Source organism: Pseudomonas spirodelae (assembly GCF_034653255.1).
In the GTDB taxonomy this organism is placed as follows: domain Bacteria; phylum Pseudomonadota; class Gammaproteobacteria; order Pseudomonadales; family Pseudomonadaceae; genus Aquipseudomonas; species Aquipseudomonas spirodelae.
Genome location: NZ_JAYEET010000001.1, coordinates 1 through 115343 on the forward strand (window position 1 = coordinate 1; position 115343 = coordinate 115343).

Genomic DNA, 115343 nt, shown 5'->3' on the forward strand with positions numbered 1-115343 from the left:
TGGCAGGTGGCGGCACGCCGCAGCACCTACAAGACACTGGGCAAGCGCAGCGCTCTATACAAAGCCAAGCGCAAAATCGAGAAGGCCAAGGCGCAGGTTCGGGCCAAGGTCGAACACCCATTCAGAGTGATCAAGCGCCAGTTCGGTTATGTGAAGACGCGGTTCCGTGGCCTGGCGAAGAACACGGCGCAACTGGTGACACTGTTCGCGCTGTCGAATCTGTGGATGGCGCGCAGACATTTACTGACGAATGCGGGAGAGGTGCGCCTGTAATGCGGGGAATGGCTGCCGCGAGGTGCTTGCGGCGGCTAAAAACACAGAAATAAGCGGGTGATCTGATCGCTTTTGATCGATTTGCCGCTTTCAAAATCGGCGGAGGCTGAAGTTAGCCAGAAATACATGACTACTTCAGACCATCCCTAACGCCAGGATCGCAGCAGGATTACTTATTTGTAATCTGATGGAGGGAGGAGCTTTATGTTTGGAATTGAACTTCCGGCAGTATCACTTTATCAGCGCGGGCGGTTCTCAGCGCGGCACTCGACTACTAGTTCCGCGCTGAGGTTTGATGATTACAACAGCGGAAGTGTGTAGCTGACGATCAGGCGGTTCTCGTCAACATCGTTGCCGAAATTGGTTGAACGTAGTGTGGCGTTGCGCCATTTCACACCCAGGTTTTTCAGCGCACCGTCCTGGAAGACATATGCGATGTCAGTATTGCGCTCCCATTCCTTACCATCGGCGCTGCCTGCGCCTAGATCAATATTGTCACCAGTCAGGTAACGGGTCATGAACGTCAAGCCAGGGATGCCAACGCTGGCAAAGTTGAAGTCATAGCGGGCCTGCCATGAGGTTTCGTCTTTGTTGGCGAAGTCGCCGATCTGCACATAGTTGACCAGGAACGGATCGGTGCCGTTGATGTAGGCGTAGCCGGTGTCTCCGCTCATGCTCTGGTAGCCAACACCGAGGGCGTGGCCACCAAAGGCGTAGGTAAACATTGCTCCGAATGCCTTGTTGTCGACGTTGCTGTTGCCTTCATCGGTGGAGCGGGCGTAGCGAAGATCAGTTTTTAGCGACTGCTTGTCACCTAGCGGCAAGGTATGCAGGACAGTGAAAATATGCTGTTTGTAGAAGTCGTCCAGGTTGCCGTAGTTGTAGCCAGTGGTCAGGTTGCTGTTCCATTTGTAGGTCGCCCCGGCAAAGCTGAACTCATCGCTCGTCTGGGTTCCACCGCCACTGATAGCGCGGGCAGAGCCGCTGGTAATGCTGAGGTCTTCGCTATCGGAGGAGTCGCGCTGGCTTACTTGCTTGAGCTGGCCTGCATCAAAGGTAAGCCCGTCAATCTCCAGCGAGTTGAGATGTCCGCCCTGAAAGGTCTGTGGCTGTAGGCGCGAGTCGTTCGCTTGGACGGTTGGCAGCTTGGGTTGCAGCGTGCCTAATTTCAGCACGCTGTTCGAAGCACGTAGCTTCGCGGTTAAACCCATCTCGCCATATTCATCCTGCGCGGCACGAGGTGCTTCTTTATCGCGCTTGAGCAGGCCCGAGCCTGAGCGATCGGCGCTGGAGTCCAGCTTGAGGCCAAGCATGCCGATGGCGTCGATGCCCACGCCGACTGTCCCTTCGGTGAACCCGGATTCGTAGCGCAGCAGGAAGCCCTGGGCCCATTCCTCCTGCTTTGATTGGCTGGCTGAGTCTTGGCGGAAGTCGCGATTGAAATAGAAGTTACGCGCTTCCAGACCGGCTTTGCTGTCTGCAAAAAATTCAGCGGAGGCTGGCTGGCTAAGACTGAGTACCCCAGTACTCACCGCGACTGCCAAGAGGGTCTTCTTCATTGTTGTTTCGTAAGCGTCCGCCGAACTCACCTTGCGTGATTCAGGCAGGTACCCACTGATGCGGCAGTAGTTGGCCGATCTCACTCGCCCGCTGCGTCGGCAGTCGTGTCAGCACGTCCTTGAGATAGGCATACGGATCATGTCCATTCATCCGCGCCGACTGGATCAGGCTCATGATCGCCGCCGCGCGTTTGCCGCTGCGTAGCGACCCGGCAAACAACCAGTTCGAGCGCCCCAGTGCCCATGGCCGGATCTGGTTCTCGACCTGGTTGTTGTCGATGGGCACAGCTCCATCCTCCAGGTAGCGCGTCAGCGCTACCCAGCGTTTGAGGCTGTAATCCAAGGCTTTTGCCGTGGCTGATCCGTTGGGCACAAGATCACGCTGGGCCAGCATCCAGTCATGCAGCGTATCGAGGATCGGTGAGGCCTTTTCCTGCCGTATTCGCCAGCGCTCTTCATCGCTCATGTCCCGTGCCTGCCGCTCGATTTCGTATAAACCGCCCATCGCGTGCAGTGCCTGTTCAGCCAACTGGCTTTTGTTCGCCGCGTGAAGATCGAAGAACTTGCGGCGGGCGTGGGCCATGCAGCCAATTTCGGTGATGCCCTGCTCGAAGCTGGCCTTGTAACCGGCGAAGTCGTCGCAGACCAGCTTGCCGTTCCACTGACCCAGAAAATTGCGCGCATGCTCACCAGCACGGCTGGGGCTGAAGTCGTACACCACGGCCTTCAGATCGGTGAAGGGCGTGGTGCTGTAGGCCCAGACGTATGCCCGATGGGTTTTCTTCTCGCCTGGGGTGAGCATTTGCACCGGGGTTTCGTCAGCGTGGATCACGCGTTGGGCCAACACGGCTTCGCGCAGGGCATCGACCAGCGGCTGGAGCTGCACGCCGGTTTGTCCGACCCACTGGGCCAGTGTCGAGCGAGCGATGGCCAGGCCGGCACGGGCAAAGATTTTCTCCTGCCGGTACAGCGGCAGGTGGTCGGCGAATTTGGCCACCATCACGTGAGCCAGGAGGCCGGCGGTGGGGATGCCCTTGTCGATCACCTGGGCCGGCACGGGGGCCTGGATCTGGCGACAGGCCCATTTGCCACGCACGTGCTGCTCAACGGTGAACACGCCCGGCGTGTAATTCAGCTTTTCGCTGACGTCTTCACCGATGCGTTGCAGCTGGCAGCCGCAGGCGCACTGGGTGTTCTCCGGCTCGTGACGAATCACGGTTCGCGGAAATTGCGCGGGCAGCGCTGTGCGCTTGGGTTGTTGGCGCGGTTCGGCTGGAGCAACCGGAGGATTGACGGCTTTCAACTCCGCCTCGATGGCGGCGATGTCGGTGTCGAGCAGGTCATCCAGCAGGCTGCCCTGGTCAGGGCTCAGCTGCTCGCTGCGCTTGGCGAACTTGTGCCGCTTGTACCAGGCGATTTCGTGGGTGAGCTGCTCGATGATGGTTTGATCACGGTGGATCTTTTTGCCCATCGAATCGACCTGCGTGAGCAACTGCGCGGCCAGGGCGCGCAGTTGCTCAGCTGTCAGTTGGTCGAGATTGGGCGAGGAAGTCATGCCGCTGATTGTGCCAGAGCAGGCGCTCAGCGCAGATACACCGATGGGCTAATGGCTGGTGCTACAGCACTGTGATTGCGCCGGCTGCACCAACGCGCTGCCAGGGCAAACCCAGAACCAACGCCTGAAGTTGCTCGCCGTCGAGTTCGACTTCCGAACCGTGGCGGATGCCTGGCCAGTGAAACTTGCCCTGGTTCAATCGTCGTGCGGCCAGCCAGATACCCACGCCGTCATGCACCAGGACTTTCATGCGGTTGGCGCGACGATTGGCGAAGAGATAGGCGCAGTGGGGCTTCGCGGCACCGAACACCGCCACCACGCGGGCCAACGCGGTTTCAGTACCCGCGCGCATGTCCATGGGTTCGGTGGCGAGCCAGATGGTATCGATGCGGATCACTGGGTGAGCCCACGGACAAAGCGGGCGCAGCCTTCAGGGTCGGAGGCTGGCCATTTGACGGTGATCGCTTGCTCGCCAAGCGGTAGCTCGATCATCACCGATGCTTCAGTCGACCGTTTAGGCGCAGCCCTCACTGGAACGAATGCCGGCAACGCAGCTGGCAGTTGATCTCGATAAAGCGGTAGCCACTTGCGAATGACGTTGGCGTTGATGCCGTGGCGGATGGCAACGCTGGAGACGGTCGCGCCGGGTTGCAGGCACTCCTGAACAACCTGGGCCTTGAATGGTTTGGGGTAAGAGCTTCGTTGGCGCATGGGAATCCCGGCGATAAGGGCTATCGCGTCCGCTTAAAAATACGCGGACACCATCGCCCTTAATGCTGGAGTTCGGAAGGTGACTTGGCTGGACGCTTACGTTGTTTCTCCATGCTCAGGGGGTTGGCATATCGGGGAGCCGTCGCTGTATGCCGTGCTCTCCGAATAGGGGCGGGTTCCTCTGCAGCCAATCTTCGGCTGGTCGTTATGCCTGTACGCCTGCAGGGTCTAGGTCGAGGAACCATTGCGGACTTTGGGGAAGATCAAACGGAACACGGTGAAGCTGCCTGGCAGGCTGCTGACCTCGACCGTGCCCTGATGCAGGCTCATGATCGAGCGAACAATTGCCAGGCCAAGCCCTGTTCCACCTTCGGCACGAGAGCGGCTGGTATCGACACGGTAGAAGCGTTCGAACAAATGAGGGATGTGTTGTGCGGGAATGCCAATCCCGGGGTTTTCCACCGAGAACGATACGGTTTCGCTGTGCTTTTCGATCAGCAACGAAATGTTTGCGCCGATGGGGCTATGTCGAATCGCATTGGACAACAGGTTTGAAATCGCGCGCTGCACCATCAGCCGATCACCGAAGGTTAGGCCTGCTCCGACAATGCTCAGGCTGATCTGCTTCTCTTCCGCGGAGATGCTGAACAGATCCACAACGCGTCTTGCCTCATCTTCTAGGGCAATCTTCTCGAAGGGAACCAGGGACGCCGGGTGGCTGACTTGAGCGAGAAACAGCATGTCGGAAACAATCCGGGTGATGCGCTCAAGCTCTTCTGTACAGCACTCCAGTGCGGCTTTGTATTCCTCTGGCGGACGCTCTCTGGAGAGGGTTACCTGGGCTTTGCCCATCAGGTTGGTGATGGGCGAACGCAACTCATGGGCTAGGTCATCAGAGAATTGCGATAGCTGCTGAACGCCGCCATCAAGTCGATGCAGCATGAAGTTGATGCCGTGGGCCAGCGCGCTGAGCTCTTGTGGAAGTTTGTCGACGGAAATCCGATGGGTCAGGTCCTGCGTGGAGATCAGCGAGGCAACTTGACGAAATTGCCGGAGAGGAGAGAGGCCTCGCTGCACGATCCACCATGCGCCCATGCCAATCAGCGCGAGCAGAAGAGGGAGTGCGATCAGTGTTGATTTGAGGTAGGCGCTGAGCAGCGCTTCGTCGGCAGATCGATCAATTGAGAGCAGGACTCTGACGTGGTCGCCATCGTTGAGCAGCATCACTTTGGATGCGGTCAGGAAGTTGTTTCCCTCAGTATCCGACCAGCTTTGGTAACTAGGGGTATCGCCTGCCGGTATGTTGGCAAGAATGGGCTCCCTGGATTTCTCACCCAGATTCAGGAGTAATTTTGTGCCTGACTTTTTCCCGTAGATCGTCAGGTGCAGGTTGTCATGTCCCATGACCAGATCCAACAGTGCGTGAGGCTGCTGGGCAATTGCATGGGCGCTCATGTCTTCAGCGAGACTGTGCTGAATCTGCTCCAGTTTGCCGTCAAGACTCTTCTTGGCCAAAGAGTCCAACTCATGAGTCAGTGCGAAGTAGGCGAGTGCCGCTAGCAGAACAACCAGTGCCGCCCCCATCACGCTGACCGACAGGCCAAGGCGCATGGATAGACTGGCCGGCCTCATGCTCGCTCCTCAAGCACGTACCCAACACCCCTAAGGGTGTGGATCAGTTTGTTATCGAACGGGTCATCAATTTTGGCGCGCAGCCTGCGGATGGAGACTTCGACGACGTTGGTATCGCAGTCAAAATTCATATCCCAGACCAGCGAAATGATCTGGGTGCGCGATAGCACTTCCCCAGAGCGGCGCATCAGTAGGTGCAGCAACGCAAACTCTTTGGTGGTCAGATCGATACGCTGCTCGCAACGGAACGCGCGGTGCCTAGCCGGATCAAGTTCAAGGTCGGCTACCCGCAGCACTTCCGGTACCGGAATTTGTTCGCTTCGCCGTAGCAACGTACGAATTCGCGCAAGTAATTCAGGGAACTCAAACGGTTTGACTAAATAATCATCCGCGCCCAAATCCAGGCCTTTAATTTTATCCACTAAGCGGCCGCGCGCGGTCAGCATTATTACGCGAGTACTGCTGTTGCTGCGTATATGCTCAAGCACACCCCAGCCATCAATTTCTGGAAGGTTTACATCAAGCACTACCAAATCGTAAGCGTGTTGCCTAACAAGATGGAGGCCGTCAACTCCCGTGGCAGCCTTATCAACTACATAGCCACTTTCGCTTAAGCCTTGGTGTAAGTACTCAGCAGTCTTGGGCTCGTCCTCGACAATAAGGATTCGCATAAATATTCACCTTAAAATGTGCGGCCAGTATTTTTTAGATTTTCTTTTGTTGTGGCTGCAGAGTGGTTTTAATTCTTTAATCGGTGATCACTGACATGACCTGAGGCGTTTCAGCTTTCACCAAGGCTAAAGCCTGTAGCGGCTTTAGGGTCAAGCCGTAATGCTCGTTTTGACTAGGCTCATGGGGTTAGCGACAACGTGTCGCACGTCTCGAACTCATCCAAAACACCCAACTTTGGACTGGCAGGGCTGCCCCGTGGCGCTAGGAACGGGGCAACCCTTATTTATCTGTGTTTGTTTCTATTTGTTGCTGGACGCTAAATCGCCTGCTCTCTTGAACGCTGCCAATATTAATACAGCCACACCTGAAAAAGTGCTGGATAACGTATTTGTAATTTTCCAGTCACCTTGCTGATAGGCATAGAGCACTACATTCTGCCGGGAATTGGCTTTCTACTTATTTTCCTAATTAATAATCTGCGAAATTTCTCGGGCAAAATAAATAGTAAGACCTTCATTTATTCCAGCAGAGTTAGTTCTGCGGAGGGCTTTTAAGTGTATGTAAAAATAATCGCCGGTCATGGTGTAGGTATAGGTAAGCGCTGTGTGTTTTCAGGCCTACTGGCTGCACTGTTGATTGCTCCAGTGACAACAATTGCTACTGAGTCAGTTGGGCAACCAATAACGATTGAGGAGGCGCTGGCGCAAGCGCTCACCGAGAACCAGGAGTTCGCTGCAGCACAATGGAATACAGGTATTGCCGAAGGCGCTCGTACTCAGGCTGGGCTCATCCCAAATCCTGAGCTGTCCTGGAGCGTTGAGGACACGCGTAGTGAGTCGCGCGTCACCAGCATTCAGGTATCTCAGCCAATTGAGCTGGGCGGCAAGCGTAGCGCGCGTATTGATGTGTCTGAGCGTGATCAGGACGCGGTGGCGATTGATCTGGAGCGTAAGAAAAACATCTTGCGCGCTGAGGTTATCCAGGCCTTTTACTCAGCGCTGCGTGCCCAGGAAGGACTGCAGCTTTCCACTCAGTCGTTAGACCTTGCCCGTCGCGGACTTCAGGTGGTCGAAGGGCGCGTAAAGGCCGGCAAGGCTTCGCCAATCGAAATTTCGCGTGCTCAAGTGCAGCTTTCGGAAATTCAACTGGAGCTGAATCGCGCACGCCTCAATCAAAGCAATGCCTACAAGCAACTGGCACTCATAACGGGTGCCGAGACACCGAACTTCGCGCATGTCGAGGGTGATCTTGAGCGCCTGCCGTACCTGCCGTCGCAGGCTGAGATGCTTGCACGCATAACAGATACAGCGGACCTACGGCTGGCCAGCACGCACATCCAGCGTGCCGAGTCTTCCTTGGAGCTCGAAAAGTCGCAGCGCATTCCAGACCTCACCGTCAGCGTTGGCAGCCAATACGACGAAGGGCTTGGCGAGCGCGTCAATTTGCTCGGCTTGTCGATGCCTATTCCGTTGTTCAACCGCAACCAGGGCAATGTGCTGGCCGCTGCTCAAGGAGCTGACCAAGCGCGGGATTTGCGCAATGCCACAGAACTCCGCCTGCGCGCGGAAGCCCAGCAGGCATTTGAGCAGTGGGAAAGCGCTAGAAGTGAAGTCGACTCGATCAGCGGCACATTGCTGCCGACCGCGCAGCAAGCAGTAGAGGGGGCGGTACGTGGATTCGAGATGGGCAAGTTTGCCTTTATCGATGTACTCGATGCTCAGCGCACCCTCGTAAGCATGCGCTCCCAGTACCTGAATACTCTGGATGAAGCTATCTCGGCTTGGGTGAGCTTGGAGAAGATTTACGGCTCCCAACTCAACGTCGAATTCAAAAAATAAGCATCTCTGCGCACCTACATAACGCCTTAGACGGTCGCGTCATGCGACATGAAGCCTCGCCTGCTTTCCTGGCGGCTGCATGTGTATTGAGCGCGTTTAGTCGCCGCCTGGGCATGAGTCATATTCAATACTTTTGATAATTTGGAGTTACCAATGGCATCAACAACTCCCAGAAAGCAGTGGCTGATGATTGTGGCTGTTGTCGTCGTCGGTTTAGCCGTGGCGGGTCTGATTCTAAGTGGTAGCCCTGGTAAATCCGGGGAGGAAGGCCATGGCCATGATGAGAGTCATGAGGATGTATCGGCTCACGCAGATCCCGAGCACCACGGGGAGGCTTCGGCCGAGGAGCATGAAGAGGCCGACGAGCATGCAGATAAAGAGCACCATGAAACCGTAGAACCCACCAAGGGCGAGCATGGCGGCAAGCTTTTCACCGAGGGTGATTATGCACTTGAAGTGACGATTTTTGAGGAGGGCGTAGAGCCTCAGTTCAGGCTCTATACCTACCAGGACGGCAAGCTTTTAAATCCTACTGAAAGCACGGTACAGGTGACCTTGTTGCGTCTTGGCCAACCTGCGCAAATCATCAATTTCAACAAAGAGAATGACTACCTACGTGGCGATGCCGCGGTTGTAGAGCCGCATTCATTCCAGGTTTCCATCAGCGCCAAGCACAGTGGTAAGAGCTATTCGTTCGGTTACGAGCAGGTTGAGGGCCGCGTGACCATGACGGATGCGCAGCTTGAGCAGGGTGGCGTCACGCTCGCCACTGCTGGTCCCGCGAAAATCGCCTCCACGCTGCAAGTGCTCGGCGAGGTTCGTTACAACGGTGACCGCACGGTTCAGGTGACCCCGCAACTTGCCGGGCGCGTCGACTCGGTGGCGGTTAGTGCTGGCGATACGGTCAGCAAGGGTCAGGTATTGGCCAAAATCTCCAGCCAGGCGCTGGCCGAACTGCGTGGCGAGCTGCTGGCCGCCCAGCAACGCTCTGCGCTTGCCCGCACGACCTATGCACGTGAAAAGCAATTGTGGGAAGAGAAGATTTCCGCCGAGCAGGACTTCCTGCAGGCGCAAGTTGCCATGCAGGAAGCTGCTATCGCAGTGCAGCGCGTCCAGCAACAAATCGCTTCGCTGGGCGGTGCCCCGGCCAAAGGCCAGAATCTCACCGAATTCGAGATTCGTGCCCCTATCGATGGCGTGATAACCAGCAAAAGCATCTCTGTTGGTGAAGTACTCAAAGAGGACTCCGCAGTCTTTACCGTCTCGGATTTGTCGACCGTATGGGTGGACTCAACCGTCGCGGCGAAAGACTTGGGCGTAATCGCCGAAGGGCAAAACGTTGTCGTGAGCTCCAGCGCATTCGCCGCCACGGCTAAGGGCTCCATTTCCTATGTCAGCGCTCTGGTTGGGGCGCAAACCCGCTCGGCGACTGCTCGCATCGTGCTAGCCAACCCAGATCGGATATGGCGGCCTGGTTTGCCAGTGACGGTCGAGGTGATTGCCGAGGAGAACGACGTTCCCGTTGCAGTAGCGGTCGAAGCGATCCAGACCGTTCGCGATTGGCAGGTAGTGTTCGGCCGCTTCGATAACCAGCTAGAAGCTCGGCCTCTTGAGCTGGGCAAATCCGACGGCCGCTTCGTCGAGGTTATCTCGGGTCTGAAGGCGGGCGATCGATATGCGCTGAAGAACAGCTTCCTGATCAAAGCTGAGCTTGGCAAAGCCGGCGCGAGCCATGACCACTAATTCGGAGTCGAGCTATGAAACAAGTTACAGCTATTTTTCGTCCGATCCGGCTTGAAGCCGTCGAGCAAGCGCTGCACGCACTGCCGCATCTACCAGGATTTACCATCCTGCCAGCCCATGGTCATCCGCGTGGTCACGGCAAGGATCATGGATATATCGCAGACGAATGGAATCCAGACGCCCATCAGCATCTCGTGCTGGTGGCGTTCTGCTCCGATGAGGTTGCCGATGAGATCGTCCATGCCATCGAGAAGGCCGCCCACACAGGTGGGCCCGGTGATGGAATCGTCGCCGTGGCCCCTTTGACCGACGCATTGCGCATCCGTACTGGAGAGCGCGGTGATGCTGCGCTTTAGGGGAAATTGACATGTACGAACGATTAATTCGCTTCGCCATCGACCAGCGCTGGCTAGTCTTGCTGGCTGTGCTCGGCATGGCAGCGTTGGGTGTTTACAGCTACCAGAAGTTGCCGATTGATGCGGTTCCCGACATCACCAACGTGCAGGTGCAGATCAATACCGAGGCAAAGGGCTACTCGCCACTGGAAACCGAGCAACGCGTGACCTTTCCGATTGAATCGGTAATGGCTGGGCTGCCCAACTTACAGGAAACGCGTTCAATCTCACGTTACGGGTTGTCGCAGGTCACCGTCATTTTCGAAGACGGCACAGACATCTACTTCGCTCGTCAGTTGGTGAATGAGCGGATACAGGAAGCGCGTGGAAATCTACCCAGTGATCTGTCGCCGAGCATGGGGCCAATCGCTTCTGGTCTGGGCGAGATCTACATGTGGACCATCGAGGCGCAAGACGGTGCGAAGAAGCCGGATGGCAGCACCTATACACCGATGGATCTGCGTGAGATTCAGGACTGGATCGTCAAGCCGCAACTGCGAACCGTCAAAGGTGTTACCGAGATCAACACCATTGGCGGTTATGCCAAGGAGTTCCAGGTTTCACCCAAGCCGGAGCGCCTGGTCGCACATGGCCTCAGCCTGCAGGACATTGTGGTTGCGTTGGAGAGCAATAATGCCAACGTTGGTGCGGGCTACATCGAACGCAGCGGCGAGCAGTACCTGATCCGCGCTCCGGGACAAGTCGGCAATATCGCTGACATCGCCAACATCATCATCAAGAACACCGATGGTGTTCCTGTGCGCATCGGTGATGTGGCCGAGGTTGGCCTGGGTAAGGAGCTGCGCACCGGTGCCGCTACTGAGAACGGCCAGGAGGTGGTGCTCGGCACTGCCTTTATGTTGATTGGTGAGAACAGCCGCTATGTATCGCAGGCTGTCGACCAGCGCATAAAGGAGATCAATCGCAACCTGCCGAAAGGAGTCATAGCGAAGACGGTCTATGACCGCACTGTATTGGTCGATAAGGCCATCAATACGGTGAAGAAGAATCTGATCGAAGGCGCTCTGCTGGTTATCGCTATCCTGTTCCTGTTCCTGGGTAACATTCGGGCGGCCCTCATCACCGCAATGGTGATTCCGCTGTCGATGCTGTTCACCTTTACGGGCATGGTCAGCAACAAGGTCAGCGCGAACCTGATGAGCCTTGGCGCACTCGATTTCGGCATCATCATCGATGGTGCCGTGGTGATCGTAGAGAACTGCGTGCGTCGTTTGGCTCACGCCCAGGCCGCAGCAGGCCGAACGTTGACCCGTAATGAGCGCTTCCATGAGGTGTTCGCGGCGTCGAAGGAGGCGCGTCGTCCACTGCTGTTCGGCCAACTGATCATTATGGTGGTGTACCTGCCGATATTTGCGCTGACCGGCGTGGAAGGCAAGATGTTCCACCCAATGGCGTTCACCGTGGTGACAGCCCTGTTCGGAGCCATGATCCTCTCGGTGACATTCGTCCCGGCAGCTGTTGCACTGTTCCTCAATGGCAACGTCAGTGAAAAAGAAAATCGGCTAATGGCCTGGGTCAAGCAAGGCTACGCGCCGTTGCTAGATTGGGTCATGGTCAGCAAGCCGTTAGTGCTGACCATTGCGACAGTCATCATGGTGCTTTCTGGTTTAGCTGCTTCGCGGATGGGCAGTGAGTTCGTGCCGAGCCTGGATGAGGGCGATATCGCTTTGCATGCCCTGCGTATTCCTGGCACTAGCCTTTCGCAAGCAATTGAAATGCAGGTGCAACTCGAACAACGAATCAAATCCTTTGCCGAGGTTGATACGGTGTTCGCCAAGCTTGGAACCGCTGAAGTCGCAACCGATCCAATGCCGCCGAACGTGGCGGACAACTTTGTCATGCTAAAGCCGCGCGACCAGTGGCCCGATCCTGATCGCAGCAAAGCCGATTTGGTTGCGGCGATGCAGGAGGCGGTTGAACAGGTTTCCGGCAACAACTATGAGTTCACTCAGCCCATTCAGATGCGCTTCAACGAGCTGATCTCCGGCGTACGCAGTGACGTCGCAGTGAAAGTGTTTGGCGATGACATGGATGTGATGAACGAGACCGCCGAGCAAATCGCTGAGGTGCTGGAGGGTATTCCAGGAGCAGCTGATGTGAAGGTCGAACAGACCACCGGTCTGCCGATGCTCAGCGTACAAATCGACCGTGAGAAAGCCGCACGATTCGGTTTGAATGTCTCGGAGATTCAGGACGCCATTTCCACCGCCATCGGCGGGCGCGAGGCGGGTGCACTGTTTGAAGGTGACCGGCGTTTCGATATCCAAGTTCGCCTGGCGGACGAGTGGCGCAATGATGTCGACAAGATCCAGCAGCTGCCTATTCGTCTGGCCAATGGCGATGGGCTGGATGGCCCAGGGTTTGTGCGCCTGGCTGATGTGGCGAGCGTGGTGTCCGCACCGGGGCCGAACCAGATCAGCCGTGAAAGTGGCAAGCGTCGCGTGGTGGTCACCGCCAACGTTCGCGGCCGCGATATTGGCTCTTTTGTCGCCGAGGCCGAGAGCAAGATCGCCCTGGCGGTTAGCGTCCCTACAGGCTACTGGACGACCTGGGGCGGCACCTTCGAGCAGCTTCAGTCGGCAGCCAAGCGCCTGCAGATTGTCGTACCGGTCTCGTTGCTGCTGGTGTTCACGCTGCTCTTCATGATGTTCGGCAATGTCAAAGATGGCCTGCTGGTATTCACCGGCGTGCCCTTCGCGCTGACCGGCGGGATCATGGCCTTGTGGCTGCGTGATATTCCGCTCTCGATCTCTGCGGGGGTGGGTTTCATTGCGTTGTCGGGTGTCGCGGTACTCAACGGCCTGGTGATGATTTCCTTTATTCGCAGTTTGCGTGAGAACGGCATGGGGCTGGACGAGGCCATCCGCGAAGGCGCATTGACGCGCCTACGGCCAGTGCTGATGACTGCTTTGGTGGCGTCTCTGGGCTTTATTCCAATGGCCACTGCCATCGGTACGGGCGCGGAAGTTCAGCGCCCTCTGGCGACGGTAGTGATTGGCGGAATTCTGTCCTCAACAGCGCTGACGCTGCTGGTTTTGCCATTGCTCTACCGCTTGGCCCATCGTCTGCGCTAAGTTCACAGCGCTATTCGTGTGCAACTGAAAAGCCCCGCTCTTGAGCGGGGCTTTTTGCTTACCGTAAATACCGCTCAATGTGGGCGGTGACTGTGCCTGTGACGTCCTCAGCGGCTTTTTTTACGCCAAATAAGAATCGGAACTGCCCGGATGTAGACAAGCTCACCCACCAACTCAACCAGCGTCTGGGTGATGACCGCTGCGGCTGCAAGCCCCCGTATTTCTTCAGGCAATGCCAGGGCCAGCGGAAGAACCACCAACGAGTTACGTGTGGAGGTACTGAAAGTAACCGCTCTCGCCGTCGAGGCGGGCAGTTTATAAGCTCTTGAAGCCAGTGCGCCCACTACGGGGGCCAAAAGCATGAAACCGATGTACACCGGGATCACCGGTAAAAGCTGGTCGATATCACGAACCACCGGCGAGATTTGCGACCCAACCACCGCAATGAGAACTGCCGCCATCGCAGGGACTGGCATCCATGCCCATACGGTGTTCCAGCGACCTACGAACCGTGAGCGCTTAGCCAAGGCTGCTGTAGCAACCGCGAGCAATAAAGGCACGACAATCAGTGCGAGAAAGGCTTCAGCGAAAGGCGCTATCGAGATAACGACTCGGGATTGCTCCCCTAGCATGAAAGCCAAGTACACAGGCAACAGCACAAGCTGCAACAGCAAGAGGATGGGGGTTGCTGCAAGAATCGCACGCGAGTCGCCTTTGCCAATGTGAGTAAAGACCACCACGTAGTCGATACACGGGGTGAGCAAAACTAGAAGAGCGCCTATTAGGATTGCCGGGTGTTCTGCGAGCCCTCTGGTGAGTGCCCATACCAGCAGTGGAATCAGTACGAAATTGGCGATAAGCAAGGCTGACATGAAGCGTTTGTTGCTAAGACTTTTGCGGAGATCAAGAAAGGGAATTTGCAGAAACATCGCGTACATCAGCACGGCGATAGTCGGGGTCACTAATGCGTTCAGGCTCTGCGCCGCTGCAGTAGCTATTAACCCACCGATTGCCGCTGCAATGACCGCGACGAAATAGATCGGTATCTGGTTTTGTTCAAGTGCATCCCTACTCATAGCATCCTCAAGGATGAAAAACGTCAGCTTACATGAGGAAGCGAAAAGCGTGGCGATCCTCTTGGATGGCTTGAATCATGAAAGATTGAGATGGGCACGGCGTCTGGCTATTGAGTGGGTATCTGCTGACGGTGCAAGGGCGCGGTATTCAAATGACACCGTGTTCTAGCATCGGGGTGATAGCCGAGTGCCTTTGCAGATATCAGGCAGATCAATCTAAAGGCCTTCACCGGTATCATTTTGCCCTTCTTGCTACACGCTGACAGCGATGGCTTGTTGCAGATATGAATGACTTGCGGAAGAGAAGAGTTAGTTGTCTAGCTTGGAGGTTTAAACTCCCAGTGAATCTTTCTTATTATTAAAGATTAAATAAAAAAAGCGCCCCGAAGGGCGCTTAGGGTACACCTCTTTCCAAAGGAGCTCGGGAGCTTCTAGAGGTGAACATCGTTCGGAAGTGAGCGGTTAGTCAGCGTTGGTTTCTTTTTTAAGATCGGTATTGGTCCGATCTTGGTTGCTGGTCTTAACCTTTAGTTCGTCCGCCGGTTTGGCAGCAGGCTCAGTTCCGTGAATTCGTTTTTGATCTGCTCGAAATTTTGCCTGAGCTTTCATTGAGCGATCATAGCCATCTTCTGCATAAGACTGTGTGGAGCCGACAAGAAGTACTGATCCAATAACTAGGGCTTTCAACATCTTCATAAGGCAGGCCTCGTAAAATTCAATTATTAGCTTGTCGAGGTTCATGGACAAGTTCTGCAAGTTCGAGTGAATTTTACGGAGGTGAAGCTAACAGCAGCGTGAGCCCAACATTACATTCTTGAAATCTAATAACTGCCTATCTTGTTATGCATGAGCGGGCAGTGCTTTTAGAGCCCGCCCGCCCATCCATTTTTAGAGCACGCTCAGTGGGTACTCGACGATCAGACGAACCTCGTCCAGATCCGACTCGTAATCCGTTGCGCGGGTAGTCATCTGGCGAACACGGAAGGACATCTCTTTCAGTGAGCCCGTTTGGACGACGTACTTGGCTTCGATGTTGCGTTCCCAGCGCTTCTGGTCAGTCAGCGGGTTGCCATCGGCATCACGACGCATATACACACTGTTGGCGTCGGAATAGTCCGCATCTGTACCCAGCGCATAGCGCGTCATGAAGGTCAGTCCAGGAACGCCATAGCTGGCCATATCTAGGTCGTAGCGCAGCATCCAGGACTTCTCTTTCGGCGAGTTGAAGTCGCTGTACTGAATAGAGTTGTCGAGGAAGATGGAATCAGACTGGCGCAGGTAGTCGAAATCATCGTCGCCGTTGTTGCGCTGGTGCGACAGGGCAACGCTGTGTGCACCGAACTGCACACCCACTTTGCCGCTGTAAATGTCGTTATCGAACTCACCCAACAGCTGCTGGCCGTCATCAACAGCTTTGTAGTAGTTCAAGCCACCGAACAAGGAAACACTGTCGGTCAGCGGGTAGGTGAAGGACGTACCGGCATAGTGCTGCTTCCAAGCATCCTTGAGTTGGCTGCTATAGAGACTAAAGCTCAGGTTGTCATTTAGCGAATAGTCACCGCCGAAATAGGCAACCCATGGAGACGCGACAGAGCCCGCATAGAAGGTTGCGAACTCATCACGCATGGTGCTGACCTGCGGCTGGCTCATGGCATGCAGGCGGCCACCCTGAAGGGTCAAACCATCAAAGCTTGTGTTCTCAACCGTAACGCCGCGAAAGCTTTCCGGTAGCAGGCGGGAGTCACCGTAGTGAACCACCGGCGTCATGGGGAACACATCACCCACTTTGACAACGGTGTCGAATAGCCGGGCTTTTACTGCACCACCCACTTTGGAGTAGTTATCTTCGGCTTCACCATCACTATTTACCGGCAGCAGATTAACAGTACCACCTGGGCCATATCGACCATCCCCGGTATCCAGTTTAAGGCCGAGCATGGCGAAGGCATCAATACCAAAGCCTACGGTGCCTTGGGTAAAGCCCGACTCGAACTGGCCAATGATCCCGTGTGCCCAAGCTTCAGTATAACCATTGTCAGTGTTGCTCGACTGACCTTTACGAAAGTCACGATTCATGTAGAAGTTACGGTTGAGAATATTGAAACTGCTACCTTCTACAAAACCTTCGGCTTGCTCTTCTGCGGCCGCCATGAGCGGAGCTGCACTGACAATCGCCGAAAATACTGCAAGGGATAGTTTGGTTTTATTAAGCATTTATTGCTCCTTTATAATTGGCAGTTATTAGTCTAGTTTTCGCCATGGCGTTCTTATAGGTATTGCACCCTCAAGCGCTCTGCGCCTTTGGGGAGCTGAGCCCTATCCTTGCAAGCTGAAGATAACTTGAAGATGATTGGAAAATTACAATTCTGTAATCTTCACAAGGCGGCAATGAAAGTTGTCTTAAAGCGACATTTGAATTCAGATTTTCAATAGAATCCGACGGGTAGGTCGAGAGAGCTCCAGCCTTGATCAGGCCGAATGTTCATGACTGCCAGCTCATAGGACGGTGCACTCAGATAGATCGATAGCGCCGGGCTGATGTGACAAGCCGGCTGGGGGTGACGCCGGTTGATCTTGTTTGGATGCTCGTAAGCGTCCACCCGAATCACCTTGCGTGATTCGGGCATGCTGCTCACTCCCGCCGTGTAAGCCAGCATTTCGCTGACGAGCTGGAGCTGGCAGGCGCACTGCGTATATTCCAGCTCATGGCAGTAATGGTGCATGAAACTGTGACCGCATGGGTGTGAATAGCCATGGGCTCAGCGCTTACCAGACGAAGAGTTGGTTGATGCGACCAAGAACCTAGCAAGGTGCGATTACTACAGCGGCTGAGAGTTTCCGTAGTTAAAGCCATTTGCCGCCAAGGTTGCCCAGCGGCGCTGACGGTGGGCGTAGAACAGGCGCGCAAATAGCCAGACGAACGGAGTGAGGACGCCCGCCTTGATGGTCACGCTATCTCGGTAAAGCGTTCCGCCGTTGACCTCTTGTGCCGTAATGAGGTGATCCCACTTGCTGATCAGCGGGCTGTAGCCGTTGTCTCTTAGCATGAAAATCTGAGCATTTTCCGTCTGCGGGTATGTAATCACAATCGCCTGACGGCCAATGGGAAGTACGCCGAATAACTTCAGCTTGACCCAGTAAGTGCCCTCGCTCCAGGTGCCAGGAAACTCAACGGGAGTCAGCGGGCTGAAACTCAGCAACGGTGATGCAACCTGATGCAGCAGACGTGGCGTGCGCACCTGGGCGATCACCTCTGCCAGTGAGCATGGCAGCTGGGTAGAGATATCAATTTGCATGGGCGCAATCACCGACCGGATTGAGTTTACTTGTCATCGGCAAGCAAGGTCTGTGGTTCTTCGGGAACCGGCATGGGCTTGAACGCACTGATTCTGGAGCGGCCTGTATTGCCGAGGGGCACCCAGATTTTGGAGAACAACAAGGCCGCGAAAATGCGCGGTATTTGCCCGGCCACCTCGCGATAATCGCCAATTTTCCAGCCGAGCGTGAGCATCAGCCAGTGTGACCTGGCATGCAGCAAAGGTTGGCGCTGAGTCAGGATGTGCGCGCGCTCCAGCCATTGAAAGGCATCTGTACTGCGCTGTTCCTGCATGGCCTGCCGGGCCTGCTGAAAGGCTTGTTCAATTGCGAGTTGCAATGCTGCTTTCATCTTCAATCCTCCGATCCTACTTTTTAAGCAGGCGCAGGCCGTTGAACACCACCAGCAGGCTGACGCCCATGTCGGCAAAGACGGCCATCCACATCGTCGCCTGCCCCGTTAGGGTAATGGCGAGAAACAGGGCCTTGATCCCTAACGCCAGCACGATGTTCTGCTTGAGGATGGCGGCGGTCTGTTGAGACAGGCGGATGAAGGCCGGGATCTTGCGCAGGTCGTCATCCATCAAGGCCACATCCGCAGTTTCGATGGCAGTGTCTGTGCCTGCGGCGGCCATGGCGAAACCGATTTCAGACTTCGCCAGCGCCGGCGCATCGTTGATGCCATCGCCGACCATCCCAACAACGTAGCCGCGCGCTTGCAATGCTTCAACGGCCTGCAATTTGTCGACTGGCAGGAGATTGCCGCGTGCCTCGTCGATGCCTACCTGCTGTGCAATCGCATCTGCGGTGTGCGGGTTATCGCCGGTCAGCATTGTGGTCTTCACGCCAAGCGCGTGAAGTTCCTCAATTGCCTGGCGGCTGGAGTCCTTGACGGTATCGGCAACGGCGAACAGGGCAATGGCACGCTGCGGATTGCACAGCACCACCACTGTTTTACCTTGGCGTTCGAGACGCTCCAGCGTCGCTTCCAGCTCGGGTGAGCAGAGGCCAAGCTCTTCCACCAGACGGTGGTTACCCAGGTGGAAATCTATGCCTTCGATGGTGCCTCGAACACCTCGACCCAGTAGGGCTTCGAATCCCTCAACGGCAGCAAACGTCAGGCCATTCTCAGTGGCATGCTTGGCTATCGCTTGCGATACCGGATGGTCAGACCGACTGGCGAGGCTGGCGGCATGTGTGCGGTAGACTTCTGAGTCCTGATCAACCAGCGGCATGTAATCGGTCTGCACCGGCTTGCCGTGAGTAATAGTGCCGGTCTTGTCGAGTGCCAGGAAGCCAAGCTTGCCGCCGGTTTCCAGATAGACGCCGCCTTTGACCAAAATGCCTTTACGCGCCGCCGCTGCCAGGCCACTGACAATGGTGACGGGCGTCGAGATGACCAAGGCGCAAGGGCAAGCGACCACCAGCAGCACCAAGGCACGGTAGATCCAGTCGTACCAGGGCTCGGCCATGAAGAGTGGCGGCACAATGGCGATAGCCAGGGCGAATAGGAATACGACAGGGGTGTATACCTTGGCGAACTGATCGACAAAGCGCTGGGTCGGCGCACGTGAACCCTGCGCCTCTTCGACCGCGTGAATGATACGTGCCAGCGTAGTGTTGGCAGCGGCTGCCACGACGCGGTATTCCAGCGAGCCTGCTTGATTGATGGTGCCAGCAAAAACCGGGTCTCCGACGGTTTTCTCTACGGGCAGGCTTTCCCCCGTGATCGGCGCTTGGTTGATGGTGGAGTTGCCGGAAGTCACCTCGCCGTCGAGACCGATTCGTTCGCCAGGTCGAACCCTGACCAATGAGCCTACGGCGATGGTCTTAACGTCAACGTCCAGCCATGTGCCATCGACCTGCTGCACCGTGGCGCGCTCAGGGGTCAGATCCATCAGGCCACGGATGGCATTGCGAGCCCGATCCAGCGACTTCGCTTCGATCAACTCGGCGACAGAAAAGAGGAACATGACCATGGCCGCTTCTGGCCATTGCCCAATCAGCACCGCACCGGTCACCGCGATACTCATCAGCGCATTGATGTTCAGGTTGCGGTTCTTCAGCGCGATCCAGCCCTTTTTATAGGTCGTTAGGCCGCACAGCAGAATGGCGAGCAGCGCCACGCCAGCCACAACCCACTCTGGCGCAAGCTCGGCAAAGTGGATCACTTCCGCCGATACGGCGGCCACGCCCGAGAGCGCCAAGGGCCACCAGGCTTTCTTGTGCGGGGTGCCTTGTGCTTCTTCGCTTGCTGTTGCTGAACCCTCAACCACTGGCGTGAAACCAAGCTCGCGAATCGCTGCCAGTGCTGCTGGCAGCGCTTCTGCTGTGTGGCTGAGCGTCAGTACACGTTGAAGCAGGTTGAACTCCAATGCACTGATGCCGGGTAGCGAGGTCAGCTTGTCGCGGATGAGCTTTTCTTCAGTTGGGCAGTCCATCTGTTCGATTTTGATGCGGGCTTGCCCTTCAGCAGATAGCGGTTCTGCCTGCATTCCCAGGGACGAGATCGCCGCTTCGATAGGCGCGGTCGAAGGCAAGCTGTGCCATACCCCAAGAATCCGATTGATCAGGTTGAAGTCGAGCTTATCTATGCCTGCCAGCTTGCTCAGCTTGTCCTGAATCAGCGACTGTTCGGTAGGGCAGTCCATTTGTTCAATACGGAAACTGCTGAGCCTGGAGCCAACCATGGCATTTACCGTTGTAGTTGCCGTGGCCGAGCACTTAAACGCGCCGCTGGGGTCACAGCAGACATCCTTTGAAACCGCTTCAGGTTTTTGTTCATCACTGCAGCAACCAGCCATGGGGGTATCCTTATTGGTCAGTGCTGTAGAGTGAACACCCTGAAGCCACTACAGGGTCAAGAGTTTGTAGAAGGGGTATTTCATGAAAATTGGAGAGCTGGCCAAGCTTGTCGATTGCCAGGTTGAAACGGTTCGCTATTACGAGCGTGAAGGGCTGTTGCCGACACCGGCTCGCAGCGAGGGCAATTATCGTCTTTACAGCAGTGAGCATCTTGAGAGGCTTACGTTTATTCGTAATTGCCGAACACTGGACATGACCCTGGACGAGATCAGAAGCTTGTTGGCGCTGATGGATCGGCCAGAGGGGAACTGTGAGGGTGTGAATAGCTTAGTGGATGAGCACATCGAGCATGTGCAAGCGCGAGTGACCAGCCTGCTGGCACTGCAACAACAGCTGGTTGAGTTACGCCACCGTTGCGCCTCTGAGCGGGGTGTAGACGAGTGTGGAATTCTTCAGCGGCTGAACACCACTGGCGGAGTCAGTGCACTTCCAGATGATGGCCATACCCACGTTGGGAAAAGCCATCGCCACTAAACAATGCGCCACCACCTGCAGTACTCGGCACGAGACATTGCAGGCGGTGGTGCGGGTTCGTTTGTTTACAAACTGCAAGCGCTTATTTGCTTTGTTCGATTTCAGCTTTAACCAGATCAATCAGTGGCTGTGCACCAAAGCTCAGGAGCGGCTTGCCATTCACAAAGAACGTGGGCGTCTGGCGCACGGCAGCAGCTTGGGCATCCTGGGCGTCTGTTTTAAGCGTTTCGGTGATATCGGTAGCCATCATCTCTGCGCGGGCCTTTTCCACATCTAAGCCTGCAGCTTCAGCAGCCTCCCAGGCTTTGAGCACCTGAGGGTCACTGTGCCATTGCGGTTGAGCCGCGATGATTGCCTCCAGAACCGGCTCATAGACCCCCTGCTTACGCGCAGTTTCAAGGATTCTTGCCGCTGTTTCAGAGCCTTCATGGAAGAGGACGTAACGCAGCACCAAGCGCACATCTTTCGGGTTCTCAGCCAGGATCTGCTTAACCAGTGGAAAGAAGGCACGGCAGGCTTCGCAGGACGGATCGAAGAACTCAACAATGGTTACTGGCGCATTAGCGGCACCGATAACTGGCGAATGGAAGCGCACCAAGGAGCTGGTTGCCGGGGCCGCTGGCGGAGTTTCTTCGCTTGCCGAATATCGATCATAAACGAATGCCGCAGCAGCGAAGCCGAGCGCAGTAAGAATGCTGATGACGAGGACGATTGCACGTCTGCTCATAGGGAAGACCTCCGGCGGATGAGAACAAGAAGAACAGCGATAAGGGTGAATGCACCCAGCGAAAGCAGTGGCAGCGGTATGCTGCCGAAAATCATCATGTCAGCGCTGGAGCATGATGGGCCTGCACCACAGGGCTTGATGCTCTCCGGGATGATCCCGAGGTAGAGCAGGCTGTGGTAAAGCGCGATGAGCCAACCCACGACGGTAACTGGCAACGCATAGCGCCAGACGCCGAAATCTGAGATGTAGCAACCAACGGTCAGAATCACGACCAGTGGGAACATGAATGCGCGCTGGAACCAGCAGAGAACGCAGGGTGTTTTCCCCATGACCTCGCCGATGAACAGCGCGGCTAAAGTTGCAACAAGCGCAATACCCCAGGCCATAAGTAGCAGTCCCCAGGGGTTGATAGCGTGAGTGTTTGTCTCTGCTTCCTTCATGGTTGACACCTGCCCTCGACTGAGGTGGATGGCGCGGAAACTAGCTTTGGCGCTATACCGCTTGTGGTGACGTCTTGAGCCCGTGCATCTGCCATGCCCATAACCATCAACGAGATGGCGAACAGCGATAAGAGCGCCGGGCGGCGTAGGTGCGCGGACAGAGCCACGAACCAGCGAGGAGAAAGCGATTGCATAAGTTGATCCTGGATTGCAGTGGTCTTTGGCCGCAATGCGGCTTTGTCTAGATCACGCGTCTGGATCGTGGAGGGCGCTCAATCAGGTAGATAGGGCGAACTGGCGTAGCTTGATCCGAAATAGCCGCAAGTGCGTTGTTTTCTGCTTGGGCAGGCAGGGTAAGCAACGGCCCGAGGTAAGGGGTTTCATGCACATGGTCAGCAGTCACCGGCGAGTGCCGATGATCTTCACACCATGAGCAAGAGGGGGCTGTATCTGTGGACAAACTACTGTGCGTGGATTCGCTTTTGAATCCCGCTTGCGGCTCTGTACCCGTCAACAAGGAAGATGTATGCCAGACCATGACCAGCAGTAATGCCAGGCTCAGTGCAAGTACTGCTTGAGTTGTAATAGTACGGCTGGGCATCGTTGATGTCGGTAGGCATTAAGTGGGGGAGGGAGGTTTGATCCTAGCCTCATTGAAAATACGGTCGTCGTACGAATTGTCCCGCATGAGATCACTCTCAGGTGGGCGGCACAAGCACCATAGGCATCGCATAACCTTTTAAAAGGTGACGCGCCCAAAGGGCTAATTACACAGTGCACGGCGGCTGTTAACGATGGTTCCTTGCTGATTATATGGAGTGAGCAAGCAGGCTTTGAAGAAGGAAAACCCACACTAGCTGAGCGTGCGGATCAGGTGCAGTGCTACTAGATGACTAGGGTAGAACCAGTAGCCCCAGCGCTTGACCGGCCAGATCCTGAAATGGCGCGTTCGGCGCAGTAGCCATAGCCCAATTAAGGGCGCCGCGAACGCTGTGGCCAGGATCAGCAACGTATAGGGCTGCAACTCCCACTCCGCGAGCCAGCGGTTACGGCTGTTGGCCAGTACGCAAAGTGCGGCTGGCAATAGCCAAACCAGACCAGGGCGTTGCATGGCCAGCAACAATGCTGCCGGCAACAGCGCACCGAAAATCCCGTACATCAGGCGTTCTTGAATCAGCACTGCCAGGCTCACTCCGGCCAGAGCCAGAATAAGGCCATCGCGGCCACGATGGTGTGCGCCCCAGACGATAAGCAGGCCCAGCAGCAGCGAGGGCATTACATTGAGCGTGCTACTGTCGCTGGAAAGCAGGCGATAGGGCAACTCCGAGATCACGGCAAACGCAACCATCCAGCCCAAATAACGAACGTTGTCATCGGTGTACAGTGCTCCCGATTGCGAGCGCGCCACATTGGCTGCAATGCCCAGGCAGAACAGCGGGAACGCTAAACGACCGACGATAAACAGCCATTCGGCTTCAGGCCAAACGTAGCGCAAGTGATCCAGCAGCATCGTCAGCATCGCCAGCCACTTGATCAGATCCAGGTTGGCGTCGCGTGCATGCGGGCTCACCCGAACCACCCAAGCGTCAGCGCAGCCAGCAGCAGGTAGCGAGTGGCCTTGGCCAGCGTCACGACTAACAGGAAGCTCCAGAACGGTTCGCGCATGACACCGGCTACCACGGTAAGTGGATCACCAATGATCGGTACCCAACTGAGCAGCAGCGACCAGCGACCGAAGCGGTGATACGCCTGCTGGACCCTTTCCAGCTTGCCTTCGCTGACGGGAAACCAGCGCTTGTGCCGGTAGTGCTCGATGGAGCGACCCAGCAGCCAGTTCAGCACCGAGCCCAGCACATTGCCCGTGGTGGCCACCGCCAGTAGTGTCCATGCTGTATAGCGGTCAGTCAGCAGCAACCTGACCAGTACCGCCTCCGACTGCATGGGCAGCAGCGTGGCGGCACCGAAGGCTGTGAGGAACAGACCGAAATAACCGGATAACTCCCACATCGGCTAGGCGTTCAGGCCGATCCAACCGTGGAAACCGACGTAAATCCCCACGCCGATGATCAGCAAGCTGGACAGGTAAGGGGCGCGACGCGCTACAGCGCCAAGCCACGGCCAGCGACTGGAGGCTTGGCGAGCGCCGATAGCGGCGGCAGCGCCAACGGTGACCAGAGTGATGGCCAAACCAATGCTGAAGCACAACACCAGTACGGCTCCCAGCGCAACTTCCTTCACTTGCAGGCAGAGCAGCAGCACGGTGATTGCGGCCGGACACGGAATCAGCCCTCCCGTTAGGCCGAACATGATGATCTGACTGGTGGTGACGTTAAGGCTGCTGAAGCGTTTGCGGATGTCGTTGGCGTGCGCCCGTTCATGGGCATCTTGATAGCCCTCCAGCGACAGTTCCAGTTCCTCCTGCTCAGCATGCTCATGACCGTGGCTGTGCTCGCGGAACTCCAGGTCATAGTCGTGGGAATGACCGGTATGGCCCAGGCTAAGCCGTGCAGTGAAGTCATGGGGCTCAGGAATCTCGACCAGTGATTCCAGATAGCCTCCTCGGTCTACGAACCAGAATTGTTCGGTCTGGCCATCGGGCCGGGTAGCCAGCAGGCTCACTTCAATAGCCGACCAGGTATGGCCACTCAAGGACTTCAGCCGCCAGCGTGGTGAAACTCCTTCTTCAAAGATCGACAGCTCGATACACCCATGCCCGGTATCGATGCGATGGGTTTCATCGTGTTGGTGATGGTCATTGCCCTCCTCGAAGCGCCACATCTGCTCGCCACGCCAAGTGCGCCAAAGCATCCACAAGGCGATAGTGATAATGATCGCTGCGGACGCGAGCTGGAAATAAGGCTCGGTGGTTTCGGCATCCAGGCCTTGTCCTAGGTACATGCCAGCCATGGCCACTAGCCAGACCACGGCTGTGTGCGAAAGCGTTGCAGCAAGACCCAGCAGAATGGCCTGCTTCACCGAGCCACGAATGGCCACGATAAATGCCGCCATCATGGTTTTTGAATGCCCTGGCTCCAGGCCATGCAAGGCACCGAGCAAGATGGCACTGGGGAAATACAGCCAGGCCTGCGAGGCCCCCTGTTGCAGCAGTTCGGCGAAGCTCGACATGGGAAGAGGCCTAGAGGTACTTGGTGATTTGCTTGAAGTCTTCGAGTGATGCGCGCTCGCCTATTGCAAGTGCTTCGACCGTGTGTTCCAGGCAGTGGTCGATATGGTCTTGGATCAGCACACGCTTGGCCTGGCAGACGGCTTTCTCTACGGCATGCAACTGCTGAGCGATGTCGACGCAGGCACGGCTGTCTTCGATCATGGTGACGATGCTGCGCAGGTGGCCCTCCGCACGCTTCAACCTTTTGATGATGTCGCCATGACTTTGGTGCTGGTGGCCGTGTTCGTGATCGCTCATACCTTGAGTCTCGTGCGTCGATGAATTACGCTCGCATGCTATCCCCCTGGGGGGGATATGGTCAAACCGACCACCCCTCCAGAAAAGCCACCCGCTTAGGCATCGAAAGAACCACAACATGCTCACCAATCCCATCAGCACCAAGGTGATTTTTGCCCTTGCTCTCGCCATATTGATGGCTTGGGCTGGACATACCTCTGCGCTGTTTATGGGATCGAGCCAGCCTTCCTTGAGTGGCAATGACGGTGCTCATTCGCATGCGCATGGTGACGAGACGCTGGCCTGTGCTGCGTACGGTGATCACTGCCACTCGCCGCTGACCGCCGACCATCTACATGAAACACCACACCTGACTGCGCTGCTGAGCATCAGCACGCTGCCAGAACGTGCGCAGCCGATACCCGCCCCTCGCTACTCCATTCCTCCAAGCCCGATCTTCCTGATCGAGCGGCCACCGCGCGCCACATTTGTGCTCTGACACAGGCCGCTGTGCGGCCCAAGACCCCTTTAATTTAGGACTCAACCATGCAATCGCTATCTATGGGCGCAATGGACGCATCTGTCGTGCGCCCGAATCGCTCGTTACTACTGTTGCTGCTGTTCACGGCATTGCTGTTTCTCGGCATGCCTGACGCACTGGCCCACGCTGTCGCCGAGGGCGACAAGGGCTTTATCCAGGAAAGCTCCGGGGTGATGGTGCTGCCGTTCATCTACATGGGCGCTAAGCACATGATCACCGGCTACGACCACCTGCTGTTCCTCTTCGGGGTGATCTTCTTTCTCTACCGCCTGAAGGACGTGGGGCTCTACGTCACCCTGTTCGCCCTGGGTCACACCGTGACGCTGCTATTGGGCGTACTGGCGGAAATCAACATCAGCTCCTATGTGATCGACGCCATCATCGGTTTCTCGGTGGTGTACAAGGCGCTGGATAACCTGGGCGCATTCCAGCGCTGGTTCGGCCATCAGCCGAACACCAAAGCGGCCACGCTGATTTTCGGCCTGCTGCATGGTTTTGGTCTGGCGACCAAGATTCAGGAATACGAGATCTCGGCAGATGGCCTGATCACCAACCTGATCGCCTTCAACGTCGGCGTCGAAATCGGTCAGCTCCTGGCCCTGGGCGCAATTTTGATTGTCATGGGCTACTGGCGACGTACCGCCAGCTTCTGGCGTCATGCCTACACCGCCAACGTCGCCATGATGAGCGCCGGTTTCCTCTTGATGGGTTACCAGCTCACCGGCCTGATCGTCTCTCAGTAAGGAATTCTCAGCATGTTCAATACCCAGCTTCCGACCCAAAGCGAATTGCCTACCAGCCACCAACTGCTGCGCTCCACTGTGATCGCCGTGGGTGTTGCCGCAGCCTTACTGGTCACCGTGGTGATGCCTTCGGAGTACGCCATCGACCCAACGGGCGTTGGTCGCGTACTCGGCCTGACCCAGATGGGCGAAATGAAGATAACCCTGGCCGAAGAAGCGGCAGCGGATGCAGCGGTTCAGCCAGCTGCGGCTCCAGTCGCTCAAGCTCCCGCGCCTGTTCAGCCGGTAGTGCAAGAGCCTGTTGCAGCAGCACCTGTGGCCGAACCCGTAGCTGAGCCTGAGCCAGTCCTGAAGTCAGATGAAGTGACCGTCACGCTGAAGCCGGGCGAGGCCAGTGAAATCAAACTGGAGATGCTGGACAAGGCCACGGTCAGCTACGAGTGGACGACCAATGGTGTTCCGGTCAACCACGACACCCATGGCGAACCCTACAACGGCCCAAAGGGCTACTACCACAGCTATAGCAAGGGTAAGCAGATCAAGGGCGACAAGGGTGAATTCACCGCCATCTTCGACGGTACACACGGCTGGTTCTGGCGCAACCGCAGCAACCGCGACGTGACCATCACGCTGAAGACCAAGGGCGATTACCTGAGCGTTAAACGCGTGATTTAAGACAGATAAGCCCCTTCGTCATATGGCGGAGGGGCTCACCTGAACATTCAGAGCTATAGCTCCTGTGGTTAGTAACTCTTTCGTTTACCCCGTCGACGCATCAACCAATAGGCGGCAGGCAACACCAGCATGGACAGCAGCGGGGCTGTGATCATGCCGCCAACCATAGGTGCGGCAATGCGTTTCATGACCTCTGAACCCGCTCCGCCACCCCAGAGAATGGGCAGCAGGCCAGCGATGATCACGGCAACGGTCATCACCTTGGGTCTGACACGCAGGACAGCTCCTTCGCGAATTGCCTCCAGCAGGGCCGGATCGTCGCTGCGCCCTGCATCCACGCGCGCATGCCAGGCGTTCTTCAGATACAGCAGCATGATCACCCCAAATTCCGCCGAGACTCCCGCCAAGGCGATAAAGCCGACCCCAGTGGCAACCGACAGGTTGAAGCCGAACCAGTAGAGCAACCAGACACCGCCTGACAGGGCGAAGGGTAGTGTGGCCATGATCAACAGGGCCTCGCTGAAACGGCTGAATGTCAGGTAGAGCAGCACGAAGATGATCAGCAAGGTCGCCGGCACGACCCAAGTCAGGCGTGCATTGGCGCGCTCTAGGAATTCAAATTGACCGGAGTAGGAGACTGTCACCCCCGCAACCAGTGGCACACCATTCGTGACACGCTCCTGCAGTTCTCGCACAGTCGATGCCAGATCGCGACCGCGGACATCGACATAGACCCAGCCCGAGAGACGCCCGTTCTCGCTGCGCAACATCGGCGGCCCTTCTGTCAGACTGATCTGGGCGACGGTTCCTAGGGTGATTTGCTGGCCCACTGCGGTGAGAATCGGCATGCGCTGCAACGCTTCCGGGCTGTCACGCCACTCCCTGGGATAGCGCAGGCTGATCGGGAAGCGGGCCAGCCCCTCGACCGTTTCACCGATATTGCTGCCGCCTATAGCGCCCGATACCACCGCCTGCACGTCGGCGATGCTCAGGCCATAGCGCGCCGCGGCCAGGCGATCGATCTGGATGTCCACATAGCGACCGCCGGTCAGCCGCTCCGCCAGCGCCGAACTCACGCCAGGTACCTCCTTGGCCACGGCCTCAATGTCACGCGTTATGCGCTCAATCTCGGCCAGCGAGGTTCCGGAAACTTTCACCCCGATGGGACTCTTGATCCCCGTGGCCAGCATATCGATGCGGTTACGGATCGGTGGAACCCAGATGTTGGACAGCCCCGGGACTTTCACCGCCTGGTCCAATGCCTCGATGAGCTTCTCTGGTGTCATTCCCGGGCGCCACTGATCGCGCGGCTTGAACTGTACCGTGGTCTCGAACATCTCCAGCGGCGCTGGGTCGGTGGCCGTTTCTGCTCGACCGGCTTTGCCGAACACCCGCGCCACTTCCGGCACGGTAAGGATCATCCGGTTGGTCTGCTGCAGCAACTGACTGGCCTTGCTTGCCGGCAGGCCGGGCAGGGCAGATGGCATGTACAGCAGATCGCCCTCATCCATGGGTGGCAGGAACTCACCGCCTAGCTGGCTAAGTGGCCAGACGCTAGAGAGAAAAACCACTAATGCCAGCGTCAGCGTTGTTTTCGGCCAAGCCAGCACCGCTTCCAACACCGGCCGGTAGGCATTGATCAGCCAGCGATTTAGCGGGTTTTGCTGTTCGTTGGGGATATGCCCACGAATCCAGTAGCCCATCAGCACCGGCACCAGGGTGACCGACAGTCCGGCGGCGGCCGCCATGGCATAGGTCTTGGTAAAGGCCAGTGGGCCAAATAACCGGCCCTCCTGAGCCTCCAGAGTGAAAACGGGGAGGAAGGACAGGGTGATGATCAGCAGGCTGAAGAACAGCGCGGGCCCGACTTCGGCTGCGGCTTCGCCGATCACTCGCCAGTGCGCCTCGCCATGGAGGTGCTCATCAGGATTCCGGGCCTTCCAGGCCTCGATGTGCTTGTGCGCGTTCTCGATCATCACCACGGCTGCGTCGACCATGGCACCGATGGCGATGGCGATCCCGCCGAGCGACATGATGTTGGCATTGACGCCTTGGTAGCGCATGACAATGAAGGCCATCAGGATGCCCAGGGGCAGGGTGATGATCGCGACCAGCGACGAGCGCAGGTGCCAGAGGAAGATCAGGCAAACCAGGGCAACCACCGCGAACTCTTCCAGCAGCTTATAGCTGAGGTTGTCGATGGCGCGGTCGATCAGTTGCGAACGGTCATAGGTGGTGACCACCTCGACGCCGGCCGGCAGGCTGCCCTTCAGGCTGTCCAGCCTGGTCTTCACCGCGGCGATGGTATCGCGGGCATTTTTGCCGGAGCGAAGGATGACTACGCCGCCTACCACTTCACCCTGACCATCCAACTCGGCAATGCCACGCCGCATCTCTGGTCCCAGTTGAATGGTGGCCACCTGACCCAGAAGCACCGGAATTCCGCCTGCCGAAGCCCGCAGCGGCACATTGCGGAAATCCTCCAGGCTCTCTAGATAGCCTGAAGCCCGCACCATGTACTCGCGCTCCGCCAGCTCCAGGATGGCGCCGCCGGTTTCCTGATTGGCGCTCTTCAGCGCCGCTTCGACCTCCTGCTGAGTTACCCCATAAGCCACCAGCTTTTGCGGATCGAGCAGCACCTGATACTGCTTGACCATGCCCCCGAGGGTAGCCACTTCGGCCACGTTGGGTAGGCTCTTGAGCTCGTACTTGAGGAACCAGTCCTGCAGCGCCCGTAGCTGCGCAAGATCATGTTGGCCGCTGCGGTCGACCAGGGCGTACTGGTAGATCCAACCCACGCCCGTGGCATCCGGCCCGAGGGTGGTGGTAACACCCTCGGGCAGGCGCTCCTGCGCCTGGTTGAGGTACTCCAATACGCGCGAGCGCGCCCAGTAGAGGTCGGTATCGTCCTCGAACAGCACATAAACGAATGAGTCACCAAAGAACGAGTAGCCGCGCACCGTCTTCGCCCCCGGTACCGAGAGCATGGTGGTCGCCAGTGGGTAGGTCACCTGGTTCTCGACGATCTGCGGCGCCTGTCCGGGAAAGCTGGTTCTGATGATGACCTGGGTATCGGACAGGTCCGGCAGTGCATCCAACGGCGTGTTGCGCAGCGACCAGACGCCCAGGGCGGTGATGAACAGGGTCGCCAGCAGCACCAGGAAGCGATTGCCGATAGACCAGTGGATCAGGCGCGCGATCATGGCCGCTCTCCTTGATTGACGAGCCGCTCGACCCGCAGGCCGGAATCCGTCTGGCGGACGCCGATACGCACGTGATCCCCGGGCTTAAGCCCAGCCGCTACTTCGGGGCTGGCCAGTGGAAATGCCATGGTCATACCGGGCATATTCAGGCTCTCGAATGGCCCGTGCTCCAGGGTGACTTCCTCAGCGTCCAGAGCGCGAATCACACCATGGGACTCATGTAGTTCCTTCTCATTGTCCTGCTCGGCATGGCTGGCCATGATGCCCTGCAGGCTGGCTTCCGAATCGATGAGGAACTGGCCGGAGGTGACGACCGCCTGACCTTCCTCTAGGCCGGACAGCACTTCGAGGCGCCCATCGGCCTCGCGGCCCAGACTGATTTCCTGGGGACGGTAGCGTCCGTCGCCTTCGGCCAGCATCACCAATGCACGCTTGCCGGTGCGAATCACGGCTTCACTCGGCACAAGAAGCGCGGGTTGTTCGACGGTACTGTTCAGGCGTACGGCGGCGAACATGCCGGGGCGCAACTTACCGGCAGGGTTGGGTAGCTCGCTGCGTACCGTGAGCGTGCGCGTTTGCGGGTCGGCACTCGGCAACAAAGCGATGACGCGGCCCTGCAGCGGTTGCCCGGGGAAGGCGGTCAGGGTGGCGCGGATGTCAGCCCCAACCTGAACCATTCCAGCCATTGCTTCGGGTATCGCCGCATCGAGCCAGACCGTGGACAGCCCGTTGATCCTGGCCAGGTCCTGACCCGCCTCCACGGTCATCCCGGCGCGTACCTGCAAGGCTTGGAGCTCGCCGGCGATAGGTGTGGTGAGGGTTTGCACCGCCCGCGGTTTGCCGCTGCGGCGAACCTGCTCGATCAACGCTTGAGGCATGCCGAGCAGGCGCAGGCGCTCTTGGGTCGCACTTATCAAGCGAATGTCAGCGGTACGCAGTACCGCCAGGAACTCCAACTGCGCGGCGAACCACTCGGGAATCAGCAGGTCGACCAGGGGGGTACCGGCAGGCAGCACATCGCCCGGGGCACGCCCGTAAACCCGCTCGACGAATCCGCCGGCGCGGGCCTGGAGGTTCGCCACTTCTCGCTGGTTATAGGCCAGGGAACCCACCGCCTCGATATCCGAGGGCAGTACACCTCGGATCACCATCGAGGTTCGCATTCCGAGGTTCTGCACGGCTTGAGCGGGGATGCTCAGGACAGACGGATCCTGCTCGGATCCTGCGTATTTAGGGACAAGTTCCATATCCATGAAAGGTGACTTGCCCGGTTTATCGAAGCGCTGCTCAGGCTGCATAGGGTCGTACCAATAGAGCACCTTGCGCTCGTCCGTCGGTGCGGAGCTAGGCAGTAGCTCGTGTTTGGCTTGCCGCTGGGCCAGCCAGTAGCCACCGCCCGCCGCGCCAATGCCCACGGTCAGCACGGCGACCGCAAAACCAAATGTCGATATCTTCATTTCAGGCCCTCCACATAGGCGTAGTACAGGCTTGCGGAGAGCTGGCTCAACTTGCGCTGCTGTTCAATCTGCCGCAGCTGCGCCTCAATCAGGTCGCGCTGGGCAGTAATAACGGATGTGAGCTGGCTGTTACCGGCTTGGTAGGCGGCCAGTTCGAGATCGGCACGTTTGCTTGCAAGCGGGATCAAGGTTTTTTCGGTGCGTGACAAGGTCCTGCGCAGTTGCTCAAGCTCGGCAATACCGCCTTCCAGCTCAGCCTGATGGGCGCGCAGTAATGCTTCCTGCTCGGCTTCCATCTGCGACACGCTTTGTTGTCTGGCGTTGATCTTGGGCCCCTGACGTGTGCCTACGAACAACGGCAGGTCGAAGGTGAATTGCACCATCACCATATCGCCGAACTGGTTGTCGCGATTGTTGTAGGCAAACTCGACACCCCAGTCGGGAGTCTTTTCGGCGATGGCCTCGTTCAGCTCGGCGCTAGCCTCGCCGACTCGGGCCGAGGCAGCGCGCAACTCAGGGTGTGAGGCAATGCGTTGCGGCAGGTGCGGTGCCTCCAGGCTCAGATTGGGAACACCTCCTTGCAAAGGCTGATCGGCCTCGTTGCCTATCCAGCGGCGCAGCTTGGCACGAGCCACTGCTACATCGCGATTCAGCTCGTCTCGCCGATCCTGCAATGCCAAAGCTTCCTGGTCGGCCTGCAACAGCTCGCCAGGCTGAGCACTACCGCCGGCAATCAGCGATTGCACGGTCGAGCGGAGCATCTCGAGCTGACGATCCAGTTGATCGAAGAGGCCAACACTGCGTTCGGCGTAGTACACGTCCAGCCAGCTCACTGCCGTCAGGCGCTTGATTCCCAACTGCATGGCACGTTGCTCGGCTTCGGCCCGCGTCATGGAGGCTTCGGCCAGTTGGCGACGGGCCAGACGCTTGTCGCCGTTTGGTACCTCCTGCATGAGTCCAATGCGGCGCATGGTCATGGAGTCACGATTCAGGGTGTAACGGTCAGGGCCTTCGATCAGCAGGTTGTCGATGCCTAGAATAAGCTTGGGATCGGGCAGGGCGTCTGCGGGCCCTACAGCCTGCTGTGCCGATGCCACCTGCGCCTGGCGCGCGAGGTTCTCAGGGGCACTCTGCTCGGCCAGAGCTTGGGCTCGTTCGAAGGTTAGGGGCTGCGCCTGCGCGGCAAGCCAGGGAGCTGCCCAGAATGCGGCAGCCAACACGCCGAGATAGCCACGGCGTGTGAAAAGGAAAGCGGGCATGCTTTCGCCTCCAATGCGATTGATCGAGGTCGCCACCAAAAGCGTGGTCGCGACGATGCGCCTGGTTTAAAGGCGCGAAGATCACTGCATTAGACGAAACGAGGAGGGCGCCAGAGTCCTGCGGGCTCTCTCTTAATCACCGACTGGGTCAGCAATATCTCGGGGCGTGAGGGAAGAGGGGATATGCTCTTGATAACGGTGGTCTGGAGAAGTCCTCCGGTCTTGCATTCCTGGCCGGATTTGCAGGGGGACTTACTGGCCACCCCATCAGACTTATCCATTTGCTCGCAGCACGGAGCATCGGCCATTGCATGGCCCTGATGATCGGCGCTCTGCATCGGGCAAGGCTGTGCCGGCATGCTGAAAGCCATACCGCCGAAGGTCGGCAGCACGAGACTAGCAATCATTACCAGGATCAATCCAATTCGACGCACAGCAATTCACCAGGCGGGCGATAGGGCGACGATAGCAGATTGCCCCGAGGCATGAACGCTCCTTTTGGCAATAGTGTTGATTTGGATCAAATAGAGTGTCATGCAGGGTATCAATCGGGCTCAACTGGTAGCTCCGTTTAACCGGATTTCTCAAGCTCGTAGGGTATCCGTCCGGCCAACACACCTTCCGAACTCCAGCATTAACCCGCCGAGTTCTTATCCCGAAGAAAAACGGCAAGACGAGACCTCTCGGAATACCCGCCATGAAATGCAGGGCCATGCAGGCACTCCATCTGCTGGCTTTGGAGCCCATTGCGGAAACCACCGCCGACCCAAACTCGTATGGGTTCAGGCCGGAACGCTCGACCGCGGATGCGGCAGCACAGTGCTTTGGTGTGCTGTCACGAAAAGCAAATGCGGAGTGGATTCTAGAGGGTGACATTCAAGGCTGTTTCGACAATATCAGCCATGATTGGTTGATCGCCAACATCCCCATGGATAAGGCGATCTTGCAGAAGTGGCTCAACGCCGGATACATCCACAACGGCCAGCTGTTCCCTAGTAACGCAGGAACGCCGCAGGGAGGCATCATCTCTCCGGTACTGTCCAACATGACGTTGGACGGGCTAGAAGCGATGCTGGCGAAGAGGTTTCCTACCGCCAAATGGACAGGCAAGAAACTGCAAGCAGTGCGGTATGCGGACGACTTCATCATCACCGGGTACTCGAAGGAGTGGCTGGAAAATGAAGTTCGTCCTGCCGTGGTCGAGTTCTTGGCAGAGCGTGGTCTCACGCTTTCCAAGGATAAGACCAAAATCACGCACATAGGGAACGGGTTCGACTTTCTCGGCTGGAACGTGCGCAAGTACAACGGCAAGCTCTTGATCAAGCCTTCCAAGGCGAATATCAGCGCTCACCTTGCCAAGCTACGAGAGTTGATCAAGGCCAACAAAACGATACGGCAGACCAATCTGATAGGTTTGCTCAACCCGGTTCTACGGGGCTGGGCGAACTATCACAGTCATGTCGTCGCCAAGAAGGTCTTCAACCAGGTGGACAGTGCAGTGTGGGAAATGCTCTGGCGGTGGGCGGTACGTCGCCACCCTCGCAAGACACGCCGATGGGTGAAGGATCGGTATTTCAAAGTACAAGGGGGGCGTCGATGGGTGTTCTCATGTGCTGAAAAATCCGCCGATGGTCGGAAGCGTCAGTACACGTTATTGGACGCCTCGGACACGCCAATTGTGCGACATATCAAGATCAAGGCCGCTGCCAACCCACACGACCCCGCTTGGGATGAATACTTCGAGTCCCGCTGGGGCAAGAGGATGCTCACTTCCGCGAAAGGTCGAGCCAAGCTGTACCGGATTTGGGTGCAACAGGGCGGTCGGTGCTGCGTCTGCTTCAAGCCGGTGACCAAAGACACACCGTGGCATAGTCGCCATATTGTGAAGCTAGGTCATGGCGGAACGGACGCGGCGGCTAATCTTGAGATATACCACCTGCGCTGCCCGAGGGATGTGCAATTTGCCTATGCCGATGACGTACAACCGGGTGCCTAGAGGTGCCTTAGCGGAGGCTTGAGCCGTGTGCTGGGAAACTCGCATGCACGGTTCTTAGGGGGTTGGACGCGGGCAACCGCGTCTGACTACCCGACAACCAGATTCGACCATGAGCCCTTGGACGCTCGAACTGGCTGTTTGCCGGGTCGCTGCGCAGCGGCAAACGGGCGGCGGCGATCATGAGCCTGATCCAGTCGGCGCGGATGAATGGGCATGATCCGTACGCCTACCTGAAGGATGTGCTGATGCGGCTGCCGACACAGCGGGCCAGCGAGATTGGCCAACTACTGCCGCATCAATGGGCACCCGCCTGAATTACGCAAGGTGAGTTCGGCAGACGCTTACAGTTCCGCGCCCCCAGCGACCGTTGATGGCGCTCATGGTGCTCACCAAGTCCGGCGTTAGCAAACATCGGGTTGCTTCTCTGTGTCATGGCGATTCGCCGCCGGCAATTTATCGCCTAGTGCTGACGAGCTGCTGTGCCAAAAAAGAGTTACGGAAGTATTCGCGGAAGGCTTTCATTGGCGCGGTACATGGCCAGATCTGCATGCATGATGAGATCGTTCGTGCATTGCCCATCTTTGGGCGCGATGGCGACCCCCAGGCTGGCTGACACGACTAGGCTGTGCCCTAGGATTTCAATGGGGTGCGTGAACGGTCTCCTGGACACGGGCTAACTCACGCAGACGCTTGTCGAATGAGCGACTAAAACAGATCTCCAGTCTGAGTTCGATCTCATTCAGCGACGGCTTTATAACCTTCGCTGACAACTTCATTTACAGCTCAGCCTTACACGCTAATTTCCCCTTATGTTCGGGTGATCGGTTCCGGCTTACCAAACAGGTAACCTTGGAACGCTCGGCAGCCGATAGCAATCAGCAACTCCAGTTGTTCGCGCTGCTCCACGCCTTCGGCTACCACCTCCAAGCCGAGGTTTTCCGCCAGGGTTACCACGGTGCGGGCGATGGCGCTGTCGGTACTGTCGATAAGGATTTCGTCGACGAAGGACTTGTCGATCTTCAGCTGATCCAACGGCATGTGCTTGAGGTAGCTCATGGACGAATAGCCGGTGCCGAAGTCGTCCAGCGAGAAGCGCACGCCGACCTGGCGCAGCGCCTGCATCTTGCCGATGGTGACCGTCAGGTCGTGTTGCAACATGGATTCGGTGATTTCCAGGCGCAGGCGGTTGGCCGGTGCGCCGCTGCTGGCCAGCACTTGTAGCACCTGCTGGACGAAATCGGGCTGGCTGAGCTGGCGCGCGCTGATATTCACGGCAATGGTCCAGGCCTGGCGCATGGGGTCGTGCTGCCACTCGGCCAGCTGGCGGCAGGCGGTGGTCAGTACCCATTGGCCGATCGGAATAATCAGGCCGCTTTCCTCGGCCAGGGGAATGAACTGCGCCGGGGAAACCAGGCCGCGCTGCGGGTTTTGCCAACGCAGCAGGGCCTCAAAGCCGAGGATCTGCTCGTCGGCGTCGACTACCGATTGGTAGAACAGGCGCAGCTCATCCTGCTCCAGGGCCAGGCGCAGGTCCCGCTGCAGCAGGGCGCGCTGGTTGATTTCGCTCTGCAGGGCGTTATCGAAGAAGCACAGTTGGTCGCGCCCGGCATCCTTGGCTTTGTACAGCGCCATGTCGGCCTGCTTGATCAGTTCGTCGGCGTTCTGCAGCGTGCCATCGAACAACACCACGCCAATGCTCGGGGTGATCTGCACCATATGGTCGTGGAGCTGATAGGGTGCGGACAGCATCTGGCGGATCTTCTCGCCAGTATCGCTGGCATGGTGCATGGCGCTTTCCTGGCTGTTGCCCAGCTCTTCGATGATCACCACGAACTCGTCGCCGCCCAGGCGCGCCACCGTGTCGCTCTGGCGCAGGGTGCCCTGCAGGCGCACGGCCACTTCCTTGAGCAGCTGGTCGCCGATCGGGTGGCCGAGGGTGTCGTTGATTTCCTTGAAGTGGTCCAGGTCCATCAGCAACAGGGCGCCGTGCTGATTATGCCGTTGGCTGTTGTGCAGGGCGCGGATCAGGCGTTCGCTCATCAGGCGGCGGTTGGCCAGGCCGGTGAGGGCGTCGTGCAGGGCCATGCGCTGGGCGGCTTCTTCGATGCGCTTGCGCTTGGTGATGTCGGCGCGGATGGCGATGTACTGCTCGGGCAGGCCATCCTTGCCGATGAAGGGCATGATGGTGCTCTGCACCCAGTACAGCGAGCCGTCCTTGGCGCGGTTGCACACCTCGCCACTCCACACCTCGCCATGGCTGATGGTGCGCCACAGGTCCTGGAAGAATTCGCGTGGATGATGGCCGGAGTTGATCATTTTGTGGGTGCGGCCGACCAGCTCGCTGCGGGCGTACTGGGAGATGGCGCAGAACTTGTCGTTAACCTGGGTGATTACTCCGCGGGCATCGGTGATGGCGACGATGGCGTGGGCATCCAGGGCGGCCTTGATCTCGGCGATTTCACGCAGTGAGTCAATCAACTGTCGGCGATTGTGCTCGCGTTCGCTGGTGTCGGTGAAAATCGCCAGCACCCCGGCTTCGCGGCCGCTGACCTGGCGTTCCGGCACCACCAGGCAGGAGGCATAGGCGCTGTTGCCGTCCGGGCGGACGTATTCCAGATCCAGGTCACTGCGCACGCCTTCCAGGGCTTTAAACAGATGCGGTTTGATCTGCTCAGCGACGTCGCTGAGTAGCAGGTCGCTGATGGTTTCACCGATCAAGTTTTCCGGATGGCGATCCAGGCTGCGGATCAGCGTCGGGTTGGCGTAGCGCAAGTGCAGGTGCTCATCCAGTCGGGCGACGCCGATTGGCAAGTTATGCAGCAGATTGTGTAATTCAGTTTCCTTTTCGCGGATACGCTGCTCACGCTCGACCAGCAAACGATAGGGTTTGCGCACGGCAATCTGGAAGGCAGCCAGGTAGAAGAAGCAGTAGGCGGCCACCTTATAGATGTGGCCGAACAGGTTGATGAATTCCGAAGTCGTTCGGTATTGGGTAAACGCCAGGCCGCCCATCGCGGTAATGAAACAGGCCGCGCCCAGCCATAGATCGCGGCTGCTCTGAGTCTTGCGGCTACGCAGGAAGAACCACAGGGCCAGGCCCAGGTTGGCGACGCACAGGATGAGTTCGCAGGTGTTCTTCAGTGGCGTCAGGCCGCTGCCGGGGATATAGCTCAGCGGCAGCCATTGTGGGCGCTGAGTGGCGATCAGGAACAGGGCGGCGACCAGGACAATGCCTGCTATCAGCCAGGCATTGCGGCTGCCGGGTAGGCGCAACGACAGGGCTGCCAGGCAGAGAACGGCCACCTCGACCGCACGGCTGCTGAGCCAGAAAAAGATCGCCGTGTTGGTACTGCCATCCACCACCAGCCCCGGCATGCCGGCGAAATACAGGGTATGCAACATGTCCAGGCCGGCCACGCTGGCGAAGCCGAAGACCAAGGTCTGGGCTATGGGCTCGGCGTCATGATCAGGGGTATTCCAAGCAATAGTCACAATCATCAGCGAGACGCTGATGGCGAACATTTCCAGCAGGATATGCACCGAGAGGTAGTCGGCCGGACGGGCAGTGAAGATGGCAATCGGAGGCAGGCTCAGGGCCAGGGCCATAAGTACCAGGGCCAGGGCGCAGGTGCTCAGCGCCAGACTGCGGTGGTTCAGATAGAGAGGCTGCAAGGCGTTATCCGGGGGCGCTGCTAGCGCCCGTTGTGCAGGATTATTAACTGTTGAAACGCTCGACCAGTGCGTGCAGGGAACCCGCGGTGGACTGCAACTGGCTGCCCAGGCGCGCGCTGTTGCCGGTGACTTCGGCGTTGTCGTTGGTGGCCTGGGAAATCGAGTTGATCTGCCGGGCAATATCCTCGGCGACCAGACTCTGCTGTTCGGCAGCAGCGGCCATCTGCTCGGCCATCTGATGGATGTTGTCGACGGTCTGGCTGATGCCCTGTAGCGACTGTTCGGTCTGCAGTACCCGCGCCACGCCGTTGCGCGCTTCCTCGCTGCCGGCGCGGGCCACGCTCAAGGCGCGCTCGGTTACCTGGTGCAGGCCGTTGATGATGCCCTGGATGACATCGGTGGACTGCCGGGTTTTCGAGGCCAGTGCGCGCACTTCATCGGCCACCACGGCAAAGCCGCGGCCCTGCTCGCCGGCACGGGCGGCTTCGATGGCGGCATTCAGGGCCAGCAGGTTGGTTTGCTCGGCAATCGCGTGGATCATGCTGGCGGCCTGCTGGATCGAGGCAGTTTCCCCGGCCAGTGACTCTACTGACTGGCCGATGCCATCCACGGTCTGCGCCAGTTGCTCGATAACCTGGCGGCTCTGCTGCGACTGCTGGGCACCGGCCAGGGCCAGTTCACTGGCCTGACGTGCTTCCTGAGCAGTTTGCTGGACGTGGCTGGAGACCTGATTGATCGACGCGGCCATCTCGTGCATCGCCGTGGCGGCCTGGTCAGCTTCATTGCGCTGGGCCTGCAGGGCACGTTCGGCCTGCTCGTTGAGGCGGCCGTTTTCCTTGGCCAGGGCGGCGGTCTGGTCGGCGAAATCTCCCAGGCGGCAAAGCGCCGTGCGAATCCGTGCATCCTCGCTGATCAGTGCCAGGTGCAGCAGCGCCAGTGGCCCGGAGGCATCGCTGTAGGTGCGGGCCACCAGCGGGCTGTCGAATGTTTTTGGCGCTACTGCACGAGCCCGGCCGAGCAGCTGGCTGGAGTTGTGCAGGCTGGCAAAACCCTGCAGCCCAAGCAGGACCAAGGTCAGCAGCAACGCCGTGCCGGGCAATTCCAGGCTCCAGAGCGCCGCGCCGCTCACTACACCGAGCAGCGGCAGCACGAAGAAGCGTGCCAGTTGCGCGAATGCCTCGCCACGGCCGATGGCCGGGCGCCCCTGGTTCAGGCGCGCGTAGAGCGCTTCGGCACGGCGCACCTGATCGCTGTTGGGTTTGCTGCGCACCGACTCGTAGCCGACGACCCGGCCGCTTTCCTGGATGGGCGTGACATAGGCGCTGACCCAATAGTGATCGCCGTTCTTGCAGCGGTTCTTGACGATGCCCATCCAGCTGCGTCCGGATTTTAGGTAGTCCCACATATGAGCGAACACGGCAGGCGGCATATCCGGGTGACGCACTAGGTTGTGCGGGCTGCCGACCAATTCCTCGCGGGTAAATCCGCTGATCTCGGCGAACTCGTCGTTGCAGTACGTGATGATCCCGCGGGTATCGGTGGCGGAAATGAGGTGCTGTTCTGCTGGGAAACTGCGTTCGCGGCCGCTGAGTGGTTGATTGATTCGCATGGGGAGGGCTCACCTGAATGATAGGCACATCGATAGCCTGGGAGGCAGTGGGTCTAGTCGGCTCTGTAAGCTGATCGTTTAGTCAAACTTTTTCACATTAGCAGGCACCCCTCTTGATGCTCCCCCCATAGAGGGGGGGCTAAAAGACAGGTGAACAGCCTGCTAGTCACAACTGTCGAAGAGTGCTCCCCCTTGATAGGTATTAGGGCTGGCAAACAGTTGTCGACCTGCGGCGGCAAAAGTTGAGTGCAGCACCTGGCCTTTCCGGTACGGTGCTGCCCCTATGTCTTACTCCGAACTCAGCGTTGAAGAGCGCGTCATTTAAATCGGTCATGCCCAAGGTTTCAGCCTGCGTGGGATTACCTGCTTGATCACCCGATCCCCTTCGACCATCAGCCGGGAGCTGCGCCGCAATCGAGGTGCCTGCGGTTGTTACTCGGCCCGTGCGGCCCGGCAGCAGATGCAGGCCCGCCGCTAGGTTTGTCGACCGATGCGAAAGCTGTTGCTGGGTAGCGAGCGCTTCGAGTTGGTGGCCCATCTGCTGCGTGAGCGTTTGTCTCCCGATCAGATTGCCCGCAAGCATGCGCAGCATGAAGACTCCCAACCTCAGAGAGGCCTACGTCTGTCGCAAGACGATCTATAACGCGATCTATGCCCTGCCGGTCGGTGAACTGCGCAAGGAGCTTATCATCTGCCTGCGCCAAAGCAAGACGACGCGCAGACCGCGCTATGGCGGTGTGGATCGGCGCGGCCTGATCCCTGAGATGGTCAGCATTCATGTGCGTCCGCCGGAGATCGAAGACCGGCTGATGCCGGGGTATTGGGAGGCGACCTGACCAAGGGTAAGGCTAACGCCTCGTCTGTAGGCACGTTGGTGGTGCGCGCCAGCGCCGACCCACAGAGAGCAGTTCCTGGTAGATATGGTGATATTGCACCGTGTTGCGCGGTCGGCTACCAGGCAGCGGCGCTTTCGGTCGGCCAGTTCACTTTGATGGTACCGCTCGGGTGTGGGATTTCCAGACAGATAGTCGATGACGCGGAATCCGACTTTGTCCCAATAGCCTGCAAAGACAGAGGAATGAAAGCAGGTTGCAGCGCCATGGCTTTCTGCGTGTGCACTCGGATCCATTTATGGACGAGGTTTGCGTTGAGGCTGTGGCTCAGCGCAACGCTGGCAATCGAGGCCCCGGGCTGGGCGCACTCTTGAATAATCTGGGCCTTGAAGGATTTGGAGTAGGAACGGCGTTGTGGCTGCATGAAAGACCCGCTTAAAAGGCTAGAAATGGTGTCCACTTAAATCAGGTGGACACCATCGCCTTTGGCGTCGGGGCCAGGAAGGTGTGTTGGCCGGACGGATACGAAAAGTTCGCGATACGTGGTGGACCACTGAGGGCCACCAGTTGCGGATACGGCCGGGCGACCACGCCGTCGATCGGGAGGGATGCATGCTTTATTACGCTGGGTTGAAGAAGATTAAGGACGCCGCAACTCGCCGGCGCACATTGAAGGTTGGTCTGTCCCGGAACTGGTGGACAGGTAGTTAAGAGCTACTGTCACTAACGCCTTACCGGAAGGCTTTTCACCGAATGTGCCCGCTGTTCGTCCAGAGTGTTGTAGTACGTATTTTGGGTGGTGCTGAGACTATTGTGACGAAGGTCAGCCTGGAGGTCCTTCATGTCACGATACGGTGCATCAAAGGTTGCGGAGGTGTGACGTAACCAGTGTAGTGAGGCCGAGCGCAGTTGGTCTATTTCGTCGTTGCTCCAGCCTTCCTCGGCCATACGCACCATCGCGCGGTCAAATAGCTCTTGCAGCATCAGGCGGATATGGCGATCAGAAAGCCCGCCGCGTCCCTTTAGGGTGCTGATCAGCGGTGTTTTCTCGTGGGCGGAAGGGAGGGGAGAGAGCTGCAGATGCTGGCGATAGCGTACGAGGTAGTTCTGGATATAGTCATCGCGGATGCTGATCTTGGCGGCCTTGTTGCCTTTGCCCACCACATGAAACCACCAGTTGCCCATGCTATCGCGGCGGATGTCGCCCATAGTGGGCGTCCAGTTGTCACGCCCGACCAAATCGGAGACGCGTAAGTACATAGAGAACAGGGTCGCAACGATGAAAAGCGTGCGTTCGTATGTCGGGTCGGCCACGGCCATTTGCTCGGCAGTCTCAATCACGTAGCTCCACTGCAACGGTGTCAGGGAACGGGACGCCACATCCAAGGTATTGCGTTGCTTGTAGATGGATTTCTGTTTTACCGCTCGGAAGGGGTTCACCTCGGTGAGGCCCTCATCAATGGCGTGCTGGAAGAAGCTGCCGCAGACTGCGAATACCTGAGCCACCGAGCCTTGGGACATGCGGTAGGGACGGGAGGGAAGGGCGGCAACGGCCTCTTCGGCAATCTTGCGTTCGCGCTTGGCCACGGTGTGACTGAAAGGTCGCCATTGCAAATTGACGGTGTAGGTGTCCGTGTCGAGCTTCTTACGACCGCCCACACGCAGGAAGCGGGACTTTACGACCGGACCTATCCAGTCGGCGGGAGGGTTGAGGCAGAACTCCATGAAGGCCTCGGCGTCCCGGCGACGCAGTTCGACAAGGGGCTTGCCAGCCACCAGCAGGGACCAGAGCAGCAGCCGCTCAATGTGGGTTCGATAAGAGTTGAACGTGGCTTCGTTGCCGGCGTAGGACTTCAGAAATCCCCGAACGGCGCGATAGCCTTCGACGGCTTGGAGCTCATCGGTACAACCTTGGAGGAAGTTCCGAACCGCTGGAAGCTCGCCATTGAGGTGAAGAAAGTTAAGTTCGTGGAAGCGATCAAAGGTCTCGAAAAGCGGCTGGGGATGCGGCGACATCAAGTGGCTCAACCTGGGCTAGATCGGTGCTTTAGCGGTAGTATAGAGCAATATCCGGGTCTGGTGATTATCGGATATTACATTTCTCTTTGACCGCAGTTCAGGACGATTATCTCATTCACGGTAATACCTGCCGTAGGTGTAAGCGATACTCGTAATACGTAGATCTTGCTGTAGTTCGGCGGGCTTGCGGGTTTGAGCGCCACTCCTCGCGCCACTGTCTCTCAAAAACCTGAGACTAGATCCAAGTAAAACATTCCAATGCTCACTACTTTCTCCTGCTGAAGTAATATCCGCATGCACTTGCCTGAGCGCTGTTTGGACGATATCTCGAATTTGACGAACAGAAAGCCCCGGACGCCCGTAGTTAGTCTCCAATATGGGTACTCCCTCATCTTTCTCAGGTAACGGCGATAGCCCTCGGCTTTTCCGGTAGCGTTTCAGATAGGGCAGGAACTTTGGGTTGACTGCGAGCCTTTCCGGCAGCGTGCCTGGGGCATCTAGTACCAGCCACCATTTGCCTCCCTCAAGCACGAAACAATCCATACTTGGACAGTATTCGCCTGAATTTGCGAGGTCTGCAGCTCGCAGATACATAAAAACCGTCGCCGCTACTATAAAAAGAGCACGCTCATCTGTGGGCTTGCCTGCTGCGCGGCGCTCTAGAGTCCGTAAAACACGACATAGCTGGTCTGAAGTAAGAAAACTACGAACAGGATAAATCCCACTTTCTGCATTTCCATTGTGCGATCGAGACGCCGCAACAGGATTGAATGCTGCCGCATCTTCTGCATGGAGGAAATTGTAAAAAGAGCTGCAGATGCTGTGTATCTGTCGCAAGGTACCCGTAAACGGTCTATAGGAGTCAGCCTCTGGTTGACTTCGGATGTCGAAAGGTCGCCAGCCTACGTTGAAAGTCCAATTCCCATCATCTTGAATGAATCGGGGAGTAGGCGCAGCACCAACCCAATTCGAAGGTGGCTTTTTGCAGAAAGAGATGAACTGTCCAAATTGATCCCGGTTTAACGTCAACGCCGATTTTTCGGCAAAAAACCAGCTCCAAAGAAGCAAGCGTTCCACAAATGCACGGTAATTACCGAATGTTCCGAGGGTACGATTATGGCGCGCAAGGAAGCGCAGCCCCCATTTAAAATCCGTCTCAACGTCATGTTCAGTCGAGAAACTCTTGAGATAGGCCGCGACACAGGGGTAGCGAGCATAATACTGCTCAAGGTCCAGAACCATGGACTCGGGACCGGCAAAGAGTGGATGCGGGTCTCTGGTGCATACTGACATCGTAGACTCCATCGCCCGGTGGCGAAAATTTGACCTTCGTTCCGTAACCGTAGCAGAGCATCTTTAGTCTTGTTTTTATTTTTTTTAAACAGTCAAAAAAGCTTCAGGAGTCCACTTTTTTGACTGTATATCGATGGGCAGTTAAAGGCCCCCAGGAGGGGATGACTTTCACATCATTGATTTTCCAGTATCTTTTTTCATCAGGTTTTGTCTCTTTTAATGTCAGGAGTGTCGTACGTCAGCTAACTGGAGAATATAAGTCACTGGATAATCAATGACTTATGCATCTAGCATGAGATTTTCTGTGGCCGAAAACGTCAGCTATCGCGAGATTTTCATTGCGAAAATCATCTAAGTGGAGAATTTCCTGAAAGCCGTGTTGGCGGCGGCTACGCAGAGTCTGCCGGATGGACTTTCGCTGAGCGAGAGTGGCCGCGCATTGACAATTTGTCAATACTGGCCAAATGAGGGATGTAGGCCGTTAGCCTTGATGCTAAGGGGCTCTAGAAGGGTGGAATTAGCTCAGTCGAGCCAGAAGTGATGCCCTGCGGGCTGCAATGACTTCAGCGGCTTGTGAAGCGATTCAGCCAGGAATCTAGCTCTTCGGTGCGGCTGTAAAGAACGCCCCCAATGGCGGCCTCGAAAGAGGATTCAGTGAGGCTTGCCAATGCCCGACGAGCAGGAATCCCTGATATCTTCGACCACCGCTTTATTGAGATATGGCTGCTGAGCAGTCGACTAATCTCGCCACCCTGGAAACAAAGTTCACGTTTCCAGCCCAGTGGCTTGATCAGCCCTAGGGAGCAAGCCGTAGTGATTTCTTGCTTGTTCATCCCTGTAATAGCGATGGTGTCCAGTAGCGTGCAGTGAGCAGTCTCCAGCGAAGCGAGATGCTTCGCCATCCAGGCCAACAAACCGTCAACTCCGACAAAAGCCCCATCAAGCAAAGCTTTACGATCTGACTTGGGACGGAATGGAATTTCTTTTAACAGGATGCCGGCCAGTACATGCCCCATATGGCCGCCATGCGCTGATGCGATTCGCGCAGCATGCACCATATCGATGATCTGGCCAGAAGCGACTGTCTCCAGCTGTTCAATCTGCTTGGCCAATGTAACTAGATCAAAACAGGCATCCCGAACAGATCTGTGGCCGATGAGTCCCTGAAGGGAAGACGACTCAATCAACGGCAGGATCTGAGCAGGCTTACATCCCAGGACTTGTGACAGCAACCGATGATCAACTGGCGCCAACAATGTTGGGCTTTCTTCAGTTCGCTCATTGAGCGATCTCCGCCCCGCAGAACAATCGAAATCCCGCAGAGGCCAGGGCAGCGCTAGTTTTTCTTTCAGCGCATAAATCGGCAGGTAAACGGCTGATGCTCCAATGGCAGCAGTGGGTGATCTGTGTGCTCGACAAGCTTCGGCCCATGACTCCATCGCCGTTGAATCATTGAGCAAGGCGTACGCCTGACCCAGAAGCAGAGGCCAGCGAGCGACTTCTGTGGGCGGCCTCTCACGAACAGAAAGATCACTGCTCAGCGGCTCAAGGACGCATTGAAGGGCTAGTAGTGTTGCCGCTGACCGAAAACTGACCCAGTAGAGGCTGTTCTGCCGACTGAAAACTGACCCAGGTGTTCAACTGCTTCTGCTCAATTTTTGAGCAGGAGAACACAGGGTGATCAGTATGGAAATGATGGGCAAAATTCGCCGGATGTATTTCCGCGACAAGCTGTCGCTGCATGAGATAGCCAAGCGCACCGGGTTGGCGCGCAACACGATTCGCAAGTGGGTCAGAGCACCTGAGGCCAAGCCGCCGGTCTACCAACGCCGCGCGATCTTCAACAAACTCAGCCTTTTTCACGCCACGCTGGAGCAGGCGCTAAAAGCCGATTCGCTGCGGCCCAAGCAACAGCGGCGCAGTGCCAAGGCGCTGTTGGCGCAAATCAAAGCCGAAGGTTATGACGGTGGCTACAGCCAGCTCACCGCGTTTATCCGTGCCTGGCGAGGGGGACAGGGCAAGGCGTCGCAGGCCTTTGTGCCGCTGACCTTTGCTCTTGGCGAGGCGTTTCAGTTTGACTGGAGCGAGGAAGGCTTGCTGGTCGGCGGCATTTACCGGCGTATGCAGGTGGCACATCTGAAGCTGTGTGCCAGCCGTGCGTTCTGGCTTGTGGCGTATCCGAGCCAGGGCCATGAGATGTTATTTGACGCCCATACACGCTCGTTCGGCTCCTTGGGCGGCGTGCCGCGCCGGGGCATCTACGACAACATGAAGACCGCCGTCGACAAGGTCAATAAGGGCAAAGGCCGGGCGGTGAATGCGCGCTTTGCGGTGATGTGCGCGCATTACCTGTTCGATCCGGACTTCTGCAACGTCGCCGCTGGTTGGGAAAAGGGCATCGTTGAAAAGAACGTGCAAGACAGCCGCAGGCGTATCTGGCTAGACGCCCAGGACTGCCAGTTTCACTCCTTCGAGGAACTCAATGCCTGGCTGGGCCAGCGCTGCCGCGCGCTTTGGAACGAGCTGACGCACCCTCAATACAGCGGGCTCAGTGTGGCCGAGGTACTGGAGTTGGAGCGCGCCGAACTGATGCCTATGCCCGCGGCCTTCGACGGTTACGTCGAGCGGCCTGCGCGGGTCTCCAGCACCTGCCTGGTTAGTGTCGGGCGCAACCGCTACTCGGTGCCGTGTGAGTACGCGGGTAAGTGGGTCAGCAGCCGTTTGTATCCGACGCGAATCGAGGTGGTGGCTGACGACGCGCTGATCGCCAGCCATGTCCGCTTGCTGGATCGCGACCAGGTCAGCTATGACTGGCAGCACTACCTCCCGCTGATCGAACGCAAGCCCGGTGCGCTGCGCAACGGCGCGCCCTTTGCTGATCTGCCGGCGCCGCTGCGTCAGCTTAAGCACGGTCTGGGGCGTCATGCCGGCGGTGACCGGATCATGGCGCAAGTTCTGGCTGCCGTACCGGTCGCCGGGCTCGATGCGGTGCTGGTGGCTGTTGAGCTGGTACTGGAAAGCGGCAGCCTGAGCGCCGAACACATCCTCAATGTCGTGGCGCGCCTGGCCGCGACCGAACCACCACCCAGCGTCGAAACCCACTTGTCGCTCAAGGAAGCCCCCGTCGCTAACACGGCGCGCTACGACCGCCTGCGTGGCCAGACCGAGGAGATCGGTCATGCGTGATTTGATGGCGGAACTCAAGGAGCTGCGCCTGCACGGCATGGCCACGGCCTGGGCGGAGTTAACTGCACAGGGTGAGTCGAACACAGCCTCGTCCAAGTGGCTGCTCGAACACCTGCTGGAACAAGAGCACACAGATCGCGCCATGCGCTCGGTGAGCCACCAGATGAACATGGCCAAGCTGCCGATGCACCGCGATCTGGCCAGCTTCGATTTCAACGCCTCTAGCGCCGACGCACGCCTGATCAGCGAGCTGGCCAGCCTGGCCTTTACCGACACCGCGCAGAACGTGGTGCTGATCGGTGGGCCAGGCACCGGTAAAACCCACCTAGCCACCGCGCTGGCCGTGTCCGGCATCACCCGGCACGGTAAGCGCGTGCGCTTCTACTCCACGGTCGATCTGGTCAATCTGCTGGAGCGCGAAAAACACGACGGCAAAGCCGGGCGGATCGCCCAGGCACTGCTGCGCATGGATCTGGTCATCCTCGACGAACTGGGTTATCTGCCGTTCAGCCAGGCTGGCGGTGCGTTGCTGTTTCACCTGCTGTCCAAGCTGTACGAACACACCAGCGTGGTGATCACCACCAACCTGAGCTTCGCCGAATGGTCGAGCGTGTTCGGCGACGCCAAGATGACCACCGCCCTGCTGGATCGGCTGACCCACCACTGCCACATCGTCGAAACCGGTAACGAGTCCTATCGCCTGCAACACAGTAGCTTGGCGGCCCAGGCCAAGATCAAATCACGGGAGCGAAAGCGTAAGGGCGGCCAAGAACCGGAGGACGATGAGCCGTTCTGATTTCATGGCGACGACGGCCTGCTACATGGCTGCGTGTGGCAGGTCTTAAACAACTGAACTGGGCTAGCGAAGGAGTGGGGGCAACAGCAGCTGCGCTGGTAGACTTATCCACAGTTGCTGGTAACAAAATCAGCAATCCGCCCTGGGTCAAATTTCAATCGGCAGGGTGGGTCAATTTTCCATCAGCGCCAACATGCATGTGGCTTATCTGGTTATCGATGCGGTCATCGATGTGCCTTGGGCGCGCGAGATGCACAGCAAAGCGCCGGATAATTTCTTCATCCAACCCAAGAGCATCGCCGCTGAAGTCTTTCACTTGGCGCATCAGCCCAAGGATGCCTGGACCTTTATCTCCGAAGTGCGCCCCTACTGCGAAAAATGGTAAGGAGCGTAGGAAAGGCATCGATCGCCAGGATTTGCTTGCCCAAGGGGTGTAAAAGGCGTTTCGGTGCGGCTATCGCCACAAAAAACGGGCTTATGCATCACGCATAAGCCCGTTTTTATTGAAGCGGTTGTACTTAGCCGCGCTGACGCTTAGGCAACACGTCTTTGAGCTTGGCGTGCATGCCGCGCAGGGTTTTCTCGGTGGTGTCCCAGTCGATGCAGGCATCGGTGATGGAGACGCCGTACTTGAGCTGGCTCAGGTCCTTAGGAATCGACTGAGCGCCCCAGCCTAGGTGGCTTTCGACCATCAGGCCGACGATGGATTGGTTGCCTTCCAGAATCTGGTTGGCAACGTTGTCCATGACCAGTGGTTGCAGGGCCGGATCCTTGTTGGAGTTGGCGTGGCTGCAGTCGACCATAATGTTCGGACGGATGCCGGCTTTGGTCAGTTCCTGCTCACACACGGCCACACTCACCGAGTCGTAGTTCGGCTTGCCGTTGCCACCGCGCAGCACCACGTGACCGTAGGCATTGCCTTTGGTGGTGACGATGGAGACGCCACCTTCCTGGTTGATACCAAGGAAACGGTGCGGGCTGGAAACCGACTGCAGGGCGTTGATCGCTACCGTCAGGCCGCCATCAGTACCATTTTTGAAGCCAACCGAGGAGGACAAGCCGGAAGCCATTTCACGGTGGGTTTGCGATTCAGTGGTGCGCGCGCCAATGGCCGACCAGCTGATCAAATCCTGCAGGTACTGCGGGGAGATCGGGTCGAGGGCTTCGGTCGCGGTTGGCAGGCCCATTTCCGCCAGGTCACGCAGCAACTGGCGACCGATATGCAGACCGTCCTGAATCTTGAACGAGTCGTCCATAAATGGATCGTTGATCAGGCCTTTCCAGCCGACGGTGGTACGCGGCTTTTCGAAATACACGCGCATAACCAGATACAGGCTGTCCGACAGCTCAGCAGCCAGCGCCTTGAGGCGCTCGGCATACTCGTGGGCGGCCTTGATGTCGTGAATCGAGCACGGCCCGACCACCACAAACAGGCGGTGATCCTTGCCATCGAGAATATTGCGGATTACCTCACGCCCGCTGGCAACCGTGCGCAGGGCAGCGTCAGTCAGCGGAATTTCACGCTTGAGCTGTGCGGGGGTTATCAGGGTATCGTTGGAGGCAACGTTGAGGTCATCAATCGGTAAATCAGCCATCGTGCTATTCATCAGTAAGAGTCATCAGGTCACGGGTGCCGGCCGCCAGCGATCCCCGTGTGGCGGAGCACAGCAATAGGAGCACTGCGGGGAAGCCGAACCTTAGCGCGTAAAGGCACGGCTCGACAATGGGCTTGGCGGCTTGAGCCGTGCCGATGGTTGGATTGACTAATTCAAACTATCGCGGGAAAACTCGGCAGCGTGCTGGCTGATCCACTCTTGCGCCACGGCCTCAATCGATAAGCTACAGCCCTGCTGCTGCTCACATTGCTTGCGGTAGTGCTCGATGTGGCACACCTGTTCGACCATGCGGGCGCGAAACAAGGTGTCCTCATCAATAAAGGCGATACCCACCAGATAATGCTCACCCTGTTTACGGCACCATGCCACCAGCCCCGGGTAGCGCGCCTGCTCGCCGAACAGCGGGATGCGCATTTCAACAGCCGTGCCGCGGCGAAAAGCACGGCTGGAGTTGCAAGCCACGCCGCCGAGGCTGATATTGTTGAGCCGCTGTTTGGGCACACACGCCTGTTTGCGCAACACCAACTCCACCGGCATATCACTGGGATGACGCAGAAAGTGACGCATCGCTTACGACCTCAGATGCCATCAATTTGATATCAGACATGAGCAGTATAGTGACTGAACTGGAACTCACCGATTTAGATGCGGATCGTCACCTGCTCGACCTGCCCGGCACGTCATTGCTGATATTCACCAGCATAGGTTGTGCCAGTTGCCGTTGGGCGCGCCGTGAATTGGCCAAGCTGGACCTGCCCGTGCAGCGCCTGGCGTGGGTCGATGCGGGCAACAATGGCGGTTTGGTTACGCGTTACGAGGTCTTCCATCTGCCGGCCCTGTTTGCCGTGCGTGATGGCCAATTTTATGGCGCTGTGCAGGCTCGCTTGCTGAGCAGCGAATTAACCCTGGCGCTGGACACTGCCCTGTCGCGCCCCGCTGAGGAGCTTCCCTGATGACTGCAGCACCCCGTATCGGCATTATCGGCTGCGGCGCGATTGGCGGCTTTTATGGCCTGATGCTGGCCCGCGCCGGCTTTGATGTGCATTTTCTGCTGCGCAGTGAATTCACGGCTGTGGCCAGTGAAGGCCTGCGAGTCAACAGTGCTGTGCACGGCTCGCTGCATCTGGATAACGTGCAGGCGTACCCGTCGGTCACCGACATGCCGCCGTGCGACTGGCTGCTAGTCGCCGCCAAAACCACCAGCAACGCCGAACTGGCCCCGCTTATCAGCCAGGCGGCGCCCGGCGCCAAGGTGGTGCTGATGCAAAACGGCCTGGATGTCGAAGACGAACTACGCCCGCTGTTACCCGACTCACTGCACCTGCTCGGCGGCCTTTGCTACATATACGCGCATCGCAGCGCGCCAGGTGTGGTTGAGCATCAGGCCCTGGGCGGCGTCAACCTTGGTTATCACTCAGGCCCGGCGCTGGATACAGAGAGTCGCCAGCTGATCCTTGAGCAAGGCACCGGCTTGTTTCAAACCGCAGGGCTGGCCTCCAAGGCGATGGCCGAGCTGAAGCAGGCGCGCTGGCAGAAGCTGGTGTGGAACGCGCCCTTCAACGGCCTGGCCGTACTGCTGAATAGCGGTACCAGCGCTCTGATGAGCAACGCCGAGAGCCGGGCCCTGATCGCCGCCCTCATGCAAGAGGTGGTAGAAGCTGCCAGCGCCTGTGGCTATCCACTGCCTGCGGAGTTTGCCGGTAAATTGCTGGCGGCCACCGAGCGCACACCGGACTATTTACCGAGCATGTACCACGACTTTGCCCTGCAACGCCCGCTGGAGGTGCACGCTATTTATGCCGTCCCCCTGGCCGCCGCTGCCAAGGTCGATTGCGCCATGCCACGCACCGAGATGCTCTACCAAAGCTTGCGTTATCTCGAACAACGCCAACCGTAAAACGGGAGCAGCCATGAGCAAGGGATTAGGCGACAAACTGGTACTGGCGATTTCCTCGCGGGCGCTTTTCGACCTGCGCGAAAGCCATCACATCTATGAAAGCCAGGGCGTTGCAGCTTATCGCCAATACCAGATTGAGCATGAGGACGAGATCCTCGCCCCTGGTGACGCCTTCCCTCTGGTCGAAAAGCTGTTGGCGCTCAATACCACCCTCAAGCAACAGCGGGTCGAGGTGATTCTGGTGTCGCGCAACAGTGCCGACACTGGGCTGCGGGCATTCAACTCGATCCAACACTATGGCCTGGGCATTTCCCGCGCCGCCTTTGTCGGCGGGCGCAGCCCGGACCCGTATCTCGCAGCATTCGGCTGCCAGCTGTTCCTCTCCACCCATGCTGAGGATGTGCGCAGCGCACTGCGCGCCGGCTTTGGTGCGGCGACCATTCTCTCCGGCGGTGCGCGGCGGGCAGCCAGCAATGAACTGCGCATTGCCTTCGATGGCGACGCGGTGTTGTTTTCTGATGAGTCCGAGCGGGTCTATCAGCAGGGTGGCCTGGAGGCCTTTCAGAGCCACGAACGCCAGTCGGCCCGTGAGCTGCTCGGCGGCGGCCCGTTCAAACCCTTCCTTGCGGCCCTGCATCGCTTGCAACAGGAGTTTCCTGAAGAGCAATGCCCGATTCGGACCGCCTTGGTCACCGCGCGCTCGGCCCCGGCCCATGAACGGGTGATCCGAACCTTGCGCGAGTGGAATATTCGCCTGGATGAATCCTACTTCCTCGGCGGTCTGGAGAAAGCCGCCATTCTGGAAACCTTCGGCGCCGATGTGTTCTTCGACGACCAGGCCGGGCACTGCGAAAAAGCCCGCGAAGTGGTCGCCACCGGGCATGTGCCGCATGGCATCAGCAACGAACCTCAGCCTTAACCCAGCCTTCTAAGCGGGGCACTGCGCCCCGCTGCCCCGCTTGCGGATATAACCATTCGTCCTCAAAACCCTGAGCTTCATTGACCTGCCAATTGCACTGCTAAGCTCAAATCGGGCCCGCCAGTCAGGCAGTCAAGGAGGCCGCATGATCCGTTCGATTCTCTATGCCACCGATCTGGGCCTCTACGCGCCTTATATATTGCAACACGCGCTGGAGCTGACCCGCTCCTTCAATGCCAACCTCTATGTGGTGCACGCTGTGGAGCCCATGGGCCTGTTTGCCGAGTCGGTGTTACAGACGTATCTGGATGAAGAGCGCCTCAAAGAACTGCGTGAAAACGGCCTGAGCACCGTGATGGCCAGCATCGAGCAGCGCGTGCTGGAAGGCTTTCGTGATGAAGTGGGCGAGACCTTGCATGACCTTGACCTGATCAAGGCGGTACGGGTGGTACAGGGTGATCCACCGCTGGTGATACTCGATGCCGCGCAGCAACTTGGCGTCGACCTGCTGGTCTTAGGTAGCCACAGCCACGGCACAGATATGGACATTCCACTGGGCCGTACCGCGTCCCGCCTGGTGCAGTTGGCCGAAGTACCGGTGTACCTGGTGCCGATGCTGCAGCACCGCAACCGAGGTGATCTTTAAAGAAGTGCAGCAGATTTTATTTTTTGGTCTAGTTTTAATGCTTAACTAATCATTATGGTTATATAAACGCCGACGACCTGAGCGGCTGTCTTTCTGCTTTGAGGGAATTTTATGAAGCTTCAGCAATTGCGCTACATCTGGGAAGTCGCGCATCACGACCTCAACGTTTCTGCCACGGCGCAAAGTCTCTACACCTCGCAGCCGGGCATCAGTAAGCAAATCCGCTTACTAGAAGACGAGCTGGGCGTGGAAGTATTCGCCCGCAGCGGTAAACACCTGACCCGCATCACCCCAGCCGGCGAGCGCATCATCAACACCGCCGGTGAGATCCTGCGCAAAGTTGAAAGCATCAAGCAGATTGCCCAGGAATTCTCCAACGAGAAAAAAGGCACCTTGTCGATTGCCACCACCCACACCCAGGCGCGCTACGCCCTGCCGCCGGTGATCAGCGCGTTTATCAAGCAGTACCCGGATGTATCCCTGCACATGCACCAGGGCACGCCGATGCAGATAGCCGAAATGGCCGCCGATGGCACGGTTGATTTCGCCATTGCCACCGAAGGCCTGGAGCTGTTCAACGACCTGATCATGATGCCCTGCTACCGCTGGAACCGCTGCGTGGTGGTGCCGCAGGGTCACCCACTGACCAAACTGCCGAAGCTGACCCTGGAAGCCCTGGCTGAGTATTCCATCGTCACCTACGTATTCGGTTTTACCGGCCGCTCCAAACTCGATGAAGCCTTCAGCCATCGCGGCCTGACGCCAAAAGTGGTGTTCACTGCCGCCGATGCCGACGTGATCAAGACCTATGTACGCCTGGGCCTCGGAGTCGGCATCGTGGCCAAGATGGCCGTCGATGCCACCCTTGATCCGGACTTGGTGGTGCTAGATGCCGGCGAGCTGTTTGAATCCAGCGTGACCAAAATCGGCTTCCGCCGTGGCACCTTCCTGCGTGGTTTTATGTGCGACTTTATCGAGAAGTTCGCCCCACACCTGACCCGCGATGTCATGGCCAAAGCCGTGCAATGCCACGGCAAGGCCGAGCTGGAAGAACTGTTTGAAGGCGTTGAACTGCCGCTGCACTAATCTCGCTTCAACAAAAAGCCGGTCACATGACCGGCTTTTTATTGCCCGCTATAAGCGGCCGCTCACTCGCCGCGCTGCAGTTCCTTGCCATGGGCGAAGTTCACCCACCAGCCAAACGCGGCGGCGGTAAAGAACATGATGATGCTGTAGATCGCTGCTGGGATGGACATGGTCGGGTTGTTCAGCAGCATCGGGCTGAGCGCCAGGGCAATCGCCAAGGTGCCGTTGTGGATGCCAATTTCCATGCCGATGGCAATCGACTGGCGCAAGCTCAGCTTCAACAAGCGCGGCACCCAATAGCCCACCGCCAGGCTGATCAAATTGAAGGCCAGCGCCGCGCCGCCCACCAAGGGCGCGTAGTCAACGAACGTCTGCCAATCCTTGACCACAGCCAGCAGGATGATGATCAGCAAAAACAGCGCGGAGATGATTTTTACCGGCTTTTCCATGCGTGCGGCAAAGCCTTCGAAACGGCTGCGAATCCACATGCCGATGGCCACCGGACCGAGCACGATGGCAAACACCTGGACCACTTTGGTGAACTGCAACGGCAACGCCTGATCACCGTCCATAAAGTAGGCCAGCGACAGGTTAACGATCAGCGGCATGGTCAGCACCGCGATCACCGAATTTACCGCCGTCAGGGTGATATTCAGCGCCACATCACCGTGGGCCAAATGGCTGTAGAGATTCGCCGTGGTACCGCCTGGCGAGGCGGCCAACAGCATCAGGCCAACGGCCAGCGCGGGTTCCAGGCCAAACGCCTTGGCCAGAAAAAAGCACACCAGCGGCAGCAGCACCAGCTGGCAGCTCAGGCCGATCAGCACAGGCTTGGGCAGTTTCACCACGCGGGCGAAATCCGCCAGGGTCAACGACAAGCCCAGGCCGAGCATGATGATGCCCAGGGCAACGGGAAGAAACAGGGTCAGTAACGGATCAGCAGTCATTATTGTTCTACTCCGGGATCGGGACAGCGCAACGATTCTGGCGAGCGCATGACGATGCTCGCAGTGACTTTAGCGGCCAATCAGCCGACCGGGGAACCCTATATGCAAAAAGGCGCCATAAAGGCACCTTTTTTATCGCCGCATCTGCAAATCAGATCGCCGTTGCACCACCATCCACTGCCAGCGCATGGCCGGTGGTGAAGGCTGCGTTATCGCAACACAGGTAAAGCACGGCGGTGGCAATCTCTTCGACCTTACCGATGCGCCCGACCGGGTGCATGGCCGCTGCGAATTCACCCTTCTTCGGGTCGGCTTCATAGGCGCGGCGGAACATGTCGGTGTCGATAACCGCTGGGCAAACGGCGTTGATGCGGACTTTCTTCTTCGCATATTCAACCGCAGCGGACTTGGTCAGGCCAATGACTGCATGCTTGGACGCCGAGTAAATACTCATCTTTGGCGCCGCCCCCAGGCCAGCCACCGACGCCGTGTTGACGATGGCGCCTCCGCCCTGGGCCAGCAGCAACGGAATCTGGTGCTTCATGCACAGCCACACGCCTTTGACGTTAACGCCCATGATGGCGTCGAATTCGCTTTCGCTGCCTTCGGCCAGCTTGCCTTTCTCGATTTCAATGCCGGCGTTGTTGAAGGCATAGTCCAGGCGCCCATAAGCCCCCAGCGTGCGTTCCATAAGCACCTGGACCTCGGCGTCGCGGGTCACGTCACAGCGTACAAACAGCGCATCGCCGCCAGCCTCACGGATCAATGCAACCGTGCCCTCTCCGCCTGCCACATCAACATCGGACACCACCACTTGCAGACCTTCGTTGGCGAATGCCAGTGCGGTAGCACGGCCAATACCAGCAGCACCACCGGTGACCAGGGCAACCCGGCCGGAAAAGCTCAAGCTCATCTGCGTGTCCTCGCAAGGAATAAAAAACTGCGCCGAGTCTAATCAGCTGCCCACGCCCACGGCAGCACTATCAAACTAGCGGTGAAGGCTTCATCCAAATGAGTGATTAACACCCCACGCCACCTATCACTCGAATGGATAAACAACCATTCGTTGCCTGGGCAAATCTTGCTCATCGCGGTCGTACGGGCTATCAACAGTCTTTCCGCTCAGTGAGTACCCGCCATGACTGCCCCACTCAATCGTCAGTTCCTGCTTGCCCAACGCCCCGTTGGCCTGCCCAGCCGCGAAACCTTCAGTTATGTAGAAACCAGCGTCGGCGAACCCGGCCCCGGACAAATTCTGGTGAAAAACGCCTACCTGTCGCTGGATCCGGCCATGCGTGGCTGGATGAATGATGCCAAATCCTATATTCCACCCGTCGGTATTGGCGAAGTCATGCGCGCCCTCGGCGTGGGTGAAGTTGTCGCCTCGCAGCACCCGGGCTTTGCCGTGGGTGACCATGTCAACGGCGCACTCGGTGTGCAGGATTACTTCCTCGGTGAGCCCAAGGGCTTCTACAAGGTCGACCCCAAGCGCGCGCCCTTGCCACTGTACCTGTCGGCGCTGGGCATGACGGGCATGACCGCCTATTTCGCCCTGCTCGATGTGGGCGCGCCGAAGGCCGGTGAAACTGTAGTGATCTCCGGTGCAGCCGGCGCCGTGGGCAGCGTGGCCGGGCAAATCGCCAAGCTCAAAGGTTGCCGCGTCGTCGGCATTGCTGGTGGCGCCGACAAGTGCAAATTTCTGATCGATGAGTTGGGCTTCGATGGCGCCATCGATTACAAAAATGAAGAGGTGATCGCCGGCCTCAAGCGCGAATGCCCGAAAGGCGTGGACGTGTATTTCGACAACGTCGGCGGCGACATTCTCGATGCAGTGCTTACCCGCCTGGCCTTCAAGGCGCGAGTAATCATTTGTGGCGCGATCAGCCAGTACAACAACAAGCAGGCGGTCAAAGGCCCGGCCAATTACCTCAACCTGCTGGTCAACAGCGCGCGCATGGAAGGCATGGTGGTGATGACCTATGCCCCACGCTTTGCCGAAGCGGCGGCGGAGATGGGCGGCTGGCTGGCCAGCGGCCAATTGAAGTCCAAGGAAGACATTGTCAGCGGTCTGCAAACCTTCCCGGAAACCCTGCTCAAGCTGTTTAGCGGCGAGAACTTCGGCAAGCTGGTGTTGAAAGTCGACTAACTGGCCGGCTTAAACAGCAAGGACTTTAGCCGTGCCCCCACAAGGTCGCGACTAAAGCCTTTGCATCAATTAGGCGCCGCAATGTCTGCGCCTAACCCGCCCTACCGGGTTAAGCCCGGTGACGACGCACTTCAATAATGTTTGGCAGGCGCGAGATACGTCCCAGTAGCCGCCCCAATGCATCCAACCCCGGAATTTCAACCGTGATGGACATCGAAGCGGTGTTGTCCTCTTTGTTCGAGCGGGTATTAAGCGCCAGCACATTGAGCTTTTCGTTGAGCAGCATCTGAGTCACGTCACGCAGTAGACCGGCGCGGTCATAGGCGCGAATGATGATGTCCACCGGGTAGGTTTGTACCGGCACCGGCCCCCAACCAACCTGGATGATCCGCTCCGGCTCACGCCCGGCCAGTTGCAGCACCGAGGCACAATCCTGGCGGTGGATACTCACCCCACGACCGAGGGTGATATAGCCGACAATTGGATCGCCGGGCAGCGGCTGGCAGCAACCCGCCATCTGCGTAAGCAGATTACCCACGCCCTGAATCTGGATATCACCACGCTTGCCGGGTTTGAAACCCAACGCCTTACGCGGGATCAGCTCTAACTGCTCGTTGACCCGATCGGGTTCAACCAGTTGCTGCGCCAGGTTGACCAATTGCGCCAGGCGCAAATCGCCCGCACCGAGCGACGCGAAAAGATCCTCACTGGTCTTCATATTGGCCTTGTCCGCCAATTTTTCGAAGTCTACGTGCGGCAGCGCCAGGCGCAGCAGTTCGCGCTCGAGCTGGGTTTTACCCGCCGCCACGTTCTGATCACGGTCTTGCAGTTTGAACCAGTGAACAATCTTCGCCCGCGCCCGCGAGGTGGTGATGTAACCGAGGTTGGAGTTCAACCAGTCGCGGCTCGGCGTGCCGTGCTTACTGGTGATGATCTCCACCTGCTCGCCGGTTTGCAGGCTGTAGTTGAGCGGCACAATGCGCCCGTTAATCTTCGCACCGCGGCAGTTATGGCCGATTTCGGTGTGCACCCGATAGGCAAAATCCAACGGCGTCGCGCCCTTGGGCAGGTCGATGGCGTGACCGTCCGGGGTGAACACGTAAACCCGGTCCGGCTCGATATCCACCCGCAGCTGTTCAGCCAGACCGCCGATATCGCCGAGTTCCTCATGCCATTCGAGCACCTGACGCAGCCAGGAAATCTTCTCCTCGTAATGGTTGGAGCCGGCCTTAACGTCAGTGCCCTTGTAGCGCCAGTGCGCGCACACCCCCAGCTCGGCTTCCTCGTGCATGGCCTGGGTGCGGATCTGCACCTCCAGCACCTTGCCCTCTGGGCCAAGCACGGCCGTGTGCAGCGAGCGGTAGCCGTTCTCTTTGGGGTTGGCGATGTAGTCGTCAAATTCCTTGGGAATATGCCGCCACAAGGTGTGCACGATACCCAGCGCGGTGTAGCAATCACGCACTTCAGGCACCAGCACCCGCACTGCGCGCACGTCATAAATCTGGTTGAACTGCAGCCCTTTGCGCTGCATTTTCCGCCAGATCGAATAAATATGTTTCACCCGGCCACTGATGTCGGCCTTGATTCCGGTGGTATCCAGCTCGCCACGCAGCTGGCCCATCACTTCATTGATGTAGTGCTCGCGGTCTAGGCGGCGCTCGTGCAGCAGCTTGGCGATCTGCTTGTACTGCTCGGGTTCCAGGTAGCGGAATGACAGGTCTTCGAGCTCCCACTTGATATGCCCGATACCTAAACGGTGGGCCAGGGGGGCGTAAATGTCGAAGACCTCGCGGGCCACACGCTGACGCTTCTCGTCGTCGGCCTCTTTCACCGCACGGATCGCGCAGGTGCGCTCGGCGAGTTTGATCAGCGCCACGCGCACATCATCAACCATCGCCACGAGCATCTTGCGCAGGTTTTCCACCTGGCCCTGGGAGCCCAGCACCAGGGAGTCACGCGGGTTCATCGAGGCGCTGATAGCAGCCATGCGCAGCACGCCTTCGACCAGCTTGGCCACCACCGGGCCGAAACGCTGATGGACCAGCGCTAACGGCACCTTGCCCTCACGCACGCAGCGGTAAATCACGGCAGCGACCAGGGAGTCCTGGTCGAGTTTGAGATCGGCGAGAATTTCGGCGATCTCCAGGCCGGCGCGGAAGCTCGACGCGCCCTCCGTCCATAAATTCTTCGCAGCATTGGCCTGCTGCTCAGCCGCGCGGGCGAACTCACACGCCTCACGCAGGGCGTCGCGATCCAACGCGGGGTCGACACTCAGTACATGTTCGAGCCATACCTCAAGATTGATACTGCCGTCATCGTTGATCGGCTGATGCGCTCTGACCTGAACCATCTTGCTTACCTTCCCTACAGTGCGTGATGTGCACACCGAACAGTCGCCAGCCTTCTATGGGCTGGTCGGTTTAACCACTTAAGGCGCAATCCCTGTGCACCCCTGCTGCATCGAAAGCGGTAAAGGCCATTGGGCCTATCACCCTCTCTCGCTGCGTCTATCTACGGCTTAACAAACAGTGCCATGGCTTCAACATGGGCGGTTTGCGGAAACATATCGAGGACACCGACCCGTTCGAGCTGATAGCCCTGCGCCAGTAATTCAGCGCTGTCACGGGCCAAGGTCGCCGGGTTACACGATACATACAACACCCGTTTAGCGCCCAGCGCGGCTATCTGCTTAACCACCTGTAACGCCCCATCGCGCGGAGGGTCCAGCAGCACGGCGGCGAACCCGCCCTGCGCCCAGCTAGCCTCGGCCAGCGGGTTGGACAGGTCGGCCTGGAAAAAGTGCGCGTTGCCCAGGTTATTCCTTTGGGCATTCAACGCGGCGCGCTCAACCATGGTCTGCACGCCCTCTACCGCCACCAGTTCACGCACCCGCTGGGCCAGCGGCAAGGCGAAATTACCCAGCCCGCAAAAAAGATCCAGCACCCGCTCATCGGCCTGCGGCGCGAGCCATTCCAGCGCCTGCGCAACCATGGCGTCGTTAACCGGCTGATTGACCTGCACAAAGTCCCCAGGCCGATAGGCCAGGTTGAGGTCGTAAGCGTCCAGGCGATAACTCAGTTGCTCCTGAGGATCCAACGGCTGCGGCTCTGCACTGCCCTGTAACCACAGCTGAGCCGCCTGCGCGGTGCAAAATGCCTGTAAGCGGTCGAGGTCAGCTTCACTCAGCGCTGCGGTATGCCGCACCAGCACAGCACTGCTGCTGCCACTGAACAACTCAACATGACCAATCGCCTGGGGTTTATCCAATTCACGCAATACCTGAGGTAACGCGCGCATGATCGGTTGCAAAGGCTGTACCAGTACCGGGCAGTCACTAATCGCGATGATGTCCTGACTGGCTGCGGCGCGGAAACCAACGTCCAAACGCTTAGCCTTGTTGTCCCAACGCACGGCAATCCGCGCGCGGCGGCGATACGCCAGCTCAGGACCGACCAGCGGGGCGGACCATTCACGCGGCTCAAGGTTGGCCAGACGACTCAGCTGCTCGGCGAGCATGCGCTGTTTCAGGGCAAGCTGATCGGCATGGGGCATATGCTGCACGCTGCAGCCGCCACAGACCTTGGCATGGGCGCAGGCCTCGCTGCGCCGCTTGGCGCTGGCGCTGAGAATCCGCTCAGTGCGTGCCTCAACCACCTTACCGTGGGCACCCAACACACGCGCCTCAATCTGCTCACCGGCCAACGCGCCGCTGACAAACCAGGTGCGGCCCTCGACAAAGCCGATACCACGGCCATCGTTAGCCAGGCGCTCGATGGCCAGCTTCTGTTTCTTGCCCACCGGCACCTGCGGCGCACGGGAACCACCGCTGGGTTGAAAGCGTAGACCGCCGTCTTTCTTAGCCATCAGTTACTCGGTTCGGCGTAAATGCCACTGGACAGGTAACGGTCACCACGGTCGCAGATAATTGCCACCATCACCGCATTCTCGACTTCTTGCGACAAGCGCAGCATGGCCGCCACCGAACCGCCGGAAGATACTCCGCAGAAGATGCCTTCTTCGCGCGCCAGCCGGCGCATCACGTCTTCGGCCTCCTGCTGGCCCATGTCGATAATGCGATCAACCCGCTCAGCCTGATAAATACTCGGCAGATACTCCTGCGGCCAGCGGCGGATACCCGGAATCGACGCGCCTTCCATCGGCTGCAGGCCGACGATCTGCACCTCAGGCTTCTGTTCTTTCAAGAAGCGCGACACCCCCATGATGGTGCCGGTGGTGCCCATGGAGCTGATGAAATGGGTGATCTGCCCGCCCGTTTGCTGCCAGATTTCCGGGCCAGTGCTGGTGTAGTGGGCAATCGGGTTATCGCCATTGGCGAACTGATCGAGCACCTTACCCTTGCCCTCGGCCTGCATCTGCAAGGCCAGATCGCGGGCCTCTTCCATACCACTGACCAGAATCAACTGCGCGCCATAGGCCGTCATCGCCGCCTTGCGTTCGGCGGTGGAGTTGTCCGGCATGATCAGCACCATCCGGTAACCCTTGATCGCCGCGGCCATGGCCAGGGCAATGCCGGTATTGCCACTGGTGGCTTCGATCAGCACATCACCGGGGGTGATATCACCACGCTGCTCGGCGCGGCTAATCATCGACAAGGCCGGGCGGTCTTTTACCGAGCCCGCCGGATTGTTGCCTTCAAGTTTCAGCAGCAAGGTATTGCTGGTGTTACCCGGCAAACGTTGCAGGCGAACCAGTGGGGTGTTGCCGACGCAATCGGCGATGGTTGGGTAATGCAGGCTCATGGCGAACAAGATGATCCAGAAGCGAAGAAGGTCCTCATGATACCGGCAAACCATCCTCGGCTATATAACCGACCCGCTTTGCACGACAGCATTTGCCATGAGAGCGGGCGCAACCGCTAAACTGCCGCGACGTCAGTACAGGAGGCAGCGCGTGATAACGGATTTAGGCATCAAAGGCCGGGTGCTCATGCTCACCCTACTGCCCACCAGCCTGTTGGCACTGGTGCTCGGCGGCTATTTCACCTGGATGCAGTTGTCCGGTTTGCAGGAGCAGTTGCTGCAGCGCGGGCAGATGATCATCGAGCAACTCGCGCCCCTCGCCGCCCCCGCCCTGCAAAGCGGCGACGCCGAGCTGCTGCAGCGCATCGCCAGCCAGGCACTCGAACAGCCTGACGTGCGCGCCGTAAGCTTCCTCAGCGCCGATCGTAACGCCCTCGCCCATGCGGGACCGCGCATGCTCAACCCCTCGCCAGCGACGGGTAAGCAACAACTTGCACAAAACAGCAACCAGAACGCGACACGCTTTCTTCTGCCGGTGTATGAGCAGCACCTGAGCCTGACTGGCAAGGCCGCCAGCAACCTTGGCACCCAGTTGCTCGGCTGGGTCGAGCTGGAACTCTCGCATCACAGCACCCTGATCATCGGCTACCGCAGCCTGCTCGCCAGCCTGCTGTTGATTGCCGCCGGCCTGATGGTCACCGCCCTGCTTGCCGTGCGCATGAGCCACACCATCAACGAACCACTGCGGCGGATCAAACACGGCGTCGCCCAGCTCAAGGACGGCCGCCTGGAAACCCGTTTGCCGCCACTCGGCAGCCATGAACTGGACGAGCTGGCGTCGGGCATCAACCGCATGGCCGAATCCCTGCAGAACGCCCAGGAAGAACTGCAACACAGTGTCGACCAGGCCACCGAGGATGTGCGGCAGAACCTGGAAACCATCGAAATTCAGAACATCGAATTGGACTTAGCGCGCAAAGAGGCCCTGGAGGCCAGCCGGATCAAATCTGAATTCCTGGCCAACATGAGCCATGAAATCCGCACACCGCTTAACGGCATCCTCGGCTTCACCAACCTGCTGCAAAAAAGCGAGCTGACCCCGCGCCAGCAGGACTACCTGGGCACCATCGAAAAATCCGCCGACAGCCTGCTGGCAATCATCAACGAGATCCTCGATTTCTCTAAAATCGAGGCCGGCAAGCTGGTCCTGGAAAATATCCCGTTCAACCTGCGTGATCTGCTCCAGGAAAGCCTGACCATTCTCGCCCCCGCCGCCCACGCCAAGCAGCTGGAGTTGCTCAGCCTGGTCTATCGCGACACGCCGCTGTCGCTAATCGGCGACCCGCTGCGGCTCAAGCAGGTGCTGACCAACCTGGTGAGCAACGCGATCAAATTCACCCGCGCCGGCAGCATTGTGATCCGCGCCATGCTCGAAGACGAAAGCGCCGACCGTGCCCAGCTGCGCATCAGCGTGCAGGACACCGGCATCGGCCTCTCCGATGACGACTTGCGTGAATTGTTCCAGGCGTTCAGCCAGGCCGACAATTCACTCAGTCGCCAGGCCGGTGGCACAGGCTTGGGCCTGGTGATTTCCAAACGTCTAATCGAGCAAATGGGCGGTGAGATCGGTGTCGACAGCACCCCCGAGGAAGGCTCCGAATTCTGGATCACCCTAAGCCTGCCCATGGCCCGTGATGATGCCGAAGACCAGCCTCGTCCACCGCTGCTCGGGCACCGCGTGGCCGCACTGGAAAGCCACGACCTGGCCCGCCAGGCCCTGCAGCATCAGCTGGAAGACTGTGGCCTGCAGGTCAGTAGTTTTGACAGCCTCGACAGCTTGCTCAGCGCGGTGGCCGAAGCCCGACATAGCGCTCAACCGATTGAGTTGGCGGTGCTCGGCGTCAGTACTCAGACCCTGCCGCCAGAGCGCCTTGACCAGCGTATCTGGGAGCTTGAGCGACTGGCCTGCAAAACCTTGCTGCTCTGCCCGACCACTGAGCAGTCGCTCTACCACAGCTTTTTGCCGGATGCGTACAGCCAGCTGCAAGCTAAACCCGCCTGCACACGCAAGCTGCAACGCGGCCTGACCGAGCTGATTAGCCCGAGGCAGAACCGTACTGACTACAAACATACTGCGCCCAGTCGACCGCCACTGATTCTCTGCGTCGACGACAACCCAGCGAACCTGCTGCTGGTGCAAACCCTGCTGGACGATATGGGCGCGCAGGTCAGCATCGCCAACAGCGGCTATGAAGCCGTGGAAAAAGCCGCTGAACAGACCTTCGACCTGATTTTTATGGACGTACAAATGCCCGGCATGGACGGCCGCCAGGCCACCGAAGCAATTCGCCTGCAAGAAAACGAGCGCGGCCAGCCCCCGGTCGTGATTGTCGCGCTGACCGCCCACGCCCTGGCCAACGAAAAGCGTGCCCTGCTGCAAAGCGGGCTAGATGACTACCTGACCAAACCCATCAGTGAACGCCAATTAGCCCAGGTGGTGCTCAAATGGACCGGCCTGGCCCTGCGCAGCCAGAGCAGCGAGCACAGCGAAATCAGTGCGACACATAACAACCTCAGCGTACTGGATGCCGAAGAAGGCCTGCGCCTGGCTGCTGGTAAAGCAGATCTGGCCGCCGACATGCTGAGCATGCTGCTGGCAGGGTTGCCGGGTGATCGCCAAGCCATTCGCCAAGCCCGCGACAGCGGCGAACGCAACAGTTTGATTGAGCGCGTACACCGCCTGCACGGGGCCACTCGCTATTGCGGCGTGCCGCAACTGCGCGCCGCCTGCCAACGCAGTGAAACACTACTGAAACAGAACGATCCAGCCGCCCAACAAGCGCTGGATCAACTGGAGGCCGCCATCGACCGGCTGGCTCAGCATTCACAGCTCAGCGCCTGAATCAGGCAGATCCAATCCACAAGCCGAGGAACTCCATGCGCATCATTCTGTTTAGCAGCAAGCCCTATGACCAACAGAGCTTTGACGCCGCGGGATTCCCTGCCGACTGGCAATTGAGCTTTCAGGAAGCCCATCTGCGTCAGGACAGCGCTGGTCTGGCCGCCGGTTACGAGGTGGTGTGCGCCTTTATCAATGACGACCTCAGTGCTGAGGTATTGCAGCAACTCGCGGCAGGCGGCACCCGGCTAATTGCCCTGCGCTCGGCCGGCTACAACCATGTTGACCTACACGCCGCACACGCCCTCGGCCTCGCCGTGGTACGGGTGCCTGCCTACTCACCGCATGCCGTTGCCGAGCATGCGCTGGCATTGATCATGACCCTCAACCGCCGCACACACCGCGCCTTCAACCGTACCCGCGAAGGTGACTTCTCCCTGCACGGGCTAACCGGCTTCGACTTGCATGGCAAACACGTTGGCATCATCGGCGCTGGGCAAATAGGCCTGAGCTTTGCGCGGATCATGGCCGGCTTCGGCTGCTCCCTATTGATCCATGACCCGTACCCGATTGCCGACCTACCCGCTGGCGCGCGGCAAGTCGAATTGGAGCAACTGCTCGAAGACAGCGACATCATCAGCCTGCACTGCCCGCTCAACACCGCCACTCACCACCTGATCGACGCCGCGCGCTTACAACAAATGAAGCCTGGCGCCATGTTGATCAATACCGGGCGCGGGGCCTTGATCGATACACCAGCCTTGATTGGCGCGCTGAAAAGCGGGCAACTGGGCTATCTGGGCCTGGATGTCTATGAAGAAGAGGCCGAGCTGTTCTTTGAGGATCACTCGCAGCAACCGCTGCAGGATGATGTATTGGCGCGCCTGCTGAGTTTCCCCAATGTGCTGATTACCGCGCATCAGGCTTTTCTCACCCACGAAGCGTTGGCGGCGATTGCCGGCACCACCCGCGACAATATCGCCGCCTGGCTGAGCGGAGCGCCAATCAATCAGCTACTTCCTGCCGCGTGATAGCATCGCGCATACATTTGGAGGATCCATGGCTGAACACGATTTTCGCTACAACTTGCTCAACCCCGAGCACACCCTGATCGAATGCCGCGCACTGGCACCCGGCCGCTATCAGGTCACCGGCAATGGCGGCTCGATCCAGAGCGGCGACACCCTGCTGGTCACCCTCAAAGGCAGCCGCGAGCTGTCCATGCGCCTGCACGCTGACAAGGTTCGCCACCTGATCAACCCACGCGGCCAGTGGGTGGCCGTGGCCACCGGCCCGGCTTTCGGCGAGCTGGCCATCTTCAATTGGCAGGTCAATTGCGACAGCTGCAATGCACAACTGGATTTCGAGTTCGCGGTCGATGCCACGCTCGGCAAAAAAGCCCAGGCGCCCGCCGCCGAAGCACGGATCAAAGAGCTCGGTTGGCTGTCGAAGAACGCCAAGCACCTATGTCCGAAGTGCATCAACAAGGAGGCTTCATGAACCGCACACTAGCCATTAGCCTACTGGCTGCAAGCCTTGCAGGCTGCGCCACATCCGCGCCGCAACTGGAAACCGAACAGACCTACCAAGTGGAATGGATCGGCGAACGCCCGCTGATCGACAACAGCCACTTAACCATCACCCTGGGTGATGATGGACGCGCCTACGGTAACGCCGGCTGCAACCACTGGTTTGCTGGCTACACGCTACAAGGCGATAAGCTCAGCTTCAGTGCTGCCGGCAGCACGCGCAAAATGTGCGCGCCGGCCCTGATGGAGCAGGAAGCGCGCTTTCTCGAGAGCCTGAGCACGGTGCAGCGCTGGGACTTCTCGCCCACTGAGCAGCTGCGTCTCTGGCCCGCACAAGGCAAGCCACTGCGCCTCTGGCCGGAAAGTAACTAAGCACACACCCGAAGGGTCGCTGCCATCCATGGCAGGCCATAAAAAGGGAGCCCTAGGGCTCCCTTTTTCGTTGCGGCTAAAACTCAGTGGATGATCTGGCTGAGGAACAGCTTGGTGCGCTCGTTCTGCGGGTTGGTGAAGAAGGCGTTGGGCTCGTTTTGTTCAACGATCTCGCCTTTGTCGAGGAATATCACGCGGTTCGCCACGGTGCGGGCAAAGCCCATTTCGTGGGTGACACAGAGCATGGTCATGCCGTCTTCTGCCAGGCCGACCATGGTGTCGAGGACTTCTTTAACCATTTCTGGATCAAGGGCAGAGGTCGGCTCGTCGAACAACATGATCTTCGGTTTCATGCACAGTGCACGGGCAATCGCCACGCGCTGCTGCTGACCACCGGAGAGTTGCCCTGGGTACTTGTGCGCCTGCTCCGGAATGCGCACGCGCTCCAGGTAGTGCATGGCCACTTCTTCAGCTTCGCGCTTGGGCATCTTGCGCACCCACATAGGTGCCAGGGTGCAGTTCTGCAGCACGGTTAGGTGCGGGAACAGGTTGAAGTGCTGGAACACCATGCCCACTTCACGGCGCACCGCTTCGATGTGCTTGAGGTCGTGAGTCAACTCTGTGCCATCGATGATGATGCGACCCTGCTGATGCTCTTCCAAACGATTGAGGCAGCGAATCGCGGTCGATTTGCCAGAACCGGACGGGCCACACAGGACGATGCGCTCGCCCTGCTGCACGCTCAGGTTGATGTCCTTAAGCACATGGAACTGGCCGTACCACTTGTGTACACCCTCCATGAGGATCATCGGCTCAGCGCTGGTTTGTTTAATTGCTTCAGGCATTGAAAGGTCTCCTAACGCTTATGGCCGGTGTCCAGCTTGCGCTCCAGGTGTTGGGAGTAGCGGGACATACCAAAACAGAAAATCCAGAAAATTAGCGCTGCAAACACATAGCCTTCAGTGGCCATGCCCAGCCAAGCCGGATCGGTGGTGGCTTGCTTGATGCTGTTGAGCAAATCGAACAGACCGATGATGATCACCAGGCTGGTGTCCTTGAACAGCGCAATAAAGGTGTTAACGATGCCAGGGATCACCAGCTTCAAGGCTTGCGGCAGAATCACCAGGCCCATCATCCGCCAGTAGCCCAGGCCCATGGCCGCAGCGGCCTCGTATTGGCCCTTGGGAATCGCCTGCAGACCACCGCGCACCACTTCGGCGATGTAGGCCGACTGGAACAGAATCACCCCGATCAATGCCCTCATCAGCTTGTCGAAGCTCAAGCCCTCAGGCAGGAACAGCGGCAGCATCACCGAAGACATAAACAGCACGGTAATCAACGGTACGCCGCGCCAAAACTCGATAAAGGTTACGCAGATAACCCGGATGGCCGGCATATCCGAACGTCGCCCCAGCGCCAGCACGATGCCCAGCGGCAAGGCACCGGCAATACCCACAGCGGCAATCACCAGGGTCAACATCAAGCCACCCCAGCGGCTGGTCGACACCGTCGACAGGCCGAAAAAGCCGCCGTGCAGCAACCAATAAGCCAGCAGCGGATAGACCACCAGGAAAACCAGGCCGTAGATGGCTTTGCGTGGCATTTGTGGAATGAACAGCGGTGCGGCACCAATCACCGCCAACCACAGGGTCAGGTCAACGCGCCAGCGCAGTTCGGTCGGGTAAAAGCCGTACATAAACTGGCCGAAGCGCTGCTGCACAAACACCCAGCAGGCACCGCCGCTGGTGCAATCGGCGCGGGTAGTACCGGTCCAGTCAGCATCGATCAAGGCCCACTGAATCAGCGGCGGAATAATCAACCAGACCAGATAAACCGCGAACAGCGTCAGCAGCGTATTGAACCAGCTGGAAAACAGGTTGGCGCGCAGCCAACCGACCACACCAACGCTGAGCGCGGGTGGCGGTAGATCAGGTTTGAAGGTATGGGTTTGCATGGCTGCTCCTTACCGCTCGATCAGCGCAATGCGCTTGTTGTACCAGTTCATCAGCATGGAAATGCTGATACTGATTGCCAGGTACACGCTCATGGTGATGGCAATCACCTCAATAGCCTGACCGGTCTGGTTGAGTACCGTTCCGGCAAACAGCGAGACCATGTCCGGATAACCGATACCGGCGGCCAGCGAGGAGTTCTTCGCCAGGTTCAGGTACTGGCTGGTGAGCGGCGGAATGATCACGCGCAGCGCCTGCGGAATGATCACCAGACGCAAGGTCTTGCCGGCAGGCAGGCCCAGGGAGCGGGCGGCTTCAGTTTGCCCGTGGCTGACCGCCATGATCCCGGAACGTACGTTCTCGGCGATAAAGGCAGCGGTGTAGATGGTCAACGCCAGGGTCAGCGCCATCAGTTCTGGGATCAGCACCCAGCCACCACGGAAGTTGAAACCGCTCAGCTCCGGCACACTCCACTGCAGCGGGTTACCGCCCAGCAGGATGGCCAGCCCTGGCAAGCCGATCAACAGTGGAATCACCCCCAGCGACACCGGAAACAGCTTGCCGGTGGCCTCAAAACGCGCCTTCGACCAACGCGACAACAGCACCACACCGATGATCGCGATAATCACCGCACCCGCAAACAGACCGAAGTTGTCTGCAGGGCTTGGCGCCGGCATATACAAGCCACGGCTGTTGAGGAAAAACGTCTCACCCACGCCCATGCTTTGCCGCGGCCCCGGTAGGGCGAGCATCACGGCGAAGTACCAGAAGAAGATTTGCAGCAGCGGCGGGATGTTACGGAAGATCTCGATGTACACGGTTGCCAGCTTGCTGATCAACCAGTTCGGCGACAGACGCGCCACACCCAATAGGAAACCCAACAGCGTCGCCAGGACAATACCAATCACCGACACCAACAAGGTGTTGAGAAGGCCCACCACGAAAACACGCCCATAGGAGTTGCTTTCGTCGTAGTCGATCAGGTGTTGGGCAATACCGAAGCCGGCACTGTTATTGAGAAAGGAAAAACCAGAGGTGATCCCGCGTTTCTCAAGGTTGGTCTGGGTGTTGTCAAACAGGAACCAGCCGAGCGCCACAACGGCGATAACGGCAATAATTTGAAATAGCCAAGCGCGGGCCTTGGGGTCGGTCCAGACCGATCCACCAGGGCGCGGGGCATTTGCAGTGGTTTGCATAGGAGCCCTCTTGGAACCCTATGCCCGCATCGGCGGGCAAAGGGTTCACATCAATCAGAACAATGCCGGCCACTCAGGGCGAGTGGCCGGCAACAGACGGTCAGCGCACCGGCGGTGCGTACTGCAGACCACCCTTGTTCCACAGGGCGTTGAGGCCACGTTCGATTTTCAGCTGGCTGCCAACACCGACGTTACGCTCGAAGCTTTCGCCGTAGTTACCGACTTGCTTGACGATCTGTACGGCCCAGTCCTTCGGCAATTTCAGGTCTTTACCAAACTCACCTTCAGCACCGAGCAGACGTGCTACGTCAGGGTTTTTGGTGGATTTGGCTTGCTCTTCAACGTTAGCCGAGGTGATGCCCAGCTCTTCAGCGTTGACCATCGCGTACAGCGACCAGCGCACGATGTCGAACCACTCTTCATCACCCTGGCGTACAACCGGGCCCAGCGGCTCTTTCGAGATCACTTCCGGCAGCACCACGTAGGAGTCCGGATCAGCCAATTTGATGCGCTGCGCATACAGCTGCGACTGGTCGGAGGTCAGTACGTCGCAACGGCCGGCTTCAACCGATTTAGCGCTCTCGTCGGAGGTGTCGTAAGTGATGGGGGTGTACTTCAGGCCATTGGCGCGGAAGTAGTCGGAGAGGTTCAGCTCGGTGGTGGTACCGGCCTGGATGCAGACAGTTGCACCGTCAAGTTCCTTGGCGCTGGAAACACCCAGTTTTTTGTTAACCAGGAAGCCTTGACCGTCGTAGTAGTTAACGCCGGCAAAGTTCAGACCCAGGCCGGAATCGCGGGAGCTGGTCCAGGTGGTGTTACGTGAAAGAATATCGACTTCGCCAGACTGCAACGCGGTGAAGCGCTCTTTGGCGGTCAGTGGGCTGTACTTGACCTTGGTCGCATCACCGAATACTGCAGCAGCGACTGCGCGGCATACATCGACGTCGAGGCCCATGTAATTGCCTTTCTCGTCGGCGTAGGAGAAACCAGGCAGACCATCACTGATGCCGCACTGAACAAAACCTTTCTTCTGGATTGCGTCCAAAGTAGCGCCAGCTTGAGCAAAACTGCTAACGCCGAGAACCGCGGCGGTGGTCAGTACTGCCAATGTGGATTTCACCATCTTCATTAAAACCTCCAGTTGCTTTTGTTGTGTTTGGAGTCTCGGTTCTTCCACCGTACCCTTGTGGGGCTCGTTGACTGTGTCGGCAGCAACACACTCAACCGGGGGTAAAACCATGGCTTGAGTCTAGTTGCCGATTGCTCCAGCGGCCATAAACTCTTACCGGCTCATTGTTTGAATGAGCAAGAGACAGGTAGCAAGTGACATGTCGCACAGCCTGCAGCGCCTAGTGAACCCATGAAGCCCCTTAGGGCGACTCGGTTTCCGCACCCCGTTGGGCGGCACTGTTACCACGACCAGGCAGCAGCATCAGCCTCTAGGGTTTATAGCAAGGGCCGTACCAGCCTCGCCGACCAAGCCCCAAACAGGCAGTACAAGAGCAAAACTTTCACCCTGGCGACATCTTCTTTCCATAATCACCACCTCCTATTTTTCACTTCGCACTAAATCAGTGCGATCGCACCACAGCGGAGCTTCAGATGACCGAACCCTTGATTCTTCAGCCCACACTTGCCGCAGACGCGTGCGTCATTTGGTTGCACGGCCTCGGTGCCGACCGTTACGACTTCATGCCTGTCGCCGAAGCCTTGCAACAGCGCCTGCACACTACCCGCTTCGTTCTGCCGCAAGCGCCAACGCAGTCGGTGACGATTAATGGTGGCTACGCCATGCCCAGTTGGTACGACATCCTGGCCATGAGCCCAGCCCGTGCGATCAATCGCGAGCAGCTGGAAGCGTCAGCCCAACAGGTTATCGAGTTGATTGAGGCGCAACGCGACAGTGGCATTGACCCGGCGCGCATCGTCCTCGCCGGCTTCTCCCAGGGGGGCGCAGTGGTCCTGCACACCGCCTTCTTGCGCTGGCAATTCGCCTTAGGCGGAGTTATTGCGCTATCGACCTACGCGCCAACCTTTAGCGACGAGATCAGCCTCGCAGATACAAAAAGACAACTGCCGGTCCTGTGTTTGCATGGCACATTCGACGACATCGTACTGCCGGCCATGGGCCGCGCAGCCCATGACTACCTGAGCGCCTCCGGCGTCAGCGTGCAATGGCGCGATTACCCGATGGGCCACGAAGTGGTGAACGAGGAAATCCGCGATATTGCTGATTGGCTGGAGCAACGCTTAGGCAATTGAGCCTAAGAGTGAGAACGCCTATGCCGGACATCCCTGCGATCAAGACCTTGCGCGACATCCGCCAGATCGAGCAAACCCCACTGGCCGAGCGCGACCTGCCGACCAGCACCTACGAGCTGATCCGCCGCAGCGCAGCACGGCAGATGGATGCACCGGCCCTGTCTTTTATCCTCCAGGGCACGGCTGATGAGGTGGCTTACCGCCTCACCTACGGGCAATTGCTGGGCAAGATCACCCAGACCGCTAACGCCTTTCATCGCCTGGGCCTGCGCCCAGGTAAGGCCGTGTCGTTTCTGCTGCCCAACCTGCCGCAGACCCACTTCACCATCTGGGGTGGCGAGGCCGCCGGGATTGTTAACGCGATCAACCCACTGCTCGACCCGGAGCATATCGCCGAGCTGATCCAGGCCTCCGACTCAGAATTACTGGTCACCCTCGCCCCCTTCCCGGGTACCGACCTGTGGGCCAAAGTTGCAGGTCTGCGCGAGCAGCTGCCAGCGCTCAAGGCGATTATCTGCGTGGACATGGCCAACTTGCTGCCCGAGCCGCAACGCAGCGCCGTCAAGGCGCAGCGCGGGCCTTTGCCCGACGGGGTACTGGATTTCGATGAGCTGATCGCCAGCTGCCCGGATGACCACCTGGAAAGTGGCCGCGTCATTGCGCCGGATGACATTGCCAGCTACTTCCATACCGGCGGCACCACGGGCACACCGAAACTGGCCCCGCATAGCCACGGCAACGAAGTCGCCATGGCGTACAGCATGAACCTGGTAACCCGCTTCGCGCCCGGAGATGTCACGCTCTGTGGCCTGCCGCTGTTCCACGTTAATGGGGTGATTGTCACCGGCCTAACCGCCTTTATCGGCGGCGCCGAGGTGCTGCTGGCCACGCCGCAGGGGTATCGCAACCCCGCGTTAATCAGCAATTTCTGGAAAATCATCGAACGCCACGAGGTTAGTTTCTTCAGCGGTGTTCCGACTATTTATGCCGGCCTTCTCCAGGTGCCGAGCGAAGGCCATGACCTCAGCTCGCTGAAATATGCCCTGTGCGGTGCCGCACCGATGCCGGTGGAACTCATACGCCAATTCGAGAGCAAAACCGGGCTGACCCTGATTGAAGGCTACGGCCTAACCGAGGGCACTTGCGGTAGCTGTGCCAACCCACCCATCGGCGAGCGCCGCCCAGGCTCCATTGGCCTGCCGATGCCATATTGCGACGTGACGATCAAGGTGCTCGATGAACAAGGCGTCTATTTAAGGGACGCCGCGCCCAATGAAATTGGCAACCTGTGCATCCGTGGCGCGACGGTGTTCAACGGTTACCTGCAAAGCAGCAAGAATGCCGGCATCTGGGTCGACGGTAACTGGTTCAATACGGGCGACCTGGGCCGAATAGATGCTGATGGCTACATCTGGCTGACCGGCCGCAGCAAGGACCTGATCATCCGCGGCGGCCACAACATCGACCCGCAGATGATCGAAGAAGCGCTGCACAAGCACCCTGCCGTGGCCATGGCAGCGGCGGTCGGCAAGCCTGACGAAAAGGCCGGCGAGCTGCCCGTGGTGTATGTGCAGCTCAAGCCCGGCTCGCACGCCAACGAAGCCGAGCTGCTAGCGCATGCCGCCCTGCACATCCCGGAACGCGCGGCGATCCCCAAGGACGCCTGGATCATCGAGAGCATTCCGCTGACCGCCGTGGGTAAAACCTTCAAGCCGGCGCTGCGCTTCGACGCCATTGCGCGCGTCTACCAGGCGGCATTGCTGGAGCTGGATCAGCGCTTGCGCGTTGAAGTCCTCAGCGATGACAAACGCGGTCAAGTCGCCCACATCCACCTGCCCGCCGGGCACGCCACTCTGGCAGCGGCCATCACTCAGCGTCTGGCCGGATTTGCAGTGGCCATAGAGCTGCATCCGGCCGACTAAGCAATAGGTCAGCGCCAGGATTGCGCTGAAGTTGTGACCGACCATTCAACTTCAGTACCACTGGTCGCACCAGGGCACGACAAGGATTGTCAGCTCACAGGCGGCGGAATATGGTCGTACTTGGTAATCGTCCTAAAAGCAGGGAGCGTTAGCGATGCCCCGTCCACCGAACACACCGTTGCACTTGTTGGCCAGATGAAACACGCCCATTGGCAGGCCGACCTGCAACAGCTGCGCCGTCTGCGTTTGTTCAATAACGTTGCTGCCAGCAGCATCGACCTTCTACTCAAAGACTTCCGGGCCTGCGACCTGGAAGCGGGTGATGTGCTGCTCTCGCCCGCCCATCGCAACCAATACCTCTACCTGCTGCTCAAAGGCCAACTCAAGGTCTACCTGGGTTCACTCGATAGCCAGGCTGTCAGCACCCTGGTCGTTGGCGACTGTGCGGGGGAAATCAGCTTTATCGACAACGAACACCCGTCGGCCTTTGTCGTCGCAACCGAGCCCTGCTGCGTGCTGCGCCTGCACCGTGAATCGCTGTTCAACTTATTCCAGCAATCGCCCACGCTCATGCAAAACCTGTTGGAATTACTCTGCGAGCGCGTGCGCCAAGGCAACCGGATCATTCTCGACAGTGAACAAACCGCCAATATCGATGCCCTGACCGGTGCCTATAACCGGCGCTGGCTGGAACACATCTTCGAGCGCGAAAGCACCCGCTGCGCCTTCAACCGCAAGCCCCTGTGCATCCTGATGCTGGATGTTGATCACTTCAAAGCCTACAACGACCAGCACGGTCATCTGGCCGGTGATTATGCGCTGTGCCTACTAACCAATACCCTGCGCAACCAATTACGCCCCATGGACAGCCTGACCCGCTTCGGCGGTGAAGAATTCCTCATTCTGCTGCCGGAAGTCAGTGCTGAAGAGGCCCGCAGCATTGGTGAGCGGATGCGTATAGCCCTGCACCAGATCAGTTCCTTCCACTCGCCGATTGGCGTGCTGCCAGGTGTGACAGTGTCTATTGGCCTGGCGCAGATGCAGCCAAATGATAGCCTACAAGGCCTTATATCCCGCGCCGACAGCGCGCTGTATCAGGCCAAGCAGCAAGGTCGCGACTGCCTCTGCGGCTAATCCTACGAGCATCATCGCGTCGACTGTGCCAGGCTTTTAGCTCCCACAGCGGCGCGGTCGCCATCCATCACACTTACTCGCCATGCTTGCTAAAGTGCTGCGCATAACAACAACGCCGGATGGCTCCTGACTATGCGCAAAACCATGCTTATTATCTTGGTTCTTATACTGATCGCTGCTGCCAGCGTGTTGGCCCTGCCATCCTTGCTTGACCGCAAGATGAACAGCGTCGAGTCCCCAGCGCCTTACCCCGCCAGCGAACCGGCCAAGCAACTGCATAAACAGTTGTTTATCGCCGACCTGCACGACGATGCCTTGCTCTGGGAGCGCGATCTGCTCAAACGCTATGACTTTGGCCACTCCGACCTGCCACGCATGCTTGAAGGCCACGTCGGTTTACAGGTGTTCTCCACCGTCACCAAAACGCCCCGCGGCCTCAATTACGAGCGCAACAGTGCTGACAGCGACAACATCACCCTGCTGGCCATGGCCCAACGCTGGCCTCGGGAAACCTGGAACAGCCTGCTGCAACGGGCACTCTACCAGGCGCACAAGCTCAACCAAGCCAGCCTCCACAGCGATGGCCGCCTGGTACTGATCAAGAACCGCAACGACTTGGCTAGTTTTATCAGCGCCTGGCAACAAGACCCGCAACGCGTGGCGGCCATCCTCGCCACCGAAGGATTACAGCCGATCGAAGGTCAGCTGGAGAACGTCGATGTACTCTATGAAGCCGGCTTTCGTATCGCGGGCCTCACTCACTTTTTCGATAACGAAGTCGGCGGCTCCGCCCATGGCCTAGAAAAAGGCGGCCTTACGCCGCTGGGCCGCCAAGTGATAAAGCGCCTGGAAGCGAAGGCCATGCTGATCGACCTGGCCCACGCCTCTCGCCCACTCATCGATGACGTACTCGGCATGGCGACGCGCCCAGTGCTGGTCTCGCACACAGGCGTCGAAGGCACCTGCAAAGGCACCCGCAACCTGAGCGACAAACACCTGAAGGCCATCGCCGCCACCGGCGGAGTAATCGGCATCGGTTACTGGGATGCGGCTGTCTGCGCCACCTCGGTCGAAGCCATCGTTAACGCCATTCGCTATACCGTCGACACGATTGGCGTCGAGCATGTGGCGCTGGGGTCGGACTTCAATGGCACCATCCATGCGCCCTTCGACGTTACCGGCTTGCCGCAATTAACCGAAGGCCTGCTTAAGGCTGGCTTCAGCCATACCGAGATTGCCGCCATCATGGGCGGCAATGTACAGCGCTTGCTACTCAGCAGTCTGCCAGCCAACTGAAATCTCTAATGGCCTGCTAAAAGATGCGATCTGGCGCGGCACTTCGCCGCGCCGGCTTCTTGCATTACACTGGCGGCTGTTCACTCCTTAACCAATTGATGAGATGACCGTGCTCAAAGCACTTAAGAAAATGTTCGGCAAGGCCGAGGGCGAGCAATCCAGCCCAATAACAACAACGCCTGTAACGCCCAGCACACCACGCGTCCAGCCTGACGCCACTGCTGAAAAACCCAGCCCCAGCGCTGCACCACGCGAGAGTAAAAGCGTGGAAAAACCGTTACCGAGCAAGGCAAAACCGGTGAAACCGCGCCGCGAACGCGCAGCCAAACCAGTCGACACATGGAAACTGGAAGACTTCGCCGTAGCCCCGGCCGAAGGCAAAACCCGCTTTCATGATTTCAAGCTCGCCCCCGAGCTGATGCACGCCATCCATGACCTTGGCTTCCCTTACTGCACGCCGATCCAGGCGCAAGTGCTGGGCTACACGCTCAACGGCCGCGACGCCATTGGCCGCGCCCAAACCGGTACGGGCAAGACGGCTGCTTTCCTGGTCTCGATCATCACCCAGCTGCTGCAAACGCCCCCGCCAAAAGAGCGCTACATGGGTGAGCCGCGGGCGCTGATCATCGCGCCGACGCGTGAGCTGGTGGTGCAGATTGCCAAAGACGCCGCCGACTTGACCAAGTACACCGGCCTCAATGTGATGAGTTTTGTCGGCGGCATGGACTTCGACAAGCAACTCAAGCTGCTTGAGTCGCGCTTCTGCGACATTTTGGTGGCCACACCGGGGCGCTTGCTCGACTTCAACCAGCGCGGTGAAGTTCACCTCGATATGGTCGAAGTGATGGTGCTGGACGAAGCCGACCGCATGCTCGACATGGGTTTTATCCCGCAAGTACGCCAGATCATCCGCCAGACCCCGCCGAAGGGCGAACGCCAAACGCTGCTATTCTCCGCGACCTTCACCGAAGACGTGATGAACCTGGCCAAACAGTGGACCACCGACCCAGCGATCGTCGAGATCGAGCCGGAAAACGTCGCCAGCGACACGGTCGAGCAGCACGTCTATGCCGTAGCCGGTAGTGACAAATACAAGCTGTTGTACAACCTGATCAGCCAGAACGACTGGATCCGCGTGATGGTCTTCGCCAACCGCAAGGACGAAGTACGCCGCATCGAAGAGCGCCTGACCCGCGACGGCATCAGTGCCGTGCAAATGTCCGGTGACGTGCCGCAGCACAAACGCATCCGCGCACTGGAAGGCTTCCGTGAAGGCAAGATTCGCGTCATGGTCGCCACCGACGTCGCTGGCCGCGGCATCCACGTTGATGCGATTAGCCACGTAATCAACTTCACCCTGCCGGAAACGCCAGACGACTACGTACACCGTATCGGTCGTACCGGCCGCGCCGGCACCAGCGGGACGTCCATCAGCTTTGCCGGCGAAGACGACGCCTACGCCCTGCCCGCCATTGAGGCGCTGCTAGGCCGCAAGATCGCCTGCGAAATGCCGCCTGACGAGCTGCTTAAGCCGGTACCGCGCAAGAACTGATCGGCGCGTAACAAAAAGGCGAAGCCCCAGGGCTTCGCCTTTTTTATATCCGGTGTTTTGTACAGGCTGGCTATTTTCCGTCTACAGAGTACACAGGCGGCGCTTTAGCGGTATTAAACCGGACCAATCGCTGCGTCACTCGATGGAGAGGCTGGGCTTTGCTCAGCGCTAACCGATTACCTGCAAACAACACCTAAAAAACTGGCCATCAGGGCGCAAACAACTCCAACTGTTCCTGCTCCCCGCGCAGGTCATGCAAGCGCACGCCAACACCGAGCAGGCGCACGGCCTTGTTGCCTCGGGCAAAAGCCGCGCTCAGCAAGCGTTTATAGCTGTCCAGATCACGCCGCGCACCCGCTTGTTCCAGGGTGGTTTGACTGAAATCATGAAATTTTATTTTGACGAAGGGTTTGTCCGGCCGATACGTCCGGTCCAGCCGTGCCATGCGCGTTTCCAATTGTTCCAGCAACGCAGGGAGTTGCTCCAGGCAAGCTGCTAGATCAGGCAGGTCCTTGTCGAAGGTATTTTCCACACTGACCGACTGACGCCGGCTGTCGTTGCGTACCAGGCGCTCATCAATACCCTGGGCAAGCCCCCACAAACGCTCACCAAAACTGCCGAACTCCTTGACCAAGGCCAGCTTGTTCCACTCACGCAGGTCGCTGCAGGTACGAATGCCCAAACGCCCGAGCTTATCCGCCGTGACCTTACCCACGCCGTGCAGTTTATTCACCGGTAACGCGGCGACAAAATCGTCCACTTCACTGGGCGTGATCACAAACAAACCATTGGGCTTCTTCCAGTCACTGGCGATCTTGGCGAGAAACTTATTCGGCGCCACCCCCGCAGAAACAGTGATGTGCAACTCCTGCGACACGCGCCGTCGAATATCCTGGGCGATGCGTGTGGCGCTGCCAGCAAAATGCGGGCTGTCGCTTACATCCAGGTAAGCCTCATCCAGCGACAAGGGCTCAATCAGCTCGGTGTAATCACGAAAAATCGCCTGAATCTCCCGTGATACCGCCCTGTAGACCTCCATGCGCGGCTTGACGATCAGCAAATCCGGGCACAGTTTCAGCGCCTGGCCTGAGGCCATCGCAGAACGCACACCGTAACTGCGCGCCTCATAATTACAGGTGGCAATCACCCCGCGCCGATCCGCCAGCCCACCGACCGCCAGGGGCTTGCTCGCCAGGCTCGGCTCATCACGCATCTCGATGGCGGCATAAAAGCAATCGCAGTCAACGTGGATGATTTTGCGGCTATTCATGGTCAACGCCAGCAATCCTGCCGCTACTGTGCGGCTGAGCTCACGGGGGCGGCTGGCTTGGCGTCACGCTCCGCATCGTCTGGCTTGCTGATATAGGACTGGATAATCAAAATCACGATCAACATAAACGCGGCCAATGGCAACAGCTTGGTCTTCGCCGTCAGCGACGCGCCACAACTTGGGCAAGTCTTCGCGTCGTTAGAGACCTGGGCACCGCAGGACTTGCATTCACCACTCATAACATTGCTCCCATTCAATGGGCACGGACTCTAGCCCAACAGTCCCGCCACAGGCTATGACCAAAGCATTCGCCACACTGCTGTTAAGCCACGGCCTAGCGTTCAAGCGCATACACCCGCGCAAAATGGCTAAAACCCGAATAAAATCGACTTAAACCTACATTCAGGTTGACATGATTTATTCAGGCGCTACAATTGGCCCCGCGGAATGGAGCAGTCTGGTAGCTCGTCGGGCTCATAACCCGAAGGTCGTCGGTTCAAATCCGGCTTCCGCAACCAAATATTAAAAAGACCACTCAATGAGTGGTCTTTTTTTTGCTTCGATTTAATCGAAGACCATAAATCCCAGCCAACCACTTCTGCATGCCTGAGCAGAGCGACCTCGATGCAATACCCATCGACCGCTCTTAACCGCCACAGCCCTCGCCTGCCAAGGGCTGAACGCGCGACAGCGATCAACCGAGACTCAGCCCTCCCTCGATATCGCCACCCCAGCGATTTAAGTTATTGATTAAAAACCACTAATCGATTGACAAGAGGCCGTATCTATATAGAATAGCCAGCGCGGGATGGAGCAGCCTGGTAGCTCGTCGGGCTCATAACCCGAAGGTCGTCGGTTCAAATCCGGCTCCCGCAACCAAATACTCAAAGAAGGCCACTCAAACGAGTGGCCTTTTTTGTTTCTCGCCTATCGCACGCCTAAGCATTTGATTAAAAACACTTTTTTGTTGACAGCAGGCGATTTCTGTATAGAATCAACGGCGCGGAATGGAGCAGTCTGGTAGCTCGTCGGGCTCATAACCCGAAGGTCGTCGGTTCAAATCCGGCTTCCGCAACCAAATATTAAAAAGACCACTCAATGAGTGGTCTTTTTTTTGGCCGCGATTTAAGTGATCGAGCTCAGCAACGCTTAAGTATTGCCAGCCTAAACTGTAGGGGCCATCACCTACCCCACTCGGAACCCACACCATCATGTCCTGGAAAAATACCGAATCGCGCTACGGCAGCCTGTCCATCGCGTTGCATTGGCTGATGCTGATTCTGATTGCCGGCGTTTATGCCTGCATCGAGCTCAAGGGTAACTTCCCTAAAGGCAGCGACATGCGCGAACTGCTCAAGCAATGGCACTTTATGCTCGGCCTCGCGGTATTCGCCTTGGTTTGGCTGCGCCTGCTGGCACGTGCAATCGCACCCACACCAACAATCACCCCTGCACCGCCAGCCTGGCAGACCATCACGGCCAAGCTGATGCACCTGGCGCTCTACGCCCTGATGATCGGCGCACCACTGGCTGGCTGGTTGATCCTCAGCGCTGCCGGCAAACCCATCCCGTTCTTCGGTCTGGAACTGCCGGCCCTGCTCCCGCCCAACAAACCACTGGCTGGCGACATAAAAGAGTGGCACGAGCTGGCTGGTAGCGCCGGTTACTGGCTGATTGGTCTGCATGCTGTCGCCGGGTTGTTCCATCACTTCTTCGTACGCGATAACACCCTGACGCGCATCCTCCCGAGCAAGCAAGCCTGAACCCACCACTCCCCTACAGCAGGCGACGCTCAGCGCTGGTCAATTGGCAGCGTCGCCGCTAGAATTGCGCACTTTTTGATCAGAGACGCAACAAGCGTCCAGCATCCGTCCGTACACGCCTGAGGTTAACGCCATGTCCACCCCCGCCACGCCGAAAGTCGGCTTTGTATCACTCGGTTGCCCCAAGGCGCTGGTGGACTCCGAACGCATCCTCACTCAGTTGCGTATGGAAGGTTATGAAGTGGTACCGACCTACCACGATGCCGACGTGGTGGTGGTCAACACCTGTGGCTTTATCGACAGCGCCAAGGCTGAATCCCTGGAAGTGATCGGCGAAGCGATCAAAGAAAACGGCAAGGTTATCGTCACCGGCTGCATGGGCGTGGAAGAAGGCAGCATCCGCGACGTGCACCCCAGCGTGCTCTCGGTCACCGGCCCGCAGCAGTACGAGCAAGTGGTTAATGCGGTGCATGAAGTCGTACCGCCGCGCCAAGACCACAACCCGTTGATCGACCTCGTGCCGCCACAGGGCATCAAACTCACCCCGCGCCACTATGCCTACCTGAAAATTTCTGAAGGCTGCAACCACAGCTGCAGCTTCTGCATCATCCCCTCCATGCGCGGCAAGCTGGTCAGCCGCCCTGTGGGTGAAGTGCTCAGCGAAGCCGAGCGCCTGGTCAAAGCCGGCGTTAAAGAGCTATTGGTGATCTCCCAAGACACCAGCGCCTACGGCGTTGACGTCAAGTACAAGACCGACTTCTGGAACGGCCAGCCGGTGAAAACCCGCATGACCGAAATGTGCGAAGCCCTGTCGAGCATGGGCGTATGGGTGCGCCTGCACTACGTCTACCCCTACCCGCACGTCGACGAACTGATCCCATTGATGGCCGCCGGCAAGATCCTGCCGTACCTGGATATCCCCTTCCAGCACGCCAGCCCGAAAGTGCTGAAAGCCATGAAGCGCCCCGCCTTCGAAGACAAGACCCTGGCGCGCATCAAGAACTGGCGTGAAATCTGCCCAGAACTGACCATCCGCTCAACCTTTATTGTCGGTTTCCCTGGCGAGACCGAAGAAGACTTCCAATACCTCCTCAACTGGCTGACCGAAGCCCAGCTCGACCGCGTCGGCTGCTTCCAGTACTCGCCCGTCGAAGGCGCACCGGCCAACCTGCTCGACAACCACGTGCCGGACGACATTAAGCAAGATCGCTGGGACCGCTTTATGGCCCACCAGCAAGCCATCAGCAGCGCCCGCCTGCAGTTGAAGGTTGGCAAGGAAATGGACGTGCTGATCGACGAAGTCGACGACCAAGGCGCCGTCGCCCGCTGCTACGCCGATGCCCCGGAAATCGACGGCAGCGTGTTTATTGCCAGCACCGAGGTTAAGCCAGGCGAAAAAGTACGCGTGCGTATCGTTGATGCGGATGAATACGACATGTGGGCCGAGCTGATCTAAAGCCTACAGCCTAAAAAGCCCCGCACATGCGGGGCTTTTTTATGCCCGCTGAATGGTTTTTTCATGCAAATGATGACGAAACGTGCCAGCACCCCGCGGGTCTTGCGAGCGATTACCTGACGGAAACACAAACTGCCAGCCCCACTCCGCAGCCGCATTGGGATACTTACGCGCCAACGCAAACGGCAGATTAACCCGACCAAACCCCTCGGCAAGATCTTGCTGATGCAACGCCATAACCGCCTCTAAATGTTCATGCAGGCTAATCACCACTGAGCGCGGCAACATGGTCACGCGATCCTTTTGGCCCTTACCGTCACGCACTAAGATCTCGCCACGGGAAAACTCTACATCCTTGACCCGCAAGCGCAGCACCTCCATCAACCCGAGCCCAGAGCCATACAACAAACTGGCAACCAAACCGTGCACACCCGATATTTCGGCCAATACCCGAGCCACTTCCTCACGCGTTAAGACCATAGGCAAGTGCGCCGGCTTCTTCGCCCGTACAACCCCCTCCAGCCAGGGCAACTCAACTTTCAACACCTCCTTGTACAGAAACAACAGCGCCGCCAACGCCTCATTCTGCGTGGCCGCCGCCACATTACGGGTCACGGCCAAGTGAGTTAGAAACGCCTCAACCTCCACCGCCCCCATCTCTACAGGATGACGATACGTGTGAAACCGTATATAACGTTTTACCCACTCGGCATAGATTTTTTCGGTGCGAATGGAATAGTTCCTGATGCGGATTTGCTGGCGGACTTGATCGAGCAGCCGAGGCTTGTCGTCTTCCATGTCGCTTTTCTCCCTGAATGATGTCGCGTTTGCCGCGACCACCTTCAAGCTAGACGTAGACTCACAAGACGACAAGGAACGTTATCCGACATGTTTTTACGACATCAAATGCGACATTCAATGTCGCCTAATAATAGTTAGGCAAACCAAGAGGGAATTTTATGACGCCTTATAGCAACCTTAGTGGACAATCAAACGTAGCTTCTTACGAGATCACGGAGGATGCAATACATGTAGTCTTCAAAGCTGGCGCTCAACGTAACTACCTGTACAACAGCATGCGTCCAGGAAAAGCTACAACTGACAATATGAAACAGCTTGCAAAGCAGGGGCGCGGTTTAAATTCTTATATCTCTCGCGTTGTAAAAAGTAACTTTGCTCGCAAGTGGTAGCCTAACAACCGGTATATGGACTCTCCCCACAAGCAGTGAGCAAAGCTTTTCCTAACCCTGTCGTCAGCGCGGTTGCATTCGTATATCCGGCCTGTTTTGGGCTTTACCGCCCTGGCCACTCTGTAGTTCGCGCAGCGGGGGCCAAGCGTTCAATCGATCACGAAGATCATGATTGTTATCGGCCTTATTCCGTTGCAGGACTCGCCTGTTTCGACAGTGTTGCTGCTCACCACAACCACAAGAAAACCATCACGCCGTGCTGATTACTCCGCCGTCAGGCGGGCTTTACGCTTTGCCAGTCGCCACTGAAACGCCGCTCGTTGCACCACACAGCCCAGCAAATCCTTACCAATTTATTGGCCAGCGCCACAGCTGCTTTGTTGTGACCGATACGTGCCGCTGTCTCGACGGTCCAGCGTTGTAACTGGGTCAGTTTCTCCGGCGTGCGGGCCTTACATCGCTGTGCAGCCAGCAAGGCCGCTCGCGAACCGTGGATCAATAAGGTGCGCACATAGACGTTGCCCTGTCGGCTGATGTGGCCCAGTTTACGTCGGTCGCCGCTGCTGAATTCACGCGGTGTCATGCCCAACCAAGCGCTGAGTTGGCGGCCATTAGTGAAACGCTCAGGCTTGCCTACTGCGGTTTTCAGGGCGCTGGCGGTTAGCAGACCAATACCGCTGACCTCATCGAGTTTACGTACCACTTCATCGTCGGCATGCCAGCGCTTAAGTTGCTGTTCGCACTCGACCATGCACTGTTCGTGCAGGTTAATTTCCGCCAGGACGATATGCAGTTGATGACTCAAAGGCGCGATCTCTGGACGCTCAACTAATTCATGAGCGGCACGGATAAACGCGGCGGTAGCAGTTGGGGCTTCGATACCCGCCTCGCGCAAAATACCGCGTAGTAGGTTGATGCGCTGGGTACGACTCTTCTTCCAGGTTTCGCGCATACCGTGAAGTTGCTGTAACAGCTGTTGCTCCTGGGTTTTCACCGGAACTGGATGAATATCTTTGCAACGCGAGGCTTCTAGCATGGCATCGCAGTCGTTACGGTCGGTTTTGTTGCGACGACGATAGGGCCGTACATAACGAGGATGAATCAGTTTTACCCGGTGGCCCAGCGCTTGCGCGACACGCCCCCAGTAGTGAGCCGTGCCACAGGCTTCCATCACCCACTCGACCGGCTCGGCTTGCTCCTGTATATATCGCCTAAACGCCTCTCGGTTCAGCCGCTTGTGCTGCACCACATGGCCGGAACGGACACTCTCGGCAACTTGGTAAACGGACTTGGCCAGATCAACCGCAATTCGCTTCATAACGTCTCTCCCAATGATCAGTCACCGCAGTTCTAGGTATAGAACCGTGGCGCGGGGAGAGTCCATTACAGCATTCAAATCGCTCGCTGCGCTCACTGGGACGGGCTAAAGCCTGCCCCTTAGCTTAATCGTTAGAAGCGGTGCGGTTACAGGCTAGGTCGGGTATCGCGGCGGCGATATCTCTGGCTCAGTCTTTTCACGGCGTAGAGCACCACGAGCTGCATTAGGGAGGCGGCATGCTGAATCTAGACAACAAAATTCCACCACCGCTTATTGCCACCCTGTGCGGGGCGGCGATGTGGGGTATCGCCCTGTACACGCCAGGTATTGAGGTGGCTGGGGCATTGCGCATTATTGGGGCGGTGGCTGTTGCCTTGGCTGGCGTGTTCTTTTGTATGGCGGGGGTTGTTTCGTTTCGGCGTGCGCAGACCACTGTCAATCCATTAAAGCCTGATGCGGCGTCAGCGCTTGTCCGTTCCGGTATCTATCAAGTGTCACGTAACCCGATGTATGTCGGCTTTGCGCTGTTGCTTGTCTCATGGGCGGTGTTTTTGTCATCGCCGGTAGCGCTGCTGGGTGTGGGTGTTTTCATGCTGTACATCAACCGTTTTCAGATTGCACCTGAAGAGCGTGCACTGAGCATGCTGTTTGGCGCAGAGTTTGAGCGCTACAAAAACGCCGTGCGCAGATGGATTTAAGCCCTTTGTATTGGTAGCGGCTGCAGTAACCTCCTCAAGTAAAGTTCTATATCGGTAAAAGAGTTGCATAAGCCGATGTACGCGGCCCTGAAATGTCCCCAGGCGCCCCTAACGGCCTCAGGAAGTGCCCGCGACTTGCCCGAAAGACCATTGGCCAGCGCCTTGCCTGCGCGCGCCTCTGTTGGGCAGGCAACCTGTTATTGCTGCTTCATCGATAGCTCATACACATAGGCACACAACGACGCGGTGACGACCTCGCCACCAGGCAATGAATCCCAGCATCACGCTTGTGATCACCCAAGTGCCTCGGTAACGTGCTCGCACTTGTCAGGAGAGCCTCATGCGCATTAGCCGTACCTTAGTCGTCGCCCTGTTGCCGCTGTTTGCCGGCTGCCAGCTGTTGAGCGAACAACCGAATGACACCTCAACGCCGCCCACTCGCCTGCAGGGCGAACTCAGCCTGGCAAACGGCGACTTACTGTTTCGCCCCTGCCAGGAGCAACGCAGTTTTGTCATCGGCCATGACGGGGCAACCACCTTAAGCCGCGACGCGGCGGAGCTGTTTAGCGATGGCGCGACGCAGCTGTACGTGGATATGCGCGGCGAGTTGTCTAGCACGAGCCAACCTAAGGTGGACGGCACCTTCACCCCCAGCCAGGTGTACCGCGTCCAGGCTGAAGGCCATGGCTGCAGCGACATTAATTTCACCCGCACCCTGCTGCGCGCCAGCGGCCATGAGCCGGACTGGAGCATTGCCGTGAGCAATCAGGGCTTGGTCCTTAATCGTGCGGGTAAAGAGCCGCAAGCGCTGCCCTACTTGGAAGAGCAACTGCCCGAAGGCCGCCTGAACCTCAGCAGCGAGGCCAACGGCCAGCGCCTTGAGCTGTGGCTCGCGCCGCAGCGCTGTGTGGATGGCATGAGTGGCGCGGTGCAGCACATGAGCGCCGAGTTGCGCCTCGACGGGGAGGTATTGCGCGGCTGCGCCTACCTAGGCGGTGCGCGCAACGACTAGCAGGCCGTTGAAAACGACCTGCGTTGGCAGTACGGCGTTAAAACGGCCGCTGCATGCTCATTTACAACCCGTAAACTCCGCTTCACCGGCCGTTTTTGCCTTGCATTGCCTGCCTCGCTTACGTTTTCAAAGGCCTGCGGGCAAGCTATCAATGCGCAGAGAGCTGAGATAGATCAGCCCGCCGCTAGGCGTTTGGCCTAAGCTGCAAGGGAAGTCAGCCAAAGGGATATCGTTATGCTGCGCATTGCTATTAATGGATATGGACGTATTGGTCGTTGCCTGGTGCGCGCGTTGTTCGAGCGCAACCTGCAAGACCAGATTCACCTCACCGCAATCAATGACTTGGGTGAGCAAAGCACCCTCGCCCACCTCACCCGCTTTGATTCCACCTTCGGCCGTTTCCCTGGGCAGATCAGCCTGGACGGTAACGTATTCAGCGTAAACGGCCACGCGATCCAGCTGCTGCGCGAACGCGAAGTGGCGAATTTGCCCTGGCGCGAGTTTGAGGTCGATCTGGTGCTCGAATGCACCGGCAAACTGAAGAAGCGCGAACAGGTCGAACAGCATATCAGCGCCGGTAGCCCGCGCGTGCTGCTCTCGCATCCGCTCGACAGCGCTGACCTGACCGTGGTCTACGGGGTTAACCACCAATTACTGGGCGATCAGCAGATCGTTTCCAACGCCTCCTGCACCACCAACTGCCTGGCGCCGATGGCCAAGGTGCTGCACGAGGCCGTGGGCATTCGTCAGGGGCTGGTCAACACCATCCACTCCTACACCAATGACCAGAACCTGCTGGATAAGACCCACAGCGACCTGTATCGCGCCCGCGCCGCCGCGTTGTCGATGATCCCCACCAGCACCGGTGCAGCCAAGGCCATCGGCCTGGTGATGCCGGAACTGGTTGGCCGCCTGGATGGGTTGTCGATACGCGTACCGACGCCCAACGTGTCGCTGGTTGACCTGACCTTCACCTGCGAGCGCCCAACCAGCCGTGAGGCGATTAACGCCGCGCTGCAAGCCGGTGCCGCACAACTGCCGGCTGGGGTGATGGAATGCAACGAGCTGGCGCTGGTGTCCAGCGACTTCAATGGCTACCCGGTGTCGTGCGTGGTCGACCTCAGCCACACCCGTGTGCAGGGCGATCTGGTCAAGGTCTTGGCCTGGTATGACAACGAGTGGGCCTTCGCCAACCGCATGCTCGACGTGATGCTGGCCTGGGTGAAGCCAGACGCACGCTAAGCCTTACGACCGCCTGGGCGCAGGCGAGCGATGTGCATGACCAATGGGCGAAGCCACTGAGCCCAGGACCGGCGATCACAGGTATAATCGCCGGTCCTAAAATGCTGCCGGGTTGCCTCCGGCCCTGATAGTGGATCGCCCCCTCATGCTACGCATCACCGAACTCAAGCTGCCGCTCGACCATCCCGAAGAGGCCCTGCGCCCCGCCATCATCCAGCGTTTAGGGATTGCCGACAGCGAGCTGCTCGACTTCAGCCTGTTCAAGCGCAGCTACGATGCGCGCAAGAAATCCAGCGAAATACACTTCATCTACACCATCGACTGCAGCCTGCAGGATGAAGCGACGGTGCTGAGCAAATTGGCCGATGACCGGCATATCAGCATCACCCCGGACACTGATTACAAACCCGTCGGCCTGACTACAGAAGACCTGGCCGAGCGCCCACTGGTGGTGGGCTTTGGCCCGTGCGGGATTTTTGCTGCGCTGATTCTCGCCCAAGCCGGGCTCAAGCCGATTGTGCTGGAACGCGGCACCGAAGTGCGCCAGCGCACCAAAGACACCTGGGGCCTGTGGCGCAAGAATGTGCTCAAGCCTGAGTCCAACGTGCAGTTCGGCGAAGGCGGCGCGGGCACCTTCTCCGACGGCAAGCTCTACAGCCAGATCAAAGACCCCAAGCATTACGGGCGCAAGGTGCTGCAGGAGTTCGTCAAGGCCGGCGCGCCGGAGGAAATCCTCTACGTCAATAAACCGCATATAGGCACCTTCCGCCTGACCGGCGTGGTCGCGACCATGCGTGAGGAAATCAAAGCCCTGGGCGGTGAAGTGCGCTTCCAGCAGCGTGTCAGCGATGTGCTGATTGAAGAGGGTCAGCTGACTGGGGTCGTGCTCGACAGTGGCGAGCAGATTCTTAGCCGCCAGGTGATCCTGGCCCTCGGACACAGCTCGCGCGACACCTTCCGCATGCTGCACAAGCGCGAGGTATTTATGGAGGCCAAGCCGTTTTCGGTCGGTTTCCGCATCGAACACCCGCAATCGCTGATCGACCGTTCCCGCTTGGGTAAATACGCCGGCCATCCGAAGCTGGGCGCCGCCGACTACAAGCTGGTGCACCACGCCAAGAACGGCCGCTCGGTCTACAGCTTCTGCATGTGCCCGGGCGGCACCGTGGTGGCGGCGACCTCAGAGCCAAACCGCGTAGTCACCAACGGCATGAGCCAGTACTCGCGCAACGAGCGCAATGCCAACGCCGGTATCGTGGTTGGCATTACCCCGGAGCAGGATTATCCAGGTGGCCCGTTGGCTGGGGTTGAGCTACAGGAGCGCTTGGAATCACAGGCCTACCTGCTCGGCGGCAGCACCTACGAAGCGCCAGGGCAACTGGTGGGCGACTTTATCGCTGGCACACCTTCCACAGAGCTGGGCAGTGTCGAGCCGTCTTACAAGCCCGGCATCAAGCTGGGCGACCTGGCGCTGGCCCTGCCGGATTTCGCCATCGAGGCGATCCGCGAAGCGCTGCCGGCTTTCGGTAAGCAGATCAAAGGCTTCGACCTGCATGATGCGGTACTCACCGGCATCGAAACCCGCACGTCCTCACCGCTGCGCATCACCCGTGGCACGGACATGCAGAGCCTTAACGTGCGCGGCTTGTACCCGGCCGGTGAAGGCGCAGGTTATGCCGGCGGTATTCTGTCGGCGGGGGTCGATGGTATTCGCGTGGCCGAAGCGCTGATCAAGGACATGCTGGGGATTGCCGAAGCCTGAAAGCAGGCGCCGCCCAAGGCGCCGTAACCCTCACAGCGCTGACAAGAGCTTTTCAAGCCCCTGTAGCTGGAATTGCTCGCGGACGAAATCGATAAACACGCGGGTCTTTTGCGGCAACAGTTTCTGCCCGACGAAGTAGATCGAAATCGCCCCCGCATCCACATACCAATCCGGTAATACCCGCTGCACTGTGCCTCGGCGCAGGTATATCTGGGCATGGCCGGTGCTGACCAAGGCAATGCCCAGCCCGCTCTCGGCTGCGACACAGGCGGCTTCGGGGTCGCTGAAGGTCATCCGGGTTTGCATCTCTGCGGAAGCCAATAGGCCCTCGCGGTTGCGCAAGGCCCAAGGGCGCACACGACCGGTTTGCGGTGAGCGAATCAAGATGCCGGCGTGCTGAGGGAGATCCGCGGGTGAATCCAAGCGCGCAGCCTGCTCCAGGTACTGGGGTGCCGCCAATAATATGCGGTGGGCTGGTGCCAGCTCACGCGCCACCACACCTTGGGGAATATCAAAGCCACCGCCAATGGCGGCATCAAAGCCTTCGGCAATCAGGTCTACCTGACGGTTGTCAAAATGCCAGTCCGGCACGATGCGCGGATAACGCCGCAGAAACTCCCCCAGCAGCGGCACCATGTACTCGCGGCCAAACGACAGGCCCATGCTCACCTTCAGAACACCTGCCGGCTGGCTGCGAAGGCTGGTGAGATTCTCCATCGCCAGTTGCAGAGTACTCAGGCCACCCGCCGCTTCGGCCAAAAAATGCTCGCCGGCCTCGGTAAGACTCAACTTGCGCGTACTGCGCTGAAACAGTCGCACATCCAGGCTGGCCTCTAGCCGCGCCACATTCTTGCCGACCGCAGCCGGCGTCAGCCCCAGACGCCGCGAAGCCTCGGCAAAGCTCCCGGACTAGGCGCTGCGAATAAAACATTCAATGCAATTAAGGGTGTCCATAGGCGATTCCCCGCGAGCATTCGATAGCGTTTGGATCGAAAGCATATGCGTATTACAGGCTTATTAGAAATCAATCCACGGCAGATACTCACTCCAACACCAAGAAGTACCGACACCCCAACTTACTTGTATGGAGATCGACATGACTCACAACACCCCTACCCTCAGCGGCAAAGTAGTTTTTATTCAAGGCGGTTCCCGTGGCATTGGCGCAGCCATCGCCAAACGTCTGGCGCGTGACGGTGCTGCGGTTGCCCTGACCTACAGCCAGAGCGCCCAGCACGCCGAAATACTGGTGCAGGAAATCCAGGCCGCCGGCGGCAAAGCACTCGCCATTAAAGCCGACAGTGCGAGCGAAAGCGCCATTCGCGGTGCCATTCAGCAAACCCTGAGCACCTTCGGCCAACTGGATATTCTGGTGAACAACGCCGGTGTACTGGCCATCGCCCCAATCGAAGAAATGAGCATGGAAGATATCGATCGCACGCTTTCGATCAACGTGCGCAGCGTGGTGATTGCCAGCCAGGAAGCGTCCAAACACCTTAACGACGGTGGCCGTATCATCAACATCGGCAGCACCAACGCCGAGCGCATGCCCTTCGCCGGTGGCGCGGTATATGCCATGAGCAAGGCCGCACTGGTGGGTTTGACCAAGGGCCTGGCCCGCGACCTGGGTGGCCGTGGTATCACAGTAAACAACCTGCAACCGGGCCCGGTGGACACCGACATGAACCCAGAAAACGGCGAGTTTGCTGATAGCCTGAAGCAATTGATGGCCATCAACCGGTACGGTCGCGCCGAAGAAATTGCCAGCTTCGTGGCTTATCTGGCGAGCCCGGAAGCGGGCTATATCACCGGTTCTAGCCTGATGATTGATGGTGGTTTTTCCGCCTGAAAACGCACCACCGCACTGCTAAACACTCCAGTTGCGCAAGCGGCCGGAGTGTTTAGAGCGCCCAGGCGCGCTGATCACTCATGCCTTGCTCCTTAATCCAGTACACCAGCCGGTATCACCTGCGTGCCGCGCCATTGGCTGAGCAGCACGCCGGCGAACACCAAAGCCGCAGCCAGCATCTGTAGGGCATTCAGGCTTTCGCCCAACAGCAGTATGGCGAACAACAAGGTGAATACCGGAATCAGGTTGGTAAACCCCGAGGCTTGGCTCGCCGGCAGGCGGCTCACGCCGAAGTTGTACAAGCCATAAGCGCCCACCGTGACCACAATGCCTAAATAGACGATGGCGCCCAGCCCCATAAGACTGACAGCGGTCGGCAACGGCGCACTCAACAAAGCCATGGGCAGAAAGAATAGAGTGCCGACAAACGCCACCATGGCCGTCAGCAGAAAAGGCGAATAACGCCCCGATAGATGCTTGAGCAACAAGGTGTACCCTGCGGCACAGAGCATGGCGAGTAGCTCGTAGAAGTTGCCAAGCACGGGGTTACTGGCATGTTCATCGGCACTGCCAGCCAGGCTCAGCCAGACGGCGCCAACCAGGGCGATAAGAAACCCGGCCAGGGTGATGCGGCTGATCCGCTCGTGCAGAAAGACACACGCGCCGACCGCCACCAGCAACGGCAACAAGGCCGTGACCATGCCGGCCTGGGCGGCACTGGTGTGCTGCAGCGCGAGGGCTTCGAAGAGGAAATACAGACAGGGTTCACAGGCCGCCAGGCCCAGGAGGTACTTCCAGTCGCCGGCGCGGTAGTGCATCTGTCCGCGCCAGCGCCAGGCCAGCAAAAACACCAGGCTGCCGAGGGCCATACGCCCGAAGATCACCCACAACGGCGGCAACTCGGCAAAGGCCAGTTTCAGCGCAATAAACGAACTGCCCCACAGCGCCATGGCAATCACCAGGCAGCTCACCGCCACACCTCTTCCCTGCTCGCGCATCGACCACCTCGGCTCAAAGACCGCAGTGTAGAGCGGCCGGTGCGCCGCCGACAGATACAGTCAGCCGGGCAATGTGTGTGGCCTTATTGCTCCCAGGGCTTGCCGCGGGTTTTTGCGTCGATGTGGAGCTTCTGCTGCATGGCCGCCTTGGCCAGCATATGGGCGCTAACAGGCGCGGTGATAAACAGAAACAGGGCGATCAGTAGTTCATGCAGGCTGACGCCCTCACCATGAAAGCTGAAGTAGATCAGCGAGGCGATCACCATACCGCCCACTCCCAGGGTGGTGGACTTGGTCGGGCCGTGCAGGCGCATAAAGAAGTCCGGCAGCCGGTACAGGCCAATCGCCCCCACCAGAGCAAACATACTGCCCACCAGCAGAGACAGCGCCACCAGCGCTTCAATCCAGAAAGCCATTAGATGCTCCTCATTCGATGATGTCGCCGCGCAGCAAATACTTGGCCACGGCTACCGTGCCAATAAAGCCCATTACCGCAATCAGCAGCGCTGCTTCAAAGTACAAATCAGACCCCAGCCACACACCAAACAGCACGAGCATGGCGATTGCGTTGATGTACAGGGTATCCAGCGCCAGGATACGATCAGGCAAGTCTGGGCCGATAATCAGCCGCGCCATGGTCAGCACCAGCGCCAAGCCGATCAGCACCAGGCACAGTGGAATCACGTAGGCGAGCATGTGAATACCTCCAGCAAGGGAACTTCGTAACGCTGCTTGATTTCCGCCACCAAAGCCTCGGCATCGGGCACATCTAAGCCGTGGACCAGCAAGGTCTTGCGGTCATCACTGAGGTCGGCGGAAACCGTGCCAGGGGTCAGGGAGATAATGCTGGTGAGCATGGTCAGGGCCAGCTCGTCTTCCAACAGCAGGGGAATTTCCACGAACGCGGGCCGTAGCTTGGCGGGCGAACCGAGAATCAGCTTGGCCACCTGTAGGTTGGCCGTGACGATATCGCCGAGGATGCGCAGTAAAAACCAGCACAGCTTGAGCGGCTTATATACCCGTGGCGGGTTGATCCAGAACACCTGAGTCAGCAATGGGATGGCCCAGCCAAGCAACATACCGAGCAACCAGTGCCCCAGGCTCAGGTCGTTCATCAGCAACAGCCAGACCATCAGCAGGCATAGGCTCAACAGCGGATGGGGTAACCAGCGACGTGCTTTCATCGTGCAGCTCCCGATTCGGTGATCTGGCGGTACAGCCCGAGGTCATGCAACTGGCTGGCCGTGGCCTCGACATAACTCAACAAGGGTGCCGCACCGATTACCAGCAGCAGGCTGAGCAACAGCAAGCCCATGCAGGCCAGCAGCCGACCATAGTCCAGCTCAGCGCTGTCCAGCTGGCTTAGGCCTACCCGCCAGAACAAGGTGCTGCCGGCACGGCTCAGGGCGACCAGGGTCAGCAAGCCGCCGCCTAGCACTACCGGCCAGAGCAGCAACGCCTGCAATCCGGGCTCCAGCGAGCGCAACAGCAACAATTTGCCGATAAATCCGGAGAGCGGCGGTAGGCCGGCCACCGCAACCGCGCCAAAAAAGAACAAGCCGCCCAGCACATGAGGATTCTGCAGCGCCGGGCCCTGCACCAGCAGCCCCTGTTTTTCGCCGCGCTGACGGGTAATCAGGTCCGCCAGGAGGAACAAACCGCCGGCTACCCAGGTGCTGTGCACCAAGTAAAACAGCGCGCCAGCCAAGGCCTGCTCAGTACCGATGGCAATACCGGCGAGCAAAGTACCGACCGACACCACCACCAGATATGCCAGCAAGCCTTGCAGGCTGACCGCCGCCAGCGCGCCGATCACGCCCAATACCAGGGTCAGCAGCGCCAACGGCCAGAGCCAGTCGTTGGCCATATTGGCCAGGCTGCCCGCCTCGTCACCAAAGATCAGCGTATACACGCGGATGATCGAGTACAGCCCCACCTTGGTCATCACCGCGAACAGCGCAGCGACCGGTGCAGTGGCCGAGGCATAGGCGTTAGGCAACCAGAAATACAAGGGTAAAAACGCGGCCTTAAGACCGAATACCACCAACAACAGCAAACCGGCAGCGCCGAGCAGCCCCGCATCGTCAGGCCCGGCCGCCGCGACCTGGATGGCCATATCGGCCATATTCAGGGTGCCAGTGATGCCATACAGCACACCCACGGCGAGCAGGAAGAACGCCGAGCCCACCAGGTTGAGCACCACGTAATGCAAGCCTGCCCGTACCCGCTCGACGCCACCACCATGCAGCAGCAGCGAGTAGGAGGCGATCAGGAGGATTTCAAAGAACACGAACAGGTTGAACAAATCGCCCGTCAGAAAGGCACCGTTGATACCCATCAACTGGAACTGGAACAGCGCATGGAAGCTCTGCCCGCGCTCATCATCACCGCGTACCGCATACAGCAAGGCGAAGCTGCCGAGTACCGCAGTGACCACCAACAGCAAGGCGCTGAGGCGATCGAGCAGTAGGATGATGCCAAACGGGGCCGCCCAGTTACCGGCGGCATACACCTGCAGCACACCTTGATCGGCCAGCCAGAGCAGGTAAGCGCTCAACGGCAACAGCGACAGGGTGGCTAATAGCGACACGCAACGTTTAACCCGCTGGCTAAGGCCCGCGCCCAGCAGCAACAGGCTGCCGGCAAACATCGGCAGCAGGATGGGCAGGATTAAGCCGTGGTTCATCGTGCAGGCTCCTGGCCGTCAACATGGTCGGTGCGGGTTTCACCCACACTGCGCAAGGCCAACACCACGACGAAGGCGGTCATGGCAAAGCCGATCACAATCGCGGTCAGTACCAGCGCTTGTGGCAGTGGATCAGCGTATTCAGCGCCCGCCCCGACCACCGTAACCACGCCGGTTTGTAAACGGCCCATGGCAAACAGGAACAGGTTGACCGCATAAGAAATCAGCGTCAGCCCCAACACCACCGGGAACGTGCGGGCGCGTAGCAGCAGGTACACACCGCTGGCCGTCAGGATGCCCAGGGTCGCGGCAAATATGGCTTCCATTTCAAAGCACCTCTTGTGCAGCTTTTTCCTGGGTCAACTTGCCCAGGTTGGCGAGAATCAACAGGGTCGCGCCGACAACCGTCAGGTACACGCCCAAGTCAAACAGCATGGCCGTGGCCAGCTCTATTTCACCGATCAGCGGGATCTGGAAATGGCCGAAGGCGGAGGTCAGGAACGGCCGGTCAAACAACCAGCTGCCCAACCCGGTGAGGCCGGCAATCAACACGCCAAGTCCGGCCATGCCTTGATAGTTGAGCGGGAGGCGCGACTGCGTCCACTGCACGCCACTGGCGACGTATTGCAGAATCAACGCCACCGCCGTAACCAAACCGGCGATAAAGCCACCACCCGGTAGGTTGTGCCCGCGCAGGAAGATAAACACCGAAACCAGCAATGCCATCGGCAGCAAGACCCGCGACAGGGTGGCAAGCACCAAGGGGTGACGATCACGCGCCCAGTTGCGCCCCTGCGCATCCTGTTCCGGCTGGAACAGGCGCAACCCGTCCAGCATGGCGAAGATGCCTACCGCGGCAATCGCCAATACAGTCACCTCGCCCATGGTATCGAAGCCACGAAAGTCGACCAGAATCACGTTGACCACGTTGGTGCCGCCACCGCCTGGCACGCTGTTCTCCAGGAAGAATGCAGAAATGCTGTCATACGGTCGCGTGAGCACGGCAAACACCAGTATCGCCACCATCACGCCCATACTGACCGCCAGGGTAAAGTCGCGCAGGCCACGCAGGCTGCTGGATTCCACACGGGTGTGCGCCGGCAAAAAGAACAGCGCCAGCATCAACAGAATGATCGTGACCACTTCCACTGACAGCTGGGTCAGCGCCAGATCCGGCGCTGAATAGCGGGCGAAGGCCAACGCCACCATCAACCCGACCACACTGAGCATCAACAGCGAGACTAAACGCTGGCGATGGAAGATCACCGTCACCAACGCGGCCAAGGCCATGATGCCCAGCCCCAGCGCTGTGATGCCGTCAATTTTGGTCATGGCCAGCGGCCCACTGATCTGCGGTAACTCACTCAAGCCCTGGGTCACCACAATTAACGCGGCCGCCAGTAACAGCGCCAGGTAGCGCTGCAGCGAAGCGTTCTCCAGCCACTGCGTTATGGCCGTGCAGCCCTTGATCATCAGCACAACGCCACGCTCAAAGATCAACTTGGCATCCACGCTCGGCAGCCCGGCATACCAGCGGAACAGCGGCTGGCGGAATACGTAGACCAGAATCCCGCCGAACAGGGCGATAAAGCTCATCAGCAATGGCAGGTTAAACCCATGCCAAATTGACAGGCTGTAGGTCGGCACATCACCCGCCAGGGTGGCTGAGGCAGCCGCCGCGAGCAGTGGCGCTACGGTGTACGCCGGAACAATCCCCACCAAAAGGCAGAGGAACACCAGAATTTCCACCGGCACCTTCATATAGCGCGGCGGCTCATGCGGCGGGTAATGCGGCAGGTTGATCGGCTCGCCATTGAAGAATACGTCGTGAATAAAGCGCAGCGAATAAGCCACCGAGAACACCCCGGCCAGGGTGGCGGCTGCCGGAATTACCCAATTGAAGCTGCCCAGCAGATGCTGATTGAGCGTTTCACTGAAGAACATTTCCTTGCTCAAGAAGCCATTGAGCAACGGCACACCCGCCATCGCCGACGCTGCGACCATGGCTAACACGGCCGTGTGCGGCATGTACTTCCACATGCCGTTGATACGCCGCATATCGCGGCTACCCGTTTCGTGATCGATGATCCCCGCCGCCATAAACAGCGAGGCCTTGAACGTCGCGTGGTTAATGATGTGGAACACCGCTGCCACCGCTGCCAGCCGCGTATCCAGGCCGAACAGCAAAGTGATCAGGCCCAGGTGGCTGATGGTCGAATAAGCCAGCAGCCCCTTGAGGTCATGCTGAAACAGCGCCATCCCGGCACCGACCAGCAAGGTCACCAGGCCGGTGATGCTGACCAGGTAGAACCACCACTCCGAACCTGCCAGCGCCGGGTACAGTCGCGCCAGCAGAAACACCCCGGCCTTAACCATGGTCGCCGAGTGCAAATAGGCAGACACCGGGGTCGGTGCGGCCATCGCATGGGGTAACCAGAAATGGAACGGAAACTGCGCCGACTTGGTGAACACGCCCAGCAGCACCAGAATCAGCGCCAGCGGATACAGCTCGTGGGAACGGATCGCGTATCCGGCAGCCAGTACCTGAGACAACTCGAAACTGCCGGCGATATGGCCGATCAGCAGAATCCCGGCAAACAACGCCAAACCGCCGCCACCGGTCACCGCCAAGGCCATGCGTGCGCCTTTACGCGCATCCGAGCGCTCGCCCCAGAAGCCAATCAGCAGGAACGACGACAGGCTGGTCAGCTCCCAGAACATCAGCATCAGCAGCAGGTTTTCCGAAAGTACTACGCCCAGCATGGCGCCCATAAACAACAGGAGGAAGGCGAAGAAACGCCCCATTGGCTCCTTCTTGGACAGGTAGTAGCGCGCGTAGAGAATCACCAGCAAGCCGATGCCGAGAATCAGCAGCGCAAACAGAAAACCCAGCCCATCGAGGCGCAGGCTGAGGTTCAAACCCAGGGAGGGTAACCAGTCCAGCTTGACCTTGAGCAACTCGCCAGAGAACACCGCAGACTGCTGCGAGATCAGCAGCACCAAGGCGGCTAACGGCGCCAGTGCGGTGGCTGCGGCGCACGCTGAACGTCCCAGCCGCTCGGTCAGCAGCGGCAGAAACAAGCCAAGAAATGGCAAGGCGATGATCAGCGCAAGCGTCATAGATAAACCTCTTTATACGAACCCGGCACGTACATGAACCCGGCCGACTCCCTAACTGACTGACTGACGGTAAACCACAGGGTTTGACCTGTGCCACACCCCACACACATCTGATAGGCCGTGCGGCGGCGAAAACCGATCAACAGAAAAACGTGCGCGATTATCCATAACTATCGGCCAGACGTCATGGATAGAATCATTACAAAACACTCGCTCACCAGAAACTTGCCTGGGAATCCCGTTAAACACCGATAAACGTCTGGTCTATCTAGAAAAAAGGCAATAAAAAGCCGGATCAGCCAACACTGATCCGGCCTTTGCAACACTCACTGGGTAACGCGGCTGGTGCCATTGACCGTCATGATGCGTACGCGCTCACCGACCCGAAATACCTGATTCTCTTCGACTGCCTGCACGTAGGCGCGCATGCTGCCGTCATCTTCGCGCACAGTAATTTCAACGCCCTGGGTGCGTGTCAGACCTTCTTCGGTCATCGCGCCTAACAGGCCGCCGGCCACCGCCCCAATCACTGCGGCCACCGCACTGCCACGACCACCGCCTACGCCACTGCCGGCAACGCCACCAATAACCGCACCGGCACCAGCGCCGATTGGGGTTTTCGTGCCTTCAATCTTCACCGGGCGTAGCGATTCGATAGTGCCCATGCGCACAGTTTGCACAGTGCGCGCTTCTTCACGTGAGTAGGTATCGCCAGTCAGACTGGAGGCGCAGCCACCCAATAGGGCTAACGCGGCAAAGGAGGCAGCCAACAGAAAGGGGTTACGCATGATCATTTCTCCAATTAGGCAGGCATTCATTAAAACGCCTGCGCGGTTCAACTGTCACCCGCCAATATGCGGAAAACATTATCAGCGCTGCATCGCCGGACCATAACGCGACATTGCGCCACCTGCGAGCCCACAACCAATTAGCCTAAGCTAAGACCTTGTTTGGGGGATTTATGGATTATTTTATCGTCGCCATTACCACCGTGGCAGGCCTGTACTTTCACTGGTGGCTGTATGTGCGGATCAAACGCTGGATCGATCGCGACCTGGCGCTGTCATTGGCCGGTGACTCAACAGCCAAACGCGACTATATGCTCTCGCGCCTGGCTGAAGCTCAAGCGAGTGGGATCAAACGCCGCGACCTACCCGCCTGGCTGGAGCAAGCGGCCGCGCACTACCAAGCGGATTGACGCCACTATCAGGGGGCTAGACGCTCACGCAACCAGGCGCCGTCTTGCTGGCGGAAGTTGAGCCGATCATGCAGACGGCTGGAGCGGCCCTGCCAGAACTCGACGCGCTCCGGCAGCAGGCGGTAGCCGCCCCAATGCGGCGGACAATGCGGCGCCCGGTCGAGAAAGCGCTGTTCCGTTTGCGCCAGCAAGCTTTCCAGTTCGGCGCGGTCGGCAATTACCTGGCTCTGTGGTGAGGCCCAGGCGCCCAGACGGCTGCCCAATGGACGCACCTGAAAATAGGCATCGCACTCCTCAGGCGTAACCCGCTCGACACGCCCCTCGATACGCACCTGCCGCTCCAGGCTGGGCCAGAAGAAGGTCATGGCGGCAAATGGATTGGCCTGCAGGTGTTGGCCTTTGGCGCTGTCGTAGTTGCTGAAGAAGGTGAAACCGCGCGCATCCAACCCCTTAAGCAGCAGCACACGGCAGTGCGGCCGGCCTTGCGCGTCAACAGTCGCCAGGGTCATCGCATTGGGTTCAACCGGCAGCTGTTCGGTCTTTACCGCGTCGGCAAACCATTGCTCGAACAGCGCAAACGGCTCAAGCGGTGCTTGCGCTTCACTTAAACCGTCGCGGGTGTAATCACGGCGCATGTCAGCCAGCGTTTGAGTCATCGGCAAATCCCCTTGGGCAAATAGGCTTAGCTTACCCGCGAGCGCTCAATCTGGCTTGATCTGCAGCAACGAGCCGCTGCAGCAGAGTTTTATTGGCTGCGCGCGGGTTTATCGGCCTTGGCAACCACTTTGGCGTTCTTGTCTTTAATGGATTTGGTTGCCACTACTGCCGTGGCGGGCAAAGGCTGGCTATATTTGGCAATCAGCGCATTGAGGGTGGCTTTCGAGGTCAGCATAATTTCCACGCGACGGTTCAGTGCACGGCCTTGTTGGCTATCGTTGGCCGCACGCGGCATATCCGAGCCCAGGCCTTTGACCATCAAGCGGCTTTGCTTAAGGCCACTGAGGCGGAAAATCGAGGTAAATGCGCGGGCGCGTTGCTGGCTCAAGTCACGGTTGGCATTCGCTTCACCGCTGCTGTCGGCGTGGCCAAGAATCAACACGCCGATGGTTTCATCACGCTCAAGCAATTTGGCCATGCGGCTCAGCGGCCCCAGGGTGCTCGGTAGCATCATGTGCGGACGGTCCGGGTTGAATGAGCCCTGCACCGGAGCGGTGACCACCAGCAGATTTTCACGGCGCTCAAACTCAAAGTGAGTGCCTTTGATCGCTTCACGCACCTTCGGCTCATACACATCCAACCACGCCTGAGTCACTGCCGGTGGCGGCATGGCAACCACTTTCGGCACGGACGTTGCAGATTTATCAAACATACTGCAACCGCTGATCAGCACACAAAGGGCGACGGCGAGAGTTTTATTGGTGAGCATCGGGCATCCACACGTAATAAACAAAAGAAGCGCGCCGGGACCTGCTCAAGGAGCTGACCCCAGGTGATTGCGCAGCAGTTTAGCTGAGCTGGCTACAAACAATCAGCCAACAAACGCGCAAGTTTCTGCGCACGGGGGTCCATCAAGACGAACGGTCCTAGATTGTTGGTAACAAAGCCGAACGCCACATCCCGTTCCGGGTCAGCAAAGCCAATCGAACCGCCGGCTCCTGGGTGACCAAAGGCGCGCGGCCCCATACCATAGGTGGCGTTGGCAACTTCCGGCTGGTCGAGCATGCAGCCCAGTCCAAAGCGGGTCCGTGTCAGCAGGGTCTTGTCCTCGCCCACCGCGTGCTCGCGGGTCAACTCATCCAGCAGCTCGCTTTCCAGTAAGCGCCCATCCAGCAGGCCGCTGTAAAAACCAGCCAGGCTGCGGGCATTACCATGGCCATTCGCTGCGGGCTGCTGCATGCGCCGCCATTCGGGCTTGTTGGTGCTGGTCATGATCGATGGTGGATTGGTGAAGGCCCGCGTGCTCATGGCCGCCGGCTCACTCATCATGGTTTTGAGCAGACGCTGCGCGGCTGCATCACCGACGTTCCCCTTGCCACGGGAGATAGTCGCCACGCGGTCGAACTCCTCGTCCGCCAGGCCGACGTGGAAGTCCAGCCCCAAAGGCGTGGCCGTGCGTGCGACGATGGATTCGCCCGGCCCGCGCCCCTCGACCCGGCGCAACACCTCACCGACCAACCAGCCATAGGTGATCGGCGCATAACCATGGCCCTCACCCAATGCCCACCAGGGCTGTTCGGCGGCCAGCGCCGTGGTCATCGCCTGCCAGTCATACAGCGCCTCGGCGGGCAGCATCTGGCGCAAGGCCGGCAGCCCAGCCTGATGGCTGAGCAAATGGCGCAGGGTGATTTTATCTTTGCCGGCTGCCGCAAACTCGGGCCAATAGCGCGCGACTGGCGCATCCAGCTCAAGCTTGCCCTCAGCGACCAACTGCAAGGCCGTCACGGCAGTAAAGGTCTTGGTACAGGAGAACAGGTTAAGAATGGTGTCGCTGTGCCAGGCCTGCTGGCCATCTTTGTCAGCAACGCCAGCCCACAGGTCCACCACGGTTTCACCGCCGACCTGCACACAGAGCGCCATGCCACGCTCCTGCGGGTCATCGAATAACGCCGCGAAAGCGTCTCTCAATGCCTCGAACTTGAGGTCGAAAAAGCCCTGTATCTGCACCGCCCTACTCCTCTATCTCTGCGCGCCAAATGGTCGGCGGATTGTTTCAGCTCTGCCGTTTACGGTGAACCCTGCTCAAGCCTGACACCGGCACTATCAGTTCTGCGAATAGCCCCTCAAGGGATTTTCGTCACAGGCTCAGGCGCCGGCTGGAGCACGCTTTTTGCGACAGCCAAATTGGCCTTGCGTACGGCTTTGACGAAACCAACCCAAGGCCGATCAGTGATCGCCACCAACCCTAAATGGCCGTTCTCGCCATCTAACAGGCGCCCGGTAACCGGCTGGTCGAGGTACTGGAACCAATGCACGCCGACAACCTGTGGCTCCTCCAGGGCTTTGCTCAGGAAGTGCGCATAAGCCGGGCCGCGCTCCGCTTCGTTGTACACCTCGGCAACGCCCCCCCAGAACGGCCCACGATCACGTGAGCCGAAGTGGAACTCGGTGATCATCAGTGGTTTGTCCAACTGACGCAGCGCGGCGAAGTCATAGCCCTGCTGCGGCTCACGGGTATAGAAGTTGAAGCTCAGCACATCACAGAAACGCGCACAGGCGCCTACCGCTTCGGGGATGCTGCTGGCAAAACGCCCACCTAACAGCAGGTGATTTGGCGCATGCCAGTCGAGCGAGTCGGCAATGGTTTTAAAGTAGGTCTCGGCGAACAGGCGCAAAAATGCCTGCATATCCTGCTCAATGGCCGGGAACTCGGCACTCGGCAGCGGCGCCTGAAAACCAGGGTCTTCAATTAGCTCCCAAGCCTGCAGCTCAATCCCCCAGGCGCGAGACAGGCCATTCTGGTTGCGGTATTTATCGCGCAGCTGTTTAAGGAAGGCGCGCTTGGCCGGCACATCAGTGGTCAAACGCAGCGTGGCGTAGGCCAGAGCATAACGGCCATTGGGGTCACTCGCAGGGCCAGCCCAAGCCAATTCGTTATCGGCGAAATAGCCGAGCAGCCAGGGGTTGTCGCGGTGATCACGTGAGGCAATCGCCACAGCGCGCTCGGTGGCCATGGCAAACCGCGGATCGAACGGATCCGGCATCGCGCCCCACCAATCAACGCCGGTGCTGATGGTGGCGTAGTCGCCATGAATCGACAGCGGAATGCTGAACGGCATACGGGAATCGCCACCGAACGCCGGCTCACTCCAGTTACCCAGGGTGTTGAAGCCCCAGGCCTGCAGGCGGTCCTGGCTCAGCGCGCGCCAGGCAGCAGGGTCGACCTGGCCATAACTGCGCTGCAGGTTAGCTTTGTAGAAATTGAACCAACGTCCGCTGGCAAATGCTCGACCCTGGTTGGCACCGGTATCACTGCGGCTATCCGACGTGCCGAAATAAGCCGTCAGAGCATTACCCTCTTGCGGCAGATCGGTAAACATCGCCTCACGCCCCTCGACATAGGTCGCGCTCTGCTCGGCCGTCACGGCGTTGACGCCCAGTGAGTAGAACGGATGCCCCTCAGGCGAAACGAGAAACCAGCGCCCATCGCGCTTCTCGGTACGGAAGAAACCACTGGCCTCAAACGGTTGCCCGCCCGTCCAGCCACCGAATTTATCCTGCGCCGGGCGCTCAGCCAGCCAGCCCTGTAACTGCGCTTGTTCCTCGGCAACCGCTTGCTGCAACTGCGCATCGCGCTGGATCTTGCCCGGCCAGTTGGCCCGGGTGAACTGCCCGTAGCTATCGACAATCTCGGCATAAGCGGCGCGCGTGAGCTGTTCGCTACTGACACCGAACTGGCTGATCAAAATATCTTGCGCCGCCTTGGGTTGCGGCACGGAGAGTGTGAGTGCGCTGACCTTGCTCAGATCGAGTGCGCCACTGACCGTGTCCGCCAGCAGCAGTCGCTGGCCTTTGTGCATCCAGGGCATCGGCACACCGGCACGCATCCCTTGATCACGGGGAGAAACCGCTTGCAGAGGAATCAACAGGGCTTGCGCGGGACCGGCGGGCAAGGCAATACGGGTGCTCAACCGCTGGCCATCGACACTCTCGATCAGCACATCGAGGGTCAGCGCCCAATCCATGGCGTTTTGCACACGCAGGCTGACCAGTGCTTGCTGCGACCAATCCCAGCTACCATTCTGCGGGGTAAGCCTTACACTCGGCTGCTCGGCGGGCTGGAAGGTTATCCGGCGCAGCACCTCACCCTGCGGGGTTGGCTCGCCGATACGGTTGGGTAGATCGGCATCCTGCGTCGCGACCTGCACAGCATCCAGCGGCCGGACAAAGTTGAACAACTCCTGCGGCTCAATCGCCATGGCGGCGCCGCAATAAGCCAACAGCGCGAATAGCCAAACACCTGTCTGCAGCCTGCGTTTACCCTTCACCCACCACACTCCCCATTGTTTGGCAGCCACAGGCGACACTGCCTGGGGCAAAATCCAGGCCTCGGTGACGACCAAGGCCTTGTTCACGCGTGACTTGGAACCTATTTGGCGCAGCGAGTTGCCTGGCACCGACCGATGGGCGCTAACTAATTTCCCGACGAAACGGCGGCAAGGCATTGAGAATCGACTTGCCGTAACGCTGAGTGACCACGCGCCGATCCAGCAGGGTAATAGTTCCGCGGTCCGCTTCTGTGCGCAGCAGGCGGCCACAGGCCTGCACCAGGCGCAGCGAGGCATCCGGCACGGCGATTTCCATAAAGGGATTACCGCCGCGCGCCTCGATCCACTCGGCCAGCGCCGCTTCTACTGGGTCGTCCGGTACAGCAAAGGGGATCTTGGCAATCACCACATGCTCGCAATAGGCACCCGGCAAATCGACACCCTCGGCAAAGCTCGCAAGGCCAAACAGTACGCTTTCCTCACCGCTATCGACCCGCGCCTTGTGCTTATTCAGGGTTTCCTGTTTGGACAAATTGCCCTGAATAAACACACGTTTGCGCCAGTCGCGCTCCAGCCCTTCGAAAACGTCCTGCATTTGCTTGCGCGAGGAAAACAGCACCAGCGTGCCGCGTGAGCCTTCAACCAAGCCGGGCAAGTCACGAATAATCGCGGCCGTATGCGCCACCGCATCACGTGGATCGGCATTCAGGTTAGGCACCCGCAACACACCGGCATCAGCATGATGGAAAGGGCTGGGCACCACAGCAGTCACCGCCCCTTTCGGCAAGCCGGCCCGCATGCGGTAGCGATCAAAGGTGCCCAGCGCCGTCAGCGTCGCCGAGGTTACCAGCGCGCCATAGGCGACATTCCACAGGTTACGCCGCAGCGTTTCGGCGGCCAGGATCGGGCTGGCGTTGACTTCAATATCGAACAGCGCGCCGCTGTCAGCCAACGTTAACCAACGCGCCATCGGCGGGCTGGCCTCCGGATCTTCGGCGGTAAAGGCCAGCCACAGCTCCCAACTGCCCTGAGCACGCGCCAGCAGGCTGCCGAACAGCGGGTACCACTCTTCGGCCTGATGGCTGGCAATGCCGACAGTGGACTCGCCGTCCATGGCTTCCTTGAGCTTCTCGGCCACCCCGGTAAACAGCTCGGTCAGCTTGGAGAAACCCTTTTTCAGCTCTACGCCCAACTCAATCAAGTGCGGCGGTACCAGGCCTCCAACAAAGCGATGGCGCGGCCGCTCGCGGCCTTGCATGTCTTCGCCCGGCTTGAAGTCAGCCACTTGCTCGCAGGCGGCGAACATAAACTGCTGGTGGGTTTTGATTTCTCGCGCAAGCTCCGGCACTTGCTCTATCAAACGTCCCAAATCACCCGGCAGCGGATGCTGAGCGAGCAACTTGGTGAGGTTCTTGGCGGTCTGTTCCAGCCAATCGGCAGTCGAACGCAGGCGAGTGAAATGGGCGAAATGACCAATCGCCTTGTCTGGCAGATGATGCCCTTCGTCAAACACATAGAGGGTGTCACGCGGGTCCGGCAACACCGCACCGCCTCCCAAGGCCAGGTCAGCTAAAACCATGTCATGGTTGGTGACGATGACATCGACCTTGCCCATGCCCTCGCGCGCTTTGTAAAAAGCACACTGTTGAAAGTTAGGGCAATGGCGGCTGGTGCACTGGCTGTGATCGGTGGTCAGTTGCGACCAGCGCGTGTCTTCCAACTCTTCCGGCCAGCTGTCGCGGTCGCCGTCCCACTTATTACCAGCCAGTTTTTCAATCATCGCGGTAAACAGCTTTTGGCTCTGTTCATCCACGTCGATTTTGAAGCCTTCTTCCTCGAACAGCTGCGCGGTGGCGCTTTGCGCCTGGCCTTCCTGCAGCAGCATATCCAGCTTGGACAGACACAGATAACGGCCGCGCCCCTTGGCCAGGGCGAAGCTGAAATTCAGGCCACTGTTGCGCATCAGGTCCGGCAGGTCCTTGTGCACGATCTGCTCTTGCAGCGCCACGGTGGCGGTGGCGATCACCAGGCGTTTACCCGCAGCCTTGGCAGTGGGGATCGCAGCCATGCTGTAGGCCACGGTTTTACCCGTACCGGTACCAGCCTCAACCGCTACAACAGCGGGCTCACCGACACGCCGGCCCTCGTCATCCACTTCAATGGCCCCCAGCACCTTGGCGATTTCGGCAATCATCAGGCGCTGGCCATAGCGCGGCTTGAGCGACTTGGCTTCGAGAAAACGGGTATAGGCGCCCTGGATCTGGGACTTGAGTTCGGTACTGAGCATGAGGTCTTGGTGCAAAAAGGCTGGATAAATTTTCAGTGCTTGAAATCGGCGGCTATCATAGCGCGCTAATTGATCCCGCGCTGGACCGCTTAGAACCTGTTTACGTGCTCCACCGCAGACGCGACCGGTACGACACGCCACAGCGCGTAAATAAGCGTTTAACCAACAGGAGTACCCCATGACCCCATACGCCTTCGTCTACAGCTTGCACCTGCTCGCCGCTCTGGTCTGGGTGGGCGGCATGTTTTTCGCGTGGATGATCTTGCGCCCGGCAGCCGTCGCCGCGCTGGAAGCGCCATCGCGCCTTAAACTCTGGCTAGAAGTCTTCCCACGATTTTTCTACTGGGTCTGGGCTGCGGTAATTGTTTTGCCGATTACCGGCGTCGGCATGCTGCACTTGCGCTTTAGCGGCTTCGATAGCGCGCCACGCTATGTGCACGTGATGATGGGGCTGTATATCGCCATGCTGGCACTGTTTCTGCGCATTCAGGCGCTGCAACTGCCCGAGTTGCGCCGCGCCGTAACGGCAGAAGACTGGCCGACCGGCGGTGCGGTACTGGGGCGTATTCGCCGCCTGGTCGGCATCAATCTGCTGCTGGGGCTGCTGGTCATCGCAATCGCCGGCGCGCGCCCCTCGTTCTAACGCGGCACAACCAACCGCTGCCAGCAAGCAGCGGTTGGACGGCTAGAACTGCACGACATTCACTGCACCAGCGGGGCCTGACTCACCTGCACGCCCCGCCTGCCCCGGCTTACCATCGCGAGCGCCCTCGGTACTGTATAGCCAGCAGCCCTTAATCATGCCGCCTTGACCGCCTGCACCTGGCACGCCCGGCTGACCACCACTGCCGCCATCCACCCGGACCTGTAACTGTTCAACCGGGAAACCCTGCGGCACTTCCAAACGTACTTGCGCACCGGCAGCACCCGGCTGGCCATCGCCGCCATCCAAACCATCATGGCCGCGACTGGCCTCACCCCACGTACAGCCGCCCTGCTTGCCGTCCGCACCGGCAAGACCGGCATAACCAGGCGCACCTGCACCGCCACGGGCATCCAAGATCAAACTTTCTAGAGTCACGGCCTGTAACCGCACACTCAGGTCGCGCCCCGGCAATGCGGGTTTTTCGGCGCTGCCCTGGGCGCCACGCGCACTGATTTGCGCACCACTGGCAATCTCGGCAGCTGCCACCTCAAGACGTAACGCGTGCTCACTCGGGGCAATCGCCAGGCGCGCTTCACGCCCCAAGCGCAGCTGCGCCACACGGATTTTGGTCAAACCTGCAGGTATCAACAACGTGCCATGGTCGGCAATGTCCAAACGGTCCAAGAGCAGCACGTTGGTAGTGCTTGGCAGACGCATAAACGTGTGGGAGTCGACTTCAATCACAGCCTGCGCGAGGGCAAGGGGACTAAAAAATACGGCGAGGGCGAGCAAGTTACGCATGTTCGACCTCCAACTGCAGGGTGTCCTGGGGCTCTGCGTCAGCGGCAACAGCGGCTTGTTCAGCGGGCAGCCCGAGCAGCTGAAAAACCCCGAACAGCATCACTTGCACACGCTGCAGGGCCGGCTTAGGGCAGGCACTAAGGCGCGCGTTAAAAAACCACAGTTCAAGTGCATGAATCAGCAGAATAAAAGCGCCTGCGCCATTTAACAGCAGCGCAAAAGGCTGTGCGAAAGGTTGCAACAGATTTGCCAGTACTACACCCCAAAACAGTGCCGTCAGGCACTTACCCAAAACCAGAAATATTTTCACACCCGCCCCCAACACTTTGTTATTTCGCTGCACCTTATCTGCTTTAGGGGGTGTGCGGCCAGAAGACCAGTAAAAACTGCAAAGCAGGGACAGCTTCACAGCTTTTACTGGGTTTAAACCTGTCACTTCCTAACAGGCCGTTGCGAACTAACACCAAGGTTCGCAACGGCCTGTCAGCACATGACATCCGTTACGGTTGCGCTTCAACCTCTGCTTCAACGCGCCGATTGATTGCCCGCCCGGATTCGCTGTCATTGTCAGCGACCGGCCGCGACTCGCCATAGCCAACTGATGAAACCCGGCTACTGGAGATGCCGTGCTGATTGACCAGCACATCGCGCACCGCATTGGCACGGCGCTCGGACAAGCCTTGGTTATATGCATCGCTGCCTATCGCGTCGGTATGCCCTTCAACGGTTGTGGTGGTTTGCGGGTACTGTTTCATAAAGTCAGCAAGGCTCTTGATATCCGCCTGACTGTTTTCTTTAACGTCTGATTTGTTGAAATCGAACTTCACATCCAGCTCTACCCGAACCGCCTCCATAACCTCAATGAGCTCTGGCTCGACCGGCGTACTGGCGTATTCCTTGATGGGGCATCCGTTGGGATGTACGGACGTATTGGGCGGGGTTCCTGGGCAACGATCACGACGATCAAACACACCGTCTTTATCTTCATCACCATCTTGGGCGTAGCAAATCAGCGTGCCAATGACCGCACCGGCCACGGCGCCACCTGCTGCCCATGTAGAACTTTCAATTGCGCCCAGACCAGCACCGGCAAGGCCGCCAATTGCACTGCACAGGGGCCAGTTCCCTTGGTTGAGCGGCGCATCTCCCGTGCTGGAAGTTGTGACACAACCTGAAAGAACACTGCTGACCAAGAGAACGGGGGCGAACCCCATTATGGATCTAACTCTCATGGTACGAATCTCCTGTATTGCCGGCTATTGCCGGTAACTTAGGAGTAAAGACCTACCCTGGGAGCTGCACAAGCCAGCCCCTAAGGGTCTGGCTTGTTTTCTTCAGAAAGCCTGGAGCCAGGCGATCAAGGACGTGCTTCTACTTCAGCTTCTACGCGGCGATTGACGGCGCGCCCTTCAGCACTGGCGTTGTCGGCAACCGGACGAGTTTCGCCATAGCCGACCGCATTAACGCGCTCACCGCCTACACCGTACTGGTTAACCAATACATCACGCACAGCATTGGCGCGGCGCTCGGACAGGGTCTGGTTGTAAGCATCGCTGCCTACAGAGTCGGTATGGCCTTCAACCACAGTGGTGGTTTGTGGGTATTGAGTCAGGAAGTCAGCCAGGTTTTTGATATCGCCATAACTTTCTGGTTTGACCTGAGCCTTATCGAAGTCGAATTTCACATCCAACTCAACACGCACAGGCTCAGCCATAACCTCCTCAACCACTACAACCTCTTCAACCATTACAACCTGCTCTTCGCTAGCGCCATGCACCCAGCAGTAAGCCGCAGCCATACCAGCACCCAATACAGCACCGCCACCGGCCCATGTCGAGCTTTCAATAGCGCCCAGAGCAGCACCGCCCACACCGCCGACCGCGGCACAGGTTGGCCAATCCGTTTTCTGCAGGCCGGCGCAACCGGTTAATAAGGTACTCGCGACAATTAGGGGTAATGCTTTTCTGGTGATGCTCATATTTAAGACTCCTATTGGTAAATCGGTAAAAACCGATACTGACAAAGTAAAGACGCCAGTCAGAAAATACGCCAGAGAATACATAAACACATTAGTAGCACTATCCCCACTAGGCCGCCCTGCAGCTGCACGTTAGTCTTTGTGCACTGAGTGAGGAATTATCATGCCTGCCACACTATCGACCCGCACACCACAACACGCCCTTGCTGCCTTACTGGCGCGCTACACGCCAGCTCGCCTGCTTGTGGTCGGAAGCCACGAATTACCCGCGATTGATGCATTTATTCAAGCCCACCCGGACTGCCATATTGTCCACGCAGAGCCAGGCGAACTGCCTGCTGAAGTCGCCGCGCAACGCTTCGATCTAGCCCTAGTCGTCGATTGCCTTGAGCACTTGCCCAAGCGCGCAGGCCTGGAATTACTGGGTGGTATTCGCAATCTGAATGCTAGCCGAATGGCCGTGCTAGTCGACCTCAACGCCTGTGACTGGCATGAGACCGACTTTTTTGCCTTGGCCCTGCAGGCCAGTGAATGCTTCCAGCGCGATGAGCAAATACTCAACCTGTTCACATACGACCTGCTCGACTACAAACAGGTGCCTGACTGGCTGAATGCCAAGTTTTGGGCCAACCCGGAAAATTTTGGCAAGTACTGGTGGTAAATCCGTGAACAGCACAATCTGCCCCTGCGGCAGCGGTCAATTACTGACACTTTGCTGCGGCCACTTTCACTCAGGCTCTCCAGCACCCAGTGCCGAAGCCTTGATGCGCTCACGCTATAGCGCCTACGCCTTGGGGCTGATCGATTACCTGGTGCGCAGCACGCTGCCGGCCCAACAAGCCAAGCTCGACCAACACGCCATACAAGCCTGGAGCCAAGGCAGCGCCTGGCTTGGGCTTGAGGTGGAGCAGACCGAGCTGATCGAGGGTGAGCCTCAGCACGCCTATGTGACCTTTACCGCCCACTGGCGTGACGAAGGTGGCGAGCACAGCCACCGCGAACGTTCAGCGTTCGTACGTAATAACGACAACTGGTATTTCATTGATCCCACGGTCGAAACCAAGCTCGGGCGAAATGACCCGTGCCCATGTGCGAGCGGGCTGAAGTTCAAGAAATGCTGTGCAAGCTATTTTTGATACTGCTCAGCCGATCACTCGCACAAGGTGCATCGAACGCCGCAGGCTAGTTCTGTAATTTCAGATGAGAAATATCAGGGGCGAGGCCGGGCGGGGCTTTTTTCGCTTCGCCCATATCACTGCCAGGTGGCGCCAGGCTGAACTGCGACAAATCCAGTACGGGAGCCGCTACCTGCGGCTTTTCATCCTGCACATCGTCGCCAAGCGGGGCAATGCCAAAATCGGGGGCATCCACCTCGGCAAATGCGGCCATGTATTCGTCACGCGGCGCCACCTGCAAACGCCCGGCAGGTGAGCTGGTAACGCTAGGGGCTGGCGTAGCTACCGGGTTAGCGACCGCTGGATCTGAGGCCTCAGCTGGCGGCGCGGTCAGCACAATTTCTTCGATCTCATCGTCGATGCAAACGACGTCGACTACCGCCCCTGCGCGCTCCAGAGTCGAGCGATATTTTTCAGCGCCGGCCGCATCCAAGTTGCTTTTAATCACGATACGCCGCCCGGAAAACAGCAACGCCAGGCGCTGCTCATCGGCCTGAAACAGCTTGGCCACGTTGGCTTTCACCAGCGCCAGTTGAGCCCCCGGAACCAATTGCGCACTGAAGGCAATTTCGTAGCGAGCCATGGTCATACTCCTGTCCTATTCGTTGCTCAGTATGGCGCAGGTTTTTTTAACGTCACAACAGGTGGCAGCCAAGCACTTGCTTGTTACACTGATGCGTCATTCGGAGTATGCAATGTTTTCTCAGGCGCAAACGATAAGAATTCTCAGCCTATTGCTTTTTTTTGGCCTCCTTTCCAGCCTAGGCGGTTGTTCCTCTTGGTCATCAGGGGACTTTAGAGACCCCGCGGTCAGCTTGGTCAAAGTCGATGTGGTCAAAGCCAAACTGCTGGAGCAGCACTTCACGTTGCGCTTTCGCATCGACAACCCCAACAGCTTCAGCCTGCCGGTGCGCGGGCTGGATTATGTGGTGCACCTGAATCAGGTGAAACTTGCTGAGGGCGAGTCGAACGCGTCCTTCACCGTACCCGCTCATGGCCACTACATTTTCGACGTGCCAGTGCGCACCAACCTCTGGCGACACCTGCGGCAAATCGTCAAGGCCTTGGAAAAACCCGATAGACCCATACCCTATCGATTGCAGGGTGCGGTCAAAACTGGCTGGTTATTCGGACGGAGCGTGCACATGTCGCGCAATGGCGAGATAATTCCCGGCAATTACATCCAGGAGTAACTCGCATGACCCAGCAAGAACACGTTCACGGCCCTGACTGCAATCATGACCACGATCACGCCCACAGCCATGATCACGGCCACGTACATGGTCCAGACTGCAATCATGGCCATCAGGAACCTGTGCGCAACGCGCTGAAAGACGTTGGCCGCAACGACCCTTGCCCATGCGGCAGCCAGAAAAAATTCAAGAAATGCCACGGCGCATAACCCTGCGATGAACAACCTCACTCTGCTCGCATTGATCACCAGCGCAGCGCTGATTACGGCGCTGGCACTCTACGCCCTGTATCTGTGGCGTCGCGTTTGGGCCAAGGAAAAAACGCAAACCGAGGCGCTCAATGCGCAGCGTGAGCGCATTGGCGGTGATCTACAGATTCTTGCCAGCAGCTTGCTCGACGGTCAGCTCCCGCTGATTGAGGGTGCAATTCGAATCAAGGTGCTGCTGGATAACTACGACAGCACCCTGAGTCAGAATCCGCGCTGTGAGGTTTTTCACCAGCTGTTCGTGGCAACCGCCCAAGTGCCTACCCACGCCGAGTGGAAAGCCTTGGAGAAAAGCGTGCGGCGCCAGCATGAGCAGCACTTCAGTGAACTGGAACTGCAGCACAAGGCAGCTGCCCGCACTGCCGCACGCTGGCTGCTCGATGAAGCCTTGCCGGTAGGCCGCAAACACGCCTGATTTCACCCGCCACGCGCCTTGTCATGCGCGTGGCCCCTGGCTAACGTAGTACGTCCGCAGCTGCGCGCCCACGCACTTGCCGGAAGGCGCACACTCACCCGATCGTTTTCCATCCGCAAGGAGCCAGCTGCATGCTAGCGCGCGCGTTACGCCCCATGGCCCACCTCATCCTCGCCGCCGCACTCACGGCAGTGGTCGCACTGAGTGGCTGCCAGTCACTCCTGAACAGTCGCTACAGCGACAGCGTGCCCGCGGATCAAGGCATTGTCCGGGTCAAAGGCCTGGCGCAAAGCGTGGTGATTCGCCGTAACCCGCTGGGCATGCCACTCATCGAAACCACCACCTTCCATGACGCGCTGTTCGCCCTCGGCTATGTGCATGCCAGCGACCGCCTAAGCCAAATGGTCGGCCTGCGCTTGATGGCCGAAGGTCGCCTGGCTGAAATGGCCGGCCCCGGCGTGTTGGAAATGGACCGTTTCATGCGCGCGGTCAATTTGAAAAAGAGCGCTGAGGTGCTCTACAGCAGTGCCTCGCCACGGATCAAACGCTTCTTCGAGGTCTATGCTCGCGGGGTCAACGCCTACCTGTTCCGTTACCGTGACAAGCTGCCGATGGATCTGGCCGAATCCGGTTATCGCCCGGCGTACTGGAAAGCCGAAGACTCCGTATTGGTGTTCTGCCTGCTGAATTTTGGCTTGTCGGTCAACCTGCAGGAAGAAATCGCCGCCCTTGTACTCGCGCAAAAGGTCGGCAGCGAGCAGCTCGCCTGGCTGCTGCCGACCTACCCTGATGAGCCCTTACCAATTGAAGAAGCCAGCAAACTCCGCGGGCTTGACCTCAATGGACAGC

The 115343-nt window shown here is 58.5% G+C and carries 104 protein-coding genes, 3 tRNA genes and 5 pseudogenes (1 of these 112 running past the window's edge); 49 read left to right on the forward strand and 63 right to left on the reverse strand.

What is annotated here, in order from left to right; translation table 11 throughout:
• A partial coding sequence (locus SOP97_RS00005) for a transposase (RefSeq protein ID WP_322947510.1) occupies nt 1-273 on the forward strand: 273 nt, incomplete at its 5' end.
• Nucleotides 274-572: 299 nt separating this feature from the next.
• On the opposite strand, the gene SOP97_RS00010 is transcribed toward SOP97_RS00005, so the two are convergent.
• From SOP97_RS00010 to SOP97_RS00035, 6 genes are all read right to left on the reverse strand, one after another.
• Nucleotides 573-1832, reverse strand: a complete 1260-nt coding sequence (locus SOP97_RS00010; protein WP_045733426.1) for an OprD family porin — start codon at nt 1830-1832, stop codon at nt 573-575.
• 40 nt (nt 1833-1872) lie between these two features.
• On the reverse strand, nt 1873-3387 hold the full coding sequence (gene tnpC, locus SOP97_RS00015) for an IS66 family transposase (RefSeq protein ID WP_322947513.1): 1515 nt from the start codon (nt 3385-3387) through the stop codon (nt 1873-1875).
• A 61-nt stretch (nt 3388-3448) separates the two neighbouring features.
• Nucleotides 3449-3784 carry an IS66 family insertion sequence element accessory protein TnpB gene (gene tnpB / locus SOP97_RS00020; protein WP_058173910.1) on the reverse strand — a complete coding sequence of 112 codons (336 nt, stop codon included), beginning with the start codon at nt 3782-3784 and terminating at the stop codon, nt 3449-3451.
• Complete coding sequence (gene tnpA / locus SOP97_RS00025; RefSeq protein WP_071542627.1) at nt 3781-4098, reverse strand: IS66-like element accessory protein TnpA; 318 nt, start codon at nt 4096-4098, stop codon at nt 3781-3783. Before tnpA (SOP97_RS00025) ends, tnpB begins: the two co-directional genes overlap by 4 nt.
• 228 nt (nt 4099-4326) lie before the next feature.
• Nucleotides 4327-5730: a heavy metal sensor histidine kinase gene (locus SOP97_RS00030; RefSeq protein WP_266206771.1), complete on the reverse strand. Its 1404-nt coding sequence runs from the start codon at nt 5728-5730 to the stop codon at nt 4327-4329.
• Nucleotides 5727-6401, reverse strand: coding sequence for a heavy metal response regulator transcription factor (locus tag SOP97_RS00035; RefSeq protein ID WP_322947517.1), 675 nt, complete (start codon nt 6399-6401; stop codon nt 5727-5729). The genes SOP97_RS00030 and SOP97_RS00035 overlap by 4 nt, the downstream gene beginning before the upstream one ends.
• 555 nt (nt 6402-6956) lie before the next feature.
• Between SOP97_RS00035 and SOP97_RS00040 the strand changes: the two genes are divergently transcribed.
• From SOP97_RS00040 to SOP97_RS00055, 4 genes are all read left to right on the forward strand, one after another.
• A complete protein-coding gene (locus SOP97_RS00040; RefSeq protein ID WP_411912002.1) occupies nt 6957-8240 on the forward strand; it encodes a TolC family protein in 1284 nt (427 codons plus the stop codon).
• A gap of 153 nt (nt 8241-8393) precedes the next feature.
• Nucleotides 8394-9983 (forward strand): efflux RND transporter periplasmic adaptor subunit, encoded by a 1590-nt coding sequence (locus SOP97_RS00045; RefSeq protein ID WP_322947519.1) that lies wholly within the window; start codon nt 8394-8396, stop codon nt 9981-9983.
• Nucleotides 9984-9997: 14 nt separating this feature from the next.
• The gene (locus SOP97_RS00050; protein ID WP_322947520.1) at nt 9998-10339 is read left to right on the forward strand and encodes a P-II family nitrogen regulator; all 342 of its coding nucleotides are present in this window, start codon (nt 9998-10000) and stop codon (nt 10337-10339) included.
• Between the two features lie 11 nt (nt 10340-10350).
• Entirely contained in the window at nt 10351-13473 is a 3123-nt protein-coding gene (locus tag SOP97_RS00055; protein WP_322947522.1) for an efflux RND transporter permease subunit, read from the forward strand.
• Between the two features lie 107 nt (nt 13474-13580).
• Here SOP97_RS00055 and SOP97_RS00060 read toward each other — a convergent pair whose 3' ends face one another.
• The 7 genes from SOP97_RS00060 to SOP97_RS00090 all read right to left on the reverse strand — a co-directional run bounded on the left by SOP97_RS00060 (nt 13581) and on the right by SOP97_RS00090 (nt 20515).
• Nucleotides 13581-14549 carry an arsenic resistance protein gene (locus SOP97_RS00060; RefSeq protein WP_059392065.1) on the reverse strand — a complete coding sequence of 323 codons (969 nt, stop codon included), beginning with the start codon at nt 14547-14549 and terminating at the stop codon, nt 13581-13583.
• A 462-nt stretch (nt 14550-15011) separates the two neighbouring features.
• Complete coding sequence (locus tag SOP97_RS00065; RefSeq protein ID WP_224490798.1) at nt 15012-15290, reverse strand: hypothetical protein; 279 nt, start codon at nt 15288-15290, stop codon at nt 15012-15014.
• A gap of 147 nt (nt 15291-15437) precedes the next feature.
• Nucleotides 15438-16763, reverse strand: a complete 1326-nt coding sequence (locus tag SOP97_RS00070; RefSeq protein WP_026088463.1) for an OprD family porin — start codon at nt 16761-16763, stop codon at nt 15438-15440.
• 212 nt (nt 16764-16975) lie between these two features.
• Complete coding sequence (locus SOP97_RS00075; RefSeq protein ID WP_139204310.1) at nt 16976-17176, reverse strand: hypothetical protein; 201 nt, start codon at nt 17174-17176, stop codon at nt 16976-16978.
• Between the two features lie 192 nt (nt 17177-17368).
• A complete protein-coding gene (locus SOP97_RS00080) occupies nt 17369-17845 on the reverse strand; it encodes a hypothetical protein (protein WP_017675705.1) in 477 nt (158 codons plus the stop codon).
• A gap of 26 nt (nt 17846-17871) precedes the next feature.
• Nucleotides 17872-18216 (reverse strand): DUF3703 domain-containing protein, encoded by a 345-nt coding sequence (locus tag SOP97_RS00085; protein WP_170050748.1) that lies wholly within the window; start codon nt 18214-18216, stop codon nt 17872-17874.
• 16 nt (nt 18217-18232) lie between these two features.
• Nucleotides 18233-20515: a heavy metal translocating P-type ATPase gene (locus tag SOP97_RS00090; protein ID WP_170050755.1), complete on the reverse strand. Its 2283-nt coding sequence runs from the start codon at nt 20513-20515 to the stop codon at nt 18233-18235.
• Nucleotides 20516-20552: 37 nt separating this feature from the next.
• Here SOP97_RS00090 and SOP97_RS00095 point away from each other — a divergent pair, with 37 nt between their 5' ends.
• Nucleotides 20553-20702 (forward strand): hypothetical protein, encoded by a 150-nt coding sequence (locus SOP97_RS00095; protein WP_170050749.1) that lies wholly within the window; start codon nt 20553-20555, stop codon nt 20700-20702.
• A gap of 48 nt (nt 20703-20750) precedes the next feature.
• Nucleotides 20751-21203, forward strand: a complete 453-nt coding sequence (cadR, locus tag SOP97_RS00100; RefSeq protein WP_322947529.1) for a Cd(II)/Pb(II)-responsive transcriptional regulator — start codon at nt 20751-20753, stop codon at nt 21201-21203.
• A gap of 82 nt (nt 21204-21285) precedes the next feature.
• Here the strand turns inward: cadR and SOP97_RS00105 are convergent, their stop codons facing one another.
• The 6 genes from SOP97_RS00105 to mreA form a co-directional block, all read right to left on the reverse strand.
• Nucleotides 21286-21930, reverse strand: a complete 645-nt coding sequence (locus tag SOP97_RS00105) for a DsbA family protein (RefSeq protein WP_137821416.1) — start codon at nt 21928-21930, stop codon at nt 21286-21288.
• Nucleotides 21927-22370, reverse strand: a complete 444-nt coding sequence (locus tag SOP97_RS00110; protein ID WP_322947531.1) for a disulfide bond formation protein B — start codon at nt 22368-22370, stop codon at nt 21927-21929. The genes SOP97_RS00105 and SOP97_RS00110 overlap by 4 nt, the downstream gene beginning before the upstream one ends.
• An 853-nt stretch (nt 22371-23223) precedes the next feature.
• Nucleotides 23224-23940, reverse strand: coding sequence for a TraX family protein (locus tag SOP97_RS00115; RefSeq protein ID WP_282340359.1), 717 nt, complete (start codon nt 23938-23940; stop codon nt 23224-23226).
• Complete coding sequence (locus SOP97_RS00120; RefSeq protein ID WP_137821414.1) at nt 23937-24377, reverse strand: YqaA family protein; 441 nt, start codon at nt 24375-24377, stop codon at nt 23937-23939. The genes SOP97_RS00115 and SOP97_RS00120 overlap by 4 nt, the downstream gene beginning before the upstream one ends.
• Nucleotides 24378-24380: 3 nt before the next feature.
• On the reverse strand, nt 24381-25496 hold the full coding sequence (locus SOP97_RS00125; RefSeq protein WP_322947534.1) for a nickel/cobalt efflux transporter: 1116 nt from the start codon (nt 25494-25496) through the stop codon (nt 24381-24383).
• 10 nt (nt 25497-25506) lie between these two features.
• A complete protein-coding gene (mreA, locus tag SOP97_RS00130) occupies nt 25507-25794 on the reverse strand; it encodes a metal-sensing transcriptional repressor MreA (protein WP_045733414.1) in 288 nt (95 codons plus the stop codon).
• 118 nt (nt 25795-25912) lie between these two features.
• On the opposite strand from mreA, the gene SOP97_RS00135 reads away from it, so the two are divergent.
• From SOP97_RS00135 to SOP97_RS00145, 3 genes are read left to right on the forward strand one after another with little or no spacing between them, the layout of a single operon-like run.
• Nucleotides 25913-26272 (forward strand): hypothetical protein, encoded by a 360-nt coding sequence (locus tag SOP97_RS00135; protein ID WP_137821412.1) that lies wholly within the window; start codon nt 25913-25915, stop codon nt 26270-26272.
• Nucleotides 26273-26319: 47 nt separating this feature from the next.
• Entirely contained in the window at nt 26320-27057 is a 738-nt protein-coding gene (locus tag SOP97_RS00140; protein ID WP_137821411.1) for a HupE/UreJ family protein, read from the forward strand.
• A 12-nt stretch (nt 27058-27069) separates the two neighbouring features.
• Complete coding sequence (locus SOP97_RS00145; protein ID WP_322947538.1) at nt 27070-27732, forward strand: transmembrane anchor protein; 663 nt, start codon at nt 27070-27072, stop codon at nt 27730-27732.
• A 68-nt stretch (nt 27733-27800) separates the two neighbouring features.
• On the opposite strand, the gene SOP97_RS00150 is transcribed toward SOP97_RS00145, so the two are convergent.
• The 3 genes from SOP97_RS00150 to SOP97_RS00160 are packed head-to-tail and all read right to left on the reverse strand — an operon-like array spanning nt 27801 to nt 33651.
• Nucleotides 27801-30935, reverse strand: coding sequence for an efflux RND transporter permease subunit (locus SOP97_RS00150; RefSeq protein WP_322947540.1), 3135 nt, complete (start codon nt 30933-30935; stop codon nt 27801-27803).
• A complete protein-coding gene (locus SOP97_RS00155; RefSeq protein WP_322947541.1) occupies nt 30932-32392 on the reverse strand; it encodes an efflux RND transporter periplasmic adaptor subunit in 1461 nt (486 codons plus the stop codon). The genes SOP97_RS00150 and SOP97_RS00155 overlap by 4 nt, the downstream gene beginning before the upstream one ends.
• The gene (locus tag SOP97_RS00160; protein WP_322947542.1) at nt 32389-33651 is read right to left on the reverse strand and encodes a TolC family protein; all 1263 of its coding nucleotides are present in this window, start codon (nt 33649-33651) and stop codon (nt 32389-32391) included. Before SOP97_RS00160 ends, SOP97_RS00155 begins: the two co-directional genes overlap by 4 nt.
• 640 nt (nt 33652-34291) lie before the next feature.
• Between SOP97_RS00160 and ltrA the strand changes: the two are divergent.
• Nucleotides 34292-35647, forward strand: a pseudogene (gene ltrA / locus SOP97_RS00165) (group II intron reverse transcriptase/maturase); the annotation flags it as partial.
• 92 nt (nt 35648-35739) lie between these two features.
• Nucleotides 35740-35961, forward strand: a pseudogene (locus SOP97_RS00170) (transposase domain-containing protein); the annotation flags it as partial.
• A 179-nt stretch (nt 35962-36140) separates the two neighbouring features.
• Here the strand turns inward: SOP97_RS00170 and SOP97_RS20250 are convergent.
• The 3 genes from SOP97_RS20250 to SOP97_RS20490 all read right to left on the reverse strand — a co-directional run bounded on the left by SOP97_RS20250 (nt 36141) and on the right by SOP97_RS20490 (nt 40928).
• A complete protein-coding gene (locus SOP97_RS20250; protein WP_078466174.1) occupies nt 36141-36317 on the reverse strand; it encodes a diguanylate cyclase domain-containing protein in 177 nt (58 codons plus the stop codon).
• A 137-nt stretch (nt 36318-36454) separates the two neighbouring features.
• Nucleotides 36455-39319 carry a bifunctional diguanylate cyclase/phosphodiesterase gene (locus SOP97_RS00175; protein ID WP_322947543.1) on the reverse strand — a complete coding sequence of 955 codons (2865 nt, stop codon included), beginning with the start codon at nt 39317-39319 and terminating at the stop codon, nt 36455-36457.
• Nucleotides 39320-39362: 43 nt separating this feature from the next.
• Nucleotides 39363-40928 carry a PAS domain-containing methyl-accepting chemotaxis protein gene (locus SOP97_RS20490; RefSeq protein ID WP_322947545.1) on the reverse strand — a complete coding sequence of 522 codons (1566 nt, stop codon included), beginning with the start codon at nt 40926-40928 and terminating at the stop codon, nt 39363-39365.
• Between the two features lie 325 nt (nt 40929-41253).
• Between SOP97_RS20490 and SOP97_RS00185 the strand changes: the two are divergent.
• Nucleotides 41254-41817 (forward strand): annotated as a pseudogene (locus tag SOP97_RS00185) (IS30 family transposase); the annotation flags it as partial.
• 62 nt (nt 41818-41879) lie between these two features.
• Here SOP97_RS00185 and tnpA (SOP97_RS00190) read toward each other — a convergent pair.
• From tnpA (SOP97_RS00190) to SOP97_RS00205, 4 genes are all read right to left on the reverse strand, one after another.
• Entirely contained in the window at nt 41880-42185 is a 306-nt protein-coding gene (tnpA, locus tag SOP97_RS00190) for an IS66-like element accessory protein TnpA (RefSeq protein ID WP_047302739.1), read from the reverse strand.
• A gap of 299 nt (nt 42186-42484) precedes the next feature.
• Complete coding sequence (locus tag SOP97_RS00195; RefSeq protein WP_194934153.1) at nt 42485-43777, reverse strand: tyrosine-type recombinase/integrase; 1293 nt, start codon at nt 43775-43777, stop codon at nt 42485-42487.
• A 114-nt stretch (nt 43778-43891) separates the two neighbouring features.
• Nucleotides 43892-45022: an integrase gene (locus SOP97_RS00200; RefSeq protein WP_256672071.1), complete on the reverse strand. Its 1131-nt coding sequence runs from the start codon at nt 45020-45022 to the stop codon at nt 43892-43894.
• Nucleotides 45023-45636: 614 nt separating this feature from the next.
• Nucleotides 45637-46533, reverse strand: coding sequence for a hypothetical protein (locus SOP97_RS00205; protein WP_322947551.1), 897 nt, complete (start codon nt 46531-46533; stop codon nt 45637-45639).
• 226 nt (nt 46534-46759) lie between these two features.
• Between SOP97_RS00205 and istA the strand changes: the two genes are divergently transcribed.
• From istA to SOP97_RS00220, 3 genes are all read left to right on the forward strand, one after another.
• Nucleotides 46760-48259: an IS21 family transposase gene (gene istA / locus SOP97_RS00210; protein ID WP_322947996.1), complete on the forward strand. Its 1500-nt coding sequence runs from the start codon at nt 46760-46762 to the stop codon at nt 48257-48259.
• On the forward strand, nt 48252-49055 hold the full coding sequence (gene istB / locus SOP97_RS00215) for an IS21-like element ISPst3 family helper ATPase IstB (protein WP_011911830.1): 804 nt from the start codon (nt 48252-48254) through the stop codon (nt 49053-49055). The genes istA and istB overlap by 8 nt, the downstream gene beginning before the upstream one ends.
• Nucleotides 49056-49248: 193 nt before the next feature.
• A complete protein-coding gene (locus SOP97_RS00220; RefSeq protein ID WP_322947558.1) occupies nt 49249-49440 on the forward strand; it encodes a Rossmann-fold NAD(P)-binding domain-containing protein in 192 nt (63 codons plus the stop codon).
• A 133-nt stretch (nt 49441-49573) separates the two neighbouring features.
• Here the strand turns inward: SOP97_RS00220 and SOP97_RS00225 are convergent, their stop codons facing one another.
• Nucleotides 49574-50650, reverse strand: a complete 1077-nt coding sequence (locus SOP97_RS00225; RefSeq protein WP_274088432.1) for a 3-deoxy-7-phosphoheptulonate synthase — start codon at nt 50648-50650, stop codon at nt 49574-49576.
• Nucleotides 50651-50818: 168 nt separating this feature from the next.
• A complete protein-coding gene (locus SOP97_RS00230; protein WP_274088399.1) occupies nt 50819-51238 on the reverse strand; it encodes a PilZ domain-containing protein in 420 nt (139 codons plus the stop codon).
• 38 nt (nt 51239-51276) lie between these two features.
• Between SOP97_RS00230 and SOP97_RS00235 the strand changes: the two genes are divergently transcribed.
• From SOP97_RS00235 to cysB, 5 genes are all read left to right on the forward strand, one after another.
• Complete coding sequence (locus SOP97_RS00235) at nt 51277-51624, forward strand: YbbN family protein (RefSeq protein WP_274088400.1); 348 nt, start codon at nt 51277-51279, stop codon at nt 51622-51624.
• Nucleotides 51624-52568, forward strand: coding sequence for a putative 2-dehydropantoate 2-reductase (locus SOP97_RS00240; protein ID WP_322947562.1), 945 nt, complete (start codon nt 51624-51626; stop codon nt 52566-52568). Before SOP97_RS00235 ends, SOP97_RS00240 begins: the two co-directional genes overlap by 1 nt.
• A gap of 13 nt (nt 52569-52581) precedes the next feature.
• Complete coding sequence (locus SOP97_RS00245) at nt 52582-53487, forward strand: 5'-nucleotidase (RefSeq protein ID WP_274088402.1); 906 nt, start codon at nt 52582-52584, stop codon at nt 53485-53487.
• Nucleotides 53488-53632: 145 nt separating this feature from the next.
• Nucleotides 53633-54133, forward strand: a complete 501-nt coding sequence (locus SOP97_RS00250; protein WP_274088403.1) for a universal stress protein — start codon at nt 53633-53635, stop codon at nt 54131-54133.
• Nucleotides 54134-54244: 111 nt separating this feature from the next.
• Nucleotides 54245-55219 (forward strand): HTH-type transcriptional regulator CysB, encoded by a 975-nt coding sequence (gene cysB, locus SOP97_RS00255; RefSeq protein WP_274088404.1) that lies wholly within the window; start codon nt 54245-54247, stop codon nt 55217-55219.
• Between the two features lie 62 nt (nt 55220-55281).
• Here the strand turns inward: cysB and SOP97_RS00260 are convergent, their stop codons facing one another.
• Nucleotides 55282-56166, reverse strand: coding sequence for a bile acid:sodium symporter family protein (locus SOP97_RS00260; protein WP_322947566.1), 885 nt, complete (start codon nt 56164-56166; stop codon nt 55282-55284).
• Between the two features lie 151 nt (nt 56167-56317).
• A complete protein-coding gene (locus tag SOP97_RS00265; protein ID WP_322947567.1) occupies nt 56318-57079 on the reverse strand; it encodes an SDR family oxidoreductase in 762 nt (253 codons plus the stop codon).
• 225 nt (nt 57080-57304) lie between these two features.
• On the opposite strand from SOP97_RS00265, the gene SOP97_RS00270 reads away from it, so the two are divergent.
• The gene (locus tag SOP97_RS00270; RefSeq protein ID WP_322947569.1) at nt 57305-58312 is read left to right on the forward strand and encodes an NADP-dependent oxidoreductase; all 1008 of its coding nucleotides are present in this window, start codon (nt 57305-57307) and stop codon (nt 58310-58312) included.
• Between the two features lie 109 nt (nt 58313-58421).
• Here SOP97_RS00270 and relA read toward each other — a convergent pair whose 3' ends face one another.
• The 3 genes from relA to cysM form a co-directional block, all read right to left on the reverse strand.
• Nucleotides 58422-60662, reverse strand: a complete 2241-nt coding sequence (gene relA / locus SOP97_RS00275) for a GTP diphosphokinase (RefSeq protein WP_274088408.1) — start codon at nt 60660-60662, stop codon at nt 58422-58424.
• Between the two features lie 161 nt (nt 60663-60823).
• Entirely contained in the window at nt 60824-62176 is a 1353-nt protein-coding gene (gene rlmD, locus SOP97_RS00280) for a 23S rRNA (uracil(1939)-C(5))-methyltransferase RlmD (protein WP_322947571.1), read from the reverse strand.
• Nucleotides 62176-63072, reverse strand: a complete 897-nt coding sequence (cysM, locus tag SOP97_RS00285; protein WP_274088410.1) for a cysteine synthase CysM — start codon at nt 63070-63072, stop codon at nt 62176-62178. Before cysM ends, rlmD begins: the two co-directional genes overlap by 1 nt.
• Nucleotides 63073-63223: 151 nt before the next feature.
• On the opposite strand from cysM, the gene SOP97_RS00290 reads away from it, so the two are divergent.
• From SOP97_RS00290 to SOP97_RS00305, 4 genes are read left to right on the forward strand one after another with little or no spacing between them, the layout of a single operon-like run.
• Nucleotides 63224-65974, forward strand: coding sequence for an ATP-binding protein (locus tag SOP97_RS00290; RefSeq protein ID WP_322947573.1), 2751 nt, complete (start codon nt 63224-63226; stop codon nt 65972-65974).
• A 35-nt stretch (nt 65975-66009) separates the two neighbouring features.
• Nucleotides 66010-67002: a 2-hydroxyacid dehydrogenase gene (locus tag SOP97_RS00295; protein ID WP_322947575.1), complete on the forward strand. Its 993-nt coding sequence runs from the start codon at nt 66010-66012 to the stop codon at nt 67000-67002.
• A 28-nt stretch (nt 67003-67030) separates the two neighbouring features.
• Entirely contained in the window at nt 67031-67471 is a 441-nt protein-coding gene (locus SOP97_RS00300) for a hypothetical protein (protein WP_274088413.1), read from the forward strand.
• On the forward strand, nt 67468-67872 hold the full coding sequence (locus SOP97_RS00305) for an META domain-containing protein (RefSeq protein WP_274088414.1): 405 nt from the start codon (nt 67468-67470) through the stop codon (nt 67870-67872). The genes SOP97_RS00300 and SOP97_RS00305 overlap by 4 nt, the downstream gene beginning before the upstream one ends.
• Nucleotides 67873-67955: 83 nt before the next feature.
• On the opposite strand, the gene SOP97_RS00310 is transcribed toward SOP97_RS00305, so the two are convergent.
• The 4 genes from SOP97_RS00310 to SOP97_RS00325 all read right to left on the reverse strand — a co-directional run bounded on the left by SOP97_RS00310 (nt 67956) and on the right by SOP97_RS00325 (nt 72149).
• Nucleotides 67956-68717, reverse strand: coding sequence for an amino acid ABC transporter ATP-binding protein (locus SOP97_RS00310; RefSeq protein ID WP_274088415.1), 762 nt, complete (start codon nt 68715-68717; stop codon nt 67956-67958).
• 11 nt (nt 68718-68728) lie between these two features.
• Nucleotides 68729-69826 (reverse strand): amino acid ABC transporter permease, encoded by a 1098-nt coding sequence (locus SOP97_RS00315; protein WP_274088416.1) that lies wholly within the window; start codon nt 69824-69826, stop codon nt 68729-68731.
• Between the two features lie 9 nt (nt 69827-69835).
• A complete protein-coding gene (locus tag SOP97_RS00320) occupies nt 69836-71020 on the reverse strand; it encodes an amino acid ABC transporter permease (protein ID WP_322947581.1) in 1185 nt (394 codons plus the stop codon).
• A 100-nt stretch (nt 71021-71120) separates the two neighbouring features.
• Nucleotides 71121-72149, reverse strand: a complete 1029-nt coding sequence (locus tag SOP97_RS00325) for an amino acid ABC transporter substrate-binding protein (protein ID WP_274088418.1) — start codon at nt 72147-72149, stop codon at nt 71121-71123.
• Between the two features lie 473 nt (nt 72150-72622).
• Between SOP97_RS00325 and SOP97_RS00330 the strand changes: the two genes are divergently transcribed.
• From SOP97_RS00330 to rhlB, 5 genes are all read left to right on the forward strand, one after another.
• A complete protein-coding gene (locus SOP97_RS00330) occupies nt 72623-73282 on the forward strand; it encodes an alpha/beta hydrolase (RefSeq protein ID WP_274088419.1) in 660 nt (219 codons plus the stop codon).
• 20 nt (nt 73283-73302) lie between these two features.
• A complete protein-coding gene (locus SOP97_RS00335; RefSeq protein WP_322947584.1) occupies nt 73303-75204 on the forward strand; it encodes an acyl-CoA synthetase in 1902 nt (633 codons plus the stop codon).
• A 195-nt stretch (nt 75205-75399) separates the two neighbouring features.
• A complete protein-coding gene (locus SOP97_RS00340; RefSeq protein WP_322947586.1) occupies nt 75400-76338 on the forward strand; it encodes a GGDEF domain-containing protein in 939 nt (312 codons plus the stop codon).
• A 132-nt stretch (nt 76339-76470) separates the two neighbouring features.
• Nucleotides 76471-77634: a dipeptidase gene (locus SOP97_RS00345; RefSeq protein ID WP_322947588.1), complete on the forward strand. Its 1164-nt coding sequence runs from the start codon at nt 76471-76473 to the stop codon at nt 77632-77634.
• 109 nt (nt 77635-77743) lie between these two features.
• Nucleotides 77744-79186 (forward strand): ATP-dependent RNA helicase RhlB, encoded by a 1443-nt coding sequence (rhlB, locus tag SOP97_RS00350; protein ID WP_274088423.1) that lies wholly within the window; start codon nt 77744-77746, stop codon nt 79184-79186.
• Between the two features lie 208 nt (nt 79187-79394).
• Here the strand turns inward: rhlB and dinB are convergent, their stop codons facing one another.
• Together dinB and SOP97_RS00360 are read right to left on the reverse strand one after the other, a co-directional pair.
• Nucleotides 79395-80456, reverse strand: coding sequence for a DNA polymerase IV (gene dinB / locus SOP97_RS00355; RefSeq protein ID WP_274088424.1), 1062 nt, complete (start codon nt 80454-80456; stop codon nt 79395-79397).
• Nucleotides 80457-80479: 23 nt separating this feature from the next.
• Nucleotides 80480-80695 carry a zinc-ribbon domain-containing protein gene (locus tag SOP97_RS00360; protein ID WP_274088425.1) on the reverse strand — a complete coding sequence of 72 codons (216 nt, stop codon included), beginning with the start codon at nt 80693-80695 and terminating at the stop codon, nt 80480-80482.
• Between the two features lie 202 nt (nt 80696-80897).
• On the opposite strand from SOP97_RS00360, the gene SOP97_RS00365 reads away from it, so the two are divergent.
• The 5 genes from SOP97_RS00365 (at nt 80898) to rimO (ending at nt 83675) form a co-directional block, all read left to right on the forward strand.
• A tRNA-Met gene (locus tag SOP97_RS00365) sits at nt 80898-80974 on the forward strand.
• A 284-nt stretch (nt 80975-81258) separates the two neighbouring features.
• Nucleotides 81259-81335, forward strand: a tRNA-Met gene (locus SOP97_RS00370).
• Nucleotides 81336-81457: 122 nt separating this feature from the next.
• Nucleotides 81458-81534: transfer RNA gene (locus tag SOP97_RS00375), tRNA-Met, on the forward strand.
• Between the two features lie 133 nt (nt 81535-81667).
• Nucleotides 81668-82219 carry a cytochrome b gene (locus SOP97_RS00380; protein WP_322947594.1) on the forward strand — a complete coding sequence of 184 codons (552 nt, stop codon included), beginning with the start codon at nt 81668-81670 and terminating at the stop codon, nt 82217-82219.
• A 133-nt stretch (nt 82220-82352) separates the two neighbouring features.
• Nucleotides 82353-83675: a 30S ribosomal protein S12 methylthiotransferase RimO gene (gene rimO, locus SOP97_RS00385; protein WP_274088427.1), complete on the forward strand. Its 1323-nt coding sequence runs from the start codon at nt 82353-82355 to the stop codon at nt 83673-83675.
• 39 nt (nt 83676-83714) lie between these two features.
• Here rimO and SOP97_RS00390 read toward each other — a convergent pair whose 3' ends face one another.
• Both SOP97_RS00390 and SOP97_RS00395 read right to left on the reverse strand, forming a co-directional pair.
• Complete coding sequence (locus SOP97_RS00390; RefSeq protein ID WP_322947597.1) at nt 83715-84473, reverse strand: integron integrase; 759 nt, start codon at nt 84471-84473, stop codon at nt 83715-83717.
• A gap of 666 nt (nt 84474-85139) precedes the next feature.
• A complete protein-coding gene (locus SOP97_RS00395) occupies nt 85140-86183 on the reverse strand; it encodes an IS110-like element ISPpu25 family transposase (protein WP_322947599.1) in 1044 nt (347 codons plus the stop codon).
• A 236-nt stretch (nt 86184-86419) separates the two neighbouring features.
• On the opposite strand from SOP97_RS00395, the gene SOP97_RS00400 reads away from it, so the two are divergent.
• From SOP97_RS00400 to SOP97_RS00415, 4 genes are all read left to right on the forward strand, one after another.
• Nucleotides 86420-86881 (forward strand): methyltransferase family protein, encoded by a 462-nt coding sequence (locus SOP97_RS00400; RefSeq protein WP_274087997.1) that lies wholly within the window; start codon nt 86420-86422, stop codon nt 86879-86881.
• 340 nt (nt 86882-87221) lie between these two features.
• Nucleotides 87222-87893, forward strand: a complete 672-nt coding sequence (locus tag SOP97_RS00405; RefSeq protein WP_274087996.1) for a COG3650 family protein — start codon at nt 87222-87224, stop codon at nt 87891-87893.
• A 234-nt stretch (nt 87894-88127) separates the two neighbouring features.
• A complete protein-coding gene (gene gap, locus SOP97_RS00410; RefSeq protein WP_274087995.1) occupies nt 88128-89135 on the forward strand; it encodes a type I glyceraldehyde-3-phosphate dehydrogenase in 1008 nt (335 codons plus the stop codon).
• Between the two features lie 145 nt (nt 89136-89280).
• Nucleotides 89281-90897, forward strand: coding sequence for an NAD(P)/FAD-dependent oxidoreductase (locus tag SOP97_RS00415; protein WP_322947605.1), 1617 nt, complete (start codon nt 89281-89283; stop codon nt 90895-90897).
• Nucleotides 90898-90927: 30 nt separating this feature from the next.
• Here SOP97_RS00415 and SOP97_RS00420 read toward each other — a convergent pair.
• Nucleotides 90928-91851, reverse strand: a pseudogene (locus SOP97_RS00420) (LysR family transcriptional regulator).
• Nucleotides 91852-91993: 142 nt separating this feature from the next.
• Between SOP97_RS00420 and SOP97_RS00425 the strand changes: the two are divergent.
• On the forward strand, nt 91994-92746 hold the full coding sequence (locus SOP97_RS00425; RefSeq protein WP_322947607.1) for a 3-oxoacyl-ACP reductase family protein: 753 nt from the start codon (nt 91994-91996) through the stop codon (nt 92744-92746).
• A 92-nt stretch (nt 92747-92838) separates the two neighbouring features.
• Here SOP97_RS00425 and SOP97_RS00430 read toward each other — a convergent pair whose 3' ends face one another.
• From SOP97_RS00430 to SOP97_RS00465, 8 genes are all read right to left on the reverse strand, one after another.
• The gene (locus SOP97_RS00430) at nt 92839-93744 is read right to left on the reverse strand and encodes a DMT family transporter (RefSeq protein WP_322947609.1); all 906 of its coding nucleotides are present in this window, start codon (nt 93742-93744) and stop codon (nt 92839-92841) included.
• 83 nt (nt 93745-93827) lie between these two features.
• Nucleotides 93828-94160: a Na+/H+ antiporter subunit G gene (locus SOP97_RS00435; protein ID WP_274087990.1), complete on the reverse strand. Its 333-nt coding sequence runs from the start codon at nt 94158-94160 to the stop codon at nt 93828-93830.
• Between the two features lie 10 nt (nt 94161-94170).
• Entirely contained in the window at nt 94171-94440 is a 270-nt protein-coding gene (locus SOP97_RS00440; protein ID WP_274087989.1) for a K+/H+ antiporter subunit F, read from the reverse strand.
• Nucleotides 94425-94928, reverse strand: a complete 504-nt coding sequence (locus SOP97_RS00445) for a Na+/H+ antiporter subunit E (RefSeq protein ID WP_274087988.1) — start codon at nt 94926-94928, stop codon at nt 94425-94427. Before SOP97_RS00445 ends, SOP97_RS00440 begins: the two co-directional genes overlap by 16 nt.
• A complete protein-coding gene (locus tag SOP97_RS00450) occupies nt 94925-96430 on the reverse strand; it encodes a monovalent cation/H+ antiporter subunit D (RefSeq protein WP_322947611.1) in 1506 nt (501 codons plus the stop codon). Before SOP97_RS00450 ends, SOP97_RS00445 begins: the two co-directional genes overlap by 4 nt.
• Nucleotides 96427-96756, reverse strand: a complete 330-nt coding sequence (locus SOP97_RS00455) for a Na+/H+ antiporter subunit C (protein WP_274087986.1) — start codon at nt 96754-96756, stop codon at nt 96427-96429. The genes SOP97_RS00450 and SOP97_RS00455 overlap by 4 nt, the downstream gene beginning before the upstream one ends.
• Before the next feature lies 1 nt (nt 96757).
• Nucleotides 96758-99550 (reverse strand): monovalent cation/H+ antiporter subunit A, encoded by a 2793-nt coding sequence (locus SOP97_RS00460; protein ID WP_322947614.1) that lies wholly within the window; start codon nt 99548-99550, stop codon nt 96758-96760.
• Nucleotides 99551-99876: 326 nt separating this feature from the next.
• Complete coding sequence (locus SOP97_RS00465; protein ID WP_274087984.1) at nt 99877-100338, reverse strand: outer membrane lipoprotein; 462 nt, start codon at nt 100336-100338, stop codon at nt 99877-99879.
• 173 nt (nt 100339-100511) lie between these two features.
• Here SOP97_RS00465 and SOP97_RS00470 point away from each other — a divergent pair, with 173 nt between their 5' ends.
• A complete protein-coding gene (locus SOP97_RS00470; RefSeq protein ID WP_274087983.1) occupies nt 100512-100748 on the forward strand; it encodes a hypothetical protein in 237 nt (78 codons plus the stop codon).
• An 8-nt stretch (nt 100749-100756) separates the two neighbouring features.
• Here SOP97_RS00470 and pdxH read toward each other — a convergent pair whose 3' ends face one another.
• The 5 genes from pdxH to dinG all read right to left on the reverse strand — a co-directional run bounded on the left by pdxH (nt 100757) and on the right by dinG (nt 108020).
• Nucleotides 100757-101404, reverse strand: coding sequence for a pyridoxamine 5'-phosphate oxidase (pdxH, locus tag SOP97_RS00475; protein ID WP_274087982.1), 648 nt, complete (start codon nt 101402-101404; stop codon nt 100757-100759).
• An 89-nt stretch (nt 101405-101493) separates the two neighbouring features.
• Nucleotides 101494-102174: an OmpA family protein gene (locus SOP97_RS00480; RefSeq protein WP_322947616.1), complete on the reverse strand. Its 681-nt coding sequence runs from the start codon at nt 102172-102174 to the stop codon at nt 101494-101496.
• 92 nt (nt 102175-102266) lie between these two features.
• Entirely contained in the window at nt 102267-103412 is a 1146-nt protein-coding gene (locus tag SOP97_RS00485) for a serine hydrolase domain-containing protein (RefSeq protein WP_322947618.1), read from the reverse strand.
• 116 nt (nt 103413-103528) lie between these two features.
• Entirely contained in the window at nt 103529-105664 is a 2136-nt protein-coding gene (locus tag SOP97_RS00490; RefSeq protein ID WP_322947999.1) for a beta-agarase, read from the reverse strand.
• 211 nt (nt 105665-105875) lie between these two features.
• Nucleotides 105876-108020 carry an ATP-dependent DNA helicase DinG gene (gene dinG, locus SOP97_RS00495; protein ID WP_274087978.1) on the reverse strand — a complete coding sequence of 715 codons (2145 nt, stop codon included), beginning with the start codon at nt 108018-108020 and terminating at the stop codon, nt 105876-105878.
• Between the two features lie 178 nt (nt 108021-108198).
• On the opposite strand from dinG, the gene SOP97_RS00500 reads away from it, so the two are divergent.
• Nucleotides 108199-108663, forward strand: coding sequence for a CopD family protein (locus tag SOP97_RS00500; protein ID WP_322947619.1), 465 nt, complete (start codon nt 108199-108201; stop codon nt 108661-108663).
• A gap of 42 nt (nt 108664-108705) precedes the next feature.
• Here the strand turns inward: SOP97_RS00500 and SOP97_RS00505 are convergent, their stop codons facing one another.
• The 4 genes and pseudogenes from SOP97_RS00505 to SOP97_RS00520 all read right to left on the reverse strand — a co-directional run.
• Nucleotides 108706-109467, reverse strand: coding sequence for a collagen-like protein (locus tag SOP97_RS00505; protein ID WP_322947620.1), 762 nt, complete (start codon nt 109465-109467; stop codon nt 108706-108708).
• On the reverse strand, nt 109460-109876 hold the full coding sequence (locus SOP97_RS00510; RefSeq protein WP_411912003.1) for a DUF1145 domain-containing protein: 417 nt from the start codon (nt 109874-109876) through the stop codon (nt 109460-109462). The genes SOP97_RS00505 and SOP97_RS00510 overlap by 8 nt, the downstream gene beginning before the upstream one ends.
• A gap of 91 nt (nt 109877-109967) precedes the next feature.
• Complete coding sequence (locus SOP97_RS00515; RefSeq protein WP_322947622.1) at nt 109968-110681, reverse strand: OmpA family protein; 714 nt, start codon at nt 110679-110681, stop codon at nt 109968-109970.
• A gap of 143 nt (nt 110682-110824) precedes the next feature.
• A pseudogene (locus SOP97_RS00520) lies at nt 110825-111181 on the reverse strand (OmpA family protein); the annotation flags it as partial.
• A 427-nt stretch (nt 111182-111608) separates the two neighbouring features.
• On the opposite strand from SOP97_RS00520, the gene SOP97_RS00525 reads away from it, so the two are divergent.
• Nucleotides 111609-112106: a DUF6231 family protein gene (locus SOP97_RS00525; protein WP_322947623.1), complete on the forward strand. Its 498-nt coding sequence runs from the start codon at nt 111609-111611 to the stop codon at nt 112104-112106.
• A gap of 4 nt (nt 112107-112110) precedes the next feature.
• Nucleotides 112111-112581 carry a YchJ family protein gene (locus SOP97_RS00530; RefSeq protein ID WP_322947625.1) on the forward strand — a complete coding sequence of 157 codons (471 nt, stop codon included), beginning with the start codon at nt 112111-112113 and terminating at the stop codon, nt 112579-112581.
• Nucleotides 112582-112627: 46 nt separating this feature from the next.
• On the opposite strand, the gene SOP97_RS00535 is transcribed toward SOP97_RS00530, so the two are convergent.
• Entirely contained in the window at nt 112628-113203 is a 576-nt protein-coding gene (locus tag SOP97_RS00535; protein WP_322947627.1) for a hypothetical protein, read from the reverse strand.
• 112 nt (nt 113204-113315) lie between these two features.
• On the opposite strand from SOP97_RS00535, the gene SOP97_RS00540 reads away from it, so the two are divergent.
• The 4 genes from SOP97_RS00540 to SOP97_RS00555 form a co-directional block, all read left to right on the forward strand.
• A complete protein-coding gene (locus SOP97_RS00540; RefSeq protein ID WP_322948003.1) occupies nt 113316-113813 on the forward strand; it encodes an LEA/WHy family protein in 498 nt (165 codons plus the stop codon).
• A 5-nt stretch (nt 113814-113818) separates the two neighbouring features.
• The gene (locus SOP97_RS00545) at nt 113819-114022 is read left to right on the forward strand and encodes an SEC-C metal-binding domain-containing protein (protein WP_274087971.1); all 204 of its coding nucleotides are present in this window, start codon (nt 113819-113821) and stop codon (nt 114020-114022) included.
• 7 nt (nt 114023-114029) lie between these two features.
• Nucleotides 114030-114494: a DUF2489 domain-containing protein gene (locus SOP97_RS00550; RefSeq protein WP_322947631.1), complete on the forward strand. Its 465-nt coding sequence runs from the start codon at nt 114030-114032 to the stop codon at nt 114492-114494.
• Nucleotides 114495-114649: 155 nt separating this feature from the next.
• Nucleotides 114650-115343: the 5' end (the start) of a penicillin acylase family protein gene (locus SOP97_RS00555; RefSeq protein WP_411912008.1), read on the forward strand. Its footprint extends 1820 nt past the window's final position; 694 of the gene's 2514 nt are visible here — the first part of the coding sequence; its start codon is at nt 114650-114652; its stop codon lies off the right edge, out of view.

Bases quoted from the DNA above. Each gene is read 5' to 3' on its own strand.
- SOP97_RS00400 (WP_274087997.1), top strand. From the start codon at position 86,420: ATGCTGAATCTAGACAACAAAATTCCACCACCGCTTATTGCCACCCTG.
- SOP97_RS00535 (WP_322947627.1), bottom strand. From the start codon at position 113,203: ATGGCTCGCTACGAAATTGCCTTCAGTGCGCAATTGGTTCCGGGGGCT.
- SOP97_RS00250 (WP_274088403.1), top strand. From the start codon at position 53,633: ATGATCCGTTCGATTCTCTATGCCACCGATCTGGGCCTCTACGCGCCT.
- SOP97_RS00085 (WP_170050748.1), bottom strand. From the start codon at position 18,216: ATGAAAGCAGCATTGCAACTCGCAATTGAACAAGCCTTTCAGCAGGCC.
- dinB (WP_274088424.1), bottom strand. From the start codon at position 80,456: ATGAATAGCCGCAAAATCATCCACGTTGACTGCGATTGCTTTTATGCC.
- SOP97_RS00030 (WP_266206771.1), bottom strand. From the start codon at position 5,730: ATGAGGCCGGCCAGTCTATCCATGCGCCTTGGCCTGTCGGTCAGCGTG.
- SOP97_RS00525 (WP_322947623.1), top strand. From the start codon at position 111,609: ATGCCTGCCACACTATCGACCCGCACACCACAACACGCCCTTGCTGCC.
- SOP97_RS00500 (WP_322947619.1), top strand. From the start codon at position 108,199: ATGACCCCATACGCCTTCGTCTACAGCTTGCACCTGCTCGCCGCTCTG.
- SOP97_RS00505 (WP_322947620.1), bottom strand. From the start codon at position 109,467: ATGCGTAACTTGCTCGCCCTCGCCGTATTTTTTAGTCCCCTTGCCCTC.
- relA (WP_274088408.1), bottom strand. From the start codon at position 60,662: ATGGTTCAGGTCAGAGCGCATCAGCCGATCAACGATGACGGCAGTATC.
- SOP97_RS00155 (WP_322947541.1), bottom strand. From the start codon at position 32,392: ATGAAGATATCGACATTTGGTTTTGCGGTCGCCGTGCTGACCGTGGGC.
- SOP97_RS00135 (WP_137821412.1), top strand. From the start codon at position 25,913: ATGCTCACCAATCCCATCAGCACCAAGGTGATTTTTGCCCTTGCTCTC.
- SOP97_RS00455 (WP_274087986.1), bottom strand. From the start codon at position 96,756: ATGGAAGCCATATTTGCCGCGACCCTGGGCATCCTGACGGCCAGCGGT.
- SOP97_RS00265 (WP_322947567.1), bottom strand. From the start codon at position 57,079: ATGAGCTTGAGCTTTTCCGGCCGGGTTGCCCTGGTCACCGGTGGTGCT.
- SOP97_RS00080 (WP_017675705.1), bottom strand. From the start codon at position 17,845: ATGCAAATTGATATCTCTACCCAGCTGCCATGCTCACTGGCAGAGGTG.
- SOP97_RS00150 (WP_322947540.1), bottom strand. From the start codon at position 30,935: ATGATCGCGCGCCTGATCCACTGGTCTATCGGCAATCGCTTCCTGGTG.
- SOP97_RS00550 (WP_322947631.1), top strand. From the start codon at position 114,030: ATGAACAACCTCACTCTGCTCGCATTGATCACCAGCGCAGCGCTGATT.
- SOP97_RS00540 (WP_322948003.1), top strand. From the start codon at position 113,316: ATGTTTTCTCAGGCGCAAACGATAAGAATTCTCAGCCTATTGCTTTTT.
- cysB (WP_274088404.1), top strand. From the start codon at position 54,245: ATGAAGCTTCAGCAATTGCGCTACATCTGGGAAGTCGCGCATCACGAC.
- SOP97_RS00465 (WP_274087984.1), bottom strand. From the start codon at position 100,338: ATGCGTAACCCCTTTCTGTTGGCTGCCTCCTTTGCCGCGTTAGCCCTA.
- SOP97_RS00480 (WP_322947616.1), bottom strand. From the start codon at position 102,174: ATGCTCACCAATAAAACTCTCGCCGTCGCCCTTTGTGTGCTGATCAGC.
- SOP97_RS00120 (WP_137821414.1), bottom strand. From the start codon at position 24,377: ATGTGGGAGTTATCCGGTTATTTCGGTCTGTTCCTCACAGCCTTCGGT.
- SOP97_RS00390 (WP_322947597.1), bottom strand. From the start codon at position 84,473: ATGGAAGACGACAAGCCTCGGCTGCTCGATCAAGTCCGCCAGCAAATC.
- cysM (WP_274088410.1), bottom strand. From the start codon at position 63,072: ATGAGCCTGCATTACCCAACCATCGCCGATTGCGTCGGCAACACCCCA.
- SOP97_RS00435 (WP_274087990.1), bottom strand. From the start codon at position 94,160: ATGGCTTTCTGGATTGAAGCGCTGGTGGCGCTGTCTCTGCTGGTGGGC.
- gap (WP_274087995.1), top strand. From the start codon at position 88,128: ATGCTGCGCATTGCTATTAATGGATATGGACGTATTGGTCGTTGCCTG.
- SOP97_RS00245 (WP_274088402.1), top strand. From the start codon at position 52,582: ATGAGCAAGGGATTAGGCGACAAACTGGTACTGGCGATTTCCTCGCGG.
- tnpA (WP_047302739.1), bottom strand. From the start codon at position 42,185: ATGCAGCCACAACGCCGTTCCTACTCCAAATCCTTCAAGGCCCAGATT.
- SOP97_RS00315 (WP_274088416.1), bottom strand. From the start codon at position 69,826: ATGCAAACCCATACCTTCAAACCTGATCTACCGCCACCCGCGCTCAGC.
- SOP97_RS00320 (WP_322947581.1), bottom strand. From the start codon at position 71,020: ATGCAAACCACTGCAAATGCCCCGCGCCCTGGTGGATCGGTCTGGACC.
- SOP97_RS00450 (WP_322947611.1), bottom strand. From the start codon at position 96,430: ATGAACCACGGCTTAATCCTGCCCATCCTGCTGCCGATGTTTGCCGGC.
- SOP97_RS00330 (WP_274088419.1), top strand. From the start codon at position 72,623: ATGACCGAACCCTTGATTCTTCAGCCCACACTTGCCGCAGACGCGTGC.
- SOP97_RS00260 (WP_322947566.1), bottom strand. From the start codon at position 56,166: ATGACTGCTGATCCGTTACTGACCCTGTTTCTTCCCGTTGCCCTGGGC.
- SOP97_RS00295 (WP_322947575.1), top strand. From the start codon at position 66,010: ATGCGCATCATTCTGTTTAGCAGCAAGCCCTATGACCAACAGAGCTTT.
- SOP97_RS00405 (WP_274087996.1), top strand. From the start codon at position 87,222: ATGCGCATTAGCCGTACCTTAGTCGTCGCCCTGTTGCCGCTGTTTGCC.
- SOP97_RS00425 (WP_322947607.1), top strand. From the start codon at position 91,994: ATGACTCACAACACCCCTACCCTCAGCGGCAAAGTAGTTTTTATTCAA.
- SOP97_RS00105 (WP_137821416.1), bottom strand. From the start codon at position 21,930: ATGAGCAGACGTGCAATCGTCCTCGTCATCAGCATTCTTACTGCGCTC.
- istA (WP_322947996.1), top strand. From the start codon at position 46,760: ATGGAAATGATGGGCAAAATTCGCCGGATGTATTTCCGCGACAAGCTG.
- SOP97_RS00270 (WP_322947569.1), top strand. From the start codon at position 57,305: ATGACTGCCCCACTCAATCGTCAGTTCCTGCTTGCCCAACGCCCCGTT.
- SOP97_RS00090 (WP_170050755.1), bottom strand. From the start codon at position 20,515: ATGGACTGCCCTACCGAACAGTCGCTGATTCAGGACAAGCTGAGCAAG.
- SOP97_RS00430 (WP_322947609.1), bottom strand. From the start codon at position 93,744: ATGCGCGAGCAGGGAAGAGGTGTGGCGGTGAGCTGCCTGGTGATTGCC.
- SOP97_RS00440 (WP_274087989.1), bottom strand. From the start codon at position 94,440: ATGCTCGCCTACGTGATTCCACTGTGCCTGGTGCTGATCGGCTTGGCG.
- SOP97_RS00445 (WP_274087988.1), bottom strand. From the start codon at position 94,928: ATGAAAGCACGTCGCTGGTTACCCCATCCGCTGTTGAGCCTATGCCTG.
- tnpA (WP_071542627.1), bottom strand. From the start codon at position 4,098: ATGCGCCAACGAAGCTCTTACCCCAAACCATTCAAGGCCCAGGTTGTT.
- SOP97_RS00230 (WP_274088399.1), bottom strand. From the start codon at position 51,238: ATGCGTCACTTTCTGCGTCATCCCAGTGATATGCCGGTGGAGTTGGTG.
- SOP97_RS00160 (WP_322947542.1), bottom strand. From the start codon at position 33,651: ATGCCCGCTTTCCTTTTCACACGCCGTGGCTATCTCGGCGTGTTGGCT.
- rlmD (WP_322947571.1), bottom strand. From the start codon at position 62,176: ATGGCTAAGAAAGACGGCGGTCTACGCTTTCAACCCAGCGGTGGTTCC.
- dinG (WP_274087978.1), bottom strand. From the start codon at position 108,020: ATGCTCAGTACCGAACTCAAGTCCCAGATCCAGGGCGCCTATACCCGT.
- SOP97_RS00095 (WP_170050749.1), top strand. From the start codon at position 20,553: ATGGCATTTACCGTTGTAGTTGCCGTGGCCGAGCACTTAAACGCGCCG.
- SOP97_RS00140 (WP_137821411.1), top strand. From the start codon at position 26,320: ATGCAATCGCTATCTATGGGCGCAATGGACGCATCTGTCGTGCGCCCG.
- SOP97_RS00125 (WP_322947534.1), bottom strand. From the start codon at position 25,496: ATGTCGAGCTTCGCCGAACTGCTGCAACAGGGGGCCTCGCAGGCCTGG.
- tnpC (WP_322947513.1), bottom strand. From the start codon at position 3,387: ATGACTTCCTCGCCCAATCTCGACCAACTGACAGCTGAGCAACTGCGC.
- SOP97_RS00490 (WP_322947999.1), bottom strand. From the start codon at position 105,664: ATGGCGATTGAGCCGCAGGAGTTGTTCAACTTTGTCCGGCCGCTGGAT.
- SOP97_RS00200 (WP_256672071.1), bottom strand. From the start codon at position 45,022: ATGGTTCTGGACCTTGAGCAGTATTATGCTCGCTACCCCTGTGTCGCG.
- SOP97_RS00340 (WP_322947586.1), top strand. From the start codon at position 75,400: ATGAAACACGCCCATTGGCAGGCCGACCTGCAACAGCTGCGCCGTCTG.
- SOP97_RS00065 (WP_224490798.1), bottom strand. From the start codon at position 15,290: ATGAACCTCGACAAGCTAATAATTGAATTTTACGAGGCCTGCCTTATG.
- istB (WP_011911830.1), top strand. From the start codon at position 48,252: ATGCGTGATTTGATGGCGGAACTCAAGGAGCTGCGCCTGCACGGCATG.
- SOP97_RS00235 (WP_274088400.1), top strand. From the start codon at position 51,277: ATGAGCAGTATAGTGACTGAACTGGAACTCACCGATTTAGATGCGGAT.
- SOP97_RS00075 (WP_139204310.1), bottom strand. From the start codon at position 17,176: ATGCCCGAATCACGCAAGGTGATTCGGGTGGACGCTTACGAGCATCCA.
- SOP97_RS00515 (WP_322947622.1), bottom strand. From the start codon at position 110,681: ATGGGGTTCGCCCCCGTTCTCTTGGTCAGCAGTGTTCTTTCAGGTTGT.
- SOP97_RS00345 (WP_322947588.1), top strand. From the start codon at position 76,471: ATGCGCAAAACCATGCTTATTATCTTGGTTCTTATACTGATCGCTGCT.
- SOP97_RS00545 (WP_274087971.1), top strand. From the start codon at position 113,819: ATGACCCAGCAAGAACACGTTCACGGCCCTGACTGCAATCATGACCAC.
- SOP97_RS00325 (WP_274088418.1), bottom strand. From the start codon at position 72,149: ATGAAGATGGTGAAATCCACATTGGCAGTACTGACCACCGCCGCGGTT.
- SOP97_RS20490 (WP_322947545.1), bottom strand. From the start codon at position 40,928: ATGCGAATCAATCAACCACTCAGCGGCCGCGAACGCAGTTTCCCAGCA.
- SOP97_RS00240 (WP_322947562.1), top strand. From the start codon at position 51,624: ATGACTGCAGCACCCCGTATCGGCATTATCGGCTGCGGCGCGATTGGC.
- SOP97_RS00415 (WP_322947605.1), top strand. From the start codon at position 89,281: ATGCTACGCATCACCGAACTCAAGCTGCCGCTCGACCATCCCGAAGAG.
- SOP97_RS00070 (WP_026088463.1), bottom strand. From the start codon at position 16,763: ATGCTTAATAAAACCAAACTATCCCTTGCAGTATTTTCGGCGATTGTC.
- SOP97_RS00380 (WP_322947594.1), top strand. From the start codon at position 81,668: ATGTCCTGGAAAAATACCGAATCGCGCTACGGCAGCCTGTCCATCGCG.
- pdxH (WP_274087982.1), bottom strand. From the start codon at position 101,404: ATGACTCAAACGCTGGCTGACATGCGCCGTGATTACACCCGCGACGGT.
- mreA (WP_045733414.1), bottom strand. From the start codon at position 25,794: ATGAGCGATCACGAACACGGCCACCAGCACCAAAGTCATGGCGACATC.
- SOP97_RS00470 (WP_274087983.1), top strand. From the start codon at position 100,512: ATGGATTATTTTATCGTCGCCATTACCACCGTGGCAGGCCTGTACTTT.
- SOP97_RS00395 (WP_322947599.1), bottom strand. From the start codon at position 86,183: ATGAAGCGAATTGCGGTTGATCTGGCCAAGTCCGTTTACCAAGTTGCC.
- cadR (WP_322947529.1), top strand. From the start codon at position 20,751: ATGAAAATTGGAGAGCTGGCCAAGCTTGTCGATTGCCAGGTTGAAACG.
- SOP97_RS00300 (WP_274088413.1), top strand. From the start codon at position 67,031: ATGGCTGAACACGATTTTCGCTACAACTTGCTCAACCCCGAGCACACC.
- SOP97_RS00050 (WP_322947520.1), top strand. From the start codon at position 9,998: ATGAAACAAGTTACAGCTATTTTTCGTCCGATCCGGCTTGAAGCCGTC.
- SOP97_RS00195 (WP_194934153.1), bottom strand. From the start codon at position 43,777: ATGTCGCCGCATCCCCAGCCGCTTTTCGAGACCTTTGATCGCTTCCAC.
- SOP97_RS00360 (WP_274088425.1), bottom strand. From the start codon at position 80,695: ATGAGTGGTGAATGCAAGTCCTGCGGTGCCCAGGTCTCTAACGACGCG.
- SOP97_RS00220 (WP_322947558.1), top strand. From the start codon at position 49,249: ATGCATGTGGCTTATCTGGTTATCGATGCGGTCATCGATGTGCCTTGG.
- SOP97_RS00110 (WP_322947531.1), bottom strand. From the start codon at position 22,370: ATGAAGGAAGCAGAGACAAACACTCACGCTATCAACCCCTGGGGACTG.
- SOP97_RS00010 (WP_045733426.1), bottom strand. From the start codon at position 1,832: ATGAAGAAGACCCTCTTGGCAGTCGCGGTGAGTACTGGGGTACTCAGT.
- SOP97_RS00045 (WP_322947519.1), top strand. From the start codon at position 8,394: ATGGCATCAACAACTCCCAGAAAGCAGTGGCTGATGATTGTGGCTGTT.
- SOP97_RS00305 (WP_274088414.1), top strand. From the start codon at position 67,468: ATGAACCGCACACTAGCCATTAGCCTACTGGCTGCAAGCCTTGCAGGC.
- rimO (WP_274088427.1), top strand. From the start codon at position 82,353: ATGTCCACCCCCGCCACGCCGAAAGTCGGCTTTGTATCACTCGGTTGC.
- SOP97_RS00145 (WP_322947538.1), top strand. From the start codon at position 27,070: ATGTTCAATACCCAGCTTCCGACCCAAAGCGAATTGCCTACCAGCCAC.
- SOP97_RS00060 (WP_059392065.1), bottom strand. From the start codon at position 14,549: ATGAGTAGGGATGCACTTGAACAAAACCAGATACCGATCTATTTCGTC.
- SOP97_RS00055 (WP_322947522.1), top strand. From the start codon at position 10,351: ATGTACGAACGATTAATTCGCTTCGCCATCGACCAGCGCTGGCTAGTC.
- SOP97_RS00335 (WP_322947584.1), top strand. From the start codon at position 73,303: ATGCCGGACATCCCTGCGATCAAGACCTTGCGCGACATCCGCCAGATC.
- SOP97_RS00225 (WP_274088432.1), bottom strand. From the start codon at position 50,650: ATGGCTGATTTACCGATTGATGACCTCAACGTTGCCTCCAACGATACC.
- SOP97_RS00310 (WP_274088415.1), bottom strand. From the start codon at position 68,717: ATGCCTGAAGCAATTAAACAAACCAGCGCTGAGCCGATGATCCTCATG.
- SOP97_RS00035 (WP_322947517.1), bottom strand. From the start codon at position 6,401: ATGCGAATCCTTATTGTCGAGGACGAGCCCAAGACTGCTGAGTACTTA.
- SOP97_RS00460 (WP_322947614.1), bottom strand. From the start codon at position 99,550: ATGACGCTTGCGCTGATCATCGCCTTGCCATTTCTTGGCTTGTTTCTG.